Raw genomic sequence first — 115343 nt, 5'->3', positions numbered from 1 at the left:
TTGTACTGGGTGGTGTCGTCTTTGGCTTCATCACCGGAAAGGCGCAGGCGCGCTCCGCCGATGGTGAACCCCTGGTCGTACAGCAACGCGCGGATCTGGCGAATCATCAGCACATCCTGGCGCTGATAATACCGGCGGTTTCCGCGGCGTTTGACCGGGTTGAGTTGAGGAAACTCCTGCTCCCAGTAGCGCAGCACGTGCGGTTTTACCGCGCAGAGCTCGCTGACTTCACCGATGGTGAAGTAGCGTTTGCCTGGGATGACGGGTAGCTCGTCGTTATGACTTGGTTCCAGCATAAGCCTCAACTCGGGCCTTCAACTTCTGCCCTGGACGAAAGGTGACCACACGGCGAGCCGTGATCGGGATTTCTTCCCCCGTTTTCGGGTTGCGGCCAGGCCGCTGGCGTTTGTCCCGAAGGTCGAAGTTGCCGAAACCGGACAACTTCACCTGTTCGTTGTCTTCAAGAGCGTGCCTGATTTCCTCAAAAAACAGTTCGACCAATTCCTTGGCCTCCCGTTTGTTCAGGCCTAGCTCTTCATACAGACGTTCCGCCATTTCAGCTTTCGTCAGAGCCCCCATACGTCACTTCCTTAACGTGGCGTTCAACCTTTGTTCGAGCGAGGTGAGGATGTTTTGCGTCGTGGTATTCACCTCATCGTCATTAAGAGTGCGCGATGGATGCTGCCAGGTCAAGCCAACTGCAAGGCTTTTTCTATGCGGATCAATGCCTTTACCCTGATACACGTCAAATAGCCTGAGGTCTGTCAGCCACTCGCCTGCATTTTCACGGATTACGTCCAGTACGGCACTGGCTGCAACGTCTTTGTCGGCCACCAGCGCAAGATCACGACGCACTTCAGGAAAACGCGATAACTCCTGGAATTTCGGCATTTTGCCCAATGCCACTTCGGCCAGAACCAGCTCGAAAACGAAGACCGGACGGTCGAGACCGAGGGTTTTCGATAATTCAGGGTGGATAGCGCCGACGTAACCGACTTCGCGACCTTCACGCTCGATGCGCGCTGTTTGGCCCGGGTGCAGCGCAGGGTGTTTACCCGGCACGAAACTGAACGAGTCCAGTGCGCCGGCAAAGCCCAGCACCGCTTCCACGTCGGCTTTGATGTCGAAGAAGTCCACGACATCGCGACCTTGTGCCCAGCCTTCCGGCAGACGGCTACCGCAGACGACACCGGCCAGCATCGGCTCTTGCTTCAGGCCTTCGAGCTGACCAACGAAGCGTAGCCCGCTTTCGAACAGGCGCACGCGATCCTGTTGACGGTTCAGGTTGTGCTGAAGTGCCTTGACCAGACCTGGCCACAGCGACGAGCGCATGGCGGCCATGTCGTTGGAAATCGGGTTGGCCAGCAACAGCGGCTCGACGCCCGGGCTGAACAGCTCGAACTGTTTCGGATCGATGAAGCTGTAGGTGATCGCTTCCTGGTAACCACGGGCCACCAGCAGGCGACGCAACTCAGGCAGATCGCTTCGCGCTTCGGCCTTGGCTTGCGGCGCCAGACGGGCTTGCGGGTAGCGGACCGGCAGACGGTTGTAGCCGTACAGACGGGCCAGCTCTTCGATCAGGTCGACTTCGAGGCTGATATCGAAGCGGAAGCTCGGCACTTCCACGCGCCACTGCCCTGCCCCATCGGCGGAAATCTTCAAGCCCAAAGCGCTGAGCAGACGCTCGATTTCGGCCGGGTCCATTTCCAGGCCGAGCATCTGGGTGATGCGCTGGGCCCGCAGGGTAACCGGTGCAATCGACGGCAGATGCTGTTCGCTGACGGTTTCGATGATCGGGCCGGCTTCGCCGCCAGTGATTTCCAGCAGCAGGCCGGTGGCGCGCTCCATGGCTTCACGGGCCAGTTGCCAGTCCACGCCACGCTCGTAGCGGTGCGAAGCGTCGGTATGCAGGCCGTAGGAGCGGGCCTTGCCAGCGATGGCAATCTGGTCGAAGAACGCGCTTTCGAGGAATACATCACGAGTAGTCGCGGACACACCGCTGTGCTCGCCACCCATCACGCCGGCAATCGCCAGGGCGCGGGAGTGGTCGGCGATCACCAGGGTATCGCTACGCAGGCTGACTTCCTGACCGTCGAGCAATACCAGCTTCTCGCCTTCTTCGGCCATGCGCACGCGGATGCCGCCATTGATTTCAGCGAGATCGAAAGCGTGCAGCGGTTGACCCAGTTCCAGCATCACGTAGTTGGTGATGTCGACGGCAGCATCGATGCTGCGCACGTCGGAACGACGCAGACGCTCGATCATCCACAGCGGCGTAGGTTTTGTCAGATCGACGTTACGGATAACGCGCCCCAGGTAACGCGGGCAAGCGGCCGGCGCCAGGACTTCGATCGAGCGCACTTCATCGTGCACGGGGGGTACGCCAGCAACTTCCGGGCGCGTCACTTCCGCAGCGTACAGCGCGCTGACTTCACGGGCCAGACCGGCCACGGACAGGCAGTCGCCGCGGTTCGGGGTCAGGTCGACCTCGATGCTGGCGTCGTCCAGTTTCAGGTACTCACGAATGTCCAGACCCACCGGCGCATCGGCCGGCAATTCCATCAGGCCGTCGTTGCCTTCACCGACTTGCAGCTCGACCTGCGAGCACAGCATGCCGTTGGACTCGACGCCCCGCAGCTTGGCTTTCTTGATTTTGAAGTCGCCTGGCAGTTCGGCCCCGATCATGGCGAACGGGATCTTCAGGCCCGGGCGCACGTTGGGCGCACCGCACACTACCTGGAAGGTCTCCGCGCCATTGCTGACCTGGCAAACGCGCAACTTGTCAGCGTCCGGGTGCTGCTCGGTGCTCAGCACTTCGCCCACTACCACGCCACTGAATTCACCGGCGGCCGGCGTAACGCTATCGACCTCAAGACCGGCCATCGACAGACGAGCAACCAGCTCGTCGCGACTTACCTGCGGGTTTACCCAACCACGCAGCCATTGTTCACTGAATTTCATCCTGCTCTCCTAAGAATTCGTTACGACTAGCGAAATTGCGCGAGGAACCGCAAGTCGTTGTCGAAGAACAGACGCAAGTCGTTCACGCCGTAACGCAGCATGGCCAGACGCTCAACGCCCATGCCGAAGGCAAAGCCCGAGAACTCTTCCGGGTCGATCCCGGACATGCGCAGCACGTTCGGGTGAACCATGCCGCAGCCCATGACTTCCAGCCAGCCAGTCTGTTTGCAGACGCGGCAGCCTTTACCGCTGCACATCACGCACTCCATGTCGACTTCGGCGGATGGCTCGGTGAAGGGGAAGAACGATGGACGGAAACGCACTGCCAGTTCTTTTTCGAAGAACACGCGCAGGAATTCCTCGATGGTCCCTTTCAGGTCGGCGAAGTTGATATCGCGGTCGACCAGCAGGCCTTCGACCTGGTGGAACATCGGGGAGTGGGTGATATCCGAGTCGCAACGATAAACACGGCCTGGGCAGACGATGCGGATCGGCGGCTGTTGCGTTTCCATGGTGCGGACCTGTACCGGCGAGGTATGGGTGCGCAACAACATGTTCGCATTGAAATAGAAGGTGTCATGCATCGCACGGGCCGGGTGATGGCCTGGGATGTTGAGCGCTTCGAAGTTGTGGTGATCGTCTTCGACCTCAGGGCCTTCGGCGATGCCGTAGCCGATATGGGTGAAAAACTGTTCGATACGTTCCAGAGTCCGGGTAACCGGATGCAGACCACCCGAGGTCTGGCCGCGGCCAGGCAGGGTCACGTCAATGGACTCGGCGGACAGTTTGGCGGCTAGATCAGCCTCTTCAAACAACGCCTTGCGCGCATTGAGAACCTCTGTGACACGCTCCTTGGCAACGTTGATCAGCGCGCCGAACTGCGGACGCTCCTCTGCCGGCAAATTCCCCAGGGTCTTCATCACCTGAGTCAATTCGCCCTTCTTGCCAAGGTATTGAACCCGGATTTGCTCCAGGGCATTGATATCTTCAGCGCTTTGCACAGCCTCTAGAGCTTGAGAGACCAGCGCGTCCAGGTTTTCCATGTACAGACTCCAGATACAAAATAGGGGAAGAGCTTGAAGGCTCTTCCCCTATTTATGACGTTTAACACCTGGCCCCACAGAGGTGAAGCCGGGTGACTGTCGGGGGTACTTAAGCCAAGGTGGCTTTAGCTTTCTCGACAATCGCAGCAAACGCCGCTTTTTCGTTCACTGCCAGATCAGCCAGAACCTTACGGTCGATCTCGATGGACGCTTTTTTCAGGCCGGCAATGAAACGGCTGTAGGACAGACCGTTGATACGTGCACCAGCGTTGATACGAGCGATCCACAGAGCGCGGAACTGACGTTTTTTCTGACGACGGTCACGGTAGGCGTATTGGCCTGCCTTGATTACCGCTTGCTTGGCAACACGGAATACGCGCGAGCGAGCGCCGTAGTAGCCTTTAGCAAGTTTCAGAATTTTTTTGTGACGTTTACGGGCAATGACGCCACGCTTTACACGAGCCATGAGTTACTTCCTCTATTCTTAACCAAAAATTAGCAAAGGCGCAGCATACGCTTGACTTTTGCAACGTCGGACGGGTGCAGCAAGCTGCTACCGCGCAATTGACGCTTACGCTTAGTCGACATTTTGGTCAGGATGTGGCTCTTGAAAGCGTGTTTGTGCTTGATACCGTTAGCAGTTTTCAGAAACCGCTTAGCAGCACCACTTTTAGTCTTCATCTTTGGCATGTTCGGATACTCCGCATTCAGTTGATAAACATAACCGTAAGGCCTGCCGTGCCCTGGTGGTTATTTCTTCTTTTTCGGGGCGATGACCATGATCAGTTGGCGTCCTTCCATCTTAGGATGCTGTTCGACCGAACCGTACTCCAGCAGGTCAGCTTCAACCCGCTTGAGGAGTTCCATCCCCAGCTCCTGGTGGGCCATCTCACGACCGCGGAATCTCAACGATACCTTGGCCCTGTCCCCGTCACTCAGGAAACGTACCAGGTTGCGCAGTTTTACCTGGTAATCCCCTTCCTCCGTCCCTGGACGAAACTTGATTTCTTTAACCTGAATCTGCTTCTGGTTTTTCTTGGCCGCGGCAACCTGCTTCTTCTTCTCGAAGATCGATTTGCCGTAGTCCATCAGTTTGCAAACAGGGGGTACTGCATCGGCGGAAATCTCCACCAGATCCAGTTTGGCCTCTTCAGCCTTAAGAAGCGCGTCTTCAATTGACACAATCCCAAGCTGTTCACCTTCAGCCCCAATTAACCGAACCTCGCGTGCCGAGATATTCTCGTTGATCGGGGCTTTCGGTGCAGCTCGTTTATCTTGTCTCATTTCACGCTTAATAGTAATTACTCCGAATCTGGGCGACCACGCCGGGAAACCGCTTGCGCGAGGAACTCAGCGAACTGGGCGACGGGCATCGAGCCCAGGTCAGCACCTTCACGAGTACGCACAGCGACAGTCTGCATCTCGACTTCCCGATCCCCGATAACCAAGAGATAAGGAACCTTGAGCAAAGTATGCTCGCGGATTTTAAAGCCGATCTTTTCATTTCTCAAGTCAGACTTGGCACGAAATCCGCTTTGATTGAGAGTTTTTTCAACCTCAGCGGCAAAATCTGCCTGTTTATCAGTGATATTCATGATCACTGCCTGAGTCGGAGCCAGCCACGCAGGGAACGCGCCCTCGTAATGCTCGATCAGGATCCCGACGAAACGTTCGAAGGAACCGAGGATCGCCCGGTGCAACATAACCGGGTGCTTGCGACTGTTGTCTTCGGAGACGTATTCGGCTCCCAGACGGATCGGCAGGTTAAAATCGAGCTGCAGGGTACCACACTGCCAGACGCGGCCAAGGCAATCTTTCAGCGAAAACTCGATCTTCGGACCGTAGAAAGCACCCTCGCCCGGCTGCAGATCGTACGGCAGGCCCGCACTATCAAGGGCTGCGGCCAGTGCAGCTTCGGCGCGATCCCACAGCTCGTCGGAACCGACACGTTTTTCCGGACGAGTGGACAGTTTCAGCTCGATGTCTTTGAAGCCGAAATCGGCGTAGACATCCAGCGTCAGCTTGATGAACGCTGCGGACTCGGCCTGCATCTGCTCTTCAGTACAGAAGATGTGCGCATCGTCCTGGGTGAAGGCGCGCACGCGCATGATGCCGTGCAGTGCACCCGACGGCTCGTTGCGGTGGCAGGCACCGAACTCGGCCAGACGCATCGGCAGCTCGCGGTAGCTTTTCAGGCCTTGATTGAACACCTGCACGTGGCACGGGCAGTTCATCGGCTTGATGGCGTAGTCACGGTTTTCCGACTGGGTGGTGAACATGTTGTCGGCGTAGTTGGCCCAATGCCCGGACTTCTCCCACAGGCTGCGGTCAACGACCTGCGGAGTCTTGATCTCCAGGTAGCCGTTTTCGCGCTGAACCTGGCGCATGTACTGCTCCAGCACCTGATACAGGGTCCAGCCGTTCGGGTGCCAGAACACCATGCCCGGGGATTCTTCCTGGATATGGAACAGGCCCAGACGCTTGCCAAGCTTGCGGTGATCGCGCTTTTCAGCTTCTTCGATCCGCTGGATGTAGGCCGCCAGCTGCTTCTTGTCGGCCCATGCGGTGCCGTAGACACGCTGCAATTGCTCGTTTTTCGCATCGCCGCGCCAGTAGGCGCCGGACAGCTTGGTCAGTTTGAAGGACTTCAGGAAGCGCGTATTCGGCACGTGCGGACCACGGCACATGTCGACGTATTCTTCGTGATAGTACAGGCCCATGGCCTGCTCGTTCGGCATGTCTTCGACCAGGCGCAGCTTGTAGTCTTCGCCGCGAGCGCTGAACACGTCGATCACTTCGGCACGCGGAGTGACTTTCTTGATCACGTCGTAATCTTTTTCGATCAGCTGATGCATGCGCTGTTCGATGGCCGTCAGGTCGTCCGGAGTAAAAGGACGCTCGAAGGCGATGTCGTAATAGAAGCCTTCATCGATGACCGGACCGATGACCATCTTCGCTGTCGGGTACAGCTGCTTGACCGCGTGGCCAATCAGGTGGGCGCAAGAGTGGCGAATGATCTCCAGCCCCTCTTCATCCTTTGGCGTGATGATTTGCAGAGTGACGTCGCTGTCGATCACGTCACTGGCATCGACCAGCTTGCCATTGACCTTACCGGCCACGGTGGCCTTGGCCAGACCGGCACCAATGGATGCGGCGACCTCGGCTACGGAAACCGGATGATCGAAGGAACGTTGACTGCCGTCGGGAAGAGTAATAGTTGGCATGGCGCCTCCTCTCCTAGTGGTGACCCCTACCAAAGGTCACGTGGGTTGGGATGAGCCAGTACAAGATTCGGTCCAGGCCATTCAATAACGAACGCCTGCCGTACAGCGGCAGGAGCCTTGCGGCCAACCGGAAAACCGAACCAGAGTGACTGGAGTTCAAATCAGGATTATCAGGGTGCTGACCGCTACCGGGACGAAATGCCATCCGGAGCCTGAAAACACTCAAGCCGGGCATGCTAGCACAGATGAACGGTACTGGCGCCGCAGTGGCCTTGCGCTGGCGTAATTTGCCTGATTTTGTGCAAGAGTGCTGAACTTGAGCTGCACTTCAAGCCTCAGATACAGAGAACCGTACTCTGCCCCATCGACCACAAGGAGCATCCCAGCATGCGTCTGAATCGTTTTTTCGCCATTGCTGCGCCCATCATCCTGTTACTGCCGCTGACCGCCAATGCCGCATGGCCCAAGGGCGAGCGTGAAAAGTACATGGCTCAATGCACCCAGGCCGCAGGATCCCAAGAAGGGATCAGTCCCGCCACCGCCAAATCCCATTGCGCTTGCGGTGCCGACAAGATCGCTTCTTACGACGCCAAGGACCTTCAGGCGCTGATGGACAACAAGGCCAGCGTCGATTTGCAAAACAAGGCGCTGGCGGCGATTTCGACCTGCAAAGTGCAGAAAAAATAAGCGCCTGATGAGCTTTTCAAGCGGTTTTTTACCGGTGAACTGACCGTAAAAACAGCTTTGCCCTACAAAATATTCAGCTTTTACAGCTTTTTTTATCGTCTTTATTTTCAGCTGAAAGCCCCTGAACACGGGGCCTCCAGCCGATAAAGGCGATAAAGGAAACGCAACTGATCGGCAAACGGTACGCCTAGGGGGCTCCCAAGTCGAACATTTCGACTATGATACCCCGGTGTGCCCAGTTGGCCTGAGCAGCACAGCACTACTGAAAATATATGTTTCTTGGAGATACACCATGTCTAATCGCCAAACCGGCACCGTAAAATGGTTCAACGATGAAAAAGGCTTCGGCTTCATCACTCCTCAAGGTGGCGGTGACGACCTGTTCGTACACTTCAAAGCTATCGAAAGCGACGGTTTCAAAAGCCTGAAAGAAGGCCAGACTGTTTCCTTCGTGGCTGCGAAAGGCCAAAAAGGTATGCAAGCTGAGCAAGTTCGCGCTGAGTAATTTCTCCGCGAGCTAAAAAAACCCCGTCCATGTGACGGGGTTTTTTATGGGCGCAACAAAAGCCTGGAACGATCAGCCGCAGTTGACGCGATTGATCAGCAGGTTGGCATCGGTATTGAGATTCAGGCGATCGGAGCGGTACTCCAGCGTCACCATGTCATTCGGCTTGAGGATTCGCGCGTTCTGCGCACCCGAGCGCGTACGGGCCTGTTCCAGCAACTCAGGCGAAGCCTTCTTGCCGAGGGCGAACTGCGCCGCCTCGGAGTCACAGCTACTGTGTCCGGTCTCGGTCGCCACAGGGTCTTTTGCCGATTCGGCGGTACTGCAGCCGGTCAGGATGACTGCTGCCAACAAGGTACCGAATGACGCGAGCTTCCAAGGCATGAAGCCTCCTTTTTTCAAAAAAAATAAGCAGAGATCGTGCGACAGCTGATTTGGCTGTTGATTTCGACAACAGCCCTGGCAGTACCCGCAACTATCAGCGCGCCAGTCTGCCTCAGCCGGCACAGGGTTTTCACGACTCAATCGTGACTGAATATGAACAACGCCCTCAGTAGACGTCAATGTATTCGAATGGAGGGTTGGGCCAGTTCTGCTGCAATGCGTTGAAAATCTGCATCACCCAGACCGCGTCGCTGGCAGCGACCGCACCGACATAGCCCGAGCCCTTCGCCCAGGTCTCCAGACGAAACAACAGATCCTCAGTATCGGTACCACCGACGATGCCTGAAGAAATGTAGGCGACACCACCCTTGGTGACCCGCAGTTGGGTGTGCTTATCGTCACTGGCCGAAGCCAGCAGTTGACGCACAGCCTCCAGGGTCAAGCCGTCAGGGGTATTCAAATGGATCTGCACAGCGCGGTCCCCTTGGTAAATTCTCAAAGCCCAAGTGTCGCATAGCCCTCCTCTCATGCCTAAGTTGGAGTGCGAAAAACCTCGCAAGATGTTTAACTCAGCACAGCCCAAACCTCTCGGATCGACGACCAGGCCTTGGGCGGCCTATTCAGACTTCGCGAGTTCATCATGACAACCGTAAGCATCGACGCCGACATCAAAGCCAAATGGTCTCTGGGCCACTGTTCCTATAGCCCCGGCAGCCCGGAAGAGTTGGCGATCATCAGTATCGACCTGTTGGTCAAGGAACTGGGGGCGCAGGCAGCCCAGGTGTTCATCGCGCAGATATTCGAGAAATACCCAAGCAAACATATGGGAGCGTCCCACACGGAAAGGGTGTAACACCCCGCAGGCTGGCACCCACGGGGCTGAAGCTTACTTGAGGCGGGCCAGACGCGCCGTCAGCAAGTCGAAGAAGCCTTGGGCATCGCCGCTTTCGACCCAGAACACGTTCTTTTCCTGTTTCAGACCATCGTGCCAGTCGACGATGGTCTGGCCGAAGGTCGGTCCTTCGCGGCTGTCGACCACCATGTTCACCTGTCGGCCGCTGAACAACTGCGGCTTGAGCAGATAAGCGATGACAGTAGCGTCATGCACCGGGCCACCCGACATGCCGTAATGTTCCATATCGACTTTGACGTATTCGTTGAGAATATCCCCCACCACCTTGCTGGCATGGTTGCCCAACGCCGCGATCTGCTGCAGACGCGCTTCGCTGGTCAGTACCTTGTGGGTCACGTCCAGCGGCAGGTAGATCAGCTTGACGCCGCTCTTGAGGACCACTTCAGCCGCCTGCGGATCGGCGAACAGATTGAACTCGGCGACCGGGGTGATATTGCCACCGTTGAAGTGCGCGCCACCCATGACCACCACTTCCTTGATGCCCTGGGTAATATCCGGCGCCTGAATCAGCGCCAGCGCCAGGTTGGTCTGCGGCCCAAGCATGGCGATGGTGATGCTCCGGGGTTTGGCGGCGCGCAGGGTGTCGATCAGGTAGTTGACCGCGTTGCCTTCGGCCAGGCCGGCCTTGGGCTCGTGCACCGTGACACCCGAGATGCCTTCCTTGCCGTGAATGTTCTCGGCGTAGATCGGCGTGCGCAACAAGGGCTTCGGCGCCCCCGCATACACCGGCACTTCTTCGCGCCCCGCCCACTCGCGGGCCAGTCGCGCATTGCGTGAGGTCTTGTCGAGCCGCACATTCCCGGCGACGGTGGTGAGCGCGCGAATGTTCAGCTCCTCAGGCGAAGCCAGGGCAAACAACAAGGCCACGACGTCATCGGCACCTGGATCGGTGTCGATGATCAGATCCATTTTTTCCGCCGCCTGGGCGCTTGTAGCGGTGATCAATGACAAAAGCAGCAGACTCCGGAGCAAGTGTTGAAGTATCTGAGCATAGCGGTGCATGGCGCACTCCTTGTGCGTGAGAAATTCAAGCTGAAATACAGCGGTCTAAAAGGTCACTCCCGCGACCAGCACAATGTTGCAGTACGGCTGACATTCGCCGGTACGCACCACCGCACGGGCTTGTCGGCTGAGGGTTTTGAATGCTTCGTGACTGAGCAACGTGCGCTGGCCCAATGCAGCCTTGGCCGTCAGCTCGTCAATCACTTGCAGCGCGGGCGGCTGCTTGAGCAGGATTTCTTCGGCCAGCACATGGCTTTCCACCTGCATTTCGCTGAGCACGACCTGCAAGGTGCTGACGAAGTCCGGAATACCTTTGGTCAACGCCAGGTCGATCAACTCGACCCCGGGCGGCACTGGCAAACCGGCATCGCCGATCACCACCATATCGCCATGACCCAGAGAGGCGATCAAGCGCGACAAGGCGATGTTGAGCAATGGCGTCTTTTTCATGAGGGGCTAAAGGCCTGTACGTCGGACAAGGTTGGAATGGAGGGTTGTGCGCCCGCTCGAGTGACCGACAGTGCGGCCGCGATCTGGCCAAAGCGAATGGCCTCGGCCTCGCTTTTGCCGGCCGCCAGTGCCGCGGCAAAACCTCCGACGAAGGTGTCACCCGCTGCTGTGGTGTCGAGCGCCTTGACCTTCGGCGCCGGGAAATGCTCGAAACCCTGCCCATTGGCGAACAACGAACCCTGGGCTCCTAGGGTAACGATGACTTTGCCGGCGCCCGCGGTAATCAGTCGACTCGCGGCGGCTTCGGCGGTTTGCAGCGAATCTACCGGCAAACCGCTCAGGGCCGACGCCTCGCTTTCATTGGGAATCAGATAATCAATGGATGAATACCAGTCGGCCGGCAACGGTCCGCTTGCGGGGGCCGGATTGAGAATCACGGTCTTGTCCAGTTCCCGACCGCGCTTGAGGGTGTAACCGACGGTCTGCATCGGCACTTCGAGCTGGCAGATGATCACATCGGCCGCTTGCAACACTGCGTCAAAACCCTTGACCACGTCGGATGCGAGCAGTCCATTGGCGCCCGCGACGATCACGATCGCGTTCTGACTGCTGTCATCGACCACGATCAACGCGATGCCACTGGAACCCTCGACTATGGTCACGGCCTGGCAGTCGATCTGCTCGGCCAGCAGCGCCGCTCGCAGTTGCTCGCCATAACCATCGCTGCCGACACAGCCGATCATCGAGACTTCAGCGCCCAGGCGCGCCGCAGCAACGGCCTGGTTGGCGCCCTTGCCGCCAGAAACCGTGGCGAACGACTCGCCTATCAGCGTTTCACCGGCTCGCGGCAACCGCTCGGCCCGAGTCACCAGGTCCATGTTCAGGCTGCCTACTACCACTACTTTTGCTGGCATACATCAATACTCATCAATTCGGTTCAGCGGAATTGGTCGAAGACGCCGGCCAGCGGCGCGGTCGACTCTCGCAAGACAATGCTGGGGGTCACGATGCGCTGATCGGTGACCAATTCGGGGGTCGCGATCCGCCGCAACAGGACTTGCGCGGCCATCTCGCCCAACTCGAGGATCGACTGGCCGACGGTGGTCAGTGCCGGATAGACATAACGGCTCATCTGGATATCGTCGAAGCCAATGACCGAGAGCTCGCTGGGCACTCGAATATTGCGTTCGGCTGCGGCACGCAACACGCCGATACCGATCATGTCGTTACCGGCGAATATCGCGCTGGGCGGATTACTTTCCAGAAGCCGAGCGGCAGCGCTGTAACCGCCGGTACTGGTGAAGTCGCTCTCGAGCATCCGCTCCTGCGGTACTTGCACCCCGGCCTCTTTCAGCGCCCGGCAATAACCGGCCAGACGCATCTGCGCCACGCTGGTATGGGCCGGACCACCGATACAGGCGATGTCCCGGTGGCCGAGGTCGAGCAGGTGTCGAGTCGCCAGATAGGCGCCGTATTCATGATCGATGCGCACCATGTCCGCATCGATCCCCTCCAGCCCCCGGTCGACTATCACCATCGGCGTGCGCACCGCGGCCAGACCGGCAGCCAGCCCGGCATCACCACCGGCCGAGGCGACGATCAAGCCATCGATGCGTTTTTCCAGCAGTACCCGCAGATAGCTGCGCTGCTTGTCCGGGTTGTCATCGGAGTTGCACAGAATCACGCAGTAGCCGTTCCGCTCGCAGTAATCCTCGATGCCCCGGGCTAATTCGGCGAAGTACGGGTTGAGGCTGTTGGGCACCAGCAAACCAATGGTCGCCGTGGTTTTCGCTTTCAACGAGCGGGCTACGGCACTGGGCACGTAGTCCAGGCTCTTGATCGCCGCCTCGACTTTGACCCTGACCTCTTCACTGACTGGCCGGGTCTTGTTCACCACATGCGAGACCGTGGTGTAGGAAATTCCGGCGAGCGCTGCTACATCTTTGATGGTTGCCATGACTCATGCCCGCCGACGTGCGCGCTGACTGCGATAAGTATCGAGCACCACTGCGACCACGATAACGGCGCCAGTAATGATGCGTTTGGTGGGTTCGGTCGCGCCGATTTGCGCGAGACCGGCAGCCAGTACGGAAATGATCAGTACGCCAAAAAAGGTACTGATAACCGAACCGCGTCCACCCATGAGACTGGTGCCACCGATGACCACCGCGGCGATGACTTGCAGTTCCAGGCCGGAACCGGCATTCGGGTCCGCCGCCTCCAGGCGAGAGATCTGGAACAGTGCCGCCACTCCGGCCAACAACCCCATCAGACTGAACACCAGGATCTTGTAGGGCTTTGGATTGATACCCGCCAGACGTACCGCTTCTTCGTTGGTACCAATGCCGATCAGGTAGCGCCCGAACACTGTGCGAGTCAACACTGCCTGAGCGATGAAGATGATCAATAAGGCAATGATGAACGACGGCGAAATCCCGAAGGCGATCGGGTTCGACAGCCAGGCAAAAGCATCGCCGATATAAGCGGTGCGCGAGCCGGTCATCTGGTAAGCCACGCCGCGAGCCATTTCCAGCACGCCCAGGGACACGATGAACGACGGAATCCGCCAGGCCACGGTGATCGAACCAGTGACAGTACCGGCCAGCGCCGCGACGGCCATGCCGAGCAAGGCTGCCGGCATGACGCTCCAGCCCCAGCCGAGGATCGCCACGCTGACCGCCGAAGCGGCCAGTGCCAACACTGAACCGACCGACAGGTCGATACCGCCAATGATCAGGACAAAGGTCATGCCGACGGCCAGGACCATCAAATCCGGAATCTGGTTGGCCAGGGTGCTGAAGGTGTCATAGGAGAGAAAATGACTGCTCAAGGTCGAGAACAGAGCAATCATCGCCAGCAAGGCCCCGGCCAGACCCAGATAAGTGCCCAGGCCGTAATAGTTGCCACTACGTTTGCTGGCAGAAAGTGCAGTTGTCATGGGATATCCCTAGGCGCCGCTTCATTGAGCAACGCATCACGTTTTTGGTAGCCGGCAAACGCGGCAGCAAGCAGTTCGTCCTGGGTCCAGCTGTCGCGTTCAAAGGTTTCGATCAAACGCCCGGCGGAAAGTACACCAATCCGGTCGCAGATCAGCATCAACTCGCGCAGATCGCTGGAAACCACCACCAACGCCTTGCCCTGACGGGTCAATTCGCCCAGCAAGCCATAGATGTCGAATTTGGCGCCGACGTCGATCCCGCGGGTCGGCTCGTCGAACAGCAGCACCGAACAATCGCGCTCAAGCCAGCGGCCGATCACCACTTTTTGTTGATTGCCACCCGACAGCTCGGACACCAACTGCGCCGGGCTCGAACTGCGAATGCGCATGGCGTCGATTTGCCGCTGGGCCAGGGCCGACTCGTCAGCTCCGTTGACGATGCCAGCGCTGGAAATCACCGGCATGTTGCCCAGGGCAATATTGGCGCTGATCGATTGAGTCAGCAGCAGGCCTTCGCCCTTGCGATCTTCAGTGATCAAGGCAATCCCGTGCCCGACCGCATCGGCTGGCGAGCGGATGCTCACCACCTGCGCCGGCGACCCCAGCGCGACGCTGCCGCTGTCTGCCGTGTCAGCACCGAAGATCAGGCGCAACAGTTCGGTGCGCCCTGCCCCGATCAGCCCGGAGATCCCAAAGATCTCGCCGCTGCGCACCTCGAAGGAGACGTCGCGGACCTTATCGGAACGACTGAGCCCTTTGACCGTCAAGGCTGCGGCGCCGATCTGGCGTGGACCCAGGTCGATGTGTTCGCCCAGTTCGCGGCCCACCATCAGGTTGACCAGTTGCTCACTGTTGTAATTGGCCATCGGCTCGACGCAGACCAGGCAACCGTCCCGCAGCACTGCAATGCGCTGGGCGACACGGGCCAGTTCTTCCAGGCGATGGGAGATATAAATGATCGCCACTCCGCGAGCTTGCAAGCGGGTGATCTGCTCGAAGAGCATTTCGACTTCGCGCGCGGTGAGCATCGCGGTCGGCTCGTCGAGGATCAACACATGGCAATCGCCAATCAGGTTGCGGGCGATTTCCACCATCTGCTGGTGGCCAATGCCCAACTCGCCGACCAGCGTATCCGGATCAATCGCATCCAGGCCGACCTGAGCCATCGCTTCAATGGCCGCCTTGCGCAATTGCTTGCGGTTGATCCAGCCGCCATGACTGGGCAGATTGTCGAGAAACAGGTTTTCGGCGACGGACAAGGTCGGCAGCAGGTTGAGTTCCTGCATGACCATGCGGATCCCCAGGCCTTCGGCTTGCGTGCGGCTTGCGGGACGGTAATCCTGACCCTGGAACTGCATCTGACCTGTGGTCGGAGTGACCAGGCCACCGATGATTTTCGACAGGGTACTTTTGCCGGCGCCGTTTTCACCGGTCAACGCCAGCACTTCACCGCGCATCAACGTCAGGTCGATGTCGGTCAGCACCGGCTGAGCATAAGTCTTGCCGATACCGCTGACCGAGAGGACAGCGTTCGGGGCGAAAACTGACATAAGAAACTCTCCATGCGCCCGCCCGGATGAGCGAGCGCCAGTGTGCCGCCGGGATGACTACTGGGTGACCAGTTCGACCGGAGTTTCGATCACGCCGTTGGTGCCGCCCTCGACCTTCTCACCCTTGAGGATTTTCAGCGCGGTTTCGATACCGAATACCGCCTGCCGGGCAGCAAACTGGTCTGCGGTCGCCAGGACACGGCCGTCTTTGAGCATCGGCTTGATGGCGTTGATGTTGTCGTAACCGACCACCTGGACTTTGCCCGCCTTGCCGGCTGCCCGTACTGCGGAAACAGCGCCGACTGCCATGCTGTCATTGCCGGCCAGCAGGGCCTTGAGGTTCGGGTATTCGCTCAGCATCGAGGAGGCGACCTGGTTACCTTTGTTGATTTCCCAGTCACCGGATTGCAGGGACACGACCTTGATCTGCGCCGCCTCCATCGCATCCTTGAAGCCCGCAGTGCGCGCCTGGGCATTGGTCGTGGTGGAAACACCTTCGATGATGCCGACTTCGTCACCGGCCTTCAGCTGCTTGGCCAGATAGTCACCGACCAGACGGGCGCCCTTGCGGTTATCCGGGCCCACGAACGGGACGCTGATGTTTTTGCTTTTGACGACCGCCGGGTCCAGTTGGTTATCGATGTTGATCACCGTGATACCGGCGTCGACCGCCTTCTTGATCACCGGCACCATGGCTTTCGAGTCGGCTGGCGCGATGATCAGCGCGTTGACTTTGGATACGATCATTTGCTCGACAATGCGGATCTGGTTGGCGGTGTCCGTTTCATCCTTGATTCCGTTGGAAATCAAATCGAAGTCTGCGGAGTGCTCTTTCTGGTAGGCCTTGGCGCCATCTTCCATAGTCAGGAAGAATTCATTGGCCAGGGATTTCATGACCAGGGCGACCTTGGGTTTTTCGGGCGTTTCGGCGAAGGCCGAGGAAAGCGGCAGCGCGGCGGATGCGGCTGCGAGCATAGCGACAGCAAGAAGACGTCCAGCGAATGGCAGCTTCATGGGTTCACTCCGTTCTTATGATTATTTGTGAGCAACGCTTGCACTGAAGCAGGCTTCAATTCCCTGGCGCCGAGGCGATACAGGATGAAGCAGAGATTTCCGGAGCTGTCGAAACAAGCCCTCGCGAAACGTGCGCAAACGTTTGCGTAGATCGAACTATGGGAATCCTGCCGACATTTGTCAACGGCAAGAAAACGCCTTTGACCCGTGTTCGCAATACGCGCTGACACTCTAGGACTCAAAAGGCTTTTCCTTGTCAGCCCCCCTTCTCTTCCCTGAGCTCGCTCCATCGGCATTCAACCCGAGTATTTTCGGGTAGCCGAACGCAAAACCACTCCTATCGTCGGAAATCCGGACACGAACTGAAACCGAGAATTAAATTCATTACAAAATATTGATCGTAATCAATAAGTTACATTTATTTTCTCGACAAGACACGACTGGTACAAATCCTGCTCTTCTCCAAGCCTCCACGGCATTCAGATCTGCCTGGGGCGTTTCTAGATGAACCTGCATCAGCACCGTCATTACAACTAGAGAGAAAAATAATGAAATCTGCGTTCAATACCTTTGTTCCGGGCGCCTTGGCCCTCCTGCTTTTACTCCCCGCCACACTGCAAGCAAAAGAAGTCGAAACCCAACAGAAACTGGCTAACGTGGTGATCCTCGCCACTGGCGGGACTATCGCCGGCGCAGGTGCCAGTGCTGCCAATAGCGCCACCTATCAGGCGGCCAAAGTTGGTATCGAGCAGTTGATCGCCGGTGTGCCAGAACTGAGCCAATTGGCGAATGTGCGTGGCGAACAGGTCATGCAGATCGCATCCGAAAGCATCACCAACGACAACCTGCTGCAACTGGGTCGCCGCGTCGCCGAACTGGCCGACAGCAAAGACGTCGATGGCATCGTCATCACTCACGGCACCGATACCCTGGAAGAAACCGCTTACTTCCTCAACCTGGTGGAAAAAACCGACAAGCCGATCATCGTCGTCGGCTCGATGCGCCCGGGTACTGCGATGTCTGCTGACGGCATGCTCAACCTGTACAACGCTGTCGCAGTCGCCAGCAGCAAGGATGCTCGCGGCAAAGGCGTACTGGTGACCATGAACGACGAGATTCAGTCGGGTCGTGATGTCAGCAAAATGATCAACATCAAGACCGAGGCCTTCAAAAGCGCCTGGGGTCCGCTGGGCATGGTGGTCGAAGGTAAATCCTACTGGTTCCGCCTGCCTGCCAAGCGTCACACCATGGATTCGGAATTCGACATCAAAACCATCAAGAGCCTGCCTGACGTCGGAATCGCTTACTCCTACGGCAATGTCAGCGACACCGCGTACAAGTCCCTGGCTCAATCCGGCGCCAAAGCCATCATCCACGCCGGCACTGGCAACGGTTCCGTTTCCTCCCGTGTGGTTCCAGCCTTGCAGGCGCTGCGCAAGGATGGCGTACAAATCATCCGTTCGTCCCACGTCAATGCCGGTGGTTTTGTACTGCGCAACGCAGAACAACCTGACGACAAATACGATTGGGTCGTTGCCAATGACTTGAACCCGCAAAAAGCCCGCATTCTGGCGATGGTCGCGCTGACCAAGACCCAGGACAGCAAAGAACTGCAACGCATGTTCTGGGAGTATTGATTCACCGCTCGCCCGGTCTTGCCTGAGCGGGCAACAGTGACCACCACTCGCCAGCACTGGCGAGTGGCTCTGCAACAGCCTTCTCGTCCCGCCCCATCCCTGGCCACTGCTACTCTTCGGCCGTAAAAAAAGCCCCGACGATATACACCAAACCGAATAAATCGCTGTCAGAGGAAATTCTTTAATTTTAAGCAGTTGCGAAATTGCCTACAGTTAAATACTGTATGCACGTACAGCTTAATAAGGAATCCTCCGTGGCCACTACCCCAGCAGCAGCGACTACCCCTCCCAGTTCCTATGAACGACTCGGTTTGCGCATTCAGAAGATCATCAATTCTCCCAACGCACAGAAGGCCAAAGCCGCATTGATCTTTCGGCTCCCGGACGAACCCGTGGACGAGTGGGAACAACTGCTGGAGGAAATCGCCGAGAACGACAACGTCACCCTCGCCTACCGCGACGATGGTGGGGTGCAGATTTTCTGGGTCGTGCCGAAGGAAGATTGACCCAATGATTGTTCGTTTACTTGTCCTGGTCTGTCTCCTCGGCGCCTTGAGCGCCCAGGCCGCCGCCCCACGCACCTTCAACGAAGCCAAGAAAGTCGCCTGGAAGCTGTATGCACCGCAATCCACCGAGTTCTACTGCGGCTGCAAATACACCGGCAACCGAATCGACCTCGCTGCCTGTGGATATGTGCCGCGCAAGAATGCCAACCGCGCGAAACGCATCGAGTGGGAGCATATTGTCCCGGCCTGGCATATCGGCCACCAACGCCAATGCTGGCAAGACGGCGGCCGCAAGAACTGCACCCGCACCGATCCGACCTACCAGCGTGCCGAGGCGGACCTGCACAACCTGGTGCCCAGCATCGGTGAAGTGAATGGGGATCGAAGCAACTTCAGTTTTGGCTGGCTTGCGGTGCAAGCCGGGCAATACGGTTCATGCCTGACCCAGGTCGATTTCAAGGCCAGGAAGGTCATGCCCCGCCCGTCTATTCGCGGAATGATCGCCCGCACCTACTTCTACATGAGCAAACAGTACAGTTTGCGTCTGTCAAAACAGGACCGCCAACTCTACGAAGCCTGGAATAAAACCTATCCAGTGCAGAACTGGGAACGCCAGCGCAATCAGAGCGTGGCGTGCGTGATGGGGCGAGGCAACGAGTTCGTCGGACCGGTGGATTTGAAAGCCTGCGGTTGAGCCATTACAGAAACGCAAAAAGGCCTCGGACAACACTGTCTCGAGGCCTTTTTTCTATCCGCGCCCGGCAGTCAGTTCGCAACACTGGAAATCTAATAATGTGGGAGCGAGCTTGCCTGCGATAGCGACCGCACAGCCGGCCTATCTCCGACGGATGTACCCCGCCCCCCCTGTGGGAGCGAGCCTGCTCGCGATGGCGGCCTGGAGAGTGGGCAAGGGCAACGGCTCACTGAGCCACTGGATGCTCGACCACCTCTGACACGATATTGCGTTTTTTCGCCCGGGCCAGGCTTGCAGTCAGTTCTACCTGCCTGGCTTCAGCCTCGGCCTTGGAGCCGAACGGGCCGATGAAGATCCGCTGTGTAGCGCCGTCCGTGCGCACAGAAGACACGAAACCGTGCTCGAGCAACCAACCGGTCAGATCGCTCACTGCCAGCAAGGTATCGCCCTTGACCTCGACATCCCACTGCGGCGCTGCCGCGGTCGCAGGAGTTTGCGCAGCTGGCGCCGCCGACGACGCAGCCTTGTGCTCGATGTTGGTGCCTTCACCACACCCTGCCAGGACCAACAACGCCATTCCCATCGTCAGTTTACGCACAGCCTTCCCTCTCAAGAATTCAAGCCGGCGATTTTACCACCCAAGATAGATCCGCGGTCCCCGCAAACACGCTCTAAAATACGAGAATGATGTTTATTGGCTCTGTATAGTTGCACCTTGGGAATTAATAGCGCAGCTATGCGTCAGAAAGAGGCATCCACACTGTGTCACTTCGCAGTAATCTATACGTACCACCGACATCTGCATTGTCTGAATCAGGTACCCCTACCAAGCAATCAAGGAGAAGATCATGCTGATACTCACCCGCAAAGTCGGTGAAAGCATAAACATTGGTGACGATATTACGATCACCATTCTGGGCGTAAGCGGCCAACAAGTCAGGATTGGCATCAATGCCCCGAAAGACGTCGCAGTTCATCGCGAAGAAATCTATCAGCGCATCCAGGCAGGTTTGACTGCACCGGACAAACGCGAGACGCCCTGAGTCAGTAGCCAGCCCTTACTCCACAGCAATGGCTGGCGAAAAACCTGAAAGCTCGTTCGACTTGTCATGCCTTTATTTCAGCTCCTCCTTGGCCGCAGCGCAGGTCCAATTCGCCATAGCCCGCGCAACCCATACAGTCCAGTAGCCTGCTAATCAGAAATCCCGTGCGCGATATCGACATTACCCGCCCCTGAGACACAGCAAAAAAAGCTGAGTCGATACTAACAACCCCTGAGCACGCTGGAAGTCGGAGATTTCCGAGTTTGCTGACGGCTGTCGCTCAAAATGTGGCCATACACTTCGAGACAATGACTCCCGTCCTTTGCTCGTGGATGATCTGGTACTTGCACACCCCGTGTAGCCTTACACCCCCCTTCTAACCAAACACCACACCCCGCGCCATACCGCTCGCAGCCACCACCATCAGGACCACCAGCAGCGCCTCGATATGACTGATCCGGGCAAACAGTGTCGCCCGCTCGGTATCGATCGCCGTGCCTCGACTCAAGGCAATACGCCATTTGATCAAAGTGATCATCGGCGCAATCTCAAGCAACAGGATGAAGACAAACAAGGTCATCTTCAGATGGAACAGCGGTTGGTGCAGGTAGTAGTCCGTGCCCTTCTCGTAACCGGCAAACGCGCGAAGACCGCCCGTGAGCAACAGCACCACGGCCGAGATCCCCCATAGACTGTCGGCCAGCAAAACCCTGCGCAGCTGCCCGACGTCTTCGGTGATCCGGCGCAGCGCCGTACCCCGCGCAACGACCGATGCTATCGCCAGTGCGAAGGCCAATAGATGGATTGCCGCAAGAAACCATTGCATGAGCATCGACTTGAATCTCCGTTCAATGACGTAAGAAAGAGGCCAGTCAGTAGTAGTCCATAACCCGCGGTTTTGCGAAGCAGCAGCCGAGAACTGATAATCTGTTTCAGGACCCGAAAAGCTCTCCCGAATGGAATCTCCCCCTATGTCTGACCACCACCCCTTCGCCAAGCTCACCGCTGCGTTGCTGATCAGCCTGTTGGCATCTACCGCCTGTGGAGCAGAACCCTCGACATTCCCCGATTCCGCAGCCAGTGACCCGGCAAAACTGGGTTGGATGGTCGGCTCCCCGCCACCTGCCGATCGGACCGTTCGATTCGAAGATGGCAGCTACTTCCAATTCCCGGCCATGCGCTGGAGCGTCTCGAACTTTCGCCAGCTGATGCCCACGGTCAACGTTTCCCGCGGGTTGGGATCTCCCGTTGCACTGCCTCGGGCCCTGCGCAAAGACCTGGATAAGGTCAGTTTCGTGCCGCTCGGCGCAACACAGGCGATGACCTGGGAACAATCCCTTGCCGCCACCTATACCGACGGGATTGTGGTGCTGCACCACGGAAAAATCGTCTATGAGCGCTACTTCGGCGTGCTCAAGGAAGATGGCCAGCACGCCGCGATGTCGGTGACCAAGTCGGTGATCGGCACACTTGGGGCAACACTGGTGGCCGAGGGACGCATCGACGCCAACCAGCGTGTTGATCATTACGTGCCTGAATTGGCCAGTTCCGCATTCGGCGACGCCAGCGTGCGCCAGGTTCTCGATATGACTACCGGGCTGAAATACAGCGAGGACTACGCCGACCCGAACGCGGAAGTCTGGGCTCATGCCAGAGCCGGGAGCCCGCTGCCGAAACCCAAGGACTACACCGGCCCTCGCAGCTACTACGAGTTTCTCCAGACGGTGCAGCTGCAAGGCCGACACGGCAACGCATTCAGCTACAAGACCGTCAACACCGACGTGCTCGGTTGGGTGATCGCCAGGGCCACCGGCCGCAACGTCGCGCAATTGCTTTCAGAGCGCATGTGGAGTCGCCTCGGCGCTGAGCAGGATGCTTACTTCACCGTCGATTCGATCGGCACTCCGTTTGCCGGCGGAGGACTGAATACCGGTCTGCGTGACCTCGCGCGTTTTGCCGAGATGCTGCGCAACAACGGCCAATTCAATGGCCAGCAGATCGTTCCCAAGGCGGTGGTCGATGATATTCGTCACGGCGGTGACAAACAGGCATTTGCCCATGCCGGTTATGAGCTTTTGCAGGGCTGGAGCTATCGCTCGATGTGGTGGGTCACTGACAAGGAAGGGGGCGCCTTCATGGCCCGTGGCGTATACGGACAACGGATCTACATCGATCCAGAAACCGCGATGGTAATAGTTCGCTACGCCTCCCACCCGGTCGCCAGCAACTCGGCCAACGATCCGGTTACGTTACCGGCGTTTGAGGCACTGGCGAGGCACCTGCTGGCCAAGCCTTGAACGATGCCCTAGACCGCGGGTTGCATGAGCGATTGCGAAATCCTCGCAACCCGATTTTCTCCTATAAAAATCAACACGTTAACGCTGCATCTTCATAACATGATCCGCCCTTTCTCCGGCGTTCTGCCGACCGAACCCTGAAACCTCTATAGATCATCGCCTGCCATGACCGAATTGCCATCACTGTACTACTGTATATATTTACAGTATATCTAGTGGGCACCCTCAATCTCGATGAAGACATCGTCGACTGGCTCGGCATTTACACCCAGCTCGAAACCTGCAGACAACAAGGCAAAAACCAGGAACCGATTCAGCAAGCATCACCACTGCCCATTCACCGAATGGGCAGTGGGATGTAGGCCTGCATCAGACACCGATCGGGCTCAAAAAGAGCTGACTCATAAACTTCATGTCCAAGGAAATACCATGACAGTCGATATCAGCAACTACACCATCGCGACTCCCCTGCCCATCTCCGAAACCAATCCCATCGCTCTTGAAATCATCGGCTGGAGGGCGCTGCTCGAATGCCCGGACGTCATTTCGATGCTCGAAGACGGTTCGCTTCAACTCACAGCTCCGACAACCGGCGCTTCAAGCAAAAGCACCCACCGTACCCGCTGTGAATGGAAGGAGCCCGGCTACTGGTTGTTTGCCAGCGCAGCGGATCACTGGAATCGCCAGGAAATGCGGGTGACCAAAGTCAATTCGGCGCAGAAGGTGGTGATTGCCCAGATTCATGTACAGGGCTCCGAGAGACCGCCAGTCAAGGTGTTCTGGAACAAGGGCAAAATCACCATGGGTTTTCGCTCGAGCTACCTCCAGGAAGACCCGGTGAACACCACGGTCCTGGAAAACGTTCCACTCGGTGCGCTGTTCAAGATCAACATCCACGCCAATGCCAGCGGAGCCGTTTCGGTTTCCGCCAGCTGCAACGGCAGCAAATCCACCTCTCCCATCCTTCGCCTCGATAACACCTGGGATACCAAGACACTCGCCTTCCACGGCGGCGTGTACAACCAGATCGACTATTCCGACACCACCGATCCAGACGATGGTTCGATCTGCATCATCAGCGATCTCTCCATAACGCACGGTTAAGTTGGTACGGACAGCTCGCCTGTAAGGGGCGGGTTGTCGTCAGAGGTACTGATGGATAGTCGGTAGCGAGAAGGCGAAGGCTTGTCTCGCTGCCGCATAGGGTGATGGAGGGAAGCGGAACAAGAAGGCTGGCACAAGAGCTGTTACACACAGCTAATCGAATTTGTTAGCAGAAAGTTGCACCATATAGCTATCAAGGTACATGACATTCATAACTGATTTCGTACATGCACTCATCGGCTCCCGCATGATTCCGATCCACGGATTCATCAAGAAAAGCCAAAAAATACCTGCGCCTGACATGGCAACCGCCAACCAGTGCAAAGCAAGGCTATCTATGAGGTACAGCACATGAACAAGCACATCGGATCTGACTTTGACGACTTCCTCGCCGAGCAAGGGCTTGCCGATGAGGTCTGCGCTGCCACACTCATTCGATTAACGGCACTTGAACAAAAAACCTCACCTTCCTACGATACTTCTACGCAGTTGCTTAAGTACCCTGGCAATTGCGTGGGTGGCGAGTGTTCTGAACGACTACCAAGCCCGCCATTCGTTTCACACGTAACTTGAGCCTCTTCGGCTCTTCTTTCTCCCCATCAAAGAGCTCTGAGGCTCTTTTTTTTGTCCGGTGGAAAATCAACCGGGCCTCTTCACCGCCTACTAACGAGCAGATCTTTCTACTCTGGCCCTCAGCGTGAAATCGTCACCTGCAACGGCACGCAAGTAAGCTTGATCAGCCTCGACCCGAAGGTCACGCCACTCTTGCCAGGTCACTATTTTCAGCCGGTCCATCTCATCCGCTTGCCGAAGCAACTCATCATGATAGGCATCCGGGCAGTTCATCCGCAGAGTTCGATCATCCAGGGCGTCGTGCCAGGAACTGAGAGCTAGCAGCTTGCGTTCTTCATCTGGCGTCAGCAGACCGTCTTGAAAGGATTTCATGAGATCGGCACTCCTGAAGTTCTTTCTGGATGGATCAGACAGCTCGTTCTGATGTTCAACGCACCCGACCAGAGGTCTACCGACCTGGCAGTGACAGGGTCCTTCTCAAGCGGCTCTGGATGCAGTGGATGTTTCCCCCGAGCAAGAAAAAGCCCGACTCCATGGTCGGGCTTTCGTGCCTATCGCCTGTCGTCAGATAACGGTGACTGTTCATCGGCCGCCGGGAGGTCCCTGTCAGCGGGGTCTTTCCAATCTTCCGGACGCTCCTTCGTTACTTCGTCCGGGCGGCCCAGCGGATCGTACTTGCCGGGACGTTCAGGATCTATCGCCGGCCTGTCTGTGCCCGACTCTGGTTTCGGAGGAACAGAGCCTTGCATCTTCTTGTCTTGGAAACTCGAATCGGTAGCCATACGCACCTCACTATAGAGGTCCAGCAATTCTGGGCCGTACAGGTTTGAAGTTGGAACTGAGGGTGAGGTGCGATTGAGTTGACGAGTGGCAAATGCAAACGACGGCACACCACTGATACTCGTGCTGGGGCATGAGCAATATGGACTCAGAAGATGCATATCGCCTGTCAGTGAGATGCGCCGAACGTTCTGAGTAGTTATCTGAAACGCCAGATAACAAAATAGGGCGTACCTTTCGGTAAGCCCTTCCAACCCGCCCGGCAGAGCGGATTTTGTTTGGCAGGCGTGATTGCCAATTGGGATAGCTAAAAGCTACTTCGCGGCATACTTCGTGCCGTGCGGATCATTAAGCTTTGCCTGCAACAGCCCCCACTCGCGCTGAATGATCGAGTACGGGATAAAGATGCTGATCCTCTCAGCTTCCTTTACGCCGGAGTGAAAGCTCACATCGTTCAGCGTGGTGGAATAGAAACCGATATTGATGCCGACAATACTGCCGTCACTGGCAATGACTGGCCCACCCGACATCCCCTTGACCAGCGGGGCATCATGGATGGCATAGAGATCACCACTGTGTTCAGCGGTATTGAGAAAAGGCGTTGGATACACCTTGCCTTTCCCGGTGGTGGTCACCAGGTAAGGGCTCACCCCCACGGCGGTTATGTTCTCGCCCACACGCGGCGCGCGCCATGATGGGTAGCGGCCGTTGGCCTTGTGTTGGATGAAGACCAGGTCGCAGCCTGTGCTGCAGCTGTACTTCACGTTGGGGATAAGGGGGGTGTGGCGGGTGGTGACAGCGTAGTCATCGTTCCATTGCACGGCTGAAGCCATGTATAGATACGGCAAAGGAAAGCCTGAGAAGACTAAAAAGTATGAATCGTTAGTAGGTCCCGAAAAGTCGGGTTTTACCATGCCATTGCATCCTGCAGTTACAGCTCCTATTAAAAAGTAGGCCATGATCTTGATCATGATGTATCACCGACTTATAAGGAGGATATGACTGTTTTTTGTTGTCAATTTATTGTCTTTTTTCGAGTTGCAGTTTTCCTCGCCACTTGTTCTAGTTGGACGCTTGTTATTTATGGCTGAGGTTGTAATGGCGCGTATGAATGAATTGCGCTAAGGCCAATTGCTTTTCGATTAACTCCAGGAGCACAAATATTTGGCGTCTGAAAAATGTTAGAGGCGAGGGCAAAAAAAAGGAGCCTCTATGGTCTCTTTGATTAATGATGAGTGATTCCAGTTTTGTGTTTGAGCGAAAGAGCACAGCGACGGTCTTGGAAACCGTCGATTGTAAGTTAGCCTCGTCCTAATTAAGACTCTCAGGATATTCATGAAGATATTTGACTGCCACTTTATTCCCCACCTCACGCCACCATTCGTCGCATCGGGAAAGATGGTGCCGATTTCTTGACCATGACTGGCTTAAGGATTGCAGAAGACGCCGATAGCAGCCCCGAAACGACGTAAATCTGACGCGGCGGCCATTAAATTAACGTTCAAGGACTCCAGCGAAGCGCTTGGTCAGTCACCGGGGAGATGTAACGTGTCAACTCTCAATGAAATCGCAGCGAACCACGCGAGTATGGCTCAGGCATTAGTAGAAGCGCCAGTCGAGCCCAGCGAGCAACGTACTCCGATGGTGCAAGGTTTCGAAGTTCCACCCACTCATGCACGCCAGTACCTGCCGCTGCACCTCCTTGCCGGAATGAAGGACAACCACGCCGGACAGGTAGCTGGCTACTTGTTCTGAACGGGCAACAAAAATCCCCGCTCACTGGCGCGTTGATAGCGCGCCGCACAATGGATGTGCGGCGCGCCATGCAACATCAGCCCTTCTTGCCTGGCTGAGCGTCACCTCGGTCGCTGCCAGAGACTTTTCCCGTTGTGCTTGGCCAATTACCACCCGGTTCCGGATGACTTGATGGTCCCCGCGAAGAACCACCAGACCCTTTCCCGGAACCGCTCGCGCCTCTACCGCCGCCACCTTTTGGCATGACAACCTCTTGGGCAAGTAGAAAATCGCCCCCGAATCGTAGGTCATTCCAGACAGAGCCAGGCTCCACTTGTCGACCGCATCAGTAAACGCAAATCCCACCTCAACGAATCACGCCAGCCGGCGATGATCCTCATGACCGCTGCAATTGATTTGTTCGCCGGACACGACGGAATAATCAGCGCATTTGAACGATCCACTGATTCCATTGGTCAATATTCGCTTACCGGCCAAGCGAAGAGTTGCACTTCATCCACGACGGGCACCTGTTCCTGGCCACCCAGGCCGAAACCATCGCCCCATCATCATGTCGTTTCTGTCCGGCGTCGCGCACGTTGAAGAGCCGCTTTGTGAGCTCACTGACTCGAACGATCTTTGCGCTATCTAACCATCCGACTCCAACCTCGAGGATCCCATCATGAAATTCCAAGTCGTCGATCGCACTATCAATGGCACCGCGAAGTTCTCGGTGGATACCGAGTGCGGAAAGAACGTGGATTCATTCTCGACCATCGAGGAGGCCCGGAACCACGCGGCCTGGCTGGAATCCGAATATGAGCGGATCAGCGAGATTCTCTAGCCGCGGCTTATCCGAAGCAATAACTCCGCTTCAGCGAATCCGCAGCCCAAGCATGACCCGGCATAGGACAGCAAGTCGCGGAGGCAGCAGCGCAAAAAGGGGACCGGCTAATGGGTGTCCCGTCTTTCTTTATTTTCCTCAAAGCTGGACCAGAACGCTCGCCTGCTGCGAATCAATAATCGGGATCAATCCTGAGCCCTGTTGGTGTGCGAGCCAAGTCCGAGTCAGTTTCACGTCGAAGCGCCAGCCGTGGGTTTCCATCCACACAAGCGCTGTACGGGTGACTCGATAGTGTCCGCACTTAGGACACTCTCGCTCCTGGTATTCACCACCGACATCGACGTCCGAAGCAGGCTCGTCGCAAATTAAGCACGTCATGACCTTCTCCTTTTGGCTGATCGCTCAACTGTAGTCGATCTCAGCGAGAGCAGCCGTAACCGACCACTCCACCGCCCGGGCATGCGATGACGCGGTGGTTTACTTGAAGGTGAAGCCGACCTGAAGATGTAGCTCGGTGGTCGCTTGCCCAAAGTTTGCCCAAACGTCAGGCACAAAAAAGGGCCAACCTTTCGGTTGACCCTTCTAGACCGCCCAGCAGAGCGGATTTTGTTTGGTAGGCGCGATTGGACTCGAACCAACGACCCCCACCATGTCAAGGTCTGCTTGAGCAAGCTGCAAGCCCTGCTGCTCTTGGATTTCACAGAACGCCCATTCACAGCATGAGGCGTCAACAATGGCCAATTTCCGCTTACTTCCGTCCGGCAACTGGAATGCTCAGGTACGGGCAAAAGGTAAATCTCCTCAGTCGAAAACCTTCAGTACGAAAGCTGAAGCAGAGTCATGGGCAAACCAAATCGAAGCCGTGACGATGGATCGCAAGCATCACACCATTTATACGTTGGGCATGACCTACTGCGAAACAATGCTCAAGGGGAAAGGCAGCTACGACCATGCACTGAAAATCGTAGAGCATCTGGGCAGGCACTTCACCCAGCCCATTCACGAAATCACGCCGCAGATGATCAATGACTTCAAGATCATGCGATTGAAGAAGGTGAAGCCATCCACGTGCAGGACGCAGCTTGCATTCCTGTCCCGCTTCTACAGGTTTGCCAAACGCGGCCTCCTGATCGACATTCACAACCCTGTGAGCGATATCGCACTCCCAAAGCCTGATCGGGCTTCCGATAAGGTGATCCGTGCGAGCGAGCTAGAGCGGTTACTGGCGAAGCTATCTCCCACCATGCAGCTGATTGTTGAACTGGCATACGAGACTGCCATGCGGCGCTCTGAAATCCTGAAGCTAACAAAAGACTGCCTCCACCTCGACGACCGCATTGCAGATGTCATCGACGGGAAGAATGGCACACGGTCAGTTCCCCTCACCCACCGCGCTGTTGAAATACTCCAGCTTGCCCAACTGCGGGCCACTGTTGCAAGCCACCCGAACGGCCAAGTGTTCACGGTCACTCCGCACGCCGTATCTCAGGCCGTGCGTTTGGCACGCGTAAAGGCAGGCTTAGACAGTAGCGTCCGACTGCACCAACTCAGGCACACCCGAATCACGAACGTTGCGAAAAAGGGATTCAACAACGCTCAGATCATGATCGTATCTGGCCACCGGGATACACGATCCGTAGCTCGATACTCCCATCTCAACGTCAGGGACGTGTTGCACCTAATCGACTGATAAAATCGCACGGGCAGCCTTAACAAGTTTAGTGGTTGGCTGCCTTGAAAACTCCTTGGAAGCCCATGGCGTTACTGGTTGCCGCTCCTTGGACGAACCACAGGGGCTCGGTTGGAAGAGTTGTGCCAGTTGCGTGTAGATGACTTCATCGAGCAACAAGGCATTCAGTGCATCCGCATTGATGACAGCCGGGAAGGCCAGAACCTCAAGAATGCCAGCAGCCGCCGTGTGCTTCCTTTGCACCCTGCCCTGATCGACCTGGGTCTGCTGCAGTACATTGAGTTAGTCAGGAACGCTGGAGCTGATCGCCTGTTCCCAGAGCTGGAAGCCGTGCGGGGGAAGCTGGGGCACGCACCATCGAAATGGTTCGGTCGGTACAAGACGAAGCTGGGCATCACTGACCCGAGGAAGACGTTCCACAGCTTCCGTCACACGCTCATTGATGACCTGCGGGATGCCGGGGTGCAGGATTCGCTGATCAAACGAATCGCCGGGCACGAAGACGGTGCGGTGACGTTCAGCATTTATGGCAGCCGCAGTCCATTGAAGGCGATGGCAGAGGCGCTTGACCACATCGACATCCAGCCATAGACCTGACACTCGTGTAACGTAGGCCACGCTGTTAATAAGGAAGCCCGTTGACGATAACGGGCGACCTAGGCGAAGTTTGCCGTCTTAATGTAGGAAAACATAGGCAAACGTGGTATTTCAAATATTACTGGATCTATTGACTTCACTGTTTCAGCAGCGTAAAAAGCAACCCACCACCGCCGACAACGATCAACTTACGCGAGGTTCACCGCAATACATGATAAAAATGAAGAAGTTGAGGTATATATAAAAAAACTTACACACTGTTGACTTTCCACTCCCTCTGTTAAACAATGCACCCCGCCACCAACGCAAAGTGGCTCAACAGCTTAACTGAAACAATTATTTCATAAGCCTCTACTGCACCTCCAACAAAAATTGGGTGGGCCGCAAAGAGGTTTTGTCGTGCCCGGAATTTTCCAAGCCCGAACTTCTTCAGCCCTAGTTTGAATTGTCTGAGTAACCACTATGCCGTAATCGCAAGATAAGTCCGCACCCGAAAAACGCCATTAAACCACCAACAGAGAGCAACAATAGGTATTAAGAGAATCGCGCTCCATACATGACTGAGCATAGAGTCAATATTTAAACTCGACTCCCACACACCACAAGTACGACGAAACTCAAAGTTTACGTTACGGCACTCTATTGCCTAAAGAACAACAAAGGACAGGCAAATGAATTAGCTTTTCTGCAACCATTTACACCAACACCACCAAATCCAATGCAACAGGTTACCCACTCCCGTATAAGCTCATAACTTCGAGCGACGGGCATCTATTACCTGAAATCCGTAAGAGAAGACAACTAAATGAAATACCAAGCCAATAATGAACTCGCAGAACTCGAAAGCGCCTTCTGCCCCAAGAAGATCATTACCAAGCAGTATAGCAAGATGCATTACGTAGTACCGATCACTGGCCCCATTGGAGAAATCTGGGAGTACGGCGATTTCATCAATATCCTTACCAATGCAAGGGCAGAAGACGAAGTATATATTCAGCTCTCATCACCCGGCGGAAGCATGGAAACCTGCGACTACTTGTGTCGCCGCATGGATGAGTGTGAGGCAAAGATCACAGTCGAGATCGGCTTTACATGCGCCTCAGTCGCTTCAGCCATTGCCCTACAAGCCGATGACTGGGTGATCTATGACAGTAGCACAATGTTGATTCAATCATGCTCTTATTCCTTGGGTTACGGAAAAGAGTCAGATATCCGTGCGCATGCCGCATATATGGAACGAGTCAACCGTGAATGGGTTGAGCGAACCTACCAAGGACTTCTCATTGAGGAAGAGCTGATTGACGTCCTAGACAACGGCAAGGACCTGTATTTCTTTGCAGACGAATTGCGTGACCGTATTCCACTATACGAAGAGTACCGCAAAGAATGCAAAGCCAGGCAGATCGAAGAAATCATGCAGCGTTGGGAAAGCCGCGTAGCAGCTTAATAGAAACACAAATACTATCGTCAGCAGTAGCTGGCCCTTAAACCGCAAGGAAAGCATTATAAATGAGCAACATTATTAGCATCAAAGATGACCAAACTACAAAAATCATGATCAGTGATTTCTACGTACGGCAGGACTGTGAGGGACGCTATTGTCTCAATGACTTCCACAAAGCTGCTGGCGGAGCGCCTCGTCACAAGCCAACACTGTGGGCACGCCAAGCAGAAGAGCTGATTAGCGAACTAGCCAAAGGTACAGATTCGTACCCTTTGCAGACTAAGACAGGTCGCTATGGCGGCACCTATGTGGCGAAAGAACTAGTGTACGACTACGCCATGTGGATCAGCTCCGAGTATCATTTGAAGGTAATCCGGGCGTATGACCGCCTTGCGACAAGTGGTGTAGCGGTACACGAGAATGCCGCCCAGTACGTGTTGGATAATCCAGTACCCTACCTTCACACCATCATCCAGCAAGCTAAGGCTATGACTGAAGAATACACGCAGTTGATCCTGAAGGCGGAACGGGACGCACCGAAGATTGAATTTCATGATGCGGTACAAGGCGCTTCGAACTTGCAGACGGTAAGCGAGGTAGCGAAGAAGTATGGAATCGGCCCCAACAAGCTCTTCAAGCTACTACGCAACTGCAACGTGTTGATGACAGACGAGTACAACACTCCCTACCAGCGACACATTGACTCCGGGCGCTTCGTAGTTGTAGGAAAGGTATACAGCAAAGCGGGTAACACTTACCGAACCAACAAAACCATGGTAACCGGCAAAGGTGAAATCTATATTGGCAAGCTACTTCGTGAAGCTGGATGGTTCTCGGAAAAACTGGCCGCTTAATTTGCACTGACTTACCCCATAGGTGAGTAAGGCCAAGCATAACAGATACCATTTTTAGTCCCAGCAAACCCTTGGCAGAAACTTACACGATGACTGGCGTCGCGAAACCAGTCATCTATTAAGCTACGTGAAAGTTTAGGCAAGCCACGCTACATTCAGCACTACACTTATTTCATTTCGCATGCTCAAGCCAATCGACAGCTAAGCTGAAATGGGTTATGTACTGCTTGGACATAAGCAAAGGATGTAAGTGGTCTAATGCCACTTGGACTCAGCCCCGCTAACTTACTGGAACTCCCCAATTTTCGGAGAGGAAACTATTTGAACATTTTAAGTCAAGGAAGAAAATTTGCCTGGACCTGTAGTGGACTTAACTGACCAAAAAATCACCGCAATACGCTCTGTACAGAATCGATTCGTGATTGTTCCTTCGACGGACAGCCGCCCCAGATTCCGCGACCTGTTAAACATGGGAGTCGCCCCACAAGGCAACCCTATGATGCTACTCCAAGCTTACCGAGATGCTGGCGGAAGTGAAGACATTACCGGTGAAAGCCTGCTCAACAAGTTGCCTATTGTTTTCGCTGAAGACTTCCGTCCTGGTGACTACCGTCGAATCATGGAGTACGACGGTAACAGGCTATTGAACATGTGGACCGGCCCGGACATTCGACCGAGCGGCAAAATAGTGTCTACACGCGATGCAGGGCCCTTCATTGAGTTCCTGCAACGCCTCTTCCCCGTGCAGGAAGAGCGGTACTACTTCCGGGATTGGTTAGCTCATGCCGTCCGCTATCCCGGCCAGCGTATCAACGCAACAGTCTTGCTGCGTTCCGAGCATGGTGTCGGCAAGGGTTTCCTAGCTGAAACGCTTTTACCGGGCCTGCTGGGGAAATCGAGCGTAGGGACAGTGGCTCTAGGTGACGTGGTCGGTCAGTTTAATGATGCTCTAGTTGGCAAGACTCTCATTGTGATTGACGAGGTCTACAAGAACCCCGAGTCGACGGTTAACACCCTGAAATCAATCCAAGGGAACAAGACGATTACGCTGCGACGCAAGCATATCCCCGACACCACGGTGAATAACTTTCTTAACTTCATCATAACGAGCAATGACCATTTCCCATTGCCGCTGGAGCAGGAAGACCGCCGCTTCTGGGTGCCTGCTTTCATCACGCACAAGGAGTCGAAGAAAGAGACGATGTTCTTCATCAACACGATTCTCAAACCTTGGCTATTGGAGGAAGGCGGCATGCAGATTGTGCGGGACTTGATAGAGATAGTGGATCTGTCCGAGTTCCAACCATGGGGTGACCCTCCGATGACCACCAGCAAGAGGGAGATGATAGGTTTCTGCCCCCAGGAAAGGCTGTCCGAATTCATTACTGATTACATTGCAGACCATATGGTTGTGAAAGCCTTGGACATCGAAGCCCAGTACCACATAGAGACCGGGGAAGTCTTGAGCAATCGTGCAGTAGCTGAGAAGTTGTCCGAACTGGGATGCAAGGCAAAACGAACCACGAACGGGAGAGTGTGGATCACTCCCAGGGGGTTGGCAGCCGATCTATCGGAGTCATCCCCGCCCGCCGAGTTGCAACGAGTTTACTCAAACACGAGGGAGCCATGACGGGTATGACGGGTTCATGTCGGGTAAAAAAGCAACCCGTCATGGCTGTACGCCCCACGCCGTAAGGGCTCTAGCGATGTCATGACGGGTATGACGGGTTGGTGCTCCCTTTCTTATAGTAAGGAAGGGAATTCATACATCTGCACGATGCGACCCCATCTACTAAAGAATGAGTTACACGATCCCCAATGCATCTACCGTGAGAGCAGTGCATCTTTATCGTTACTGGTGGCGCCTACGCCACAATATAAGCACCTCTGCCGTGAGGCACCGATTACAACTCTATCCGATCAAGGGGAGACAGGGGGCAGGAGCCCCTCCCCGCTGTTGCTTTTGCTCTGAACCTTGCTGAGGTGACTTGTGGCCTGAGCCACGATTAATCAATGCAAGACGGTTAGCCGTGACTATGGTCACGCGGAATTAGTCTGTGCCTTCAGGCACCAGTTCCCCTTGCACAATTCAAAGCAAAAGCGGGAGGGGGCTCCCCCTTTCCTCCCTTGTGCAGGTGGCGAAGCATCGGAATGCAGCAAAGACGATTGAGATTCTTTTAAGTAGCCCACCTAGATGGGCCAAGGGTAGCCCATCCCACACACGTTAACGTCCAGATGTGATCATTAGCGCGCAGACATGGGCTTGGGTGGAGCCGGGAGTTGGTTTACATCTGCTCGTCAGGCTTTTCCACTCTGGCCAGGTCAGGGCTCACAAAGCACACCAGAGGACCTCCAGGTTCGGTGCTCGCATCCACCGAGTAGATCCAACCGGCATCCGCAAGGTCGGCGACAGCTTTCTCGACCTGTTGCAGTGTGGAGTTGCAGTGCTTGGCCACTGTCGCCTGGGTAGTCTGTACAACTCCGTTGTTACCCATGATCGACATCAGCGTAAGCATGACTGACACAGCGTGCGGGTTCGTCCGGTTCAACCGACTCAGCTCCATAAAGGCTAAAGGGTTGGCGTATAAGGCTTCACCTTCGCCATCGGCGGCATATGGGGTTGTACCTTTCTGTTCGTTCATCACGCAGCTCCTTGGGGTCTGTAGTCAATTTAACTAGCTCATGCGATGGCTCTAGCCTGGCCCTCAGGCTGACCAGTAATGCCAACAACGCAATGGAGAATGGTGCCATGTAGAACCAAATATTCACAGTATATTGTGAAGACGTAGTAAGCCATGGGAACGACAGTTCACCCCTCACTTAGGGGGTTACGGCTTGGACGCAGGGTTGGCATTCGGTAGAGTTCTTCGCGAGCGACGGAAGCTTGCAGGGCTGACCCAAGAGCAGCTGGCACTGGAGGCCGATGTTCAGCGGAATTACGTAAGTCTCATCGAACGAGGCGTCAATCAACCGACCATCAACATCATCTTCAAGCTTGCCGTTGCGTTGAAATGCCAACCATCTGCACTCATCGCCGATGTGGAGGCTCTTTGTCAGCAAGTGAGGGATGGCGACCTCCCTACAGCCACCCTGCGGATAGCTGATAAAAACTAATCAATATCTATCCCCTCGCAGGCGTCGGTCACACCCACTACATCACCGTAGGCGCGCCAAATCCCCTGTTTCCGGGGCCTACGCCACAACTGGGTCAAGCCAAGTACGCTCGACACGCGGTTTTCCCACCGTAACGCCAGATTTCCTCACACCAGCCTGATCACAGCACAAGAAATAGCGAGACCTGCGCTACAGGGGGAGCGGCATCGCCGGGCCGACCTGCACTATACCTGGCGGCCTGCATGCCGCTTGGACAGTCATTGCACAGTAAGCGCTCCATAAACCCCACCTGCACATGAAGCGCCGATTCAAGGATGCTGAGCTCCCATTTCTCGCTCGGATCGACCGATCCGCCGGACGGTCTGTTAGTCGTTACGTGTCTGTTCAAGCCGCTTATCAAGCTCGCTTGGCGGCAAGTTCGGCGTCGAGTGAAGCGTCAGCCAGACGGCCCGCAGAATGTTGATCGCGGCCATGTTCAGATGTTGTTCGGCGGAGTGCAGGGCCAGTTCGGCTGCCAGGCGCTTGTCGGCAGCACTGAGGTGCGCCGTTTTGTGGGTCATGTCCGCATCGACGTTGGCCAACAGCCCCTGGAGTTCCTGCACCGCCTGATCCGATGCCTGACGCATGTCCGCCAGCAGGCGGCTGGCTTCGGCAGGCGTCATGGCCAAGGCGCGGACGCTGCGAAAAGTCAGGCGGGCGGGCAAGGTGGCCAAACTGAAACCCGTCGAAATTAACTTGCCAATCATGCGAACAACTCCTGTAAACGAGTGTTTCAGCAGCGTATCAGAGTAAATCGCAAAAAAAATGTCTGCTCATCGCTTGCCAGAATCAACTCTCCGCCTCTTTTTGGCATCAAGCGTCTGATCGTCGTCAGAACCCTCGAACGATGCGCCCATACATTGCACACGACTCTGACATAAGGGGCCAGCTCGACCCCAATCTGCAACCAGGCAAAAGAGGGTGGGCCCCACCATTACAATGGTTGATCGGTCGTTCTAACAGTTGTAAAATAAACCCGTCACCCCACTTTACGGAGTCACCTGCATGGAAGTTGTCGCCTACTACCGCGTATCCACCAAAGGGCAAGGTGAGTCCGGCCTCGGCCTCGATGCCCAGCGGGAGTACGTCAAAATCGCTGCCAAGCAGCAGGGATGGACAGTGGTAGCCGAATATGAGGACGTGGGCGTATCGGGCTCGATTCACCCCCTGGAGCGTCCAGCGGGCGCTAAAGCCTTCGCGGATGGCCGTACCGTGGTGGTAGCCAAGCTGGACCGCTTGAGCCGGGACGTTGAACACATCGCCGGTTTGATGAAACGGGGCACTTTCAAGGTAGCAACGATGCCCAACGCCTCGACGGTAGAGCTGCACATCCATGCAATGCTGGCTGAGCAGGAACGTACCTTCATCAGCGAACGTACCAAGGCCGCATTGAAGTCCCTGGAAGCGCGTGCCGCTGGTGGTGATGCCGAGGCCGTGCAAAAGATCAGCAACCGCTCCCAGGCTCTCGCCAAGGGCCGCAGCATGCTTAACAGGGCCAAGGGGCACGATACCCAGCGCCAGCAGGCAGACGACCGTGCAGCCTTAGTGAAGGACGCGATCCGGTTATGCATTCATGACGGTGCCACCAGCCTCCAGGCAGTAGCTGATTGCCTTGTCTCTCGCAACATCCCCACCGCCCGTGGTGGTCAGTGGTCCCCTACTGCCGTGATGCGTGTGATGCAGCGTTTAGGGCTTGAGATTAACAAGGTATAAGCCCCTGCAAGCTCCCAGGAAGCGATTACAGTAACGCTCTATTGGTTGCCTGTGTACCCCACCGATATTTGGCGATTTACGGCGCCTATGGCCCTACAGGAAGGAATAGGGGTTAGGGTAAGCCCTCCATAATGCTTAGTTTCAGCAATTCTCCAGATACCGGCTCTGATATTGTGACCAGGCGATCTCAACCGATATTGCCCAAGGGCAAGTGTAAAAATTGAAAAGTGTGGTATCAACAGATTTCAAAGAGTGGCTTACTACCGACAGATAACGGCCCAGAGTGTGTAAAAACGCTTTCGCGAACCCTTGCTATGATTTCTGAGGATTTCATCGCAAGGATCGCCCATGAAGCGCTTTATTCAAGGTGAGCATCGAGGCCAAAGCACCTTACTTCCCGAGAGCCTCGACGATTACGTCACGGATACCAATCCGGTGCGCGTAGTCGACGTCTTTGTCGACGAACTTGACCTGGTCAAACTGGGTTTTGAAGGTGCCATACCAGCAGATACTGGCCGGCCGGCTTACCATCCCGCTGTCCTCCTGAAGATCTACATCTACGGCTATCTGAACCGCATTCAGTCGAGCCGGCGCCTGGAACGAGAAGCCCAACGCAACGTCGAGCTGATGTGGCTGACCGGGCGTTTGATGCCCGATTTCAAGACCATCGCCAACTTCCGAAAAGACAACAGCAAGGCCATCCGAGGCGTCTGCCGCCAGTTCGTGGTGCTGTGTCAGCAGCTGGGATTATTCGGAGAAAATCTGGTTGCCATCGACGGCAGTAAATTCAAGGCCGTCAACAACCGTGACCGCAATTTCACCAGTGCCAAGCTGAAGCGGCGAATGGAAGAAATTGAATCGAGTATCAATCGGTATCTGACTGCTCTCGACGAAGCCGATCAGCAAGAACCCTCAATCGCTCAGCCCAAGGCTACTCGTCTGCAAGAGAAAATCGACAAGCTCAAAGCCCAGATGAAAGAGTTACAGGTCATTGAAATTCAGCTCAACGAATCGCCGGATAAACAGGTCTCACTGACCGATCCAGACGCCCGCTCCATGATGACTCGCGGCACGGGAATCGTCGGTTACAACGTGCAGACAGCGGTCGATACCCAGCACCATTTGATCGTTGCGCATGAGGTCACCAACGTCGGCTCCGACCGCGATCAACTCAGCTCGATGGCCAAGCAGGCCCGCGAAGCGATGGCGTCAGAAACGCTGTCGGTAGTGGCTGACCGAGGTTACTTCAAAAGCGAAGAAATCCTGGCTTGTCACGATGCCAACATCACTGCCTATGTGCCCAAGCCAATGACCTCTGGAGCCAAAGCAGACGGGCGCTTCAATAACGATGCCTTCATCTATAACACAGCGAAAAACGAATACATTTGTCCGGCTGGAGAGGCGCTGATCTGGCGCTATACCAACGTTGAAAAAGGCCTGACGTTGCACCGTTACTGGAGTTCGAAATGCCGGGGCTGCGCAATGAAACCGCAGTGCACACCGAGCACGGAACGGCGGGTTCGACGCTGGGAGCATGAAGCCGTACTGGAGGAAATGCAGAACCGGCTGAGCAACGCGCCGGAAATGATGCGGATCCGAAAACGGACTGTTGAGCATCCCTTCGGGACGCTCAAGCAATGGATGGGCGCGACACACTTCCTGACCCGAAAACTGAACGGGGTGAGTGCAGAGATGAGCCTGAATGTGCTCGCCTACAACCTGAAACGGGTCATGAAAATTATCGGCACCACTGGCTTGATGAAAGCGTTAACGGCGTAAAAACCGGTCTTTTTTACCCCATCCAAAGGGCTTTAAGAGGCTACTGAGCCGTTTTAACTGTTCCTGAAAACGTCGTGACCTTGATCAGTTTGCGAAACGTGAGCACGGTCTCCTATCGTCGATATAGAAAACCCAATCTGACGTTTTTACACACTCTGGGCCAGAAGCAGCCGCTCGCCAAAGGGCTGCATCACGCATCCGAATCTCGGAACATATGATATGAACTGGAATTCGATATAGGTCTTGGGTTAAAAGTATTACGGAGTCTTAAGGCTGCGCTTTCAAGTTCAGCAAAGCTTTCGGTAAAGCATACACGCGCATACCTTCTCGAAGCCTCATTGCATTTGCCAGCCACTTAAAGCCCGCAGGATCGCCTACGGTAGCGCTCTTTACGGCAACATTATTTACTTGAATTGACTCAACTTCGATCTCCTCAAAATATATATCTCCCTCCACCGCTAGGTAATCACCTACCTGGATTCCATTTTCCAGAATGTGCATGCCGAAAACCTCGGTAAATACTTTAGATACGGTTCCGATATATTGGTAATGCGCAGGTATCGCCGTAATTCGTTGATGCCCATAAAATAGCGGTTTAACCCAGCTTGACGACCAGCCATGCCTTTGTTTATTAACCACCATTCGATACAAATCGAAGGTGGTCAGTAGCCCCAATCCCGTCTCTCCAGCAAAGTCCAGTATTTCCTGACGGAATGGTTCGTTGTTATCTCTTTGAAGAGGAGGTAGATGTCTTTGCTGGTTAATTATCGACAAACCTTGTATGGTGGTTTTATTGAGTTCCTTCATGTTGATCATTGCGTGCTTGTTTGCCTGCATAAGATCATCATCACTAGCTTTTCCGCCGACTCCTTTTATATCAATGATTAGAGTAGGGTCGCCGTCTTCTATTCTCAAGTCCTCGCGCCGGCTTTTGCCTTCGGCGTCTCGTATTTCATCGACATCGATAACCCGCTCAAACCCTAGTTCTGAAAGGGCAATTTTTATAGCGTTAACCAGATCGTCACCTGTTCCGGTAATTAGATCGTGTATCCAGCCATTCGTAGAACGATGCCTGGTAATTTCTTGTTGTATTTTATTTAGTTCCTTTTCTGCTTCAGCGATCACCACGGTTTTTTTAGCTTCTAATTCAATGATCTGTTCGAGTTCGTACTCTGGGAGATGAGTCCACTTGCCCTTTTCGATATCGGGGAAAAGGCTGGGCAGAATTTCAGGTAAAACGCCCCCTAACAACTCCTCCATGAAACTTGCTTTGTCTGCAAGCTGAGGAAATATCATGACAACGCCGTCGCCATGCTCTGCGATTAAGGCGACGTCCAATCCATATTTATTGGTTGCTAATGATGTCCAAGTGTCATCGTTAGTCCATTTTGTTTTAAAAACGCATGTAAACTCAGCGCCATCCAAGTGTCGCTTCAAAAGCTTTCCTATCGGCGAATTGTCTGTCACATTGATTACGGATCCGGACTCAGGGAAAACATTTATCCTATCCATGGGGCCAATTAAGTTCCACACGCCTCCTGAAACGCCACTTTTACTTACAAGTCCACGGCTATTAGCTGATGCCCATTGAAACTCCATTGGGCTATCAGGCCCTGCAAAAAGTATAAGAACGCCCCCGCTCGTTACTATGCGATTAAAATCTTCTTTTGCGAGCAGGACTGTCCGAGCCCTTGCGTCAATCCAACCTTTGTCGCACTTGGCCCATAAATCGACTTCTTCTTCGGGCGTGTGCTTCTCCCCATTCGAGTTCCCGGCCAAACCTTTTGATGCAAGATCAATAATAATTAAATCTGACTCTTCAAACTTGCTAAGAGTTCTTTTCTGAATCACTGGGCGCCAGCTGCTATCAGTAGGTACTTTGTACGGAATACCCAGTGTGCCAGTGCCAATGTTAGCCCAGTTTTTTAGTAGGGCCTTATGAACGGTTTCATGAGCGTCAATCAGAAAAATTTTAGGTTGCTGGTACATCCCTTCACTCCTATGTTTGGGTGGGCATTCCGACTTGATGATTTAGATACCATTTCTAAAATCGTAATGCTAGATCCAAAAGTTACTCGATTGGCGCAAAATTATATTTTATTCGACAAGCAGTTATCGGCCATTAGGTGCCTATCTTGAATGTCAGCTATGGGGCGTTCACTGCCGGTCATGATTGCTGAGTGTGGTGGTCAATTCCGATGAAAATGGCTGGTCGGGTCGATTGCAAATGGGTAGTCAAGTCAGTGCAATTACCCAGATGTCAGCGGATCTGGAAAAGTGGTCCCCCACCAGCGGCGAGATGATCTAGGCTTCCCGCATCACCACTCAAGGACGATAGCCATGCCGGATAGCTCAGAGGCCAACATTGCAACAGCGGACGCAATGACACCGAGCCACACGCAGCCGAAATTCAGAAAATTACCAAAGGGTATCGGTAGTGCCTATATCCCTGCGATTTTTCCGCCAGCGACAGTGCTGATATTGCTGCGTGCCACCCGATTTTAGAAAAAGGTCAGGTAGCTTGATTATGGAGAGTCGTGCCTACTCTAGGGGCGCGAGAATGTCCTTCAGGAACGGAAACTCTGGCACGCAGGTAGAGTCGATCTGCTGTCGCAGTGCCTCATCCCCGGACTTATGTGCCCCTAGGCAAAGGTAATAATTCCGCCCTTCGTGGATGGCGTAAACGATCCATTCGCCAGTCATCTCGCCCGCGTCATACCGCCGTTCATAGTTCTCTTCAACGGCCTCCCGAGCAATTTCAGCGATATCTTCAACTTGGAAGAAACGCTCTTCGCCCGATGCTTCAGCCTCTCGCACCTTCTCCGCCAACTTGGGGAGTCCTTGCTTATTGAGGCCGTTTAGTAAGTTCGTCGCCATCGACGATAGGTCGTGGACTAGATGGTGCTTATGCCAAAGCCCCTTTAGCGGCAGTCTATTGAACCGGACTGGCGGCTTCGTCGCACTCTGCCTCTCTGGGTTCTCCAGGGCCTGAACTTCCGCCATCACACGCTCAGGGGAGATACCGCCATGGACCGCCTGACAATACAGTTGCACGGCAAAGAACGAGCTGAACCTATCTGGAGTGAAGCGATCCAGTCCGATGGATTTCACGAACTCCCTGACCTCTGCCGTCTTGTCTTCGCCGCCTATGTTTAACTGCTTGAACATCTGCTGCTCCCTCCTTGAATGACCTGCTGGCGTTACGTAACTGCTAGGATTTGGAAAGTAGCCTCTCCCCTACGGGGCACGATTGTACTTCTGCTGGAAGTCGCCCTCCATTTTCTCGCACACAGTTCTGACAAACCTTCGGGTTGAACGCTCTTCCAGATCGTCCTTTACGTCTTTCCAGCAGAGTTCGATGGCCAAGGCCGCACTTTTGCGAGCTTTGTCTTCAGGGGTTTCCGTGGCCCTGATCGCGGCTCCTAGGACCATCATCCCCAGTAGGCCTAATACGGGAGTGAGGATAATCCACAGAATGACCTTCCCCGCCGTACTGCCCGACTTCACCGCTTCTTTACGCTGGTGCTTTCCACCACCCTGATTATCCAGCATCTCCCCACAGAACTTGCACTTCAGCGCCTCAGCCTTAATCGTCTCCGCACAGTACGGACATTTCTTCTCGTCGTTATCTGCCATCTCATCACCTCCGTGTATGGTGGGTGGCACAATGCCACATTCCCCAGCATCTCTCTAGTCCGAATTGTTATACGGATCGGAGAGAAGTCTTCCCTCAGAGGCTTGAGCGCCCCGGCCCCCAGATACTTCTGCCAGCCATTGGCGAGCGAGCGTTTGGTTTGTTTCTTAGCTGGTATACTAGTTCCGCTCGCTGCTAGACAGGTAGGGCTGGTCCGGAGGGGACATGGATATCAAAGCCTTTTGCGTTGAACATGGTATTGATTTGAGCAGGTGTGGCGTGTCTCTAATCGGCGGGAGCTTCAATTTGGTCGAGTTTGACTTCTCCCCAACTGAGCTTCTTATCTTGGCAGAAGAAGACTTTCAACGGGGCGGACTTTCGGCACTGATAAACTGCATAGCAAACATCAAGCGGGCAATAGTTTGTCAAATGGATCGACTGCTAAAATCTTTTGGTTGTGAATTCTTAAAGCTAGATGTTTGGCAGAAGGTTAAGAAGTTAAGAGGATTAGGATTGTTGGCGCCTGAGCTTTTACGTAAAGTCGTTAAGCTACGTAATACTCTGGAGCACGAATATATAGCGCCAACGCTGGAACAGGTTGAAGATGCCCTTGATATCGCTCGTCTCTTTGTCATGTCTTCATCGGCAATGTTTACGCCTTTTGAAGATACACTACAGTTTTCCTTGCGCAAGGCGTCTGTCCTGCACCCGATTAAATATTTAACGGTTGGATTGAATCGGGAGGCCAATAGCGTGTTTTACACGGTGTATCTCTATGGGGCGGATAATTCTGAGTGCCTTGGTCGATGCACTATTCAGTCCGGACATCTACTATTCGACCAGCTAGTTAAACTTTCTGCATCTCTGACGATGAAGTACAAAGTTGATCAGGCGTGTAAGGACTTCGATGCGGTGTACGCTACCTTATAGCAAGAACGCACAAGCTGTTCCTGCTATAAGATAAGTGATGAATGAAAGGCAGTCCTCTTGAAAGATGACTAACTAACCAACGTACTAAGTGCTTTAAGCGTTAACCAACACGCCATAGGTGCTGCTATAGATGAGATCACCAAGTGGCTCTCAGAAAATGGAGTGGGGAGTGTCACCGTTAACGCAAGGGCTGCCATGGAAACGTTGGACACCAACGCTCAGGGCATCACAGACGCCATCATGCGGCTACGCCAGTCCTAGGTATCGCCAAACACCCTGCCCCTCCTTCATCAGCGAGTCCCGATTTAATGCGGGGAAAATTGGGATTCTGTGGAGAGTGGGATAACTTGCATCCCACATGGCCACCCATTTGCATTGCCACTAACCAGTCAATTGCATCCGTGCTGACCAACCGATTGCATTCGACTTGACCAACAGGCGCCGTAGTGACGACCGACAGAGAACGGCCAGAAGCAGTCAGTCGGTGGAAAGAGGCTGCCCAGCCCCGTAACATGGCCGCTCGCTAGAACGCCTTTTCGCCGCCCCATTTTTCGTCCATAAATTACATGTTATCTAGAGCTCACAGTTGCCCTCCTGAGACCAAAGCTAAGAGATGCAGCTTACTGCGGTGAAGGATTATCAAAGGTAATTGTTACCTTAGTCACTCCATCGCTCAGGTATTTCGTTATACAAAATAGTGTTGGTCGCCCATCCTCGAACACAGTCCGCTGGATTACAAGATCACCTGGAATATTCACCCCTCTTTCGTTAAGCTCCTCAGGATCCAGCAGCACAGACATAACAAACTCTGCCCTATTTTCAGGCGCGACGTCATTTAAGTCCCGAAGTACACCTTGAAATTCGGCTGACGCAGCAAAGTCCCGAACCCTCTTATATGCATCAACAACTTCGTCTTTCGTTACTGGCATCGTCCTCTCCCTCAATTACCGACACTAATGCAAGCTGTAACTCCAAAGCCTCCTCCTAAAGACGCACAAATCGTTATTGCTCGTGGATCGCCTGAAGAAATTCCACCGGGAAACTTTGGAGGGATCGGAAAATGCTTGGGCTCGGCGCCCCCTCCTGGATTGACAATAGGGTTCAACGGATTACTGGGATTATTAACCGTAGAAATCATTGTAGAGAACTCGTTCAAATCCTTAAATGGAAGTGCATAATTGGGATCTTCAAATAGTCTCGGGTTGACTTTTGCGCCGTCGGGTAATGGCAGCCCTTCAGCCTTAAACCATTCTGGCGTTGCATACTCTAAAACCGCATCGGTCAACTCTACACCATCTTTTGAGCCAAGCTCATTTGCCAAATCCCTATAGCGCGGATGTGCTGCCAATTCAGCGAGAGACTCTATTTGCTCATCCGTAGGTAGATTGCCTATTAAATCAACCATATACACTCGCCTCCGGTATCGATATATGTACAAACCAAAGCCAATTCACCAGTACATCCGTGCATTTTTCTGAGTGTAATATCTAACTTACGGGACGCAAGCCCATTCCCTAAAGGCAAACCAAAAACATTAGAACTAAATCGAATAACCTGAAGACGAAATGGATATAAAAGACTGGTTGGGCTATTTCCAGAAGACGAATGTTTGCAACAGTTGCGCATGAATGAGCTTTAGTTCAGGAATTAGTTACCCCGTCAGTACCTTAGACAATCAACCTCGCGTTTACGTATGTAAGCGTCTGCCCTAGTCACCTTGCGTGACTCAGGCAGGTACCCCTGATTGCGGGAGCAGTTAACCGATTTGCGCCGGTGTCGACCGTCTGCATGGGTCGTCTTCTGCCGGTCATGACCAAGAAGCGTGCTGGTAAAATCAGGTCCAAAGGGCTGATCAGGTCGAATGCAAACAATAGGGCAGACCAGTGCAATTACCCACCCCCGCCCCAGCCAACAGCTAGATGATCTAGGCTTCCCGCACCATCACTCAAGGACGATATCCATGCCGGATAGATCAGAAGCCAACATCACCACAGCGGACGCACTAACACCGCTGCCGCATAACCAGCACGCCCTAGCAGCCGCGATAGAAGAGGTCACTAAGTGGTTCTCAGAGAATGGGGTGGGAAGTGTTGCTGCTAACGCCATGAGCACTCTGGAAACGCTGGACACGAACGCTCACGCCATCACAGATGCGATCATGCGACTACGTCAGTCGTAGGCATCATCACCGCCACCGAATACTGTATGCATGCACAGCGCAGTGGTGAGCGGTGAGCGGTGATGCTCAATCTGTGGGTGATGGGTGGGAAGGTTACGTACAATTGCTACGTACAATCCAGAAACTAAAAAGCCCCGCAGACTTTAATCTGCGGGGCTTTACGTATAATGGCGGAGAGATAGGGATTTGAACTCCATCCACACAGCCACCTGAAAACTTGACCACAGGACTACAGGTCAGCTACTCATTACCACCCTCAATCGCGAGGCTTGGTGCCGTATTTTCCGGTGTACGGATTCACATTCCCCTTCGTACTGTAGTTATTATTCCTAGTAGCATCTGGATTTGTAGCATGGGAAGGCCGGACATACGTTCCATTACTTCGCGTATATCCACTGATAGAATGATCAGAGCGACTCCCTGAAGAGTAACTTGATTTGTACGAAGAGTGTCCGCCAAAGCTGCTACCACGAGCATAGGCATTCCCTGAAAGCGCTGCGACTGTGATCACAGCTACCAAAAACAGTCCCTTTTTCATGCGGCCTTCCACTTTAGATCAATGATGGCTCAAGGATATTATCTTCAAAGGCTCATCTGACAGACTACGAACCGTAACGCGGGACCAAAACTGCGGGAATGGTTCTTGGTTATCCTTTGCACGGATACGTATTTTGAAAGGCTGCCATGGTTAGGAAAGCACCGTCGCGATGTAGTGACGCTGGATGTTCCTCTAGGTACTTAGCGACGATTCTTGCCCCCTGCTGGTTCATTAGCCCAGCGGGGAAGCACGTCCTTTCTTTGGGGAGTAGGTATTCGTTCATTGTATCCATGGTGTTCATGACTCCGTTCACCAGCCCTAGGCAATATCCGATGTCTATACTACTGGTGTCGCGGTCGCCATTCGAATCGCGAATAGCCTCTTTACAGGCCCTAAGTAGCTGATTTCCGTCTCCCGCCATCGCCAAGCCGCTCGCCAAAGTCCCGACCAGTGCAGCCGCTCCAATCCATGCCTTCATGTTGACTCTCTTGACGTTTGTGATAGCTCGATATTACGTATTGCAGTGGCTTGACTCCATCGAATGGCATACCACTAATTAACGAGTAAGCATCTCCACTTCAAATCCGGTGGCATTGATCAACCTCCTCAAGGAGGCGTATACGCATCATCTGAAAAGAACTCAAATGGCTAGCGCATCAGGCCCAATTTTTTACGCACTGAATCCAGACAATTCATATAGTTCACTGCAAGTTCAGGATGATACCCTTCTGCGCACTTATTATCTTGCTCTTCCGCGAGCTTCACACGTCGCATATATTCCGTCCTGGTTAGCCCGAGCCCCTTTGCTCGCGCTAAATCCTCCTTCTCTTGATACGCCATGTCTGGTTGATCTAAGCGATTTCGCTCTATTTCTTCATTAGTGAGATATCTGATATTCGTTGGAGGGATTGAGAACATTTCCTGCGCTAAAGACCTAGGTATATTCATTTCGTCGAGGTAGTCTTCCGAGGCCGCCAAGAGTTGCTTTAGACCGGTGCCGACATCCCCTGCAGGCATCTCGGTGAAGTAGGGTCTGTGAATTCCGACCAACCCTTGGCGCAACTTTGTAACCCCTGCCGCAAGCACAAATACACACGAACTCAAGCAGGAGGCGTTACCTGGCAGCCAGACAGTTAGCTCGTGCCTCCTAATCACTCGCCCAATTCTGAATGCTTCTGCTACGTCACCTCCAGGGGAGTTAAGGAAAATATACCAAGGACTGCGCGAATCTATGCCTTTTGCGTATTTGACAAGCTTCTCAATGCCTTCGGCGTCCCCTCCTTCAATTGGACCGGTTAGAAAAATGCTTCCCGCTTTGAAAGTCAGTTCGGCAGAGATTGCATTAGATGAGAAGAATGCTATAAAGCTGGCGAGCAAGGCGAGGGGCAAAAAGGTCGTACGCTTAATCGTCATACCGCAAGTCTCATTGAGTTGAGATGGGCTTTGTATGTTACATATGGCGAAGAGATAAGGTCGCTAAACCGCGAGTCATTCGCGAGTCATTCGCTTCTTCCGAGCTTTTGCATAGAGAGAGGTTGCCGCCGAAAAGAGCATCATCCCTCCCGCGATGGAAACAATGACAGGCGTGGCAGTAACTATGACAGGAGCACTGACAACGCCAATAGTTACTCCCAGAGCGGTCAAACCAGTAGGGGCGGCAACTGACGCACCGGCCACCGTCGCAGCAGCCACAAGCCTGCCAGCTTTTGCCACAGAATCAGCGTGATCAGCAATCCGGTCTCGATGGTCATCGAGCTTCTTTATTAGCATCACAGACGCCCCCGCCAGTGCCTTAACTTTGCCCATCCCCCTCTCCCGGTGCATGCCAATGAATTAGCTTGATAGTAGCCTATCGCCACAAAGCTGTTGAGGAATTGGCTTGCCCGGCCTTCAGAAAAGACGGCATGTGTCAGACACCAGCGGATAAGCGTCCCGTTCCTGAGGATATGATTGAGTGCAATATCGGCTGTGGTGTAGTGATACACGTACTTATTAGCGTCTGTGACATTCACGATCATAGCGCGTGATCCTCCTTCCGCTGGATTGGACGCGAAGCATACCCAGAGCCATTGCATCCTGCCATCAGGTCGCGGTGTCGCCCTGGTGCTAGGGCTTGTCCTTGCTGAGCCATGGATAGGTGCTGTAGTCGCCATACTGACCCTGACACCTGCTCTGCGTCCGAAGCAGCTCAAACTCCGCTTTCAACGTGTTCACCGATGCTCTCAGGCTGTCCCGATCGCTGACTGTCAGTGCGTGCATGCACACCAGCGTGGCAATCCGCTCACGGCAGCGCCGTAGCTCAGCGTTGGTTTCGTCGAGCTCTGATTCCAGCAGGTGGCACTGGTGACTGAGCATTTCCAGTTGCGTGGGCAGCCCCAGCTCAAAGCCGCTGTGGTCGATATCGTCTGTCATGGCCTAGGGTCCGAAGGGCAGAGTACAAATGTACTCTTCACGGTAATGGCTTACCGGGGCACGCTCAAGGCACGCAAGACAGGTGGCGAATAGGACTGGATACACGGTCACTGTGCTGCCCAGCACAGCGTGATGCCGTGCCCTACTCCACCCTGAAACGAAGAAGAATCCAGCTCAGAACGGGCCATTGCTGGCGTTCACATTGCTCAGTGTGAACGGACCCGTTATTTTGTGAACGTTCTGCATGAATTCAAGACAACAAAAAAGGGCCCACCTTTCGGTGAGCCCTTCTAGACCGCCCAGCAGAGCGGATTTTGTTTGGTAGGCGCGATTGGACTCGAACCAACGACCCCCACCATGTCAAGGTGGTGCTCTAACCAACTGAGCTACGTGCCTGCTGTGTGGCGGCATTCTACGGAATTCCGGAGGGGTGTCAACACCTTTTTTGCGGCTAAGCCTATGAATATGCGAATTTTTTAATTTCAGCGCGACAAAGAAGATTTTTCGCTGGCTGGCAGCCGTTTTTCAACTCAGGTAGGATCGATGCACTCGTAAAATATATTAAACAGAGGCTGCAGGATGGCGAACACCCCCTACCCGGATTCCTATTACGCCGCATCGGCTAACGCGGTAACGCCGCGTCCATTGCTGCAGGATGACGTAGAGACTGACGTCTGCGTGATCGGTGCCGGTTATACCGGTCTCTCCAGCGCGCTGTTCCTGCTTGAGAACGGATTTCGGGTGACTGTGCTGGAAGCAGCCAAAGTCGGTTTCGGTGCTTCGGGTCGCAATGGCGGTCAGATCGTTAACAGCTACAGCCGCGATATCGATGTGATCGAGCGCAGCGTCGGGCCCAAGCAGGCGCAGCTGATCGGGCAAATGGCGTTCGAGGGTGGCAGGATCATCCGCGAGCGTGTGGCCAAGTATCAGATTCAGTGCGATTTGAAAGACGGCGGGGTGTTCGCCGCGATCACCGCCAAGCAGATGGGCCATCTGGAGTCGCAGAAGCGTCTTTGGGAGCGTTATGGCCATACCCAGCTGGAAATGCTCGATCAACGCCGCATACGCGAGGTGGTGGCCTGTGATCAGTACATAGGGGGCATGCTCGACATGAGTGGCGGGCACATGCATCCGCTCAATCTCGCTCTTGGCGAAGCCGCTGCGGTGGAGTCGCTGGGCGGGACTATCTATGAGCAGTCGCCGGCCATTCGCATCGAGCGCGGGGCCAATCCGGTGGTGCATACGCCCCAAGGTAAAGTCCGGGCCAAGTTCATCATCGTTGCCGGGAATGCCTACCTGGGCAATCTGGTTCCAGAGCTGGCGGCCAAGTCGATGCCTTGCGGCACTCAGGTCATCACTACCGAGCCCCTGGGTGATGAATTGGCTAAAAGCCTGCTGCCCCAGGACTACTGCGTCGAAGACTGCAACTACCTGCTCGACTATTACCGGTTCTCGGGTGACAAGCGGCTGATTTTCGGCGGTGGCGTGGTGTATGGCGCGCGGGATCCGGCGAATATCGAAGCGATCATTCGACCGAAGATGCTCAAGGCCTTCCCGCAACTCAAGGATGTGAAGATCGATTACGCTTGGACCGGCAATTTCCTGCTGACCCTGTCGCGCCTGCCACAGGTCGGACGCCTGGGCGACAACATCTACTATTCCCAAGGCTGTAGCGGCCATGGCGTGACGTACACGCATCTGGCAGGCAAGGTCCTGGCCGAAGCCCTGCGTGGTCAGGCAGAGCGTTTTGACGCCTTTGCCGACCTGCCGCACTACCCTTTCCCTGGCGGACAATTGCTGCGCACGCCATTCGCCGCATTAGGCGCCTGGTATTACGGCCTGCGGGACAAGTACGGCTTCTGATTCTGTAGGAGCTGCCGCAGGCTGCGATCTTTTCTGCGGGCACCACCATCGCAAAGATCAAAAGATCAAAAGATCAAAAGATCAAAAGATCAAAAGATCAAAAGATCGCAGCCTGCGGCAGCTCCTACGCCATTGTGTATGGAACAGGAGGCAAGGAGAAGCCAAATTCCACATACAAAAAACCCCGGTCTTTCGACCAGGGTCTTTGCTATCAATCAGAAGAAGCCAGCGGCTTTCTTCGTAGCTTCAAGGCGTTCAGTGGGCCTTGAGGCAGATATGGCGCAGCGGACGGGACTCGAACCCGCGACCCCCGGCGTGACAGGCCGGTATTCTAACCGACTGAACTACCGCTGCGTATCGCTTTGGACTTGCGTCCATTTAAACTCGTCTGACTGGAAAGCTTCGAGGCTTTTCAATCTCGAGCCAGGCGAACCCGACTCGGAAAATATGGCGCAGCGGACGGGACTCGAACCCGCGACCCCCGGCGTGACAGGCCGGTATTCTAACCGACTGAACTACCGCTGCGCGTCGGTGGAGGCTTTTGACAGCTTCCGTCTTGCTTTCGCAAAACTCTCAAGAAGTGGTGGGTGATGACGGGATCGAACCGCCGACCCTCTGCTTGTAAGGCAGATGCTCTCCCAGCTGAGCTAATCACCCTTTGCTTCGTTGAGGCCGCGAAATTTACGCAGGTATCGAAGCTAAGTCAATAGCAGCGTTAGAGTTTTTTCAAAAACAGCTTTTAGCGGCAAGCTTCAAGCTGCAAGTCAAAAGCCGTAACGTGCAAGCAGGACCAACACCGACCCGCTTAACTTGCAGCTTGTAGCTTGCAGCTGCCCCTCACTGCCTATAGACCATCTTCTTGGTCATGCCGCCATCGACCACAAACTCCTGGCCGGTGACGAATCCTGCATTCTTCGACAGCAGCCAGGCCACCATCGCCGCCACGTCTTCCACGGTCCCTACCCTGCCCGCCGGGTGCTGGGCATGATCGGCGTCCGTCAGCGGCTCGGCACGACGTACAGACGGGTCTCGGGCATCGATCCAGCCGGGGCTGACCGCATTGACCCGGATCTCCGGGCCAAGACTGATCGCCAGGGCGTGGGTCAGCGCCAGCAATCCACCCTTGCTCGCCGCATAGGCCTCTGAATCAGGTTCCGACTGCCCGGCCCGGGTCGAGGCCAGATTGACAATGGCCCCCGCGTGAGCGCGCAGGTAGGGCGCGCAGTGCTTGGCCAGCAGCATCGGTCCGCTGAGGTTTACCGCCAGAACGCGATTCCAGTAAGCCAGATCAAGGCTTTCCAGGGTGATGTTGTGCGGGTCGGCCACCGCCGCATTGCATACCAGCGCATCCAGGCGCCCGAACTGTCCGAGCACCTCGGCAACGCCCAGGGCAACCTGCCGCTCGTCCGCCACATCCATGGTGATGAACCAGGCGCTGTCACCGAGAACCTTGGCCACCTTTGAACCGCGCACCCGATCCAGGTCCGTCAGCACCACCTGCCAGCCTTCGCTGATCAGCCAGGCCGCAATCCCCAGACCAATGCCACGCGCCGCGCCGGTGACCAGCGCGACACGACCATGGGCGCTACCCGCCGCCATGGACATCTCGATCACAACGCAGCCAACCCACGAGCCAGATCCGCCTGCAAGTCGCCGACATCTTCCAGACCGACTGCAACCCGGATCAAGCTGTCACGAATCCCCGCCGCCTCACGCTCTTGCGGCGCCAGACGGCCGTGAGAGGTGGTGCTCGGGTGGGTAATGGTGGTTTTGCTGTCACCCAGGTTGGCGGTGATCGAAATCAGTCGGGTCGCATCGATAAAGCGCCAGGCGCCGTCTTTGCCGCCCTTGACCTCGAAACTCACCACCGCGCCGAAACCGCGCTGCTGACGCAGGGCCAGTTCATGCTGCGGATGGCTCTTGAGACCGGCGTAATGCACTTTCTCGATACCGTCCTGTTGCTCCAGCCACTCGGCCAGGATCTGCGCATTGGCGCAATGAGCACGCATACGCAGGCTCAAGGTTTCCAAACCCTTGAGGAAGATCCAGGCATTGAACGGACTCAGGCTCGGCCCGGCGGTACGCAGGAAACCCACCACTTCCTTCATCTGTTCGCTGCGACCGGCGACCACGCCGCCCATGCAACGGCCCTGGCCATCGATGAACTTGGTGGCCGAATGCACCACCACGTCCGCACCCAGCTTCAATGGCTGTTGCAGCGCCGGCGTGCAGAAGCAGTTGTCGACCACCAGCAGCGCGCCCTTGGCATGGGCAATCTCGGACAATGCCTTGATGTCCACCAGTTCGGCCAGCGGATTGGAGGGTGATTCAACGAACAGCAATTTGGTATTGGCTTTGATGGCCGTATCCCAGCCGGACAACTCCGCCAGGGGCACGTAATCGACTTCGATACCAAAACGCTTGAAATACTTGTCGAACAGACTGATGGTCGAGCCAAACACACTGCGCGATACCAGCACATGATCGCCAGCGCTGCACAGGCTCATCACCACCGCGAGGATCGCCGCCATGCCGGTGGCAGTTGCAACGGCTTGCTCGGCACCTTCCAGCGCGGCGATGCGTTCTTCGAACGCCCGCACTGTCGGGTTGGTATAACGCGAATAGACGTTGCCTGGCACCTCACCGGCGAACCGCGCAGCCGCATCGGCGGCGGTGCGGAATACGTAACTGGAGGTGAAGAACATCGGATCACCGTGCTCGCCTTCCGGCGTTCGGTGCTGACCGGCGCGCACGGCCAGGGTATCGAAAGCTACGCCATCGAGGTCGCTGTCCAGCCGACCGGCATCCCAATCCTGACTCATGCTGCCTACTCCTTAGTCTTGATATCTAAATCAGTTGTTGTACAGGTCGATGATCGCGCTGACAGCCTGAGTCTTGACCTTGGAGGCATCGTTGCGCGCCTGCTCGATCTTGTTCAGGTAAGCCTCGTCGATATCACCGGTCACGTACTTGCCGTCGAACACCGCGCAGTCGAAGTTCTCGATCTTGACCTTGCCACCGCCCACCGCTTCGATCAGGTCCGGCAGGTCCTGGTAGACCAGCCAGTCGGCGCCGATCAGATCCGCGACGTCCTGAGTGCTGCGATTGTGCGCGATCAGCTCGTGGGCGCTTGGCATGTCGATGCCGTAGACGTTCGGGTAGCGAACCGCCGGGGCTGCCGAGCAGAAGTAGACATTCTTCGCTCCCGCTTCACGGGCCATCTGAATGATCTGCTTGCAGGTGGTGCCGCGAACGATGGAATCGTCCACCAGCATCACGTTCTTGCCGCGGAATTCGAGTTCAATGGCGTTGAGCTTCTGACGTACGGATTTTTTCCGTGCTGCCTGGCCCGGCATGATGAAGGTCCGGCCGATGTAGCGGTTCTTCACGAAGCCTTCGCGAAACTTGACGCCCAGATGGTTGGCCAGTTCCAGCGCCGAGGTGCGGCTGGTGTCCGGAATCGGGATGACCACGTCGATGTCGTGATCCGGACGCTCGCGCAGGATCTTGTCGGCGAGCTTCTCACCCATGCGCAGGCGAGCCTTGTACACCGACACGCCGTCGATGATCGAGTCCGGACGCGCCAGGTAGACGTGTTCGAAGATGCACGGAGTCAGGGACGGGTTGGTCGCGCACTGACGGGTGTGCAGCTTGCCGTCTTCAGTGATGTAGACCGCTTCGCCCGGTGCCAGGTCGCGGATCAGGGTGAAACCGAGCACGTCCAGGGAAACGCTTTCGGAGGCGATCATGTACTCGACGCCTTCGTCGGTGTGGCGCTGGCCGAAGACGATCGGGCGGATGCCGTGCGGGTCGCGGAAACCGACGATGCCATAACCGGTGATCATCGCGACTACCGCGTAACCACCGACGCAACGGTTGTGCACGTCGGTGACCGCGGCGAACACGTCTTCTTCGGTTGGCTGCAACTTGCCGCGCTGGGCCAGTTCGTGAGCGAACACGTTGAGCAGGACTTCCGAATCGGAGTTGGTGTTGACGTGGCGCAGGTCAGATTCGTAAATCTCCTTGGCCAGCTGTTCAACGTTGGTCAGGTTGCCGTTGTGCGCCAGGGTGATGCCATACGGCGAGTTGACGTAAAACGGTTGAGCTTCGGCCGAAGTCGAGCTGCCCGCGGTCGGGTAACGCACATGGCCAATGCCCATGTGACCGACCAGGCGCTGCATATGCCGCTGATGGAATACATCACGGACCAGGCCGTTGTCCTTGCGCAGGAATAACCGGCCGTCATGGCTGGTCACGATACCGGCAGCGTCCTGGCCGCGGTGCTGGAGGACGGTTAGCGCGTCATACAGCGCCTGATTGACGTTCGACTTACCGACGATACCGACGATGCCACACATGCGACGCAACCCCTACTTAATGATCTGAACTGAACACAACTCACTGAGGCGTTTTGGCCGTCGGCAAGAGGTGCTCCTTGAACGGTATTTCAACGGGTACGCTGATACCGCTGGCAAGCCACTGACTGCTCCACCCAAGAATCAGGTTTTTGGACCAGTCTGCAACCAATAGAAATTTTGGCACGAGCTGTGACTCTTGCCACCACCCGTCCTGCTGTACCGGCCCCAGGCTCAACAGCCCGACCGCCACGACCACCAGCAACGCGCCACGCGCTGCGCCGAAGGCCGTACCGAGAAACCGGTCGGTCCCGGACAGGCCGGTGACGCGAACCAGTTCGCCGATAAGATAATTGATCATTGCGCCTACCAGTAAGGTGGCGACAAACATGATGGCGCAGCCCGCGATCACGCGAGCCGAAGGTGTTTCGATGTATCCGGCGAGGTACTGAGACAATGAACCACCGAACAGCCAGGCTACGACTCCTGCGATGATCCAGGTGAGCAGCGACAGGGCTTCTTTGACGAAGCCGCGGCTCAAACTGATCAAAGCGGAGATGGCGATGATTGCAACGATCGCCCAGTCAACCCAGGTAAATGGCACAGTTCAGCCTACAGACAGATAAGGCGGCGCATTTTAGCAGAAGCGCATGCCTGTCGGTAAGCCGCGATTGTCAGTGCATTTCAAATCGGCTCGATAGCCTTAACCGCGTTCTGGCTGGAAACGCACCACAAAACCCTTGAGGTTCTGCTGACGACCGAGCAAGTCCCGCAGGCGATCGGCTTCAGCGCGCTCGATCAGCGGCCCGACGAATACCCGATTCTTGCCGTTGGCGGTACGAATGTAGGCGTTATAGCCCTGGCTGCGCAGGGACTTCTGCAAGCTCTCGGCACTTTCCCGGCTGGATAGACTGGCCAACTGCACCGACCAACTGACCGACAGGCCATTGGCATCGACGCGGCTCTGGCTCACATCCGGCTTGGCCGGTGCGGCAGGCTGCGCGACCGACGGCTTCGGGGCCGGAGGTGGCGCGACAGGCTTGCTGGCGGCAACCGGCGGTGCAGGAGCGACCGGCACAGTCGGCGCAATCGGCATCGACGGCGCTTGCTGCTGGGCAATTTCCTCATCGCTCGGCACCGGTTCCTGCGGCAGGCTTTGCGGCTCGGGCACGATCACCGGCTCGACCTGTACCTGTGGCATGGCGGGCGCTTGAGGCGCGGCCGGGGCTTCAACGGTTATCCGGCGCTGCTCATCCTCACGGGAGAACAGCATCGGCAGAAAAATCACTGCCAATGCCACCAGGACCAGGGCCCCGACCATCCGCTGCTTGTAAGCGTTATCCAGCAAAGCCATCTGCAGCCTCCTCCGTGGAGTGCCGGGCCAACCATTGGAGAGCCTCGGCGACACAATAAAATGATCCGAACAACAGAATTTCATCCTCTGCCGTCGCTTGCGCACACTGCCCTTCCAGCGCGGCAGTGACACTCTCATAGGACGTCACCGACGCGCCAAGGTTCTGCAAGGCCGCTTGCAGATCCGCGACCGGACGACTGCGCGCAGTATCCAGCGCAGCAACAGCCCACTGTTGGACACTAGCACTCAATTCGGCGAGAACCCCATCGAGGTCCTTGTCCGCCAGCAATCCAAACACCGCCAGACGCCTGCCGATCAATGGACGACGAGCCAGGCGATGGGCCAGATACTCGGCGGCATGTGGGTTGTGACCCACATCCAGCAGCAAGTGTAGGCGTTTGCCCTGCCAGTCGATCTGCCGTCGATCCAGACGCCCGACGACTCGAGTCTGTTTCAGCGCCTCGACAATCTGCTCCGCCTGCCAAGGCAAACCGAGCAGCAAATAAGCCTGCAACGCCAGCGCCGCGTTTTCCATGGGCAGATCGAGCAACGGCAAATCATGCAGCTCAACCGCCTGGCCCTGTGCATCAAGGCCGCGCCATTGCCAGTTGTGCTCGGTGATACCCAGGTCGAAATCGCGACCGCGCAGGAGAAACCGGCAGCCCAGCTCGCGGGCCTTGTCCAGCAGGGGTTGAGGAGGATTGAGATCGCCACACAGCGCAGGTGCGCCCTGACGGAAAATGCCGGCCTTTTCGAAGGCGACCGACTCACGGCTATCGCCGAGATAGTCCGTGTGATCGACGCCAATGCTGGTGACCAGCGCGAGGTCGGCGTCGACCAGGTTGACCGCATCAAGACGCCCCCCCAGGCCGACTTCCAGCACCACCGCATCCAGCCCGGCACGCTGGAACAGCCAGAACGCCGCCAGAGTGCCCATCTCGAAATACGTCAGGGAGATTTCGCCACGCCCGGCCTCGACCGCGACAAAGGCCTGGCACAGCTCGGCATCCGTGGCTTCGATGCCATTGATCTGAACCCGCTCGTTGTAGCGCAGCAGGTGCGGCGAGCTGTAGACGCCCACCTTTAATCCCTGGGCTCGCAGCAAGGACGCCACGAACGCACAGGTGGAACCTTTGCCGTTGGTACCCGTAACCGTGATTACCCGAGGCGCCGGCTTGCCCAGGCCCATCCGCGATGCGACCTCTTGCGAGCGCTCAAGGCCCATGTCAATGGCCGACGGATGCAACTGCTCAAGGTAGGCGAGCCAGTCGCCAAGGGTACGTTCGGTCATATGTTTGCAGGCACCGGCGGAACCACGATCGGCTCGATGGCCGCGGCCACGAACACTGGAGTCGGCACGCCCATCAATTGCGCCAACAGGTTACCCAGACGCGGACGCAGCTCCTGACGGGCGATGATCATGTCGATGGCGCCGTGTTCCAGCAGGAATTCACTGCGCTGGAAGCCTTCCGGCAGCTTTTCACGGACGGTCTGCTCGATGACGCGCGGGCCGGCGAAACCGATCAGGGCTTTAGGCTCGCCGACGATGACGTCGCCAAGCATGGCCAGACTGGCGGAAACACCACCGTAGACAGGGTCGGTCAGCACCGAGATAAACGGAATGCCTTCTTCACGCAGACGCGCCAGAACCGCCGAGGTCTTGGCCATTTGCATCAGGGAAATCAGCGCTTCCTGCATCCGCGCACCGCCGGAAGCAGCGAAGCAAATCATCGGGCAGCGGTTTTCCAGGGCGTAGTTGGCGGCACGAACGAAACGCTCGCCAACGATGGCACCCATCGAGCCACCCATGAAGGAGAACTCGAATGCCGAGACCACTACCGGCATGCCCAGCAGGGTACCGCTCATGGAGATCAACGCGTCCTTCTCACCGGTCTGCTTCTGGGCCGCGGTCAGGCGATCCTTGTACTTCTTGCCGTCGCGGAATTTCAAGCGATCGACCGGCTCCAGGTCGGCACCCAGTTCGGCACGGCCTTCAGCGTCGAGGAAGATGTCGATGCGGGCGCGGGCGCCGATGCGCATGTGGTGGTTGCACTTGGGGCAAACGTCCAGGGTTTTTTCCAACTCCGGACGATAGAGCACAGCCTCGCAGGACGGGCATTTGTGCCAAAGACCTTCAGGCACCGAGCTTTTCTTCACCTCGGAACGCATGATCGAAGGGATCAGTTTGTCTACCAACCAGTTGCTCATGCTTTCTTTCTCCAGTACCGGCGGCCCGAACGCTGTACGTTCGAAGCCCCGAGTATGCCCTTGAGCTAAATTCATGTGTGCGGCGATGATCCGTTCGCTACCGCGGTCAGCACGAGGCTTGACCTGCCTGTAGCGAATCGTTCCTCAGCCCTCTCGACAACTCGCTCCAGAGCGGTTGCCACTTCGATTTCGGCCTGTCCAGCGACGGTGCCGGACTGTTTTTGCACGACTGTGCCAGCCTTTTTTTGTACAGTGGTGTTGGACGGCGGCAGACTGCCAGCCGTCACATCGGCTACGTACTACTGCGTACGGCCTGCATAAACGCGCGAATCTTTCCGTGATCCTTGATCCCCTTGCTCTGCTCCACCCCGCCGCTGACGTCCACCGCATAGGGACGGACCCGGGCGATGGCCTCAGCCACATTGCCCGCCGTCAGGCCGCCAGCAAGGATAATCGGCTTGCTCAAACCCTGCGGCACCAGTGACCAGTCGAAGGCTTCGCCCGTACCGCCCGGAATGCCTTCGACATAGGTATCGAGCAAGATCCCGCTGGCGCCCGCATAAGCCCTGCAGCCGGCGGCAATGTCATCGCCAGCCTTGACTCGCAGCGCCTTGATGTAAGGCCGGTGATAGCCTTCGCAATCGGCCGGCGTTTCGTCGCCATGAAACTGCAGCAGATCCAGTGGCACCGCATCGAGGATCTCACCGAGCTCGCAACGGCTGGCATTGACGAACAGACCGACAGTGGTCACGAAGGGCGGCAACGCGGCGATGATCGCCCGCGCCTGCTGCACATTCACCGCCCGCGGGCTTTTGGCGTAGAACACCAAACCAATGGCATCCGCCCCGGCTTCGACCGCTGCCAACGCATCTTCTATGCGGGTAATCCCGCAAATCTTGCTGCGAACGGCTGACATGTCGTTGGAACCTCAGGATTTATCCGGGAAAGTCCCGGATGGTAACAAATGCTTTTCCGGGCGTCAGCCGTCAAGTTCCGAGAAACCAGTAAGGAAATGTGGACCGATAAAGCGCTCGGGCAGTTCGAATTCGTCGTGGTACTCGACTTGCACCAGATACAGCCCGTACGGATGCGCCGTGACCCCACCAGTTCGCCGAACACGGCTTTCGAGCACTTCCCTGGCCCACTCCACGGGGCGCTCGCCGGCACCGATGGTCATCAGCACTCCGGCGATGTTGCGCACCATATGGTGCAGGAAGGAGCCGGCGCGGATATCCAGCACGATCATCTTGCCGTGTTGGGTGACCCGCAGATGGTGGAGCTTCTTGACCGGCGACTTGGCCTGGCACTGGCCGGCGCGAAACGCGCTGAAATCGTGAGTCCCTACCAGATGCTCGGCAGCTGCAGCCATGCGCTGCACGTCCAGTGGGCGATGATTCCAGGTAATTTCCTGATTCAAATGTGCCGGACGAATCTGATCGTTGTAAATCACATAACGGTAGCGCCGGGCAATCGCCTTGAAGCGCGCATGGAAATCCGCCGGCATGACCTTGGCCCAGCTCACGCTGATGTCATGGGGCAGATTGATGTTGGCGCCCATGGTCCAGGCTTTCATCGAGCGTTCGGCCTGGGTATCGAAGTGCACCACTTGCCCGCAGGCATGCACGCCGGCGTCGGTGCGCCCGGCACACATCAGCGATACCGGTGAATCGGCGACTTTGGACAAGGCATTTTCAAGGGTTTCCTGCACCGTCAAGACGCCGGAAGCCTGACGCTGCCAGCCGCAGTAACGCGACCCCTTGTATTCAACACCCAAAGCGATTCTGAAAAAGCCTGCGGCCGCCCTTTCGGCGGCCGCGTTATCTATAGTTGCCAAGGACTTACAGCCTGCTGATCTACGCAAAGGCGGCCATTATACGGCCGCAGGCCCTGGACGCCATACATATCAGGCGCCTGCAAACCCCGTAGGAGCTGCCGCAGGCTGCGATCTTTTCAGGGGAACACACCACCCCAGCGGGAGCGGGCTTGCCCGCGAAGGCGGCATCCCTGGCAAAAATGCCCCTGGGTTGAAACAAAAACGGCAGCCTCAATGGCTGCCGTTGTCGTTAATGCAATTACGCTTTATCCGGCCAAACGCTTCAGCAGTTGCTTGGCTTCGCTCTTCTGAACGGCATCGCCCTCGCTGAGGACCTCACTGAGAATATCCCGCGCACCATCGCTGTCGCCCATGTCGATGTAAGCCTGGGCCAGATCCAGTTTGGTCGCCACTTCGTCAGTGTCCGAGAGGAAATCGAACTCCAGCTCGTCGGTGTCGGCCGCTGCATCCTCGGCGGTGTAGCTTGGTTCGGCAAACGGCTCTGCAATTGGCGGTTGCTCAAGGCTTTGCGACAGGCGATCCAGCTCGGCGTTGACATTACCCAGTTCGGCAGCGAACGCATCCGGCTCGGCTGGGGCATCGATTTCATCGGGCAGAGACAAATCGAAATCATCCAACAGATCGAAATTATCGATTGGCGTCTCGCTCACCGCCGGCGCCGTAGCTACCGCTGGCGCTTTCACGTCATCCTCAAGACCCAGCAGGAACTCGTCATCAGCCAGGGTCTCGGCCGGCATATCGCCACCCAGGTCAAGATCGAATTCCGACAAGTCTTGCGGAGTGTCTTTCGCTTCGGTCTGCTGCTGCAAAACCGTTTCGAAGCTCAAATCGTCGTCCAATGGAAAGGCATCAAGCTCAGACTCAGACTCCAGGGCTGGTGCCGGTGTCGGTTCCGGTTCCGGTTCCAGTTCCGCCGATGCTGGCGCAACTACCGCCGGTGAGGCCACTTCCAGGTCATCCAGGCTCAGATCAAAGTCGCTATCAAGCTCATCCGCCGCTGCAACAGCGGCCGGTGCCGGTACCTCGGGCTTATCCAGGCTCAGATCAAAGTCGCTTTCAAGTTCATCCGCCGCTGTAACAGCGGCCGGTGCCGGCGCCTCTGGCTCATCCAGGCTCAGATCAAAGTCGCTATCAAGTTCATCCGCCACTGCGACAGCGGCCGGTACTGGCGCCTCGGGCTCATCCAGCAACAGATCCTTGACGTATTGTGCGTCCAGCTCGGCAGCCATCGCCGCCGCAGCGAGGCCGGTGACGGCCGCCACTCCAACCATCGCCGGGAAGCGGCTTTTCAGCTGTTCGACTTCAGCGTAATTCTTGCCGTTGGCTACCAACTGACGTTCTTGAGCGACAAAGGCATCGCGCTCGCCCTGCTCGCCATAGACTTCCATCAGCTTCAAGCGCAGGTCACTGCGTTGCGGCTCCCGCTTGATAGCCCATTGCAGCAGGTCGGCAGCCTGATTCAGGGCACCGCGCTGGATGTGCGATTGCGCCTGGGCCATAACGTCGTCCGAGCGCTCGGCTGCCGGCGCCACCAAAGGTGCGGCAATCGGCGGTACAACCACAACCGGAGCGAGAGGAGCTGGAGCTGGCGCTGGAGTGAACTTGACGCTTGGTGGTGGAACTTCAATGCCTTCGAAGCTGTTTGATGGCAGATCCAGATTCAGATCAGCAGCAAACTCCGGCTCCTCGGCCAGGGCCCGCGCCATGCGCATATGCTTGTCGGCTTCCTGCTGGGCCTTGCGACGACGGGCCAGCAACAGCAACAACAGCAGCACCACCACGGCACCACCACCGACCAGGCCCATCAGATACGGATTGGTCAGCAGGTCATTGAATTTGGCTTTCTCGGCAGGCGGCGTCGTGTCCTGAACCGGCGCCTCGGCAGGTACGGCGGCTGGCGTGGCAGCATCGGCTGTCGATTCTGCCGGCGGCGTCGCGCCAGCCTGGGCCGCCTGGGGATCAGCGGCCAACTCAGCCGACATCGGCGTTGAAGGTTGAGCTCCACCCGGACCTTCGGTCTGCAACTTGGCCAACTGATTGTTCTTCAGCTCGATCAGGCGCTGGAGCTTGTCCAGCTGGCTTTGCAGATCGTTCATGCGGTTTTTCAAATCGGCGTTGTCACGCCGGGTCGTATCGAGGCTTTCCTGGGCGATCGCGAGTTTGTTGTTCAGCGCTTGGCTGTCGCCCGCGGCACCTTTGCCGGCTTTACCGGCCTCGGCGGAAACCAGGCTCAAATTATCTTTGGCCGGCTGCGAGGAGGTGACATCAGCACCTCCCCGCTTGGTGGCGTCCAGTTGCCGCGGTTTTGCAACCAAGCGACGGCCCTGACGCCAGGCCGTATTCTGTGCGGCCACTTCGGCAATAGCCTGGGATTGCGGCAGGCTGGCGCTCTGTGCCGAATCCGGCAGACGCAGCACTTGGCCGGCTTTCAGGCGGTTGATATTGCCGTCGATAAAGGCATCGGGGTTCATTGCCTGAATCGCCAGCATGGTCTGCTGGATCGTGGCGCCGTTACGGGCCTTTGCGGCGATATCCCACAGGGTGTCGCGGGCGGCCGTGGTGTATTGCGCCGACTTGCCAGCCGCGGCTTGAGCCGGCGCTGGCTGAGCGGCGGCTTCAGCGGTTTGCGGAGAGAACTTCGAGGGATCGAGCAGCATGCTGTAATCGCGCAGCAAGCGGCCATTGGGCCACATCACCTGCACCAGGAATTTGACCATCGGTTCGGTCAGCGGCTTGCTCGATGTCACGCGCAGCACGCTTTTACCACTGGCATTGAGCTCGGTGGTGAAGGTCAGGTCATTGAGAAACGCCTGACGATCGACGCCGGCCTTGGCGAAATCTTCTGGCGAGGCCAGGCTCGGCACCACTTCGGCAGCGGATAGATCCTTGACATCGAGCAGTTCGATTTCCGCCATCAGCGGCTGATTCGGAGTAGACTTCAGGGTCAATTCCCCGAGCCCAAGCGCCTGCGCCACACCAGAGGACAGCGCCGAGGCGGCCGCAATTGCCAGCACCAGTTTGCGAACTTGAACCATAGCCTCTTCCTTTGTTTGAACACTCCCCGGCCAGCGAGAAGGTCTAGTAGCCGCTGCCCTAAGGCGTTGCGCAGAGCATTGAAGGCAACCTGCGCGCGATTATTTCATTCTTGCCCGTGGAACCCGCAAACGCGGCTCCAAGCCAAGCATAGCGCCCAGATAGAATCAGTCTGTAAATTGTTGCCAAGTATCTTTTACAAGAGGTCTTTTATCAACAACTCAGCCAACTGCACAGCGTTCAGCGCTGCGCCTTTGCGTACGTTATCTGACGTCAGCCACAGATTAAGTTCCGCCGGGTCGTCGACGCTGGTCCGAACCCGGCCGACATAGACCGCGTCCTGCCCCACCGCATCGCCGACTGCCGTCGGGTAATCACCGGCTTCGACCAATTCGATGCCAGGCGCCGCGTCAAGTGCTGCATTGATCTTGGCCAGGTCGATAGCCGTCGCTGCCTGCAAGGTCACGCTAAAGCTATCGCCGAAAAACACCGGGGCTTGAATGCAGGTCACAGAAATCTTCAATGCAGGCTCTGCCAGGACCTCACGCAGCTCCTTGACCAAGCGTTTTTCCAGCAAAGTGTGGCCTTGGGCATCCGGCGTGCCGACCTGTGCCAGCAGGTTGAAAGCCATCTGCCGATCAAAAAATCGTGGCTCCAGGGGGCGGACGTTGAGCAGTTCCGCGGTTTGTCGGGCCAGCTCTTTAACGGCTTCGCGACCTTGAGAGGAGACTGCCAGGCTGGCCGTCAGGTTGACCCGCTGAATGTCGAGCAAACCACGCAACGGTGCCAGTACGACTGCCAGCACTGTGGCTGACGCGCTTGGGCTGCTCAGCTGGACTGGCTTTTTCAACCCGGCCAGCACTTGGCCATTGGCTTCCGGAACCACTTGCGGCGCTTGCGCGGCAGGCAGTGCGCCGGATAAATCGATCAGCGCACAACCGGCAGCCGTGGCGCGCGGCGCAAAGCTCAGGGTAACCGCGGGGCCGGCAGCAAAAAACACCAGTTGAACCTTGCTGAAGTCGAATTCGTCGACTTCACGCACCCGTACATTCTTGCCGCGGAACGGCACCGAATGCCCGGCCGACTCGCTGCTGGCCAGCAGGTACAGATTGGCGACAGGAAAATCGCGCTCTTCGAGAATCTGGACGAGTGTTTCGCCGACAGTACCGGTGGCGCCGATCACGGCGATATCAAAGGACTGGCTCATGTTGCTACCTCAGGCGAAACGGGGGAGCGGCACTTTACCGGGTGGTTTGCAGTTCGGCAATTTAGAGCAAAAGATCGCAGCCTTCGGCAGCTCCTACGGGATCGGGTTTACACGCGGCCTATGTAGCTGCCGAAGGCTGCGATCTTTTTTGCAGGCGATGAATATCCCAAAAGACAAAAACCCGCACCTCTTTCAAGGCACGGGTTCCTTCATTGCTTCAATAAATCAACGCTCGAGCAGAATCCGCAACATGCGCCGCAGCGGTTCGGCCGCGCCCCACAGCAGCTGGTCGCCGACGGTGAAGGCACCGAGGAATTGCGAACCCATGTTCAGTTTGCGCAGACGGCCCACCGGGATATTCAGGGTGCCGGTGACCTTGGTCGGGCTCAGCTCCTGCATGCTGATCTCGCGCTGGTTCGGCACCAGCTTGACCCAAGGGTTGTGCTGGCTGATCAGCCCTTCGATATCGGCGATTGGCACGTCTTTGTTCAGCTTGATGGTCAGCGCCTGGCTGTGGCAGCGCATGGCGCCGATCCGCACGCAGATGCCATCGACCGGAATCGGGCTCTTGAAGCGACCGAGGATCTTGTTGGTCTCGGCCTGGGCCTTCCACTCTTCACGGCTCTGACCGTTCGGCAGTTCCTTGTCGATCCACGGGATCAGGCTGCCGGCCAGTGGCACGCCGAAGTTCTCGGTGGGATAGGCTTCGCCGCGCATGGCTTCGGCCACTTTGCGGTCGATGTCGAGGATGGCGCTGGCCGGGTTGGCCAGTTCATCGGCGACAGCGGCGTGGGTCGCGCCCATCTGCTTGATCAGTTCGCGCATGTTCTGCGCGCCGGCACCGGAGGCTGCCTGATAAGTCATGGCGCTCATCCACTCCACCAGACCGGCTTCGAACAAGCCACCCAGGCCCATCAGCATCAGGCTGACGGTGCAGTTGCCGCCGATGTAGTTCTTGGTCCCGGCGTCGAGCTGCTGGTCGATGACCTTGCGGTTCACCGGATCAAGCACGATCACCGCGTCATCCTGCATGCGCAGGCTGGAAGCGGCGTCGATCCAGTAACCCTGCCAGCCGGCTTCGCGCAGTTTCGGGAACACTTCGCTGGTGTAGTCGCCACCCTGGCAGGTCAGAATCACGTCGAGGGTTTTCAGCTCTTCAATGCTGTAAGCATCCTTGAGCGGAGCAATATCCTTACCCACGGACGGGCCTTGGCCACCGACATTGGACGTGGTGAAAAACACCGGCTCGATAAGATCGAAATCCTGCTCTTCCAGCATCCGCTGCATGAGCACGGAACCGACCATACCGCGCCAACCGATCAGACCTACACGTTTCATCGCAACTACACCTTTTACAAAAAGTGGGCGCGCTTGCCACCATCAGCGGCAAGCGGGGCCCAAGAGATTACAGATTCCGCAGCGCGGCGACTACTGCATCGCCCATTTCCTGCGTACCGACTTTGGCACAACCCACCGACCAGATGTCGCCAGTGCGCAGGCCCTGGTCCAATACCAGACTGACGGCCTTCTCGATCGCATCGGCCGCATCCTGCAGATTGAAGCTGTAACGCAGCATCATCGACACCGACAAAATGGTCGCCAGCGGGTTGGCAATGCCCTGCCCGGCGATGTCCGGCGCCGAACCATGACACGGCTCGTACATGCCTTTGTTGTTGGTATCCAGCGACGCCGACGGCAGCATGCCGATGGAACCGGTGAGCATCGATGCCTGGTCGGACAGAATGTCGCCAAACAGGTTGTCGGTGACGATCACGTCGAATTGCTTTGGTGCACGCACCAGTTGCATGGCGGCGTTGTCGACGTACATGTGGCTCAGTTCGACTTCAGGGTAATCCTTGGCCACTTGCTCGACGATTTCACGCCACAGTTGGCTGGAGGCCAGTACGTTGGCCTTGTCCACCGAGCACAGTTTCTTGCCGCGCACCATGGCCATGTCGAAACCGACACGGGCGATACGGCGGATTTCGCTTTCGCTGTATGGCAGGGTGTCGTAGGCCTGACGCTCGCCGTTTTCCAGTTCGCGCACGCCACGCGGGGCGCCGAAATAGATGCCGCCGGTCAGTTCGCGGACGATCAGGATATCCAGGCCAGAGACGATTTCCGCCTTCAGGCTGGAAGCTTCTGCCAGTTGCGGATAGAGGATCGCCGGACGCAGGTTGCCGAACAGGCCCAGTTGCGCACGAATCTTCAGCAAGCCGCGTTCAGGACGGATGTCGCGTTCGATGGCGTCCCATTTCGGACCGCCCACTGCGCCAAGCAGTACAGCGTCGGCCGCGCGGGCACGAGCCAGGGTTTCGTCGGCCAGGGGCACGCCGTGCTTGTCGATGGCCGCGCCGCCGATCACATCAAAGCTCAGTTCAAAGCCCAGCGAGTATTTGTCGTTGGCCAGTTCCAGCACCTTGACCGCTTCGGCCATGATTTCCGGGCCGATACCGTCACCTGGGAGAATCAGAATCTGCTTGCTCATGCTTTCCTCATTTCATCTGTCGGCGTGCCCGCAGGCGCACCTGGAAAAATTCTAGCGTTCGGCGCTTATCGTTCAGCCATCAGCACCAGCACATCCGTACTGAACGAACCATCGGCCTCAATCTCAAAATACTCGCGCACTTCATTGCCCATGGATTGCTGCAACTCAAGGATCGCGGCGCGCAGCACTTGCGGCGTGCGCATCCGCTCGACCCAGGAGTTGTACTCCAGGCGCAACCGCTGGCGCGTGGTGCTGCGGGTATGCAACCCCGCTTCGCTGACCTGACGCAACCACTCACCGGCGGAATAATCGCGCACATGGCTGGTGTCGCGCAGCACTTCGACGCTTTGCAGGTAAGTGTCGAACAACGGACTGCCCGGCGACAATACATCAATGAATGCTGCCACCCCACCCGGTTTGAGCACTCGCCGTACTTCCCGCAGGGCCAGGCCGAGATCGCTCCAATGGTGCGCGGAATAACGGCTGAAGACGAAATCGAACTCGCCATCGGCGAACGGCAAGCGCTCGGCGGCGCCGAGCACGGTGGACACGTTGCTCAAACCCCGGTCAACCGCCGCGGTGGCGACCACATCCAGCATCTGCTGAGACAGGTCGTAGGCCACCACTTCTTTGACCAGCGACGCTACATGGAAACTCACGTGACCGGCGCCACAGCCCAGATCCAGCACTCGAGCTTCGCCCTGCCCGGCCAGCTCAGCCTGTAGCAGCGCGAATTCGGTACCCTGAGCGTGCACGGCACTGCTCAGATAGGCCGTGGCCTGTTCACCGAATTGCTTTTGGACTACCTGGCTGTGGGCGTTGCTGGTCATGCCGATTTCCTTATGTGTTACCGGTTTGAAGATCAAAAGATCGCAGCCTGCGGCAGCTCCTACAGGTGTACGCAATCCAAATGTAGGAGCTGGCGAAGCCTGCGATCTTTTCAGCGATCACCAAACATCACGCGTCGCGAAACAACCAAGGCTGGCTCGCACGGTGCTTGGCTTCAAACGTCGCAATCGCCTCATGGTCCTGCAAGGTCAGACCGATATCGTCCAGGCCGTTAAGCAGGCAATGCTTGCGGAACGCGTCGATTTCGAAGCTCAAGACCTTGCCATCCGGACGGGTGACCGTCTGGGCTTGCAGGTCGACCTGCAACTGATAACCCGGAGTCTCTTCGACCTGCTGGAACAACTCATCGACTTCGGCATCGCTCAAGATGATCGGCAGCAAGCCGTTCTTGAAGCTGTTGTTGAAGAAGATGTCGGCATAGCTCGGCGCGATGATGCTGCGAAAACCGTATTCTTCCAGGGCCCACGGCGCATGTTCGCGGCTCGAGCCGCAACCGAAGTTTTCCCGGGCGAGCAACACGCTGGCACCTTGATAACGCTCGGCGTTGAGCACGAAATCCTTGTTCAACGGACGCTGGGAGTTGTCCTGGTACGGCTGACCGACATCCAGGTAACGCCACTCATCGAACAGATTCGGGCCGAAGCCGGTGCGTTTGATCGACTTCAGGAACTGCTTGGGAATGATCTGATCGGTGTCGACGTTGGCACGGTCCAGCGGCGCGACAAGACCAGTGTGCTGGGTAAAAGCTCTCATATTTACTGCGCTCCCTGGATCAATTCACGGACGTCGATGAAACGACCGTTGACGGCGGCGGCGGCGGCCATGGCCGGGCTGACCAGGTGAGTACGACCACCGGCACCCTGACGACCTTCAAAATTGCGGTTGGAAGTCGACGCGCAATGCTCGCCCGACTCCAAACGGTCCGGGTTCATCGCCAGGCACATCGAGCAACCCGGTTCACGCCACTCGAAACCGGCTTCGAGGAAAATCTTGTCCAGCCCTTCCGATTCCGCCTGAGCCTTCACCAGGCCCGAGCCAGGCACCACAATCGCCTGCTTGATGGTCGAAGCCACTTTGCGGCCCTTGGCGATCACCGCAGCAGCGCGCAGGTCTTCGATCCGCGAGTTGGTGCAAGAACCGATGAATACCCGGTCCAGCTGAATGTCGGTGATCGCCTGATTGGCGGTCAAACCCATGTACTTCAAAGCGCGTTCGATGGAGCCGCGTTTGACCAGGTCCATTTCCTTCGCTGGATCCGGAACGTTCTGATCTACAGCAAGAACCATCTCCGGCGAAGTGCCCCAGCTCACTTGTGGCTTGATCTGGGTGGCGTCGAGCTCAACGATGGTGTCGAACTTCGCATCCGCGTCGGTCACCAGATCTTTCCAGGCTTCGACCGCCAGGTCCCATTCCGCGCCTTTCGGAGCAAACGGACGGCCCTTGACGTAAGCCACTGTCTTTTCGTCCGCTGCGACCAGACCCACCCGTGCACCGGCTTCGATGGCCATGTTGCAGATGGTCATGCGGCCTTCGACCGACAAATCGCGAATCGCGCTGCCGGCGAACTCGATGGCGTGGCCATTGCCGCCAGCGGTGCCGATCTTGCCGATGATGGCCAGGACGATGTCCTTGGCGGTCACGCCGAACGGCAATTGCCCTTCGACGGAAACCAGCATGTTCTTCATTTTTTTCGCGACCAGGCACTGAGTGGCGAGCACATGCTCGACCTCGGAGGTGCCGATCCCGTGAGCCAGAGCGCCGAATGCGCCATGGGTCGAGGTGTGGGAGTCACCGCACACCACGGTCATGCCCGGCAAGGTTGCGCCCTGCTCCGGACCGATCACGTGGACGATGCCCTGACGGATGTCGTTCATCTTGAATTCGACAATGCCGTATTCATCACAGTTATCGTCGAGGGTCTGGACCTGCAAGCGCGAGACCTGGTCAGCGATGGCTTCGATGCCGCCTTTGCGCTCCGGGGTGGTCGGTACGTTGTGGTCCGGGGTCGCGATGTTGGCATCGATGCGCCAAGGCTTGCGCCCGGCCAGACGCAGGCCTTCGAAGGCTTGCGGCGAGGTCACTTCATGAATGATGTGACGATCGATATAGATCAGCGCCGAGCCATCGTCGCGCTGTTTGACCAAATGCGAATCCCAGAGCTTGTCGTAGAGCGTTTTGCCGGCCATCAGACGGTCCTCATCAGCTTGTTTCTATGCCCTGGGTCTTGAAATCAACTCAATGACCCCTTGGCTTGTGAGGTCGATCCTATGGCGTTACATTAAATAACTCAAATTCATATTTTTCATGCTTTGGATAACTATTTGGAATGCGATCATGGATCTGGCCAACCTTAATGCTTTTATCGCCATCGCCGAGACTGGCAGTTTCTCCGGCGCTGGCGAACGCCTGCACCTGACGCAGCCGGCGATCAGCAAACGCATTGCCGGGCTGGAACAGCAGCTCAAGGTGCGCCTGTTCGACCGGCTTGGCCGTGAGGTCGGCCTGACTGAAGCCGGGCGCGCGCTGCTGCCGCGGGCTTACCAGATTCTCAATGTACTGGACGACACGCGCCGGGCGCTGACCAATCTGTCCGGTGAAGTGAGCGGACGCCTGACTCTGGCCACCAGCCATCACATCGGCCTGCACCGCTTGCCACCTCTATTACGGGACTTTACCCGGCGTTATCCCGAGGTGGCGCTGGATATCCAGTTTCTCGATTCGGAAGTGGCCTACGAAGAAATCCTCCATGGCCGCGCCGAGCTGGCGGTCATCACCCTCGCACCGGAGCCGCACACCCTGGTGCGGGCGACACCGGTCTGGGATGATCCGCTGGACTTCGTTGCCGCACCCGAGCATCCGCTGCTCAGCAATGGCGTGGTCAGCCTGGCCGATATCGCCCTGCATCCAGCAGTGTTCCCCGGCGGCAACACCTTTACTCACCATATTGTCCGGCGCCTGTTCGAAGGCCAGGGGCTGACACCGAATATCGCCATGAGCACCAATTATCTGGAAACCATCAAGATGATGGTCTCGATCGGCCTGGCCTGGAGCGTTTTGCCGCGCACCATGCTCGATGAACAGGTGGCACGCATCCCTTTACCGGGCATACAGCTCACTCGCCAGCTAGGCTACATCCTGCACACCGAACGGACGCTGTCGAATGCTGCACGGGCTTTCATGACCTTGCTGGATGCACAAATCGATTTGCCAGGGAACCAGGCATAAATTGTGCTAACCCGCTATGGTTTGTCGTGCTAAATGCCCTATTGAGCTCAAGGCCTGCTGCCAATGCACAAACCCGCTGACCGTATCCCGCGTATGCCGCGTATCAAGGCAATCGACCCAAAAACGTCGGAGCAAAGCTGGGAAAGCGCCTCACAGCTGCTCGCTGCGCTGAACGGTGCGCATTTGGGCGCCTGGTATTGGGACATAGAACGCGGGCAGATCAGTTGGTCACGCGGTACTCAGGCCTTGTTTGGCTTCGACCCGCGGCAACCGCTGCCGGCCGATCTGGAGTATCTGGACCTGCTGCCCGTCGAAGATCGGGCCAAAACCATTCGTGCCTTCAATGCCGTGCTCGCCGGCGCACCACTGGAACAGGCGATGCATCACCGCATCCGCTGGCCGGACGGCAGTCTGCACTGGCTGGAGATCAACGGCAGCCTGTTGCCGGACAAACACGGCAAACCACGAATGATCGGCGTGATCCGCGAGATCACCCATCAACGCCAGCGCGAACAAGCCTTGAGCAGTTCGGAAAAGCGTTTCGCCACGCTGTTTCATTTGTGCCCGAACATGGTCCTGCTGACTCGTCAGGAAGACGGCCTGATCAGCGAAGCCAACCAGTATTTTGAAAGCCTGTTTGGCTGGCCGGTGCAGGATGCGATCGGCCGCACGACCCTGGAACTGGGGCTCTGGGTCGATCCGGAGCAACGCGCCCAGCTGATCAAGGCCACCAAGGCCAAGGGCGAACTGGTCAACATGGAGGTGCAGTTTCGGGCCAGCAGCGGGCAAATCCATGACGGAATTCTCAGCGCGCAAAAGGTCGAACTGGAAGGCCAGCCCTATCTGCTCAGCACCTTCCTCGACACCAGCGAACGGAAAAACGCCGAACAGGCACTCAAAGACAGCCAGGAACGCCTCGACCTGGCACTGGACGCCGCCCAACTCGGCACCTGGGACTGGCACATTCCGAGCGGCATGCTCTATGGCTCGGCACGGGCGGCGCAGCTGCATGGCATGGACCCCAAGCCCTTCCACGAGCCGTTCGATGCCTTTTTCGACGGGGTTCCGGGTGAAGAGCGCGACACCATGCGCAACGCCTACCGCAGCCTGCGCGAGGGCCCGGCCGGCAACTATCAGCTGACCTATCGCGTACAAATGGAAGACGGCAGCTCGCGCTACCTGGAAAGCCGCGCCCGACTCTACCGCGACGAAGACGGCAACCCGTTGCGCATGGCCGGTACCTTGCTGGACATTACCGATCAGGTTGAGCGCGAGCAGCGCCTGATCACCTCGGAAGAGAAGTTCGCCAGCCTGTTCCAGGTCAGCCCGGACCCGATCTGTGTGACGCGCCAGGACACCGGCCAGTTTATCGAGATCAATTCCAGCTTTACCCAGACTTTTGGCTGGACCGCCACCGACGTCATGGACCGCAGCGCCGACCAGATCGGGCTCTGGGACGATTCGGCGAAACGCCAGCAACGAATCGAGCAAGTCATCCGCGAGCAGGCGCTGAACAATGTCGCGGTGATTGTTCATCACAAAGACGGGCAATCCTTGACCTGCGTGATTTCGAGTCGCCAGATCAGTGTCGGCAATCAGCCGTGCATCGTCACCACCCTGCGCGATATCACCCAGCAGCAACGCTCCGAAGCTGCGCTCAAGGCCAGCGAAGAGAAGTTCGCCAAGGCGTTCCACTCCAGCCCCGACGCCATCACCATCACCGAGCGCGACACCGGGCGTTACCTGGAGGTCAATGACGGGTTCTGTCGGCTGACCGGCTACCGCGCGAACGAAGTGATCGGACGCACGGTGTACCAGGTCGGCATCTGGGCCGAGGAGAAACAGCGTTCAGCCTTGCTCGCCGAACTGCAGATAAAAGGTCGGGTCCATCACCAGGAAATGCTCGGGCGCAACAAGCGTGGCGAGATCCTCACGGTCGAAGTCTCGGTCGAGCCCATCACGCTGAATGAAATCCACTGCCTGCTGCTGACGGCGCGAGACGTCAGCCTGCTGAAGAATGCCGAGGCGCAGATCCGCCACCTGGCCTACCACGACCCACTGACCAATCTGCCCAACCGTGCACTGCTGATGGATCGCCTGAGCCAGCAGATCGCCCTGCTCAAGCGGCATAATCTACGCGGCGCGCTGCTGTTCCTCGATCTCGATCACTTCAAGCACATCAACGATTCCCTCGGCCACCCGGTGGGCGATACGGTGCTGAAAATCATCACTGCCCGCCTCGAAGCCAGTGTGCGCATGGAAGACACCGTCGCACGCCTGGGTGGCGACGAGTTTGTGGTCCTGCTCAGCGGCCTCGAAGGCACGCGCAGCGAAGTCAGCGAACAAGTCCGGGAGCTGGCCGACACCTTGCGCGAACTGCTGTCCGAACCGATGTTTCTCGACGGTCAACGCCTGCAGGTCACGCCGAGCATCGGCATCGCCTTGATTCCCGATCACGGCTCGACCCCGGCCGACCTGCTCAAGCGCGCGGACATCGCGCTCTATCGAGCCAAGGATTCAGGGCGCAATACCACGCAAATGTTCCACAACACCATGCAGAAGGCCGCCAGCGAGCGCCTGCGCATGGAAACCGATCTGCGCCTGGCCCTCTCCCGAGGCGAGTTCAGCGTGCACTTCCAGCCGCAAGTCGATGCCCGCACCAACCGCATAGTCGGCGCCGAAGCCCTGGTTCGCTGGAATCACCCCGAACTGGGCGCACAAGCCCCCGCAGAGTTCATCAAGGTGCTGGAAGACAGTGGGCTGATTCTGGAGGTCGGCACCTGGATTCTCGATGAGGCCTGCAAGGCCTTTCGCGAGCTGATCGACGAAGGCCGGATCGATCCGCTCGACTTCAGTCTCTGCGTGAACATCAGCCCGCGGCAGTTTCGCCAGAACGACTTCGTCGAACGCATCGAACGCAGCCTGAGCAACCAGCAACTGCCCTGCTCGCTGCTGAAGCTGGAGATCACCGAAGGCATCGTGATCCAGAACCTGGATGACACCGTCAACAAAATGCGCCGCCTGCAGAAGCTCGGCGTGAGCTTCGCCATGGACGATTTCGGCACCGGTTACTCCTCGCTGACCTACCTCAAGCGCCTGCCCGTGGATGCACTGAAGATCGACAAGTCGTTCGTCCACGACGCCACCAGCGACCCGAACGACGCCGAGATCATCCGCGCCATCGTCGCCATGGCCCTCAGCCTTGAACTGGCGGTGATTGCCGAAGGCGTGGAAACCCCTGAGCAGCTTGCGTTCCTGCAGGGGTTGGGTTGCCATTTGTATCAAGGCTACCTGCACAGCCGGCCGCTGCCGCTGGACGAGTTCAAGAAGCTGCTCAAATAGGAGGAAGCGGGATCACTCGCGCCTCCTGATCGCCAGATACCTGAGTCCAGAACAAACCTACACCAAAAAAGGAAACGTCCGATTTATCTCCCGCATCGCCTTACCTAGCGTGTTCGTCCCTGCAGATAAAACAAGGACATAGACCGCATGAGGCGCTATCACATCACCGTCGGGGCGAAAACCACCGTCGACGGCACCGTGCGCACCGGCTGGGAGTGCAGCACGATCAATGGCCTGGCCATGGCCCGCGAAGGCGATGAGGTCTATTGCCCGGAATGCGACAGTACCGGGGAGATTGTCTGCGACGGCCCGCACTTGGTCGATCTGCTGGATGGACGCCACGCCGCCCTGGACGGCGACCTCTGCAGGTGCAAGTGCGACCCGCCGCCGCGCTTGATTGCCAACCAGACCCTCAGGTGTCAGGAAATCGACGGTGGTGGCGCCGCGCCGCGTGCCCGAGCCGCCGCTCAACCTGCCGCTGCGACCTCAACCCGTCAATCGGTAGCCGCGCCGCGCCCTTCCGGTTCCACGCCGGCGCCGAGCCAGCGCACACCGACCTTCAGCGAACTACCGGGGCTGATCTGCGAGAACATCTGGCGCGCGTACCAACAACGAGCCGAAGCCATTGTGGCGCCGGGCGGCACGCTGATCGCCGACCCCAAGGCGCGCAATCGCGCGATCAATGCCGCCTACGCCAGGTTATGGCTTGAGGATCAGCGTTTCCAGTGGGCGGGCCTCGCGGCTTTCGCCTCCAAACAGGTCGGTTGTGGCCTGCTGCACGCCGCTGATTCGATCGATAAAATTCAGGCTGAACATGAGGCGGGAGAGCGCTTGAGGAATAGCGCCAGGAAAGGGTTCTTTGGCTTGCTCAGCCGCAGTGAACGTCAAAGGCAGGCGAAACTGCGGGACTTCGAGCAGGCACAGCGCGACTACGAGCAAGCCCACCGCAACAACCCGCTGCCGAGCATCGACCTCGGGCGCAACGACGAATCGTTGTCGTATGTGCAGCAGCTGTACCAGCACGTGTACGAGATGCTGGCCATGGGCAATACCACGCTGTTTCTGGATATATTTCCGCTGCATGTTTTTTACAAAGAACGTGGGTTGCAGGCGCTGGAAACCTGCCTGCCTTCACGTAGCAACATTTATGGGCATGACCAGTACCCGGTGCTGTGGCCGGTCGCGCAGGAGACGCTGAAGTTCGGTACTGACCACAAGGAAATCCTGCAAGCCTTTGAGGCCATTGAGGCCGGCAACGTTGCCAAAAGTGTTGAACATCTGGCTTGGCACGAACAGCGAAATATCCTGCAACCGACGATGTACAGCGACACGAAACTGGTAACTCTGTTGCGTGGCAATCACATCTCCTACGTCACAGACATCCCATCCGGCGTCGCTCAAGCCATTGAGCTGACGCTGGCCAGCCAATGCCACCGCGCCGATGATGGACGCACCGTTGGCTTTGGCAAAAACCCCATGGCCAACCTGTCTGATATCCATCAGCGCATGCCCTTCGTGCTCAAGGCCGCGACGCAGTTTGATGAGCTGCTGCGTGACGGCAATCGCTATCAGATCGAACAGGCGATTCAGGATATCGCCGCGGGCCGGGGCGTGCGATGAGCCTGCTGCAACGTATAGGCTGGCGACGCACGGTATTTGCACTGGCGGTCGCTGCCCTCCTTACGGTGGCGGCAATTCAAGTGCAATCGAGTGAGCCGGAAATCGCGCTGATGATTGGCGAGCCTTGGGAAGCGATGCGTCAACGCTCCAGTGCAGCCATTGATCCAGCCATTCCGGGGCATTTTTGGGGGCGATTGCCGAAGTCGGATGCCCGCCTTCGTTTCATAGACCCCCAATACGGGTTCGTAACCCCACTGGCTCGCTTTTTCACAATTAGTTTCGATGATGAGCTGGTCAGCGATGTCCGTATGTCCCCACAAATCGAGCCGCTGTTGCTCGACGATACCCTCAAGATCGTGCTGGATCTGCAGGAGCAATGGCGCATAGGCGGCTGGACGCCAACCCGGACGGACTTTCCATCGTTCGCCGACACGCCGCAATGGCGTGCCCGATTGCGCGACGTGAACAAAGGCGGCAAAACTTATTGGCAAGCGGGCAACCAGTATCAAGTGATGTTGGTGGTTAATCGCTTCAGGGACGATAAGCGTCCCACAGAGGAGCGCTACCTCATCACGCTGCAACTTGCCACGCCGTGGGTAAAGCCATGACCCTGCGCTTTGACGACCCCATTGCCAAGCTGTCCAATATCCATCAACGCATGCCTTTCGTGCTCAAGGCCGCAGCGCGGTTGGATGAGCTGCTGCATGACAGCAATCGCCACCAGATCGAACAGGCGATTCGGGATACCGCCGCAGGTGGGGGCATACGATGAATTTGCTCGCACAGGAGGGCTGGCGACGTGGCGGGGTCGGACTAGTCGTTGTCGGGCTCCTTGCGTGGGGGGCTATTGAAGTGCAATCGGAAAAGGAAATCGCACTGGTGATTGGCGAGCCTTGGGAAGCCATGCGTCAGCGCTCCAGCGCCACCATTGATCCAGCCATTCCCGGGCGCGCTTGGTTCAACATTCCCAAGTCTGATGCCCGCCTTCGTTTCACAGACCGTCAATACGGGTTCGTGACCCCACTGGCCCGTTTCTTCACGGTTAGTTTCGATGATGAGCTGATAAGCAGTGTACGGATGTCCCCACAGATTGAGCCGCTGCTGCTCGATGATGCACTAAAAGTCGTGCTGGATTTGCAGGAGCAATGGCGCAAAGCTGGCTGGATGCCAATCCGGGTCGAGGACTTTCCATCGTTCGCCGACACGCCGCAATGGCGTGCCCGATTGCGCGACGTGAACAAAGGGGGCACGGCCTATTGGCGAGCGGGCGACCAGTACCAGGTAATGCTGGTGGTTAATCGCTTCCGGGACGATAAGCGTCCCACAGAGGAGCGATACCTCATCACCATCGGACTTGGCAAGTCTCGGGGTGGGCCTTGATCTGACGCAGAAAAAAAGGGCGCCGATGGCGCCCTTTCCAATGCAGTGGTTAATGTCGCAGCCATCAGTGCTGCAGAGCCGGTTTGTCTGTCCCGTTGATCGGGATGCGTTTGGCTTTTGCCTCTTCCGGTATGACACGCAACAGGTCGATGCTCAACAAACCGTTGCTCAGGTCGGCGGTCTTGATCTGGATGTGGTCCGCCAGACGGAAGGACAGTTTGAAGGCACGCTGAGCGATGCCTTGATACAGATAAGTGACGTCTTCGTCGGCGTCACGTTTGCCGCCACTGATGGTCAATACGCCTTTTTCGACTTGCAGCTCCAGGTCTTCTTCCTGAAAACCGGCGGCCGCAATCACGATGCGGTATTGGTCGTCACCGTGCTTCTCCACGTTGTAAGGTGGATAGGTGCTGCCTGGCTCATTACGCAGCGCCGACTCGAACAGATCGTTGAAACGATCGAAGCCCACCGAAGAACGGAACAGTGGAGCCAGAGAGAATGCAGTACTCATGATTGATCTCCTGATATTCAGCAAGTGGTTATCTCCGCGACCCGAATTCGGCATCGCGTATAAAAAAGATAAGGACCGACTTGTACATTTCAAGAGGTTTTTTTGAAAAATTTTCAGGCCGCTTCGGTGCGCTGAACGCCCAGCAAACGCCCGACCTGATCCAGGTCGGTTTCCCGGCGCATCGCTGTGAACAGCTCCACGGCCTCAGGGTAATTGCGGGTTAGCATCGCCAGCCATTGCTTCAATCTGCCTGGTGCCGAGCGTGGTGTCAGTTGCGCGACGGCTTGCGTCCAGAAGTCCTGGAGCAGCGGCTGCAGATCGGCCCAGGACATTTCGACCACCTCTTCGCCGGCCCGCGCCGCGGCGATTTGCCGGGCCAGATCCGGGCGCGAGACCAGGCCGCGACCAAGCATGATGTCCTCGACTCCGCTGATTTCGCGGCAACGGCGCCAGTCTTCGACGCTCCAGATATCGCCATTGGCAAACACCGGTACCTTGACCACTTCCTGCACCCGTGGAATCCACTCCCAATGGGCAGGCGGCTTGTAGCCATCAGTCTTGGTCCGGGCATGCACCACGATGTGCGCAGCGCCGCCTTCGGCCAGGGCCGTGGCACACACCAGCGCGCCGTCCGGACTGTCGAAACCCAGGCGCATCTTGGCCGTCACCGGGATATGCGCCGGCACCGCGCGGCGCACTTCGGCGACTATCGCATTGAGCAGTTCCGGCTCTTTAAGCAGCACCGCGCCACCGCGCGACTTGTTGACGGTCTTGGCCGGGCAGCCAAAGTTCAAGTCGATTACCTCGGAACCCAGCTCGCAGGCCAACGCGGCGTTATCCGCCAGGCATGCCGGGTCGGAACCGAGCAATTGCACGCGCAACGGCACGCCGGCAGCGGTCTTTGCGCCGTGGAGCAATTCAGGAGCCAGCTTGTGGAAATAAGCCGGAGTCAGCAGACGGTCATTGACGCGAATGAATTCGGTCACGCACCAATCGATACCACCGACCTGGGTCAAGACGTCCCGCAGGATGTTGTCGACCAGGCCCTCCATGGGCGCCAAAGCAATTTGCATGGGTAACACTCAACGAAAAACGTGCGGCAGTTTACTGGGTTTACAGGTGAAAGAGGTATGAGGCGCCCCAAAAGATCGCAGCCTGCGGCAGCTCCTACGCCGACCGCGTACCCCTGTAGGAGCTGCCGAAGCTGCGATCTTGGCCATATATGCCGCGCTGAAGGGCTACCTTGCCACAAGGTCGGTGTCAGATCGCGCCCTGCAACGCCGGCCCGTATCCCTCGATAAACTCCGCCGGCATGCGCTTGGGCTTGCCGCTGGACAGTTCGATGCAGACAAAAGTGGTCTGGGCTCGAAGCAAGGTGCTGTTGTCACTGGGGCGGACCAACTGGAAACGCCGACTCATTTTCAAGCGCTGATCCCAATCGACGATCCAGGTCGCCAACTGCAACTCATCGCCTTCATAGGCGGCGGCCAGGTAATCGATCTCGTGGCGGACCACGGCCATCGCCCGGTCCAGCCGCCGATATTCGCTCAGGTCCAGGCCCAGGCGCTGCGAATGGCGCCAGGCGCAGCGCTCGAGCCAGGTGACATACACCGCGTTATTGGCATGCCCAAGCCCGTCGATGTCTTCGGCACCCACCTGCAGATCAATGATAAATGGTGTTGCCAGATCCCAGCCCATGCTCCACTCCCCGGTCAGCTAATTTCGACCGGGGCAGTGTAACGGATGCTCAGGCGGATTGGCGCGCTCGCACGCTGCGACCGGAGAGCAAGGCCAGCACGCCCTCGATCAGCCGCGGATCGGACAGGACTCGCTGATGGCCACCCTCCGGCAGACGCAACAAGCGGCTGTCGAACCAGGCCTCATGGATCAGCTGCGATTCCTTGACCGGGACGAAGTTATCGTCCTCGGCGTGCACGATCAGCCCGGGCATATCCAGCTGGTAGTGCGCCACGTCGAGGCAAGCGGCGCGCATGCCGACATCCTGCTCGATCTGGCGAATAAACGCCGAACGGGCTTTTGGCGGAAGCCGTACGTAGCGGGCAAAACCGCGCAGCACCCCCAGTATCCGCGCTGGAGCGGCGATGCTGACCAGGGTTTCGGTGCGCAAGCCCAACTGGACCGCCAGCATGGCACTGGCGCCGCCCATGGAATGACCGATGACCGCTTGCAAGGGCGGCAATTCCGCGGCGGCCTCGAGCATGGCCCGGGCGAACAACACCACATTCGCTTCATGCCCGGGAGAACGACCATGGGCCGGACCGTCCAGCGCGACCACCATATAGCCGGCGTCCACCAGCGCGGTGATCAGACTGGCAAATTGCGTCGGCCGACCTTCCCAGCCGTGCATCAACAGCACTGCCGGCCCCTGCCCCCAGCGCAAGGCCGAAAGGCCGAAACGCAGGGTGATCCGCTCGGAGGTCGCCAGCAGCGGCAACTCCCAATCCCGCGGCGGCAGCTCGCGCGGCGTCATGAACGCCAGGCGCATCCGGCTCGCGACCAGTCGCGGTGCAAACCAACCCAAGGTGCCATTAACGCCACGAACCCAGCTTAAAGTGCTCATCGCTCATTCCTCAGGATCACGCTTCAGGTCACAGCACCGCCGACTTGGCGGCGCGCAGCAATCGATCGGATAACTCTCCGGCGCCCAAGGCTCGCGCCAGTGCCAGGCCGCCGACCATCAGGGCGATGTCGGCCAGGACTTTGTCGGCCTCTTCCGGGCTGGTCGCCAGTTGCGCGACCATCAGTTCCACGTGTTCATTCAAGGCCTGACGGAAATCGTCCGGCAGGCGACCCAATTCCCCGATCGAGGACGGGATCGGGCAGGCATGATCAGTTGAATCGCGGTGCTTGCGTGACAGGTAGAAGGCGGCGACCAGCGCGCGTCGCTCTTCACCCGTCAACTCGGCGTCCATTTCCTCGATCAAGCCACGGCGCTGAGCGAGCAGCTGCTTGAACGCTTCCAGCATCAGCGCATCCTTGCTTTCGAAGTGCGAATAGAAACCACCCACCGTCAGCCCGGCGGCGCCCATCACCTCTCCCACGCTCGGTTCGGCCGGGCCGCGCTGAATCAGCGCTGCGCTGGCGGCCTTGAGGATGCGTTCGCGGGTTTGAGCTTTTTTGTCGTTCATCGTTACCTCCGAATATTACGATTGAAATATTATTCTCATAATAAATTTTCGCAAGTCATAAATATGACCGCTGGTCAGAAGAACCTTTTTTTTGAACAGAGAGTTGGGGAAGAGAGAATTGGCGAACGCCAGACAAACAAAAGGGCCATTCAATAATTGAATGACCCCTATAAATCCCGCAGAGCGGGTAATCGTGGCGTCCCCTAGGGGACTCGAACCCCTGTTACCGCCGTGAAAGGGCGGTGTCCTAGGCCACTAGACGAAGGGGACGCAAAACCTTCTATACAACTGATCAGTGCTGAGAGCTGATCGATTCAAGGCCGGTGTGGCCAGACCTTGAACTGTAAAATTGGTGGAGCTAAGCGGGATCGAACCGCTGACCTCCTGCATGCCATGCAGGCGCTCTCCCAGCTGAGCTATAGCCCCGGATTTTTCGCCTCGCGGCGGAACAGTGTCTTGCAACACTGCTTCTGTAAAACTGGCGTCCCCTAGGGGACTCGAACCCCTGTTACCGCCGTGAAAGGGCGGTGTCCTAGGCCACTAGACGAAGGGGACGCAAAACCCTTCTATACAACATGATCAGGCTGAGTCTGATCGATTCAAGGCCGGTGTGGCCAGACCTTGAACTGTACAATTTGGTGGAGCTAAACGGGATCGAACCGTTGACCTCTTGCATGCCATGCAAGCGCTCTCCCAGCTGAGCTATAGCCCCTCGTCGGTGAGGACGGGGCGAATCTTAAGGGTGTATCGCAAGGCTGTCAAACTTATTTTCAACAAATTTCAATATTTTTTGTCGGCATTACAATCACTTACCGCCCTCTCCCCGGAAAATGGGAGGTTTGCCCTTTTGGGGCTGCCGAAGATCAGGATCAAAAGATCGCAGCCTTCGGCAGCTCCTGCGGGGGAATGCCGTGAATCAGGCGATAGCGCCCAGGAGTTTTTCCCACTCCTTGTTTTCCTTTTTCGACACGCCACCCAGCAGATCGATGGCCTGGCGCAGGCGGAAACGGGTCAGGTCCGGGCCAAGGATTTCCATGGCGTCGAGCACCGACACCGAGCTGGCCTGGCCAGTAATCGAGGCGAACATCAGCGGCATGGCGTCACGCAGCTTCAGCTCCAGGGACTCGACCACCGCCTGAATAGTCGCGGTGATGCTGTCCTTCTCCCACTGGCGCAGGCTTTCCAGCTTCCACAGGATCAGCTGCATCAATTGACGCACCTGGTCGCCCGAAAGCTTCTTGGACTCGAACAGCTTGACGTCCGGGTTCACGCCACCGGCAAAGAAGAAGCCGGCCAGCGGGGCGATCTGGCTGAAGGTTTCAACCCGGCCCTGGACATGCGGCGCGATCTTCATCAGGTATTCAGGGTTCAGCGCCCACTCCTGCACACGGCTGGCGAACTCTTCCAGCGGCAGGTCGCGCAACCACTGGCCGTTGAGCCAGGACAGTTTTTCGACATCGAAAATCGGCCCGCCCAGGGAAACCCGAGACAGATCGAAGTTATCGACCATCTCCTGCAGCGAGAACTTCTCGCGCTCGTCCGGCATCGACCAGCCCATGCGGCCCAGGTAGTTGAGCATGGCTTCCGGCATGAAACCCATGCGCTCGTAGAAGGTCACCGAGGTCGGGTTCTTGCGCTTGGACAGCTTGCTCTTGTCCGGGTTACGCAGCAGCGGCATGTAGCACAGCTGCGGTTGTTCCCAGCCGAAGTACTCGTAGAGCAGGATTAGTTTCGGCGCCGATGGCAGCCATTCTTCGCCGCGCAATACGTGGGTGATGCCCATCAGATGATCGTCGACCACGTTCGCGAGGAAGTAGGTCGGCAAGCCGTCGGTCTTCATCAGCACTTGCATGTCCATGCGATCCCACGGGATCTCGACGTCGCCACGCAGCATGTCCGGCACCACGCAGACGCCCTCGGTCGGCACTTTCATGCGGATCACGTGGGGCTCGCCAGCGGCCAGACGGCGCGCGACTTCTTCCTTGGAGAGCAACAGTGCGCGACCGTCGTAGCGTGGGGTTTCACCGCGGGCCATTTGCTCGGCGCGCATCTGGTCCAGCTCTTGCGCGGAACAGAAGCATGGGAAGGCATGGCCCAGATCGACCAGCTGCTGGCAGTACTTCTGATAGATGTCACCGCGCTCGCTCTGCCGGTACGGGCCGTGGGGGCCGCCGACGTCCGGGCCTTCGCTCCAGTCGATGCCCAGCCAGCGCAAGGCATCGAAAATCTGCTGCTCGGACTCGCGGGTCGAGCGCAATTGATCGGTGTCTTCGATCCGCAGGATGAACTCACCGCCATGCTGCTTGGCAAAGCAGTAGTTGAACAAAGCGATGTAAGCGGTGCCGACATGGGGATCGCCGGTAGGCGATGGCGCGATGCGAGTGCGGACGGTGGTCATGGCATGTCTCGGAAGGAATATGAAAAGCGAAGATGAAACAGGGGGCGAATGGTAACAGGCGACACCCGCCCGGCTCCAGTGAGCAGGGCATTTAAGCCAAGGCATTGCCAGCAGGGCTCAAGGCTGAGGGAGGCGCATTGATTCGCCGCACACCCTGTAGGAGCTGCCGCAGGGCGCGATCTGTTGATCTTGGCATCCGCCTGGACGCCGTGCTGTCCCCTGAAAAGATCGCAGCCTGCGGCAGCTCCTACAAGGGTTCCATCGGCCCCATCACACCACCATCAACCGCTCCCGCAGCTTGCCGATTTCATCGCGCATTTGTGCGGCGGCTTCGAATTCCAGATCGCGCGCCAGCTGGTACATTTTCTCTTCCAGTTGTTTGATGCGCTTGGAGATCTCGCCTGGCGAACGCAGTTCGTTTTCGTAGCGGGCGTTTTCCTCGGCGGCCTTGGCCATGCCTTTGCGCTTTTTGCTGCGCGAACCCGGCACAGTGGCGCCTTCCATGATGTCCGCGACGTCCTTGAACACGCCTTTGGGGGTAATGCCGTTGGCCAGGTTGAAGGCGATCTGCTTGTCGCGACGGCGTTCCGTCTCACCCATCGCCCGCTCCATGGAACCGGTGATGCGGTCGGCGTAGAGAATCGCCCGACCATTGAGGTTACGCGCCGCACGGCCAATGGTCTGGATCAGCGAACGCTCGGAGCGCAGGAAACCTTCCTTGTCCGCGTCGAGAATTGCCACCAGCGACACTTCCGGCATGTCCAGGCCTTCGCGCAGCAGGTTGATCCCCACCAGCACATCGAAAGTACCCAGGCGCAGATCGCGGATGATTTCGACCCGCTCCACCGTGTCGATGTCCGAGTGCAAGTAGCGCACCCGCACACCGTGGTCAGCCAGGTAATCGGTCAAGTCTTCGGACATGCGCTTGGTCAGCGTAGTCACCAGCACCCGCTCGCCCAGCGCCACCCGCTTGCCGATTTCCGAGAGCAAATCATCGACCTGAGTCAGCGCCGGACGGATCTCGATTTGCGGGTCCACCAGACCGGTCGGCCGTACCAGCTGCTCGACCACTCGACCGGCGTGCTCGGCCTCATAGTTACCGGGGGTTGCCGAAACGAAAATGGTCTGCGGACTGATACTTTCAAACTCGTCGAAACGCATCGGCCGGTTGTCCAGCGCCGACGGCAAGCGGAAGCCGTACTCCACCAGGGTTTCCTTGCGCGAACGGTCGCCTTTGTACATGGCGCCGACCTGCGGCACGCTGACATGGGACTCGTCGATCACCAGCAAGGCATCGGCCGGCAAGTAGTCAAACAAGGTCGGTGGTGCCTCACCGGATTCACGACCCGACAGGTAGCGCGAGTAGTTTTCGATGCCGTTGCAGTAACCCAGCTCGAGAATCATCTCCAGATCAAAACGGGTGCGCTGTTCAAGGCGCTGCGCTTCCACCAGTTTATTGTTGGAACGCAGGTATTCCAGGCGCTCCTGAAGCTCGACCTTGATCCCTTCGATGGCCCCCAGCAGGGTGTCCCGTGGCGTCACGTAGTGGCTTTTCGGATAGAAAGTGAAACGCGGCAGCTGGCGGGTCACTTCGCCGGTCAACGGATCGAAGGCGGAAATCTTCTCGACTTCATCATCGAAGAGCTCAATGCGGATCGCTTCAAAATCGGATTCCGCCGGGTGGATATCAATCACGTCGCCGCGCACCCGAAAGGTCGCACGAGCGAACTCCATGTCGTTACGGGTGTATTGCAGGTCGGCGAGCCGGCGCAGCAAGGCACGCTGGTCGAGCTTGTCGCCGCGATCCACGTGCAGCACCATCTTCAAATAGGTTTCCGGACTGCCCAGACCATAGATGCACGAGACCGTGGTGACGATGATCGCGTCCTTGCGCTCCAGCAACGCCTTGGTCGCGGACAGGCGCATCTGTTCGATGTGGTCGTTGATCGAGGCGTCTTTCTCGATAAAGGTGTCGGAAGACGGCACGTAGGCTTCAGGCTGGTAGTAGTCGTAGTAGGAAACGAAGTACTCCACCGCATTATTCGGGAAGAACGCCTTGAACTCCCCGTACAACTGCGCCGCCAGGGTCTTGTTCGGCGCCAGCACCAGGGTCGGGCGGTTGATCTGGGCGATCACGTTGGCGATGCTGAAGGTCTTGCCAGAACCGGTCACGCCGAGCAGCGTCTGGTGCGCCAGCCCGGCCTCGATGCCTTCGACCATCAGGCGAATGGCTTCCGGCTGATCGCCAGCGGGCTCGAAGCGGGTGACTAGCTGGAAGTCAGACATAACGTACCTCTGGTTCACTCCTGCAAGGCCACACCGAACAGGAACGAGAACGAGCGAAAACGACCAATGTCGTCGGAAAAAACTTGATTGTGCTGGATGTGGAGGCAAATGCCACGGGTTTCAAGCCGAACGTCCTGCATGCCCAACATCCATTGGACGCTACAATATGATTAACAGTCGAAAAATAAACCGAAAAAGCTGCCCGAAAAGCCCAATTGGCTGTCGCCGCGATCTGTGATGGTCTCTATACTAGCTCCCCGTTTGTGCACCGCTCTAGTGCATTCGGCTGGAGCGCTACACGTCCCTCCACACCCCATTCAGAGCCGCCGCAAAAATGAGCCTGTTCTCCGCTGTCGAAATGGCACCACGCGATCCAATCCTGGGCCTCAACGAAGCATTCAACGCCGATACCCGCACCAACAAGGTCAATCTGGGGGTCGGTGTCTACTGTAACGAGGATGGGAAAATTCCACTCCTGCGTGCCGTTGCCGAAGCCGAGACGATTCGCGTGGCTCAACACGCTTCCCGCGGCTACTTGCCGATCGATGGCATTGCCGCCTACGACCAGGCCGTGCAAAGGCTGCTGTTCGGCGCTGACTCAGCGCTGATCGCCTCTGGCCGGGTTATTACCACCCAGGCCGTCGGCGGTACCGGCGCGCTGAAAATCGGCGCCGACTTCCTCAAGCAGCTGTTGCCTGACGCCGTGGTCGCCATCAGCGACCCAAGCTGGGAAAACCACCGCGCGCTGTTCGAAACCGCCGGCTTCCCGGTGCAGAACTATCGTTATTACGACGCAGCCACCAACGATGTGAACCGTGCCGGCCTGCTCGAAGACCTGAATGCCCTGCCTGCGGGCTCGATCGTGGTGCTGCATGCCTGCTGCCACAACCCGACCGGCGTAGACATGAGTCCGGCTGACTGGCAAAACGTGCTGGAAGTGGTCAAGACGAAAAATCTGGTGCCGTTCCTCGACATGGCCTATCAGGGCTTTGGCGACGGCATCGACGATGACGCCGCCGCTGTACGTCTGTTCGCCGAATCGGGCTTGACCTTCTTCGTTTCCAGTTCGTTCTCCAAATCCTTCTCATTGTATGGCGAGCGCGTTGGCGCCCTGTCGATCGTCAGCGAATCGAGAGAAGAAAGCGCGCGAGTGCTGTCGCAAGTCAAACGCGTGATCCGCACCAACTACTCCAACCCGCCGACCCACGGTGCGAGCATCGTTGCCGCTGTGTTGAACAGCCCGGAACTGCGCGCCCAGTGGGAATCGGAACTGGCTGAAATGCGCCTGCGCATCCGTGGCATGCGCATGCAGATGGTCGATCTGCTGGCGCTGCACGGCGCCAAACGCGACTTCGGTTTCGTCGGTCGCCAGCGCGGGATGTTCTCCTACTCCGGCCTGACCGTTGAGCAAGTCACCCGCCTGCGCACCGAATTCGGTATCTACGCCCTGGACACCGGGCGCATCTGCGTTGCCGCGCTGAACCAGAACAACATCGAAGTAGTGACCAAGGCCATCGTTCAGGTGATCTAAGCCACAGACGAGAAAAAACCAAGGGGAAGCCAGCCGGCTTCCCCTTTTTGTTTTTGTCGGTGAGACAATCGCGCACTGTGCAAAGATCGCAGCCTGTGGGATTTTTACCCAGCGGTGAATTCAGAGCGCCAGGCGCCCTTCCCTTTCGAGAGATTCCATGAAAAACGATAATTTGCGCGCTGACCGCGATGAGCTGGAGAGCTACACCCCCCGCACTCATAACAAACGCAGCAGCAGCGGACTGGTCTGGCAAATTGCCCTGGGGGTGTTCCTCGGCGGTATGGCGCTATGGCTGGTGCAACTGGCCGCCACTTCGCTGGCCGCGAAGTTCATGCTCGGCACAGTGACGTTCGGCTGAAGCCGTTAGCCTGCCAGTTCGCTCGAGCGCTGGCTGGCAGCGTTGTCGAATGCCACATACAGCGACTCAGCCACCTGGCTTTTGATTGCTTTAGCGCTTTCCAGCCCCAGCACAAAACCTTCGGCCTTGCCGCCCGCCCGATTCAACTCATCGGCCGAGCCGGCCTGGGTGATCGCATCCCACAGCTTGGAAGCCTGCGGGCCTACGCCTTTGGGCAGGCTGATCTGTTCAATGCTCATCGGGCCACCTTGAATTGGGTGGCGAGGGCTTGTTCGATTGAATACACGAGCGTGGTCATGACACTACCTTTGCGGCTGAGGGCCGGCAGCGCGTGAAACCACTTCCGGGGGACCATGGTAGACCTGTACCGGAGTTCTGGTAACCGGCAGTCATCGATAAACCGCCCATTGCCCGGATTGCTGCGGCATTCGTCGGAAAAAACTCTTCCGAACCTCTTCGAGACTTGACTTCTCCTTTTCAATCAGTAACATACACTGCATTCCGCGATAGCTCAGTTGGTAGAGCAAGTGACTGTTAATCACTGGGTCCCTGGTTCGAGTCCAGGTCGTGGAGCCAGTCAAGGTTCCAGAGAAGGCTTTCAAAATCTCTGAAACCCCCGAAAAACCCGCCTTCTGGCGGGTTTTTTCGTTTTGGCGTTCCGTCGGATTCCGGTGTATACCAGGCGTTTTAAGGGTGGAGTTTGGGATAAAGTTCAGTTCGATAAAAGGGAGTACCCTTATGTCGCGCACCACTGCTCCACTCTCCGATTCCGCTTGCCGTTCGGCCAAGCCCACAGACTGCGCCTACAAGCTTTTCGACGGTGACGGACTTTACCTTCTAGTCCAACCCAATGGCCGCAAAGGCTGGCGTCTCAGATACGTCAAACCTGATGGCCGGGAAGGACTGACCTCATTCGGCAACTACCCCATCGTTGGCCTCGCCGATGCGCGCCGTAAGCGCTTGGAGGTCAAGCGAATGCTGGTGGATGGCATTGACCCCATAGGAGCCAAGAACCAAGCCAAGGCGGAAGCTCTGATCAAAGGCCGCACCTTTGAAAGCGTTGCCCTCGCCTGGCACACGGAAATGTCAGCCAAGTGGGCACCGGACTATTCCAAGACAGTGATGAGTCGCCTCAAGACTCACCTCTTCCCGCTGATCGGCGCCCGCGCAATTGTCGACCTAGATACCCACGATCTTTTGCGGCCCCTGGAAGCGATCAAGAAGCGCGGAACGATAGACATTGCTTTAAGGGTACAAAACTACCTGCAGAGCATAATGCGCGAGGCAAAGCGCCTCCGCCTTATCACCGTAAACCCTGCTTACGACCTCGTAGGCTCGATCAAAGCCTCGCGGGTCGTCCACCGCGCCCCGCTTTATCCTTATCGCGCTTGCCGGAACTGCAGGAGCGGATCAACACCTATAAAGGCCGCGCACTTACCCGGCTGACGGTCTTGCTGTCGCTGCACGTGTTTGTACGCTCCAGCGAGCTGCGCTTCGCCCGCTGGAGCGAGTTCGACCTCAAACGTGGCGTCTGGGAGATACCCGACACGCGACCAGCGTTGGAAGGCGTACCCTTATCGCCGCAAGCGGTCGCCCTGCTCGAGCAGATCCACGCAATCACCGGCAAATTCGACCTGGTGTTTGCGGGCGATACCAAGTCTTGGAAACCAATGTCCGAAAACACGGTGAACAGCGCGCTTCGAAAAATGGGGTACGACACCAAAACCGAGATCTGCGGCCATGGGTTTCGCTCGATGGCCTGCAGCGCACTGATCGAGTCGGGTTTGTGGACGGACACAGCCATTGAAAGGCAGATGAGCCACAAGGAACGCAACAACGTCCGCGCCGCTTACATCCACAAGGCCGAATTCATCGAGGAGCGCAGGCTGATCATGAACTGGTGGAGCCGGTACCTGGAGGCTAATCAGCAGAAGCATGCCAGCCCACGCGAATTTGCCAATCAGACGGGTACGAACGTCACTCGACTAAAAGCAAAACGTGGCGCAACTGAGTAAGCGCTCGACCCTCATATCACAGTGATCCGCTTGTCCACGCGGGTCCATCCAAACAGGGCTGCAAAGCCGCCCTGTTTGGATGGACCTCACTTAAAAAATCTAAAGCCCACGCAACTGTCTGTGGAAAACCACGGATTTACACCGGTGGATAATTTCATCCACCGCCGCAGAACTCCCGAAAATTCGAGCCTTGACCCGAATTCTCCACAGGCGTAGAAAAGATCGGGCAAGCGCTGTCGTTGACAGCAACCCAGGTAGCCAGAACCTTTAAGGCTACGCCACACCGTGGTGGTTCTCCCAAAGTGCGATTAGCGTCCGGCGGCTCGCACGGTCACAGCGATGTGATGGATGCCTACTTTTACCAGTGCGCCCACTGCGGCAACTCAGCCCCTTTCATAGCTACTCTGCAGCAACCTATCCGCTTGGCCATTTCCTTGCGCCAACCTGCGCCCGTCTCTTTCTCCCGGAAAGAGACGGGCGCTCCTACCGATGCTGCAGCCCAACTCGCACAAGGCTTTGCGGCATTCCCCCTCGTGACAATCGGCGTGACAAACACCGAAGTCACCAGCAACAGCGATGCAGATGATGGTGCCGCAGCCCACGGAATGGACTGCACCTGACTGACAGTCAGGCATGCCCCGGTCATCGCATCACTGTCTTCACCTGACTCAGGATCTCGCGGCGCCGGTCTCGTCAGCCAGTGTAGCCTCCACCCGCCCACTTCTTCGGAAGTGCTCAGGAGGCCAGATCATGAGATGCCCAAGCTCCCGGTCGTAAGGAGCCGTCAGTCCCGCGTTAGTGGACACCCCTCACAGGTCGCAGGGGCCTTGATCCCTGATAACACTCAACATTCTTGGCGGGATGACGTGGGGAAAGTTTCAAAGGTTTTGGCTTCGAGAGGAGTTTGATCATGGCATTGGTCGGTAGACGGGATGGGCGAAATTTTGGCTATGGACGACAACTGAGTTATGCCGGGCCACAGGCGTTGCGCGATCTGTTTGGCGGCGGGCATTACGGCACGGTCAAGGCGCACAGTGATCGCTGGCAGGCGTTTGTTCGGTGCCACCTTTTGACCACGGCCAATCTAGCTGACGGTAACGAACCTAACCGGTGACAAATAAATCTCCGGCTATTATAATTTGATTATCATCGACCGTTTTAGGGTACCGGCATCACCATGGAAAATAAGACTGCACGATTGACTGTGCTCATTGATCCCGTCAAGAAAAAAGCGCTTGAGGAGCTATGTGCATCTCAGGATATAACGCCCTCACAGGTCGTTCGTCAGCTTATTCGGGACTACCTGGAGTCGCATGGCGTGTCCTACTCCACCAAAAGTAGAATTGCTGCCAATGGTAAGTGATTCATCTGCGCATGAGCGGGCATGACAAATGCCTGATCATCGCTCCTTCTTAGCCTACTGCACCCCATCTCTAGCCTTGGGTCTTGTCGATCTCGACATAACTGCCCAGTGCACCACTGAAGTCGGCATGATAATGCTCTGAGCCGAGCGCCTGAAGAATCCCTGCCCTGTCGAGCTTGCCAAGGACTTTCTCGTTGGCTTCACACAACTTCACGACGATGCTGCGCTTGCGCAGCTGCTCAATAACCTCGAGCAGCGTCTGTAAGCCCGTGATGTCCATGAACGGCACCCGCTTCAAGCGAATAATCAACGTCCCGGGATCGGTGTGCGTTTGAGCCAAAACCCGCTCAAAGGTTTCTGCTGCGCCAAAGAAGAGGGGCCCCTCAATGGTGTAAACCAAAATACCGGGGGGAAGGTGCACATGCCCATTCATACGTAACTCTACCTCCAGCTCTTTTTCGACCATCAACTGAATCTCCACAGAAGACGCCATCCGACGCATAAATTGCAGCATGGCGAGAATGACTCCGATATTCACTGCAATCGCCAGATCACTGAAAACGGTTAGGCTGAAGGTAATTAACAGGATGGCAACGTCGGCTTGGGGGGCTCGTTTGACCATGCGTTTGAAGTGCTTCAGTTCGCTCATGTTGTAAGCGACCACGAATAAGATCGCAGCCAATGCACACAGCGGGATATCCGAAGCCAGAGGCGCCAAGAAGAAAATTAATAAAATCAACGTGAGGGTGTGCGTAAAACCCGCGATTGGACTGTTGCCACCATTGCGGATGTTGGTCGCTGTTCGAGCTATCGCGCCTGTCGCAGCAAAGCCACCAAACAGAGGTGTAACCAGGTTAGCAATGCCTTGTCCGATTAACTCCTGATTGGAGTCATGTTTGGTACCGGCCATCCCGTCGGCCACAACAGCAGACAGCAGCGACTCGATCGCCCCGAGCATCGCGATCGCAAACGCAGGGCCAATCAACTCAATGACCTGCGGCAGCGTTATTTCAGGAAGGCCAATTTTGGGCAGTCCTTGAGGAATTCCTCCAAATGCATTTCCGATCGTGGCCACGCCGTCGAATTGAAAATAGGAATGCAACGCCGTCACAACGACCATAGCAATCAAGGGGCCGGGGACACGCCTTACGCCTGGTATTTTAGGTGCGAGTATCACCAACGCCACGCTCAAAAGCGCTAACAGTGTTGTGGGTACATGAAGGCTGGGCAGCGCCTGGATGAGGTGCCACAGCCGCTCGTGGAAATGGTCACCACTGATTTTCGGCAAGCCCAAAAAGTCTTTCCATTGCCCGACCCAAATGATCACCCCGATGCCGGCGGTGAATCCCACAATCACGGGGTCAGGGATGAACTTGATGAGTGCGCCAAGCTTGGTGATACCGAGCAGTAATAAAATTACCCCGGCCATCATTGTCGCGATCTGCAAGCCATCAACGCCGTACTTGGCCGTCACGCTGGCCAGAATGACGATGAACGCCCCTGTGGGGCCGGCAATCTGAAGCCGGCTTCCACCGAACAGCGAAACCAGCAAACCACCCACAATGGCCGTGTAGATCCCCTGTTCCGGCTTGACGCCAGAAGCGATGGCAAATGCCATGGCCAAGGGCAGCGCCACGACGCCGACGATGACTCCTGAGACGATATTTCGAAGCCAGTGCTCGCGTCCTAACAAGCCCGCTTTCCAAGCTTCTCGTATCGCAATCATGACTAGCCTCGCTCTGGTGGCATGTGCATACTATTCACACGTAGTGATAATAGCAAAGCAATTGGCCTAGCCTCGGTTCGACACCTGCGACGCTGTAGATTCGGTGCAAAGAGAGCTAAACCACATGTCCGGAGACCCCGCATGAAACGCGAAGACGTCAAAACCAAACACGGTGAAGGCATGCACTTCGACACGCATGTGATCGCCAACCCGGCCAACACGCACGAGTGGATCATTCTTTTCAAAAAGGATGCAGGAAGAAGCTATTTTCTGGTCAATGACAACGAGGAGATTGAGTCATTTGGACGCCTCGATGACCTGATCCATGAGCTTCGCGAGCTGGGTATCAAGTCCGCCGAAGTTCATTTCTGATAGTTACACTCAGGGAGCTTGATCATGTCAGTAAAAATTGAGCATCTGTCCGGTCAAAGCGAAGAGCCTTGGTCTGTTTGTTTCGGTAGCCGCAGCATTCAATTTCGTACCGAGCAAGGGGCGAAGGACTATGCGGCCACACTTAAAGAAAGAATCGACGCACCGCATACCTTTCCGCGAATTCACCACGCTCCCAACCCAGACCACTGATCAACGCTGATCTGGACTTAATGACCCACGCAGTGGCCCCTACGCAACTGGGTCACGGACTCACGCAATTGTCGAAGTACGCGGATCAAATGTAAGCAGCTGGTGATACATAAGGAAGAACAGCATGAAATCGAGCAGATTGTTAACCAGAGGCGTGCGGCATGCCAACCAGTGACGAGTGGACAGAGTGGCACCTAACGCCCAGAGGCTGGAAGTGTGGCACTGAGCAGAAGGATTATCGTCGGGTGGACCGCACGCCTCCAGCAGACCGAGTACTAACCAGTAAGTATAGGCTGTACCTGAGTTCATCGAGCTCTATGGTGGACAAAGGCAACGAAGATATCTGGCGATCTCCTGATAGCGATGTGGTGGAAGAACTTCTCAAGCTATATGGCAATCCGCCTGAATGCCTCTAGAAGGGAAGCCCGCCGAATTCGGAAAACCTTAACGTACGATTTATTTCCGAATTCTACGGGCTCCCCAATTTAAACGGGAGTGTAGTGGTCAACTAATCCCGGACACGACGTTAAGTTTTTCTTCGGCCCGAGCTGGCGCCAGCCCACCGTTGAATTGATGGGGTCGAATCCAGTTGTACCGATGCATCAAGAAATGGCTGATATCGCGCTGGGCCTCTTGAGCAGTTCTGTAACCCAGAGTCGGTATCCATTCGGTTTTCAAGCTGCGGAACACCCGCTCCATCGGCGCGTTGTCCCAGCAATTTCCCCGGCGACTCATGCTCTGGCGCATTCGATAACGCCACAGCCGCTGGCGAAATAAACGACTCGCATACTGCGACCCTTGATCCGAGTGAAACAGCAGGCCCTGAGGCCTTCCACGTTGCTCGTAGGCCATATCCAGTGCCTTGATAACCAACTCGGCGTCCGGCTTTTCCGACAATGCCCAGCCCACCACCCGGCGCGCGCAAAGATCCAGCACGACCGCCAGATAGTGCCATTTCCCCTGGGCCCAAATGTAGGTGATGTCGCCGCACCACACCTGGTTGGGTGCCGGGACATCGAACTCCCGATTCAAGATGTTCGGGATATCCAACCGTTCAACCATTGCTCGTTTATAGGCATGAGAACCTGGCTGTTTGCTGACGAGGTCAAGCTCACGCATCAAGCTGCGCACTTTGAACCGACCGAGTTGCTCACCATCGTCACGCATCAACGAGAGAAGGCTACGGCTGCCGGCAGCACTGCGACTTTGTGAAAACAACTCGCTCACCCGGCTGCGCAACCGAAGCCGTTCGACATCAGGCGTTCGGCGCTTGAGGCGGTAGGCGTAGTAGCTTGAGCGGTTGATTTCAAACACTTTGCACAGCCAATCAACCGGCTCATGGACGCTCAGCTGATTGATCAGCGCGTACGCTCGTGATCTTCCGACATCAAGAGCGCGGTAGCCTTTTTTAATATCGATTTTTCCCGTTCAAGGCGGGCGATCCGGGCTTCCAGCTCCTGGATTTTCTGCTGTTCCGGTGTCAGCGCTTTGCTCTGCGGGGTAACGCCTTTGCGCTCCTGCTGAACCTGACTGACCCAGCGGCGTAGTGCCGACTCGCCGACGCCGAGTGAACGGCTGGCTTCGATGTAGCTGTAGTCTTGCTTGAGCACAAGGTCGGCAGCCTCGCGTTTGAATTCAGCAGAAAAGGAACGGCGTTGTTTGGTCATCTGACACCTCGATCTGGCGAGCATTCTCGCCTAAATGGGTGTCCGGTTTCATTAGACCACTACAGGAGACTCGACATCGACGCTGCACAAGAAACCAACCACCTCCGCAAAGGAGCCTGACCAATGCCGAACCCAGCGTGCGAAATTGCACTCCACTTGACCACCTGTTTGCATTCGAACTGACCAGTCATTCATTCGATATGACCGCCGATTGCATCGGATGTGACCAACACGTTTCGTAGCCATTATCGGTAGAGAACTGGGGGTAGCCACAGACAGCAATCGGCTAAACGCTGTCGGCCGGTCTTGGTCCTGCTTCTAGCATGAATCCTCAAAACTTGGGTATCCGACTGCCAGAAAATGAATGACACGTTTCATACCAAGTTATCTCTGCGGCACCGTCAGAGACGAAGTCAGATCAGTCATTTAACGCACTATCAAGACTGGTGAGAGATCAAATCCAAGAAGCGATGAGAAAACTCTGAATTCCGATGTGCCGCGCTTAGGGCGTGGCACTTTGGGGCATTCGAACGCGCAAAAAAATGGCCACACTAGGTGGCCTAAGACGGGTTCAAGCATAGGAGGATTTCTATTGACCAAGAAATACAGGCCCGCCCTGAAGTCTTAGGGTCAATAGAGTTGGTCCGCTGGCTGACAAACCCCTTCATCAGCAGCGTTCAAGCCGGCAATTTGACCCTGGTCTGTGGGTTAGGACCTCGTTGCCTTGCATTATAATAGTGTTAACATGGCATTGTAATCAACGTCTAATTAGGGGATCGCATGACTACCGACTTCAAGAAGGCTGCACTGGATTACCACGAATTCCCAACCCCAGGGAAAATCAGCATTGAGCTGACCAAGCCCGCCGACACAGCCGCCCAACTCGCACTGGCCTACAGCCCAGGCGTAGCCGAGCCCGTTCGCGAAATAGCGAAGGATCCGGAGAACGCCTATCGCTTTACTGGAAAAGGGAATCTGGTGGCCGTGATCACCAACGGCACTGCCATTCTGGGACTCGGCAATCTAGGCCCCTTGGCCAGTAAGCCGGTCATGGAAGGCAAAGCGTTGCTGTTCAAACGTTTTGCCGGCATAGACTCGATCGATATCGAAGTCAATGCTGAGAGTTCCCAGGCCTTTATCGATACTGTCGTGCGCATTGCCGACACCTTTGGTGGCATCAACCTGGAAGACATCAAAGCCCCTGAGTGCTTTGAAATCGAAGAAGCACTGATCGAACAGTGCAGCATCCCGGTCTTCCATGACGACCAACACGGTACTGCCATCGTCACCGCTGCCGGCATGCTCAATGCGCTGGAGATTCAGGGCAAAACCCTGGAGAGCGCGAGAATTGTTTGCCTCGGCGCTGGTGCCGCCGCCACTGCCTGCATGCGCCTGCTGCTTAGTCTCGGCGCCCAAAAAAGCAATCTGTACATGGTCGACCGCACCGGTGTCATCCACTCCGCTCGGGAAGACCTCAATCAATACAAAGCACAGTTCGTTAACGACGGTGGCCCTCGTACACTGATGGAAGCCATGAACGGTGCTGACGTGTTTGTCGGTCTGTCTGGAGCCAATCTCCTTCCGGCTGAAGCACTGGCAGCGATGGCACCCAATCCGATCGTATTTGCCTGCTCGAACCCGGATCCTGAAATTAGCTACGAGCTGGCCATGGCCACACGTGATGACCTGATCATGGCGACCGGTCGTTCTGACTACCCGAACCAGGTTAATAACGTTCTGGGCTTTCCGTTCATCTTCCGCGGGACCTTGGATGTTCGGGCAACCCGGATCAACGAAGCGATGAAAATTGCGGCGGTGGAAGCACTGCGACAATTGGCCAAAGAGCCAACCCCTGCGGAAGTGCTGCAAGCGTTCAACGTCGATAAGCTTGAGTTTGGGCGCGATTACATTCTTCCCAAAGCGCTTGATGCTCGCCTGCTCGGAGCAATAGCCGGCGCAGTGGCCAAGGCCGCTATCGACACCGGCGTTGCGAAGCTGCATTACCCGACGCACTACCCGCTCTAAGCTGACGTCAATCATGCTGATGTGCCGCAGTTGCACGACCTTTTGCACGGTTGGCAGCTGTCGCACTCAGGGATTATCCAGCCGCTGCACCTCCTGAATATCCACAGCCCGTCATTTGCAAGATCACCCTCTTTTGGCTGATCGCGGGGTCAAGCTTTCGGGATCGCCGTCTACCCCCAGCAGGTACTCACCACACAGGGTTGGCATCCCAGGCAATTCTGATCACCGATCAGAAGAAACGACAGTCAGCGGATTTAACACTCAACGAGCAGCCCCGTCTAAATCGCGAGGACCTGGTGATATCAGATGTGCATAATCGGTTGGCTTTCTTGCTCCTCATACGCTTGGGACAGGGGTGAATGAATGCCGATCAAATATGTTAGGAGCCTCACTGGGCGACGGCGTACCACAGACGCAAACCGACATCTTGGATTTGCCTTGGCCTTCGTAGCGGGGGCAATCAACGCCGGTGGTTTCCTGGCGGTGCATCAGTACACCTCACACATGACGGGCATCGTCTCCTCGATGGCAGACAACAGTGTACTGGGAGCCTACGACCTGGTACTCAGTGGCACCGGCGCTCTGTTGTCCTTTCTGATTGGGGCAGCGTGCTCGGCGGTCATGGTCAATTTTTCCCGCCGCAGACGCATGCACAGCGAGTTTGCAGTGCCACTCTTGTTCGAAGCCTTTTTGCTCATCTGCTTTGGCTTTCTAGGAGCTCGGCTATCCACCGTGGATGGTCTATTCGTGTCCGTCACCGTGATGCTGCTGTGTTTCATCATGGGGCTACAAAACGCGGTGATTACCAAAATTTCCAAAGCCGAAATCCGAACGACTCACATCACCGGCATCATCACGGATATCGGTATTGAGTTTGGGAAACTCTTTTATTGGAATGCCGTCAACACATCGAAGCATCCAAAAGTTCTCGCCAATCGGACCCGACTCAAAATACTGATACTGCTTGCGCTGAATTTCTTTTTTGGCGGCGTGGTGGGTGCCTTTGGGTTCAAGCACATTGGTTATATCTCAACGGTACCGCTCGCGATGGTTCTGGTGACGCTGGCGATCGTGCCTGCCGTTGATGACGCCAGGCTTTTTGTCCGCCGCGTCATGCGAAAGTGAGCAGCTTGCCTGCAAGCAGCTTTCCAGGCGTTGCTATACTGGAATTTCACTACGTTGATCGTCTCTATATATGACGTGCCAGGTGTCCAGCGACGGGTCCCACTCGTTGGAACGCTAAAAGCGGCGCCCTCGCCGAGCGGGTATTTTTCGTTTATAGCCTGCGTGGTGATCGGCTCTTCAAGATCATCGAGATGAGGGTTGTGATGACCCACATATTGGCCTGTATCGACAGTTCAAATACATCTCCGGCCGTCTGCGACTACGCCGCTTGGGCCAGTCTCAACTTTGTATTGCCGTTAACCCTCCTGAATGTTGTAGAACGCCCCGCTGGCGTAGAGATACGGCCCGGCAGCCTGGCGCACGTGCTAGAAGCTATGTCACTGGACGAAAAGCGCCATGAGCAGGCGTTGAAGCAAGGCTTGATAATGCTGCAAAACGCTCGAGAAAGAGCGATTGCTGATGGCGTGATGCAGCCAGAGCTTCGTCAAAGCGACGGAGAACTGTTGGGTCGGTTACTCGAGATGGAAACTGACATGCGCTGGCTTGTCATGGGAAAACAAAGCTCGTTCTGTCCCCGACTCAACCAGCTCGAAACCATCATCCATGCTTTGCACAAGCCGATCCTGATCACACCCTGCTCCTTCAACCCACCACGAAGCCTGATGTTTGCTTATGACGGGAGCGAGGACACGCACATGGGGGTGGAAATGCTGGCAGCGAGTCCAGTCCTCACAAAGCTGCCCGTGCACCTGGTCATGGTCGCAGCCAACACGTCGAAGAATCTGGAACGACTCGATGCGGCAGGAGCCATTCTTCAATCAGCCGGATGTGACGTGCGGACAGCCATTTGTGGCGGGAGAGTAGAGCTCGCCTTACAGTCCTATCAGACCGAACACGATATCGATCTGATGATCATGGGCGCTTTTGGTCATTCGCGAGTCCGTCGATTTTGGCTTGGTAGTACGACTTCAAGAATGATCCGAGCCACAACTCGTCCTCTTCTATTCCTGCCTAAAAGCTACCTCAACATGTAACGCACAGACATTCAAACACCTTACCGTCTCAGGATGAAAGCGCTCCTAGCCAGCACATACGATTAACATTATATGTTAATGTTGTGCGCATCTTCAATGGAGCAAATGACAGCATCCTTGATCCGGTAGCTCGCCCGTTACAGCCGCATCCTTGAGTAGTTTTGTGCGGCGCGAGAACTGACACCCACTCAGGTCGCCCGTCTATTGATCCGCGATGACCTGCGCAGTCACGGCGCGGAGGATGAAACACAGCACACTGGCGCGGTGAAAGCCGCCAGACAGTCAATGCCAATCAGCAGACTCGTGACACCAGTCTCAATTACCCAATCAATACAGCGGCTGACAAAGCGCTGTTAAGGAAGAGACCATGAGCAAAACTATCGCAATCATCAAGGGTGACGGCATCGGCCCTGAGATCATGCAAGCGACGCTACGCGTACTCGATGCCCTTGACTGCAATCTTCAGTACGACTTCGTTGAGGCCGGTTTGGAGGCCTTGCAGCAGCATGGGCAACTGATGCCGCCCGCGTCCATAGAGACGATCGCCAAACATGGTGTCGCACTCAAAGGCCCCCTGACAACGCCGATTGGCCGCGGCTTCTCATCGATCAACGTCCACCTTCGCCGCCACTTCGATCTCTATGCCAATGTCCGACCAGCGATCAGTTTCCCTGGCACCCGTTCGCGTTTCGAAGATATCGACATCATCACGGTGCGCGAAAATACCGAAGGAGCGTACCTACCAGAAGGACAAAGTATTTCGGAGGACGGCGAAGTCGCTCTGGCGAGCATTCGTGTAACACGCACTGCCTCCGAACGCATCGTGCGGTATGCGTTCGAGCTGGCTCGTAGCAAAGGCCGTAAGAAAGTGACCGCGGTGCACAAGGCCAACATCATCAAGTCTTGCTCCGGGTTGTTCCTTGAGGTGGCGCGTGAGGTCGCTGCGAATTATCCGGAAATCGAATTCCACGAGATGATCGTCGATAACGCCTGTATGCAGCTGGTGATGAATCCCCATCAATTTGATGTCATCGTCACCACCAACCTGTTTGGCGACATCCTTTCAGACTTGTGCGCAGGCCTGGTGGGTGGATTGGGCTTGGCGCCGGGGTCGAACATCGGCGCCGATGCGGCCATCTTCGAAGCGGTCCACGGCTCGGCACCGGACATCGCTGGCAAGAACATCGCGAACCCATGTGCATTGTTGTTGGCTGCCGCAGACATGCTTGATTACCTAGGCATGGTGGACAAAGGGACACGCATTCGTACAGCTATCCGCGTTGTTCTGAAAAGCTCCTGCGATCAAGTGACACCCGATATGGGAGGGACCGGTACAACTGAGTCCTTCGCTGACGCCTTGGTGGCCTACTTGCGTGACTAAATAGAGAATCAACAAACACGCGCTCCGTCCGAGTCGCCAGCTCAGTACGAGCTGGCGATTTTCTACGTGTGCTCCACTCTGACCTACCAGTAGGACAGTCTGCTGGATTAAATCTTCTTATACTCCACGGGCTGATCCGGCCACGCAGTCAAAACCTCAAAGCCATCGCGGGTGACCAAGACCATATGTTCTCACTGGGCCGAGAGCGAAAGATCCTTGGTGATCACGGTCCAGCCATCCCCCAGCGTTCTAACACCGTGCTTTCCAGCATTGAGCATTGGCTCGATTGTGAAAATCATGCCCGGTTTCAGTCTCATGCCTTCACCAGGGTTACCAAAATGACGGACCTGTGGCTCATCGTGGTAAACCATGCCAATGCCATGTCCACAGTAGTCACGCACTACGCTATAGCCTTCACGGTGCGCCACGGTTTGAATGGCGTGACCGACATCACCGAGCGTGGCACCGGGGCCTACTGCATGAATGCCGGCACACATCGCCTCATAGGTCGTGTCCACCAGCCGACGAGCCTCTGCGCTTGGCTCGCCGACAAAATACATGCGGCTTGTATCACCGAACCAACCATCCTTGAGCACCGTGACATCAATATTGAGGATATCGCCATCCGAGAGCTCTTTATCTGACGGGATTCCGTGGCATACGACATGATTGATGGAGGTGCACAAGGTTTTGGGGAACCCGTGATAACCGATATTGGCTGGAGTGGCCTTCTGCACGTTGACAATAAAGTCATGGCAGAGCTTATCAAGCTCATTGGTCGAAACCCCGGGTCTGGCGTGAGGCGCAATCATGCTCAGAACCTCCGCAGCCAACTTTCCCGCAGTTCGTGACATAGCAATTAGTGCAGGCTTCATAGTTGTACTTTATACCCTCATTATGAACACCAGAGACTGGTTGGGCGGGTGCTCATTCGCCGAATGCTGTGCAATTGCAGGAACGCGGCATGAAAATTAATTCGACTTACTAAGTTCCACAGCACTCTACGAAAGAAACAATATTTTGTTACCGTAACTTTAGCGTTAATAGAAAGTCATTAAGCATTATTACTTGCTGCAACCGCGCTTGTAGGCGGACGGCAATGCACGAGGGTATGAGTGCGGAGCTTCAATACGCTCTTTTAGCTTTGCTGCGTAATCTTTTGCACCCTGCTCATTGCGGAATTGAATGCGCCTGGTTCCAATACACACGGACCATAGATCTTCACTCTGACTAGACAGATGCTCGATTCTGACGGACATGACGACACTCCAAGGAAAAGAATTCAAAAATGAATTTCAGCAACCTTGATACCGATTTCTCGCAGCTCATGAATCAAATCATCAAGGTACCGAAAGGGTTCGATTTCTTCGTTGTCATTGACCAGGAAGAAGCTTCTTCCTGCATCCTTTTTAAAGAAGGCGATCCACTCCTGGGTGTTAGCCGGGTTGGCAATCAAATGGGTATCAAACTGAATGCCTTCAGCGTGTTTGGTTTTTACGTCCTCACGTTTCATACGGGTCTCCAAGCGCTCACGTATTGCTGTTCTCATGCATGTCTTTGCCTCCCGGCAATCGATCAAAAGACCTCGCCCTGCCTGAAGCAAGGGCGAGTAGATTGCCTTTTTATTATCACTGCATGATAATATTATGCACATATGAACCCTTGGAGGCTAGTCATGAGCAGGACTGTCGAAGCACCTGAGCCACGTGGGTCCGAGTGGGTCCGCCCAATGCCATGGCTTTGAAGGCGCGCGACCATGCGGCCGGTTTCCCGCGATAACAGGATTTGCCGGCCAGATCGAGAATAAGTGGACCAAAGGACTCTCACAATAAGTAGCGAGCTATCAATTCAGGGCCTTGAACGTGATTGTCTGCACAGGCTCCAAAATGGTTTACTTGACCGTGATGATTACCACCTTGAAGAGCACATATGGCGTCATGCGCAATGGCTCCAGATGAGTACCTAGCAGCGGATCTCACTTGCTTTTGATTCAACGCGTACGGTTTTCTGAATTTTAAGGACGACAGTCATCATGCGGAAAACAGAAATTGAGAAGCGCCTCCCGCTCAATGCTCCGACCCTGGAGTCAGGGCAACGACTGTTGGTTTGCCTTGAGCGATGCGTCGTCGTCCAGCAGCGAGAAACGAGAATCTATCAAGTTATATTCGACTGTAAATCACCCAAAACAATTCGAATTTTTTGGGCAGAAGATGAGTGGATTTTCATCGGCAGGCATAAGCAAAACGCTGAGAAAGATCCTTCATTGGCGACCTTTGTATCAACGCTAAGAACTGGGCTAAAGACTGTCTGGCGATAAATACGACTCTGATCTATAACACTCTGGGCCAAAAGCAGCCACTATGATGTGTGCTTCTGATCCAGCACAGGCTGGCCTGCGTACGCCGCCTTCGGCAGCTTGCTGCTGCCGTGCTCATGGGGTATCGAAGAATTCGTATAAAATACGAGCTTAATTAGGATAATCGTAGGGATATAAATTTTATAAATCAGCATGATTTCATTGTAAAATAGATACTTATTTTTCTATTCGAGTCCAGGTCGTGGAGCCATATTCCTGCACTGATTCGCCCGCAACACCCCAGAGAGCGCCCTGTTCTCACTGCGAATCAGCCCTGCGCTCAAAACATTCAAATCCTGCATCAGCCTCTGATCAACCGATTCAGAGGCCTGTCCCCGTGCGCCCGATTTCAACAGGCTGCCTGTTGAAGATCACTGGTCGAGCCGGCGTACCTTTGGTTAAATTAGCCGCCAGCTCCAGGGTGGGCGGGCTTCGGGACCATGGGGGACTTCAATTGCCGGTTTTACCGCCAAACCGCTCGCGACTCACATCACGCTGGCCGAGGCTGGGAAATTTTCTCGGCAAGGCCTTCGCCAGACCGGCGCAGGCCACTGCGGGCGGGCGGGTGATCCATGAGTACTTTCGCCAGAAAGCCCATGATCAAGGCTATACCCTCAGCCACAGCCAGCAGCGGGTGATCGACTGCATGGCGCAGCAAGCCAACACTGTGCTGCAAACCGGGATCAACACTCATCCCCCGCGCAGCCTGTACCTCCATGGTGCCGTCGGCCGTGGCAAAAGCTGGCTGCTGGACGGTTTTTTCCAGGCGCTACCGATTGCCGATAAGCAGCGCCTGCACTTCCATGACTTCTTCGCCCAATTGCATCAGGGCATGTTCCGCCATCGCCAGCAGCCGGACGCACTGGCGACCACCCTCGATGAGTTGCTGCAGCGCTGCCAGGTATTGTGCTTCGACGAGTTCCACGTCCACGACATCGGCGACGCAATGCTGATCTCCCGGCTGTTCAAGGCGCTGTTCCAGCGCGGCATCTTGCTGTTAGTTACGTCCAACTATCCGCCGGCCGGCGTGCTGCCCAATCCGCTTTATCACGCCTGCTTCAAGCCGGTGATCGATCTGATCAATGCCCGCATGCAGGTTATGGAGGTCGGCGGCCCCCATGACTACCGCAGCCAGGCGCGAACTCATTCGCAGCAGATCTTCACCCATGGCCACTACATCTGGCCCGCCAGCCCGGCGCAGCGTGAGGCTTTGCGGCTGCCTGAACGCAATGCCGCAACTTTCGCACTGCCGGTAGGTACTCGTCAGCTCCAGGCCCGGCGCTGCGAAGAACGGAGCATCGGCTTCGGCTTCAGCGACCTCTGCGAACAACCCACCGCCGTCATGGATTACCTGGAACTGTGCCGGCGCTTCGACACCTGGATCATCGATGGGCTGCCGGACCTTGCGCACTGCCCGACGGCCACCCAGCAGCGCTTTATCAATCTGATCGACGTGCTGTATGACCAGGACAAACGCCTGCTGTTGCTGGGAGAACGGCCTCTGCGCGAGCACTTGGGCGGTGATGCCATCGACTTTGCGCGAACCCGCAGTCGCCTGGGCCAGCTGATCGAAATCGGCCCTACGTCATAAACCTGCGAGATCCCATTGCCGCTATCATGACGCGCCCTTCTCTTTCCTGGCGTTGAATCTGTTCATGGATACCCTTGCACAACTGCGGGCCGGCCACCTTGCCGGCGCCAAACGTCTGGACCTGGCCTGCGGGCTGACGGAGTTTCCAACGGAAATCTTCGAACTGGCGGACTCTCTCGAGGTGCTGAACCTCAGTGGCAATGCCTTGAGCCGACTGCCGGACGACCTGCATCGATTGACGCGGTTACGGGTACTGTTCTGCTCCGACAATCAATTCACCGAACTGCCCGGCTGTCTCGGCCAATGCGCGCAACTGAGCATGGTCGGCTTCAAGGCCAACCGCATCGAGCACGTCCCCGCCAGCGCGTTGCCGCCGTTGCTGCGCTGGCTGATCCTGACCGACAACTGCATCACCGAGCTGCCTGCCGAGCTGGGTGAAAGAGCGCATTTGCAAAAACTCATGCTCGCGGGCAACCACTTGCAGCAACTGCCGGCGAGTCTGAGCCAGTGCCATCAGCTTGAGCTGCTCAGGGTCGCCGCCAATCGCCTGACCGAGCTGCCGCGGTGGCTGTTATCGCTGCCGCGGCTGACGTGGCTGGCTTATGCCGGCAACCCGCTGGAATCCGCGATTGATCTGGCTGCGCTGGCCGCCACGCCAAACATTCCCTGGTCGCAATTGCAGCTGCAACAGTCACTGGGTGAAGGCGCCTCCGGGGTGATTCATCAGGCGCTATGGGAACAACCGTCGCAGCCTGCGCGAAAGGTTGCAGTGAAGCTCTACAAGGGCAGCATGACCAGTGACGGCTCACCCCAACATGAAATGAATGCCTGCATCACGGTGGGCCAGCATGCCAATCTGATCAAGGTCGAGGGCCGGGTCGTCGACCACCCGCAGGCTCAAGCCGGGCTGGTGATGCAATTGATCGATCGCAGCTACGGCAATCTGGCCGGACTGCCGAGCCTCGATACCTGTACCCGGGATGTCTACGAAGACAGCACCGGGTTCAGCGCTGAAGTGGCGCTGCGCATTGCCAACGGCATTGCCTCGGTCGCCGCGCACTTGCACCAGCAGGGCATCACCCACGGCGACCTCTACGCCCACAACATTCTGTGGAACGCTGAAGGCGACTGTCTGCTAGGGGATTTCGGCGCGGCATCGTTTCACCACATATCAGACAGTTTCGAGAGCCGCGCGCTGCAACGCATAGAAGTCCGAGCGTTCGGGATTCTGTTGGGGGAATTGCTGGAGCGGATTGAATCGGGATTGAGCGCCGAGGGCCGTGAGCAGTTGGAGGACTTGCAGCGCCGCTGCTGTCAGCCAGAGGTGCTGGCGCGGCCGGGATTTGCCGAAATCGGCCGGGATCTCAAGCAAACGCTGCGCCCCCTGTAGGAGCGAGCTTGCTCGCGATGAACGTTAACGATAACGCGTGTTTTCTGAATAAACGCGCCGCCCTTGAGTCCATCGCGAGCAAGCTCGCTCCTACAGAGGGCTGCCCGCGATCGCCGTCAAAACTGATCCTTAACCCGCCAGACCGACAAACATGTCCTGCACGTCATCGTGGTTGTCGAGACCTTCGAGGAAGGCTTCGACTTCGGCCATTTGTTCGTCGCTCAAGCCGCTGACCGGGTTTTTCGGCTGGTAGCCCAATTTGGCTGACAGCACGGTAAAACCTTGCTCAGGCAATGCCTTTTGTACCGCATCCAGGTCGGCTGGCTCGGTAATGAACAGCGTCGTACCCTCTTCTTCGCCCGCTTCGAAGTCCTGAGCGCCGGCCTCGATAGCCGCCATCTCCGGATCTGCATCGGGGCTGTCAGGGGACGCTTCGATCATGCCGACATGGTTGAAATCCCAGGCAACCGAACCCGAAGCACCCAACTGGCCCTTGCGGAATGCCACGCGAATTTCCGCGACGGTGCGGTTGATATTGTCAGTGACGCACTCGACGATGAGCGGGATCTGGTGCGGGGCGAAGCCTTCATAGGTGACGCGATGGTACTGGACGGTTTCACCCAGCTGGCCCGAGCCTTTCTTGATGGCGCGTTCGAGGGTTTCGCGGGGCATCGAGGCTTTTTTCGCCTGTTCCACCACCAGCCGCAGGTGCGCGTTAGTCGCCGTATCCGCGCCGTTGCGCGCGGCAATGGTGATCTCTTTCACCAGCTTGCCGAAGATTTTGCCCTTGGCATTGGATGCCGCTTCTTTGTGTTTAACCTTCCACTGTGCGCCCATTACTCACTCTCTTGATCTGTGGCGCCGAAACATCTATTGGCCGACGCTTTGTGCAAGTTTATACGGCATAAAGTTCCCGATCGACCAAAAAGTAGAGTGACTGATCGACTTCTCCACAACATGTCGTAGGGGCTTTCCTAAAAGCCGTTTGGGCCACCCATTCGTCTCCGTCGTTTCGTAACCTCTGCCCCCTGATCGAAGGCAAGAGCGCATGAGATGCACAAGGACCTGCAACCCCCCGTTACCCTGACGAGCTGCGAAGGCTCCTGGAGCCTGCAGGTGACCCGTTTCACCGGTCGCGAAGCACTCAATGAACCTTTTCGTTTCGATATCGAGCTGGTCGACTGCGCCCCCGGAACCGACCTCGAGCCGCTGCTGCAACAACCGGCGTTCCTGCGCCTGGGAGACGACAGCGGTATCCACGGCATCATTCATCAGGTTGGCAAACACCCTCTGGGGTTACTCCGGACCGGTTACAGCCTCACCCTGGCGCCCCACCTTCAAGTGCTGGAGCAACGCAGCTGCCGGCGGGTGTTCCACGATCTGAGCGTGCCGCTGATTCTGCGTCAGTTGCTCGAAGAACATCGGCTGCCAGTCAGCAGCTACCGTTTCGAACTGCCCAATGGCCGATACCCGCTGCGGCCTTTTTGCATTCAATACGACGAAAGTGACCTGCATTTCCTGCAACGTTTGTGCGAGGAAGAAGGTATCCACTACCACTTCGAGCACCAGGCCGACCGGCATATCCTGGTGTTCGCCGATGACAGCGAAGGATTTGTGCAACTGCCGGTCGCCATCCCTTATCGTTCTTGCGCAGAACAGCAAGCGGGTCAGCCGGCAATCAGCCACCTGTCCGACTGGCACGTTGCCGAGGTGGCGCAACCAACGCGCTTCCACAGCCAGGTCCTGCCGCTCGACACGCCTTGCACCGACCAGAGCGCCAGCAATCAAGCCCATGGCCAGTTGCAGGGTCCCGCCAACCGACTCGCACCCGACCATGTGCATCTGAGCCTGCGAGGTCGGCGTGCACTTGAGCGCCTGCGCAGCCAACAGCGACATATCGTTGGTCACAGCGATCAGCCCCGACTGCACAGCGGCCAGATCCTCCAGGTGCTGAGCCATCCGCTGTCGCAGTTCAACGATCAATGGTTGCTCCGCGAGGTGCACCATCAGTGGCAACGCCAGGACTCACGCCTGCGACCTTACCGCCGTCCGGGTGGGAGGTGGCCGAGGGATTGAGCCATGAGCGCTTTGCAAACCCCACATCCGCGCCATTGCCCGAGGGTTATCGCAATCAGTTCCAGGCCATCCCCTGGTGCGTGGCTTTCCGACCGACGCTCAAGCACCCTAAACCGTGCATGCCCGGCTATCAGCGGGCATGGGTGGTCGGCCCCCATGGGCAACCCGCAGCGCGGGATGATCAAGGGCGGATCAAGGTGTGTCTGGCATGGGATCGACAAGACAGCCATAACGACCACAGCGGCCTCTGGCTGCCAGTCGCTTATCACGCACTCAGTGACCAGATCAATCACCCCAGGTTGCCCATGGCCGGCAGCGAAGTGCTGGTCAGTTTCATCGATGGTGACCCGGACCAGCCCATCGTCTGGCCGGCCGCGGGCAGTCTTGCAATGCCAGCTCCTGCAGCGGCCCCGGCGACAGCTTTGCCCGGTATTTACCTCAATGGGCAACAGCTGACCGAAAACACCCGCCGCTTGCATGTCGAGCCGGGGCAAACGCTGCAGGTGCAGCAAAGACAGGCGCTGACATTGACCGCCAATGGCAACCGGCTGCACCTCAGCCCGAGCAGTATCACGCTGTCCGGAACCCTGTTCGACTCAAACGTCTCAGGCCAGGATCCGTCACAGGCGCCCGGACAAATACCCGTCGAGCCCGAACTGTGGAACGCTGACATCTACTTGTTCGAGCGTCCGCCGGCCACGGACCAGCGCCTGCCCGAAACCCAGTGGTACATCGTCCGCATGCCCCGTCCAGGGCTGCAGGACCTGGCCAGCCTGAGTCGCGACGACATCCTCATGGAAGGCAAAAGCCAGCCCCAGGGCAGCCTCGACCTGAGTCCGGAACAAAGGTGCCAGTTGGCCCTGGAGTTCATTCGAACCCCGGACCAGCTCTGCCTGTTGTACCCGGGACAATGCGTGGCGCTGGCCGAGTACTTCCAGCAACACTGGAACACCGAACAACGACTGGCGTTCATGGGCACTGGCACGGTGTCCATGGCGCAAGCTGCCGCCAGCGAATCGAGTCTGTTTTTCGACTGGCTGATGAATGGCAAGGACTGTTGGCGCTGACGCCGCAATCAGCCTTTGTCGGCCTTGCCCGCCGCTGCGGCGAACCTGGCCAGATGCACATCCAGGTGCCGCGGACGGCGCCCGTGGTCTTCGGCGCGCTCCTTGCGGCGGATCGCGTTGCGCACCATCAACGAGCCCAGATAACGGATCGGCTCCGGCGGAAAATAGCCCAGCGGGCCATTGACCAAAGGTGAGCGGGTCCAGAGATTATCCAGGCCCTGGACCATCGAAGCGAGGATCTGCCCGCCCATATGGCAAGGCCCGACTCCACTGCCGGAATAGCCAAAACCATAAAACACGTTGCCGCTGGCGCTCATCTGGCCGAAAAACGGCAGCCCGGTGACCGAACGGTCCGAGGGTCCGTTCCAGGTCGCCTCCACCGCCACATCGGCAAACGCCGGGAAAAACTGCGCCAGGCTGCTGCGCAAAAGACCTTCATAAGGTGAGGGCTGATCGAACACCGGCAGCATCCGTCCGCCATAGGCAAAAGTGTTGCCGCCCTTGCCAAGCATGATTCGACCGTCCGGGGTGTTGTGGTAGTAGTGCACGAAAATTCGCGAATCGAGCACCGTCACGCCGCTGGTCAGGCCGATTTCCTTAAGCAGGTCTGGCCGTGGCTCGGTGATGATCATGTCGCTGGAGACGATCGCCACGCTGCGCTCGAACTGCGGAAACGCGCGGGCCATCCAGGCGTTCATGGCCAGCACCACCCGGTCGGCGCGGATATTCCCGGACGGTGTCTGGATCACTGCCGGCTTGCCCTCCTCCAGGCCGGTCATCGCGGTGTTTTCATGGATCCGCACACCCAGTTGCAAGGCAACACGGCGTAAACCACGCACCAGATTGCCCGGCTGCACACTGGCGGCGGCCGGGGAATACCAGCCTTCCAGGTGCTGGCTGGAACCGGCCATGCGCTGCACATCGGCCACCGGGCGTTTTTCGAAGGAGTTGATGCCATTGCGCTCGAGGGCGGCGATCACCCCGTCGGTGGAGCCGCATTGCGCCCGGTTGGTCGCGGTGTACAGCGTGCCATCGAGACGGTAATCGGCATCCACCGCGTATTTCTCGCAGAAGGTGCCGATGGCATAAATACTCTGCTCCGATTCCTTGACCAGTCGCACCGCTTCCTCGACGCCGAACAGCCGTTCCAGGGTGAAGTACTTGGCCGACCATGACAGCGCACAGCCGCCGTTGCGCCCGCTGGCCCCGGCGCCGCAGATATCGGCCTCGATCAGCAGCACATCCAGCCCGGGGTTCTGCTCCTTGAGCATGATCGCGGTCCACAGCCCGGTATAACCACCGCCGACGATACAGACGTCAGTGCTGGTATCACTCGGCAATGGCTCGCAAGGCGCTGACAGGTCAGACTTCAAGGCTTGTTCCAGCCAGAAAGGTCTCATGGGGCAAATCTCCAGATCAATTGGCCACAGCCCGACCTGCCGTCATGGCGCACGGCAGGCAGAACTTGTTTGGAAGGGGCTCAGTTGCGCAGCGGTTTGATCGCCATCGGCTGATTGGGGACAAAGGCGCAATACGGCTTGAGGCCAGCCGGACGGCTGTTCCAGTGAGGAATCAAGACCAGTGCCGAGAACATCGCGCAGCCGGCGAAGACGATAAACACCGTGACTGTGTCGAAGTAACCTGGCAGCAACCCGCCGAGAATCGCTCCGACCGAACCGCAACCGTTGACGAAACCGGCTGCCGTCGCACCGGCCTTGGCGGTACCGAAGTCGATGGCCGCCGCGCCGCTGATCATCGAGTCTGGTCCGTACAGGGTCAGCCCCATGAAAAACAGCAGGGCCACCACCAGCAACACACTGCCGGTGTGCAACGCGCCCATGAAAAATACCAGTGATACGGTCAGTGCCAACAAGCTCAGCACGCAGGCCGGCATCCGTCGCGCACCGAACAGTTTGTCCGAGGCCAGGCCAATCATGATCGGCCCGAGCAAACCGGCCAGTTCAAAGGCGGTCGGAATAATCGCCGCACCGACCTTGCCCACCGAGGGCATTTGCTCGAAAACAATCACCGGTCCCCACAGCAGTATTGCGTAGCGCGCCGGCTTCAACATGAAGTAAGCCAGGCCAAGGGTCAGCACCGTGCGGTTACGCAGAATCTCGCGCAATGGCTCCCAGACGCTGATTTTGCTTTGGGCCTCGGTCTCTTCAGCCGTCAGTTCCGGCTCGGGCTCCACGGCCGGCAAGCCGACGTCTTCAGGCTTGTTACGCTGAAAGATAAAGAACAACACCGCGACTACCGCGACCACCGCCGCGCTGGAGATGAAGGCTGCGTGCCAGGTGCCGATCAGCGTGTAGGCCCACCAACCTGCGAACGGCGATGCAACCAGGCCGCCAAAGGCGTAGCTGGAACTCCATAAGCCCAGGACCCGCCCGCGCTGCTCGGCGGGAAAGAAGCTGCCGACGTTTTTGCACAATCCCGACCAGCCGGTGGATTGCGCCAACCCCTGGATCAACATGCAGGTGAAGAAGATCGGTAGCGTCGCGAAACTGCCCATGACCAGCGCCGCCACCGCGGAAATCAACAAGCCGCCCAACACCACGACCCGCGGGCCGAAACGGTCGGCGAACATCCCCCAGGTGAACTGGCCGATCGCGTATGCCGCCAGATAGACGCCGTCGAGGTTGGCCATCATCATCTTGTCGAGATGAAAGCCGGGGTCTTCGCCGATCCCCAGTTTGGCCACGGAAAAAGCTTTGCGGGTGAAATAGAAGGCCGCGTAGGCCAGCCAGGTGATGGCGAAAATCTGCACGCGCCAACGCTTGATGGTGCCGATGTGCTTATTCATTGTGATTCTGACCTCAGGGTGAGTGTGCCGGCAGAATTAGATAAAAACGCCTGTGTTTTTATTGTTGAGCACCGCGATATCACTCCCTGGAAGGAGCTATACCGGTCAGATGAGTCCTGCCGTTCCCTGTCATCGGGATTGTCCATGCACGCACAGGCTCATGGCCACCGGGAACTGTCGAACGGCCATTCGCCGGGGGTTGAGGCGGATAAAAACAATTACTGACTAATAAGTGAAATCGATTTATCGTATTTCAAATATAAGCTCAGCTTGTAAGAGGCAGCCCGATGTCGGTATCTCACGCCCAGCTCAAAGCCTTCCACGCGGTTGCCGTCCATGGCAGCTTCACCCGTGCCGCCGAACGCTTGTTCCTGACTCAGCCAGCGATTTCCGACCAGGTGCGCAAGCTGGAAGAGCGATTCGGCGTGTTGCTGTTCCATCGCAATAAACGCTCGGTGCGCCTGACTGATCTGGGCGAGCGTTTGCTGAGCATCACCCAGCGTCTGTTCGTGGTCGAAGCCGAGGCCCAGGAGTTGTTGCAGTACTCTCAAGCCCTGCAGACCGGCAGCCTGATCCTCGCCGTGGATGCACCGGTTCACGTGCTGCCGCAGATCGCCCGCTTCTGCGAGCGCTACCCCGGTATCAGCGTGAAGATCGAGACCGGCAACACCGATGAGTCGCTGTTTCGGCTGTTCAACTACCAGGCCGACCTGGCCCTGCTCGGCCGTGAGGTCAACGACGAGCGACTGCTTTCGCTGCCGCTGCGCAATGACCCGATGGTCGCCTTCGTTTCGCGTAACCATCCATGGGCCAACCGCACGTCGATCTGCCTGGCGGATCTGGACGACACGCCATTGGTGCTGCGGGAAGTCGGCTCGGTGACCCGGCAGACGCTGGAAGAGGAGATGCACCGGGCCGGATTTCGCATCCGTCCGGCGATTCAGGTCGAGGGCCGTGAAGCGGCGCGCGAAGCGGTGGTGGTGGGGATTGGTGTGGGCGTGGTCTCGGCCGCCGAGTTCGGTGCCGACTCGCGGGTCTGTGCGCTGCCGATTACCGATTGCAAACGGCGGTTGACCGAGACGCTGGTGTGTTTGCGCGAGCAGAGTTCACGGCGGGTGGTGGCGACCTTTCTGGAGATGGTTCGCGAGAGCCTGGTGTAGGTCTCACTGGCCTCATCGCGAGCAAGCTCGCTCCCACAGGGGATTGTCGTCGAACACAAATACTGTGTGCACTGAAGATCAAATGTGGGAGCGAGCTTGCTCGCGATGGCCGCACCTCGGTCTATCTGGCGGACTCGCCCCCCGGCGCCAACCCGAAAAATGCCTGGATCAAACGCAGATCCCGACGCCGTTCCATGCAGCCAATCATGTGCCGATTGACCAGCCCTTCGCCAATGATCGACACCGCGGCCACCCGCGGATCGTGGCTGACTTCCACCGACGAGACCACGCCCACACCCAGCTCGGCGGCTACCGCTTCGGTCACCGCCTCGCGGCTGTCCAGCTCCAGCAGCACCCGCGGATTGACCTTGGCCAGGCCGCAAGCCTGGTCAAAGGTGCGGCGGGTAATCGAACTGGGCTCACGCAGCACCATGATCACCTGATCCAGCTGTTCGATGCCGATGCCCCCTGGCGTCGCCAGCCAGGGATGACTGGCCGGCACCAGGGCGCAGATCCGCGACTCGCTCATCCGTTGCAAATGCAGGCCTTTGCGCGGTTCCACTTCCGTCAGCACCGCCACATCGGCATGTTCCGAGAGCAACGCCGCGAGGGTTTCCTGGGCATTGCCCAAGCGCAGATTCACGGTGATCCCCGGGTACCGCGCCCGCAGGCTCGCGAGCATCGGCATGACCATGTGCGGACCATCCGCCGCCACTTCCAGACGCCCGGTGAGTAACTGCCGATTGGCCTCGAGCATCGCCTGGGCTTCTTCGGCCAGGCCGAACATGGCCCGGGTGATCGCCGCCAGCTTGGTCCCCTCCTCCGTCAGCTCCACCCGTCGCGCGGTGCGCCGCAGCAAGGTGATCTGGTAGTGCTCCTCCAGCGCCTTGATATGCCCGGTGACCGCCGGCTGGCTGATGAACAGGCGCGCGGCAGCCCGGGTGAAGCTGCCTTCACGGGCTACGGCATCAAACGCTCTGAGCTGGAACAGATTCATATCTATCGGCCTCACTGATGGCTGGCATAACAACAAACAATTTGATTGATGACAAGCCAAACTGCAATTTATGTCCCGTAGCTTCATCCCACTGCTTGCGAGGACACGAGAATGAGTACTGCCGAACCCATCCTGCTCACCCCCGGCCCATTGACCACGTCGGCCCGCACCCGTCAGGCAATGATGGTCGACTGGGGTTCATGGGATGACCGCTTCAATCAACTGACCGCCAGCCTGTGCGAGCAGCTGCTGGCGATCATCAACGGCGCCGACAGCCACCACTGCGTACCTTTGCAAGGCAGCGGCACCTTCTCGGTGGAAGCGGCAATCGGCACCCTGGTACCCCGCGACGGTAAAGTGCTGGTGCTGATCAACGGTGCCTACGGCAAACGCCTGGCGAAGATTTGTGAAGTGCTCGGCCGCTCGTTCAGCACCTTTGAAACCGCTGAAGACGAACCGACCACCGCCGCCGACGTCGATCGCCTGCTGCGGGCCGATACCAGCATTACCCATGTCGCGCTGATCCACTGCGAAACCAGCACCGGGATCCTCAATCCGCTGCCGGAAATCGCCCATGTGATTGCCCAACACGGTAAACGCCTGATCATCGACGCCATGAGCTCCTTCAGCGCACTGCCGATCGATGCCCGGCAAGTGCCGTTCGATGCGCTGATCGCCGCCTCCGGAAAATGCCTGGAGGGCGTACCGGGGATGGGCTTCGTCTTCGCTCGCAAAGAAGCGTTGGCCGAGTCGGCCGGCAACTCCCACTCGCTGGCGATGGACCTGTTTGATCAGCACACCTATATGGCCAAGACCGGCCAGTGGCGCTTCACCCCGCCGACCCACGTGGTCGCGGCGCTGCACGAAGCCCTGCTGCAATACAGCGAAGAAGGCGGTTTGCCGGCGCGGCATCAGCGTTACGCCGCCAACTGCAAAGTCCTGATCGATGGAATGGCCAGACTGGGCCTGCGCAGCTTCCTGCCGGCAGCGATCCAGGCGCCGATCATCATCACCTTTCACGCGCCGAAAGATCCGCGCTACCAGTTCAAGGAATTCTACGAACGGGTCAAGGCCAAGGGTTTCATTCTGTATCCCGGCAAACTGACCCAGGTCGAAACCTTCCGGGTCGGCTGCATAGGTCACGTCAATGAAGCCGAGATGCAGGCGGCTGTGGCGGCGGTGGCT

The 115343-nt window shown here is 57.0% G+C and carries 106 protein-coding genes, 9 tRNA genes and 5 pseudogenes (2 of these 120 cut by a window edge); 47 read left to right on the top strand and 73 right to left on the bottom strand.

Translation table 11 applies throughout. The features are described 5' to 3' along the window. The 8 genes from ACA064_RS08920 to thrS all read right to left on the bottom strand — a co-directional run. Positions 1-296: the 5' portion of a MerR family transcriptional regulator gene (locus ACA064_RS08920; RefSeq protein ID WP_003179985.1), read on the bottom strand. Its footprint begins 61 nt before the window's first position; the window shows 296 of its 357 coding nt (coding positions 1-296); the start codon lies at positions 294-296; the stop codon falls past the left edge of the window. Continuing rightward, a complete protein-coding gene (gene ihfA, locus ACA064_RS08915) occupies positions 277-579 on the bottom strand; it encodes an integration host factor subunit alpha (RefSeq protein ID WP_002553164.1) in 303 nt (100 codons plus the stop codon). The genes ACA064_RS08920 and ihfA overlap by 20 nt, the downstream gene beginning before the upstream one ends. A 3-nt stretch (positions 580-582) precedes the next feature. Further along, positions 583-2961, bottom strand: coding sequence for a phenylalanine--tRNA ligase subunit beta (gene pheT, locus ACA064_RS08910; RefSeq protein ID WP_497673027.1), 2379 nt, complete (start codon positions 2959-2961; stop codon positions 583-585). A gap of 26 nt (positions 2962-2987) precedes the next feature. Beyond that, complete coding sequence (gene pheS, locus ACA064_RS08905) at positions 2988-4004, bottom strand: phenylalanine--tRNA ligase subunit alpha (RefSeq protein ID WP_497673026.1); 1017 nt, start codon at positions 4002-4004, stop codon at positions 2988-2990. 109 nt (positions 4005-4113) lie between these two features. Further along, complete coding sequence (gene rplT / locus ACA064_RS08900; protein WP_007905879.1) at positions 4114-4470, bottom strand: 50S ribosomal protein L20; 357 nt, start codon at positions 4468-4470, stop codon at positions 4114-4116. A 29-nt stretch (positions 4471-4499) separates the two neighbouring features. Continuing rightward, entirely contained in the window at positions 4500-4694 is a 195-nt protein-coding gene (gene rpmI / locus ACA064_RS08895; protein ID WP_003442181.1) for a 50S ribosomal protein L35, read from the bottom strand. Positions 4695-4754: 60 nt separating this feature from the next. Next, positions 4755-5306: a translation initiation factor IF-3 gene (gene infC / locus ACA064_RS08890; RefSeq protein WP_170827566.1), complete on the bottom strand. Its 552-nt coding sequence runs from the start codon at positions 5304-5306 to the stop codon at positions 4755-4757. After that, complete coding sequence (gene thrS, locus ACA064_RS08885; RefSeq protein WP_497673025.1) at positions 5306-7228, bottom strand: threonine--tRNA ligase; 1923 nt, start codon at positions 7226-7228, stop codon at positions 5306-5308. The genes infC and thrS overlap by 1 nt, the downstream gene beginning before the upstream one ends. Positions 7229-7615: 387 nt before the next feature. Between thrS and ACA064_RS08880 the strand changes: the two genes are divergently transcribed. Both ACA064_RS08880 and ACA064_RS08875 read left to right on the top strand, forming a co-directional pair. Then, positions 7616-7915 carry a hypothetical protein gene (locus tag ACA064_RS08880; RefSeq protein WP_497673024.1) on the top strand — a complete coding sequence of 100 codons (300 nt, stop codon included), beginning with the start codon at positions 7616-7618 and terminating at the stop codon, positions 7913-7915. A 292-nt stretch (positions 7916-8207) separates the two neighbouring features. Beyond that, positions 8208-8420, top strand: a complete 213-nt coding sequence (locus ACA064_RS08875; RefSeq protein ID WP_047571823.1) for a cold-shock protein — start codon at positions 8208-8210, stop codon at positions 8418-8420. Between the two features lie 72 nt (positions 8421-8492). Here the strand turns inward: ACA064_RS08875 and ACA064_RS08870 are convergent, their stop codons facing one another. Further along, the gene (locus ACA064_RS08870) at positions 8493-8804 is read right to left on the bottom strand and encodes an I78 family peptidase inhibitor (RefSeq protein WP_497673023.1); all 312 of its coding nucleotides are present in this window, start codon (positions 8802-8804) and stop codon (positions 8493-8495) included. 166 nt (positions 8805-8970) lie between these two features. Continuing rightward, on the bottom strand, positions 8971-9276 hold the full coding sequence (locus ACA064_RS08865) for a hypothetical protein (protein WP_497673022.1): 306 nt from the start codon (positions 9274-9276) through the stop codon (positions 8971-8973). 168 nt (positions 9277-9444) lie between these two features. Here ACA064_RS08865 and ACA064_RS08860 point away from each other — a divergent pair, with 168 nt between their 5' ends. Continuing rightward, positions 9445-9657, top strand: coding sequence for a hypothetical protein (locus ACA064_RS08860; protein ID WP_497673021.1), 213 nt, complete (start codon positions 9445-9447; stop codon positions 9655-9657). 33 nt (positions 9658-9690) lie between these two features. Here ACA064_RS08860 and ACA064_RS08855 read toward each other — a convergent pair whose 3' ends face one another. From ACA064_RS08855 to ACA064_RS08825, 7 genes are read right to left on the bottom strand one after another with little or no spacing between them, the layout of a single operon-like run. Continuing rightward, positions 9691-10719: a nucleoside hydrolase gene (locus ACA064_RS08855; protein ID WP_497673020.1), complete on the bottom strand. Its 1029-nt coding sequence runs from the start codon at positions 10717-10719 to the stop codon at positions 9691-9693. A gap of 45 nt (positions 10720-10764) precedes the next feature. Continuing rightward, complete coding sequence (rbsD, locus tag ACA064_RS08850; RefSeq protein ID WP_497673019.1) at positions 10765-11169, bottom strand: D-ribose pyranase; 405 nt, start codon at positions 11167-11169, stop codon at positions 10765-10767. Further along, positions 11166-12083, bottom strand: coding sequence for a ribokinase (gene rbsK / locus ACA064_RS08845; RefSeq protein ID WP_497673018.1), 918 nt, complete (start codon positions 12081-12083; stop codon positions 11166-11168). The genes rbsD and rbsK overlap by 4 nt, the downstream gene beginning before the upstream one ends. A gap of 23 nt (positions 12084-12106) precedes the next feature. Next, a complete protein-coding gene (locus ACA064_RS08840; protein ID WP_497673017.1) occupies positions 12107-13126 on the bottom strand; it encodes a LacI family DNA-binding transcriptional regulator in 1020 nt (339 codons plus the stop codon). 3 nt (positions 13127-13129) lie between these two features. Then, positions 13130-14107 carry an ABC transporter permease gene (locus ACA064_RS08835; RefSeq protein ID WP_497673016.1) on the bottom strand — a complete coding sequence of 326 codons (978 nt, stop codon included), beginning with the start codon at positions 14105-14107 and terminating at the stop codon, positions 13130-13132. Further along, a complete protein-coding gene (locus tag ACA064_RS08830) occupies positions 14104-15657 on the bottom strand; it encodes a sugar ABC transporter ATP-binding protein (protein WP_497673015.1) in 1554 nt (517 codons plus the stop codon). The genes ACA064_RS08835 and ACA064_RS08830 overlap by 4 nt, the downstream gene beginning before the upstream one ends. A gap of 57 nt (positions 15658-15714) precedes the next feature. Continuing rightward, on the bottom strand, positions 15715-16671 hold the full coding sequence (locus ACA064_RS08825) for a sugar ABC transporter substrate-binding protein (protein WP_497673014.1): 957 nt from the start codon (positions 16669-16671) through the stop codon (positions 15715-15717). 548 nt (positions 16672-17219) lie between these two features. On the opposite strand from ACA064_RS08825, the gene ACA064_RS08820 reads away from it, so the two are divergent. From ACA064_RS08820 to ACA064_RS08810, 3 genes are all read left to right on the top strand, one after another. Next, complete coding sequence (locus ACA064_RS08820; protein ID WP_150804946.1) at positions 17220-18308, top strand: asparaginase; 1089 nt, start codon at positions 17220-17222, stop codon at positions 18306-18308. Positions 18309-18532: 224 nt separating this feature from the next. After that, positions 18533-18814 (top strand): DUF1654 domain-containing protein, encoded by a 282-nt coding sequence (locus ACA064_RS08815; protein ID WP_497673013.1) that lies wholly within the window; start codon positions 18533-18535, stop codon positions 18812-18814. A 4-nt stretch (positions 18815-18818) separates the two neighbouring features. Further along, complete coding sequence (locus tag ACA064_RS08810; RefSeq protein WP_497673012.1) at positions 18819-19508, top strand: endonuclease; 690 nt, start codon at positions 18819-18821, stop codon at positions 19506-19508. 226 nt (positions 19509-19734) lie between these two features. On the opposite strand, the gene ACA064_RS08805 is transcribed toward ACA064_RS08810, so the two are convergent. Continuing rightward, the gene (locus tag ACA064_RS08805) at positions 19735-20106 is read right to left on the bottom strand and encodes an SPOR domain-containing protein (protein ID WP_497673011.1); all 372 of its coding nucleotides are present in this window, start codon (positions 20104-20106) and stop codon (positions 19735-19737) included. 250 nt (positions 20107-20356) lie between these two features. Between ACA064_RS08805 and csrA the strand changes: the two genes are divergently transcribed. After that, positions 20357-20551 carry a carbon storage regulator CsrA gene (csrA, locus tag ACA064_RS08800; protein WP_007920550.1) on the top strand — a complete coding sequence of 65 codons (195 nt, stop codon included), beginning with the start codon at positions 20357-20359 and terminating at the stop codon, positions 20549-20551. Positions 20552-20927: 376 nt separating this feature from the next. Here the strand turns inward: csrA and ACA064_RS08795 are convergent, their stop codons facing one another. Beyond that, entirely contained in the window at positions 20928-21383 is a 456-nt protein-coding gene (locus ACA064_RS08795; RefSeq protein ID WP_497673010.1) for a DUF2214 family protein, read from the bottom strand. A 139-nt stretch (positions 21384-21522) separates the two neighbouring features. On the opposite strand from ACA064_RS08795, the gene ACA064_RS08790 reads away from it, so the two are divergent. From ACA064_RS08790 to ACA064_RS08780, 3 genes and pseudogenes are all read left to right on the top strand, one after another. Continuing rightward, positions 21523-22848, top strand: coding sequence for a serine hydrolase domain-containing protein (locus ACA064_RS08790; protein WP_497673009.1), 1326 nt, complete (start codon positions 21523-21525; stop codon positions 22846-22848). A 429-nt stretch (positions 22849-23277) separates the two neighbouring features. Then, complete coding sequence (locus tag ACA064_RS08785) at positions 23278-23952, top strand: polysaccharide lyase family 7 protein (RefSeq protein WP_497673008.1); 675 nt, start codon at positions 23278-23280, stop codon at positions 23950-23952. A gap of 351 nt (positions 23953-24303) precedes the next feature. Then, positions 24304-24393: pseudogene (locus tag ACA064_RS08780) on the top strand (Fis family transcriptional regulator); the annotation flags it as partial. Between the two features lie 222 nt (positions 24394-24615). On the opposite strand, the gene ACA064_RS08775 reads toward ACA064_RS08780, so the two are convergent. After that, a complete protein-coding gene (locus ACA064_RS08775; RefSeq protein WP_497673007.1) occupies positions 24616-24897 on the bottom strand; it encodes a hypothetical protein in 282 nt (93 codons plus the stop codon). A gap of 722 nt (positions 24898-25619) precedes the next feature. Beyond that, positions 25620-26219: a serine protease gene (locus ACA064_RS08770; protein WP_497674202.1), complete on the bottom strand. Its 600-nt coding sequence runs from the start codon at positions 26217-26219 to the stop codon at positions 25620-25622. Between the two features lie 634 nt (positions 26220-26853). Between ACA064_RS08770 and ACA064_RS08765 the strand changes: the two genes are divergently transcribed. The 7 genes and pseudogenes from ACA064_RS08765 to ACA064_RS08735 all read left to right on the top strand — a co-directional run bounded on the left by ACA064_RS08765 (position 26854) and on the right by ACA064_RS08735 (position 34098). Then, the gene (locus ACA064_RS08765) at positions 26854-27060 is read left to right on the top strand and encodes a hypothetical protein (protein WP_497673006.1); all 207 of its coding nucleotides are present in this window, start codon (positions 26854-26856) and stop codon (positions 27058-27060) included. 661 nt (positions 27061-27721) lie between these two features. After that, positions 27722-27883, top strand: a complete 162-nt coding sequence (locus ACA064_RS08760) for a hypothetical protein (protein ID WP_497673005.1) — start codon at positions 27722-27724, stop codon at positions 27881-27883. A gap of 733 nt (positions 27884-28616) precedes the next feature. Further along, positions 28617-29573: a tyrosine-type recombinase/integrase gene (locus ACA064_RS08755; protein WP_497673004.1), complete on the top strand. Its 957-nt coding sequence runs from the start codon at positions 28617-28619 to the stop codon at positions 29571-29573. 63 nt (positions 29574-29636) lie between these two features. After that, positions 29637-30164 (top strand): annotated as a pseudogene (locus ACA064_RS08750) (site-specific integrase); the annotation flags it as partial. Between the two features lie 811 nt (positions 30165-30975). Next, positions 30976-31617, top strand: coding sequence for an ATP-dependent Clp protease proteolytic subunit (locus ACA064_RS08745; protein WP_497673003.1), 642 nt, complete (start codon positions 30976-30978; stop codon positions 31615-31617). A gap of 62 nt (positions 31618-31679) precedes the next feature. Continuing rightward, complete coding sequence (locus ACA064_RS08740) at positions 31680-32468, top strand: phage antirepressor KilAC domain-containing protein (RefSeq protein ID WP_497673002.1); 789 nt, start codon at positions 31680-31682, stop codon at positions 32466-32468. 496 nt (positions 32469-32964) lie between these two features. Beyond that, positions 32965-34098, top strand: coding sequence for a primase-helicase family protein (locus tag ACA064_RS08735; protein WP_497673001.1), 1134 nt, complete (start codon positions 32965-32967; stop codon positions 34096-34098). Between the two features lie 655 nt (positions 34099-34753). On the opposite strand, the gene ACA064_RS08730 is transcribed toward ACA064_RS08735, so the two are convergent. Continuing rightward, positions 34754-35110 (bottom strand): hypothetical protein, encoded by a 357-nt coding sequence (locus ACA064_RS08730; protein ID WP_497673000.1) that lies wholly within the window; start codon positions 35108-35110, stop codon positions 34754-34756. Positions 35111-35303: 193 nt separating this feature from the next. Between ACA064_RS08730 and ACA064_RS08725 the strand changes: the two genes are divergently transcribed. Further along, positions 35304-35582 (top strand): helix-turn-helix domain-containing protein, encoded by a 279-nt coding sequence (locus ACA064_RS08725; protein WP_497672999.1) that lies wholly within the window; start codon positions 35304-35306, stop codon positions 35580-35582. 365 nt (positions 35583-35947) lie between these two features. Here the strand turns inward: ACA064_RS08725 and ACA064_RS08720 are convergent, their stop codons facing one another. After that, positions 35948-36328, bottom strand: coding sequence for a hypothetical protein (locus ACA064_RS08720; RefSeq protein WP_497672998.1), 381 nt, complete (start codon positions 36326-36328; stop codon positions 35948-35950). A 298-nt stretch (positions 36329-36626) separates the two neighbouring features. Between ACA064_RS08720 and ACA064_RS08715 the strand changes: the two genes are divergently transcribed. Next, the gene (locus ACA064_RS08715; RefSeq protein WP_497672997.1) at positions 36627-37334 is read left to right on the top strand and encodes a recombinase family protein; all 708 of its coding nucleotides are present in this window, start codon (positions 36627-36629) and stop codon (positions 37332-37334) included. Between the two features lie 348 nt (positions 37335-37682). Beyond that, complete coding sequence (locus ACA064_RS08710; protein WP_497672996.1) at positions 37683-39113, top strand: IS1182 family transposase; 1431 nt, start codon at positions 37683-37685, stop codon at positions 39111-39113. Between the two features lie 267 nt (positions 39114-39380). On the opposite strand, the gene ACA064_RS08705 is transcribed toward ACA064_RS08710, so the two are convergent. From ACA064_RS08705 to ACA064_RS08695, 3 genes are all read right to left on the bottom strand, one after another. Continuing rightward, positions 39381-41102: a hypothetical protein gene (locus ACA064_RS08705; RefSeq protein ID WP_497672995.1), complete on the bottom strand. Its 1722-nt coding sequence runs from the start codon at positions 41100-41102 to the stop codon at positions 39381-39383. A 552-nt stretch (positions 41103-41654) separates the two neighbouring features. After that, the gene (locus ACA064_RS08700) at positions 41655-42281 is read right to left on the bottom strand and encodes a hypothetical protein (RefSeq protein WP_497672994.1); all 627 of its coding nucleotides are present in this window, start codon (positions 42279-42281) and stop codon (positions 41655-41657) included. A 69-nt stretch (positions 42282-42350) separates the two neighbouring features. After that, a complete protein-coding gene (locus ACA064_RS08695) occupies positions 42351-42749 on the bottom strand; it encodes a hypothetical protein (RefSeq protein WP_497672993.1) in 399 nt (132 codons plus the stop codon). A gap of 223 nt (positions 42750-42972) precedes the next feature. Between ACA064_RS08695 and ACA064_RS08690 the strand changes: the two genes are divergently transcribed. After that, entirely contained in the window at positions 42973-43677 is a 705-nt protein-coding gene (locus tag ACA064_RS08690; RefSeq protein WP_497672992.1) for a hypothetical protein, read from the top strand. A 620-nt stretch (positions 43678-44297) separates the two neighbouring features. Here the strand turns inward: ACA064_RS08690 and ACA064_RS08685 are convergent. Both ACA064_RS08685 and ACA064_RS08680 read right to left on the bottom strand, forming a co-directional pair. Next, entirely contained in the window at positions 44298-44606 is a 309-nt protein-coding gene (locus tag ACA064_RS08685) for a hypothetical protein (RefSeq protein ID WP_497672991.1), read from the bottom strand. Between the two features lie 11 nt (positions 44607-44617). Then, on the bottom strand, positions 44618-45082 hold the full coding sequence (locus ACA064_RS08680) for a hypothetical protein (RefSeq protein WP_497672990.1): 465 nt from the start codon (positions 45080-45082) through the stop codon (positions 44618-44620). Positions 45083-45637: 555 nt separating this feature from the next. On the opposite strand from ACA064_RS08680, the gene ACA064_RS08675 reads away from it, so the two are divergent. Then, the gene (locus ACA064_RS08675; RefSeq protein ID WP_497672989.1) at positions 45638-45856 is read left to right on the top strand and encodes a hypothetical protein; all 219 of its coding nucleotides are present in this window, start codon (positions 45638-45640) and stop codon (positions 45854-45856) included. 647 nt (positions 45857-46503) lie between these two features. On the opposite strand, the gene ACA064_RS08670 is transcribed toward ACA064_RS08675, so the two are convergent. From ACA064_RS08670 to ACA064_RS08650, 5 genes are all read right to left on the bottom strand, one after another. After that, positions 46504-46815: a Rap1a/Tai family immunity protein gene (locus ACA064_RS08670; protein WP_497674201.1), complete on the bottom strand. Its 312-nt coding sequence runs from the start codon at positions 46813-46815 to the stop codon at positions 46504-46506. 227 nt (positions 46816-47042) lie between these two features. Continuing rightward, on the bottom strand, positions 47043-47807 hold the full coding sequence (locus ACA064_RS08665; protein ID WP_497672988.1) for a COG3904 family protein: 765 nt from the start codon (positions 47805-47807) through the stop codon (positions 47043-47045). A gap of 75 nt (positions 47808-47882) precedes the next feature. Then, positions 47883-48200, bottom strand: a complete 318-nt coding sequence (locus ACA064_RS08660) for a hypothetical protein (protein ID WP_497672987.1) — start codon at positions 48198-48200, stop codon at positions 47883-47885. Positions 48201-48500: 300 nt separating this feature from the next. Next, positions 48501-48806, bottom strand: a complete 306-nt coding sequence (locus tag ACA064_RS08655; protein WP_497672986.1) for a hypothetical protein — start codon at positions 48804-48806, stop codon at positions 48501-48503. 319 nt (positions 48807-49125) lie between these two features. After that, positions 49126-49202, bottom strand: a tRNA-Val gene (locus ACA064_RS08650). Between the two features lie 183 nt (positions 49203-49385). On the opposite strand from ACA064_RS08650, the gene ACA064_RS08645 reads away from it, so the two are divergent. Further along, complete coding sequence (locus ACA064_RS08645) at positions 49386-50669, top strand: NAD(P)/FAD-dependent oxidoreductase (protein ID WP_497672985.1); 1284 nt, start codon at positions 49386-49388, stop codon at positions 50667-50669. A gap of 277 nt (positions 50670-50946) precedes the next feature. Here the strand turns inward: ACA064_RS08645 and ACA064_RS08640 are convergent. The 19 genes from ACA064_RS08640 to leuC all read right to left on the bottom strand — a co-directional run bounded on the left by ACA064_RS08640 (position 50947) and on the right by leuC (position 70183). Continuing rightward, positions 50947-51023: transfer RNA gene (locus ACA064_RS08640), tRNA-Asp, on the bottom strand. Positions 51024-51117: 94 nt separating this feature from the next. Beyond that, a tRNA-Asp gene (locus ACA064_RS08635) sits at positions 51118-51194 on the bottom strand. Between the two features lie 56 nt (positions 51195-51250). After that, a tRNA-Val gene (locus tag ACA064_RS08630) sits at positions 51251-51326 on the bottom strand. Between the two features lie 180 nt (positions 51327-51506). Beyond that, positions 51507-52274, bottom strand: a complete 768-nt coding sequence (locus ACA064_RS08625; RefSeq protein ID WP_497674200.1) for an SDR family oxidoreductase — start codon at positions 52272-52274, stop codon at positions 51507-51509. Positions 52275-52279: 5 nt separating this feature from the next. Beyond that, positions 52280-53491: an O-succinylhomoserine sulfhydrylase gene (locus tag ACA064_RS08620; protein ID WP_497672984.1), complete on the bottom strand. Its 1212-nt coding sequence runs from the start codon at positions 53489-53491 to the stop codon at positions 52280-52282. 30 nt (positions 53492-53521) lie between these two features. Next, positions 53522-55027 carry an amidophosphoribosyltransferase gene (purF, locus tag ACA064_RS08615; RefSeq protein ID WP_497672983.1) on the bottom strand — a complete coding sequence of 502 codons (1506 nt, stop codon included), beginning with the start codon at positions 55025-55027 and terminating at the stop codon, positions 53522-53524. 40 nt (positions 55028-55067) lie between these two features. Then, entirely contained in the window at positions 55068-55628 is a 561-nt protein-coding gene (locus ACA064_RS08610) for a CvpA family protein (RefSeq protein ID WP_497672982.1), read from the bottom strand. 99 nt (positions 55629-55727) lie between these two features. Then, positions 55728-56378: an SPOR domain-containing protein gene (locus tag ACA064_RS08605; RefSeq protein WP_497672981.1), complete on the bottom strand. Its 651-nt coding sequence runs from the start codon at positions 56376-56378 to the stop codon at positions 55728-55730. Continuing rightward, positions 56362-57669 carry a bifunctional tetrahydrofolate synthase/dihydrofolate synthase gene (folC, locus tag ACA064_RS08600; RefSeq protein WP_497672980.1) on the bottom strand — a complete coding sequence of 436 codons (1308 nt, stop codon included), beginning with the start codon at positions 57667-57669 and terminating at the stop codon, positions 56362-56364. The genes ACA064_RS08605 and folC overlap by 17 nt, the downstream gene beginning before the upstream one ends. After that, entirely contained in the window at positions 57666-58586 is a 921-nt protein-coding gene (accD, locus tag ACA064_RS08595; protein WP_150804970.1) for an acetyl-CoA carboxylase, carboxyltransferase subunit beta, read from the bottom strand. Before accD ends, folC begins: the two co-directional genes overlap by 4 nt. A gap of 292 nt (positions 58587-58878) precedes the next feature. Further along, positions 58879-59502, bottom strand: a complete 624-nt coding sequence (locus ACA064_RS08590; protein ID WP_497672979.1) for a phosphoribosylanthranilate isomerase — start codon at positions 59500-59502, stop codon at positions 58879-58881. Positions 59503-59565: 63 nt separating this feature from the next. Further along, the gene (gene truA, locus ACA064_RS08585) at positions 59566-60420 is read right to left on the bottom strand and encodes a tRNA pseudouridine(38-40) synthase TruA (protein ID WP_497672978.1); all 855 of its coding nucleotides are present in this window, start codon (positions 60418-60420) and stop codon (positions 59566-59568) included. Between the two features lie 245 nt (positions 60421-60665). Next, positions 60666-63455, bottom strand: coding sequence for a motility hub landmark protein FimV (locus ACA064_RS08580; protein ID WP_497672977.1), 2790 nt, complete (start codon positions 63453-63455; stop codon positions 60666-60668). 194 nt (positions 63456-63649) lie between these two features. Beyond that, the gene (locus ACA064_RS08575; RefSeq protein ID WP_497672976.1) at positions 63650-64660 is read right to left on the bottom strand and encodes an aspartate-semialdehyde dehydrogenase; all 1011 of its coding nucleotides are present in this window, start codon (positions 64658-64660) and stop codon (positions 63650-63652) included. A gap of 225 nt (positions 64661-64885) precedes the next feature. Further along, positions 64886-65998: an aspartate-semialdehyde dehydrogenase gene (gene asd / locus ACA064_RS08570; protein ID WP_497672975.1), complete on the bottom strand. Its 1113-nt coding sequence runs from the start codon at positions 65996-65998 to the stop codon at positions 64886-64888. Positions 65999-66065: 67 nt separating this feature from the next. Next, positions 66066-67148, bottom strand: coding sequence for a 3-isopropylmalate dehydrogenase (gene leuB / locus ACA064_RS08565; protein WP_497672974.1), 1083 nt, complete (start codon positions 67146-67148; stop codon positions 66066-66068). Between the two features lie 65 nt (positions 67149-67213). Further along, the gene (locus ACA064_RS08560; RefSeq protein ID WP_497672973.1) at positions 67214-67978 is read right to left on the bottom strand and encodes a class I SAM-dependent methyltransferase; all 765 of its coding nucleotides are present in this window, start codon (positions 67976-67978) and stop codon (positions 67214-67216) included. A 127-nt stretch (positions 67979-68105) separates the two neighbouring features. Next, positions 68106-68750 carry a 3-isopropylmalate dehydratase small subunit gene (gene leuD / locus ACA064_RS08555; RefSeq protein ID WP_497672972.1) on the bottom strand — a complete coding sequence of 215 codons (645 nt, stop codon included), beginning with the start codon at positions 68748-68750 and terminating at the stop codon, positions 68106-68108. A 2-nt stretch (positions 68751-68752) separates the two neighbouring features. Next, on the bottom strand, positions 68753-70183 hold the full coding sequence (gene leuC, locus ACA064_RS08550) for a 3-isopropylmalate dehydratase large subunit (protein ID WP_497672971.1): 1431 nt from the start codon (positions 70181-70183) through the stop codon (positions 68753-68755). 148 nt (positions 70184-70331) lie between these two features. On the opposite strand from leuC, the gene ACA064_RS08545 reads away from it, so the two are divergent. From ACA064_RS08545 to ACA064_RS08520, 6 genes are all read left to right on the top strand, one after another. Then, a complete protein-coding gene (locus ACA064_RS08545; RefSeq protein ID WP_497672970.1) occupies positions 70332-71222 on the top strand; it encodes a LysR family transcriptional regulator in 891 nt (296 codons plus the stop codon). A gap of 63 nt (positions 71223-71285) precedes the next feature. Beyond that, positions 71286-74564, top strand: coding sequence for a PAS domain S-box protein (locus ACA064_RS08540; protein WP_497672969.1), 3279 nt, complete (start codon positions 71286-71288; stop codon positions 74562-74564). Between the two features lie 147 nt (positions 74565-74711). Further along, positions 74712-76184 (top strand): PAAR domain-containing protein, encoded by a 1473-nt coding sequence (locus ACA064_RS08535; RefSeq protein WP_497672968.1) that lies wholly within the window; start codon positions 74712-74714, stop codon positions 76182-76184. Further along, positions 76181-76792 (top strand): hypothetical protein, encoded by a 612-nt coding sequence (locus tag ACA064_RS08530; RefSeq protein WP_497672967.1) that lies wholly within the window; start codon positions 76181-76183, stop codon positions 76790-76792. The genes ACA064_RS08535 and ACA064_RS08530 overlap by 4 nt, the downstream gene beginning before the upstream one ends. Beyond that, positions 76789-76956, top strand: coding sequence for a hypothetical protein (locus ACA064_RS08525; RefSeq protein WP_497672966.1), 168 nt, complete (start codon positions 76789-76791; stop codon positions 76954-76956). The genes ACA064_RS08530 and ACA064_RS08525 overlap by 4 nt, the downstream gene beginning before the upstream one ends. Beyond that, positions 76953-77564: a hypothetical protein gene (locus ACA064_RS08520; RefSeq protein ID WP_497672965.1), complete on the top strand. Its 612-nt coding sequence runs from the start codon at positions 76953-76955 to the stop codon at positions 77562-77564. The genes ACA064_RS08525 and ACA064_RS08520 overlap by 4 nt, the downstream gene beginning before the upstream one ends. 64 nt (positions 77565-77628) lie before the next feature. Here the strand turns inward: ACA064_RS08520 and ACA064_RS08515 are convergent, their stop codons facing one another. The 12 genes from ACA064_RS08515 to ACA064_RS08460 all read right to left on the bottom strand — a co-directional run bounded on the left by ACA064_RS08515 (position 77629) and on the right by ACA064_RS08460 (position 86048). Continuing rightward, the gene (locus tag ACA064_RS08515; protein ID WP_497672964.1) at positions 77629-78075 is read right to left on the bottom strand and encodes an Hsp20 family protein; all 447 of its coding nucleotides are present in this window, start codon (positions 78073-78075) and stop codon (positions 77629-77631) included. A 113-nt stretch (positions 78076-78188) separates the two neighbouring features. Beyond that, positions 78189-79148, bottom strand: coding sequence for a tRNA dihydrouridine synthase (locus ACA064_RS08510; protein ID WP_497672963.1), 960 nt, complete (start codon positions 79146-79148; stop codon positions 78189-78191). Positions 79149-79335: 187 nt separating this feature from the next. Next, on the bottom strand, positions 79336-79773 hold the full coding sequence (locus tag ACA064_RS08505; RefSeq protein ID WP_497672962.1) for an acyl-CoA thioesterase: 438 nt from the start codon (positions 79771-79773) through the stop codon (positions 79336-79338). A gap of 49 nt (positions 79774-79822) precedes the next feature. Next, on the bottom strand, positions 79823-80656 hold the full coding sequence (locus tag ACA064_RS08500) for an alpha/beta fold hydrolase (RefSeq protein WP_497672961.1): 834 nt from the start codon (positions 80654-80656) through the stop codon (positions 79823-79825). A gap of 28 nt (positions 80657-80684) precedes the next feature. Then, the gene (locus ACA064_RS08495) at positions 80685-81224 is read right to left on the bottom strand and encodes a TetR/AcrR family transcriptional regulator (protein WP_497672960.1); all 540 of its coding nucleotides are present in this window, start codon (positions 81222-81224) and stop codon (positions 80685-80687) included. 194 nt (positions 81225-81418) lie between these two features. After that, a tRNA-Glu gene (locus ACA064_RS08490) sits at positions 81419-81494 on the bottom strand. A gap of 80 nt (positions 81495-81574) precedes the next feature. Next, a tRNA-Ala gene (locus ACA064_RS08485) sits at positions 81575-81650 on the bottom strand. 53 nt (positions 81651-81703) lie between these two features. Next, positions 81704-81779 (bottom strand) — tRNA-Glu (locus tag ACA064_RS08480). An 81-nt stretch (positions 81780-81860) separates the two neighbouring features. Continuing rightward, positions 81861-81936: transfer RNA gene (locus tag ACA064_RS08475), tRNA-Ala, on the bottom strand. A 204-nt stretch (positions 81937-82140) separates the two neighbouring features. Next, a complete protein-coding gene (gltX, locus tag ACA064_RS08470; RefSeq protein WP_497672959.1) occupies positions 82141-83622 on the bottom strand; it encodes a glutamate--tRNA ligase in 1482 nt (493 codons plus the stop codon). 270 nt (positions 83623-83892) lie between these two features. After that, the gene (uvrB, locus tag ACA064_RS08465) at positions 83893-85908 is read right to left on the bottom strand and encodes an excinuclease ABC subunit UvrB (protein WP_497672958.1); all 2016 of its coding nucleotides are present in this window, start codon (positions 85906-85908) and stop codon (positions 83893-83895) included. A gap of 14 nt (positions 85909-85922) precedes the next feature. Then, positions 85923-86048 (bottom strand): hypothetical protein, encoded by a 126-nt coding sequence (locus ACA064_RS08460; protein WP_497672957.1) that lies wholly within the window; start codon positions 86046-86048, stop codon positions 85923-85925. A gap of 194 nt (positions 86049-86242) precedes the next feature. On the opposite strand from ACA064_RS08460, the gene ACA064_RS08455 reads away from it, so the two are divergent. Further along, the gene (locus ACA064_RS08455) at positions 86243-87439 is read left to right on the top strand and encodes an amino acid aminotransferase (protein WP_497672956.1); all 1197 of its coding nucleotides are present in this window, start codon (positions 86243-86245) and stop codon (positions 87437-87439) included. A gap of 157 nt (positions 87440-87596) precedes the next feature. After that, positions 87597-87797 (top strand): hypothetical protein, encoded by a 201-nt coding sequence (locus tag ACA064_RS08450; protein WP_497672955.1) that lies wholly within the window; start codon positions 87597-87599, stop codon positions 87795-87797. 5 nt (positions 87798-87802) lie between these two features. Here the strand turns inward: ACA064_RS08450 and ACA064_RS08445 are convergent, their stop codons facing one another. Continuing rightward, positions 87803-88036 carry a hypothetical protein gene (locus ACA064_RS08445; RefSeq protein ID WP_150643587.1) on the bottom strand — a complete coding sequence of 78 codons (234 nt, stop codon included), beginning with the start codon at positions 88034-88036 and terminating at the stop codon, positions 87803-87805. A gap of 261 nt (positions 88037-88297) precedes the next feature. Between ACA064_RS08445 and ACA064_RS08440 the strand changes: the two genes are divergently transcribed. From ACA064_RS08440 to ACA064_RS08425, 4 genes and pseudogenes are all read left to right on the top strand, one after another. Further along, a tRNA-Asn gene (locus tag ACA064_RS08440) sits at positions 88298-88373 on the top strand. A gap of 162 nt (positions 88374-88535) precedes the next feature. Then, positions 88536-89812: pseudogene (locus ACA064_RS08435) on the top strand (tyrosine-type recombinase/integrase). A 910-nt stretch (positions 89813-90722) separates the two neighbouring features. Beyond that, positions 90723-90872, top strand: a pseudogene (locus ACA064_RS08430) (integrase domain-containing protein); the annotation flags it as partial. Positions 90873-90989: 117 nt separating this feature from the next. After that, entirely contained in the window at positions 90990-91175 is a 186-nt protein-coding gene (locus ACA064_RS08425; protein ID WP_497672954.1) for a ribbon-helix-helix protein, read from the top strand. 70 nt (positions 91176-91245) lie between these two features. Here ACA064_RS08425 and ACA064_RS08420 read toward each other — a convergent pair whose 3' ends face one another. Beyond that, positions 91246-92901 (bottom strand): SulP family inorganic anion transporter, encoded by a 1656-nt coding sequence (locus ACA064_RS08420; RefSeq protein WP_497672953.1) that lies wholly within the window; start codon positions 92899-92901, stop codon positions 91246-91248. A gap of 141 nt (positions 92902-93042) precedes the next feature. Here ACA064_RS08420 and ACA064_RS08415 point away from each other — a divergent pair, with 141 nt between their 5' ends. Together ACA064_RS08415 and ACA064_RS08410 are read left to right on the top strand one after the other, a co-directional pair. Next, on the top strand, positions 93043-93273 hold the full coding sequence (locus ACA064_RS08415; RefSeq protein WP_150802557.1) for a hypothetical protein: 231 nt from the start codon (positions 93043-93045) through the stop codon (positions 93271-93273). 24 nt (positions 93274-93297) lie between these two features. Beyond that, on the top strand, positions 93298-93483 hold the full coding sequence (locus ACA064_RS08410) for a hypothetical protein (protein ID WP_497672952.1): 186 nt from the start codon (positions 93298-93300) through the stop codon (positions 93481-93483). 504 nt (positions 93484-93987) lie between these two features. Here ACA064_RS08410 and ACA064_RS08405 read toward each other — a convergent pair. Continuing rightward, positions 93988-95150 (bottom strand): IS3 family transposase gene (locus ACA064_RS08405; RefSeq protein ID WP_497669507.1). Its coding sequence is split into 2 segments (ribosomal slippage): positions 93988-94895 and positions 94895-95150, totalling 1164 coding nucleotides; the frame shifts between segments, so codons are not numbered across the junction. A gap of 780 nt (positions 95151-95930) precedes the next feature. Between ACA064_RS08405 and ACA064_RS08400 the strand changes: the two genes are divergently transcribed. The 4 genes from ACA064_RS08400 to ACA064_RS08385 all read left to right on the top strand — a co-directional run bounded on the left by ACA064_RS08400 (position 95931) and on the right by ACA064_RS08385 (position 100715). Further along, the gene (locus ACA064_RS08400) at positions 95931-97175 is read left to right on the top strand and encodes a malic enzyme-like NAD(P)-binding protein (RefSeq protein ID WP_497672951.1); all 1245 of its coding nucleotides are present in this window, start codon (positions 95931-95933) and stop codon (positions 97173-97175) included. 438 nt (positions 97176-97613) lie between these two features. After that, positions 97614-98300 carry a YoaK family protein gene (locus tag ACA064_RS08395; RefSeq protein WP_497672950.1) on the top strand — a complete coding sequence of 229 codons (687 nt, stop codon included), beginning with the start codon at positions 97614-97616 and terminating at the stop codon, positions 98298-98300. Positions 98301-98503: 203 nt separating this feature from the next. Then, positions 98504-99334: a universal stress protein gene (locus tag ACA064_RS08390; RefSeq protein ID WP_497672949.1), complete on the top strand. Its 831-nt coding sequence runs from the start codon at positions 98504-98506 to the stop codon at positions 99332-99334. 367 nt (positions 99335-99701) lie between these two features. Continuing rightward, positions 99702-100715 carry an isocitrate dehydrogenase gene (locus ACA064_RS08385; protein ID WP_305389051.1) on the top strand — a complete coding sequence of 338 codons (1014 nt, stop codon included), beginning with the start codon at positions 99702-99704 and terminating at the stop codon, positions 100713-100715. 107 nt (positions 100716-100822) lie between these two features. Here ACA064_RS08385 and map read toward each other — a convergent pair. Both map and ACA064_RS08375 read right to left on the bottom strand, forming a co-directional pair. Beyond that, positions 100823-101590 (bottom strand): annotated as a pseudogene (gene map, locus ACA064_RS08380) (type I methionyl aminopeptidase). Between the two features lie 407 nt (positions 101591-101997). After that, positions 101998-102228, bottom strand: coding sequence for a hypothetical protein (locus ACA064_RS08375; protein ID WP_150641276.1), 231 nt, complete (start codon positions 102226-102228; stop codon positions 101998-102000). Positions 102229-103525: 1297 nt separating this feature from the next. Here ACA064_RS08375 and zapE point away from each other — a divergent pair. Both zapE and ACA064_RS08365 read left to right on the top strand, forming a co-directional pair. Further along, positions 103526-104662 (top strand): cell division protein ZapE, encoded by a 1137-nt coding sequence (gene zapE / locus ACA064_RS08370; RefSeq protein WP_497672948.1) that lies wholly within the window; start codon positions 103526-103528, stop codon positions 104660-104662. Positions 104663-104726: 64 nt separating this feature from the next. Further along, on the top strand, positions 104727-106052 hold the full coding sequence (locus ACA064_RS08365) for a protein kinase (RefSeq protein ID WP_497672947.1): 1326 nt from the start codon (positions 104727-104729) through the stop codon (positions 106050-106052). 129 nt (positions 106053-106181) lie between these two features. On the opposite strand, the gene ACA064_RS08360 is transcribed toward ACA064_RS08365, so the two are convergent. Further along, positions 106182-106889, bottom strand: coding sequence for a YebC/PmpR family DNA-binding transcriptional regulator (locus tag ACA064_RS08360; RefSeq protein ID WP_497672946.1), 708 nt, complete (start codon positions 106887-106889; stop codon positions 106182-106184). Positions 106890-107105: 216 nt separating this feature from the next. Here ACA064_RS08360 and tssI point away from each other — a divergent pair, with 216 nt between their 5' ends. Both tssI and ACA064_RS08350 read left to right on the top strand, forming a co-directional pair. Further along, positions 107106-108128, top strand: coding sequence for a type VI secretion system tip protein TssI/VgrG (gene tssI / locus ACA064_RS08355; RefSeq protein ID WP_497672945.1), 1023 nt, complete (start codon positions 107106-107108; stop codon positions 108126-108128). Further along, a complete protein-coding gene (locus ACA064_RS08350) occupies positions 108062-109195 on the top strand; it encodes a phage baseplate assembly protein V (protein ID WP_497672944.1) in 1134 nt (377 codons plus the stop codon). The genes tssI and ACA064_RS08350 overlap by 67 nt, the downstream gene beginning before the upstream one ends. An 8-nt stretch (positions 109196-109203) precedes the next feature. Here ACA064_RS08350 and ACA064_RS08345 read toward each other — a convergent pair whose 3' ends face one another. Together ACA064_RS08345 and ACA064_RS08340 are read right to left on the bottom strand one after the other, a co-directional pair. Beyond that, positions 109204-110595: an FAD-dependent oxidoreductase gene (locus ACA064_RS08345; protein ID WP_497672943.1), complete on the bottom strand. Its 1392-nt coding sequence runs from the start codon at positions 110593-110595 to the stop codon at positions 109204-109206. Between the two features lie 80 nt (positions 110596-110675). Further along, the gene (locus ACA064_RS08340) at positions 110676-112001 is read right to left on the bottom strand and encodes an MFS transporter (protein ID WP_497672942.1); all 1326 of its coding nucleotides are present in this window, start codon (positions 111999-112001) and stop codon (positions 110676-110678) included. A gap of 287 nt (positions 112002-112288) precedes the next feature. On the opposite strand from ACA064_RS08340, the gene ACA064_RS08335 reads away from it, so the two are divergent. Continuing rightward, on the top strand, positions 112289-113161 hold the full coding sequence (locus tag ACA064_RS08335; protein ID WP_497672941.1) for a LysR family transcriptional regulator: 873 nt from the start codon (positions 112289-112291) through the stop codon (positions 113159-113161). 121 nt (positions 113162-113282) lie between these two features. On the opposite strand, the gene ACA064_RS08330 is transcribed toward ACA064_RS08335, so the two are convergent. Further along, entirely contained in the window at positions 113283-114158 is an 876-nt protein-coding gene (locus tag ACA064_RS08330) for a LysR substrate-binding domain-containing protein (protein ID WP_497672940.1), read from the bottom strand. A 111-nt stretch (positions 114159-114269) separates the two neighbouring features. Here ACA064_RS08330 and ACA064_RS08325 point away from each other — a divergent pair, with 111 nt between their 5' ends. Next, on the top strand, positions 114270-115343 hold the 5' portion of the coding sequence (locus ACA064_RS08325; protein WP_497672939.1) for a 2-aminoethylphosphonate--pyruvate transaminase. Its footprint extends 36 nt past the window's final position; the window shows 1074 of its 1110 coding nt (coding positions 1-1074); it begins with the start codon at positions 114270-114272; its stop codon lies off the right edge, out of view.

The organism is Pseudomonas sp. LBUM1658, from assembly GCF_059716055.1.
This window is presented reverse-complemented; position numbering and strand designations above follow the sequence as displayed.

What these genes read in the sequence shown, in the direction of transcription:
- ihfA (WP_002553164.1), bottom strand. Translation starts at nt 579, where the DNA reads ATGGGGGCTCTGACGAAAGCTGAAATGGCGGAACGTCTGTATGAAGAG.
- pheT (WP_497673027.1), bottom strand. Translation starts at nt 2,961, where the DNA reads ATGAAATTCAGTGAACAATGGCTGCGTGGTTGGGTAAACCCGCAGGTA.
- pheS (WP_497673026.1), bottom strand. Translation starts at nt 4,004, where the DNA reads ATGGAAAACCTGGACGCGCTGGTCTCTCAAGCTCTAGAGGCTGTGCAA.
- rplT (WP_007905879.1), bottom strand. Translation starts at nt 4,470, where the DNA reads ATGGCTCGTGTAAAGCGTGGCGTCATTGCCCGTAAACGTCACAAAAAA.
- rpmI (WP_003442181.1), bottom strand. Translation starts at nt 4,694, where the DNA reads ATGCCAAAGATGAAGACTAAAAGTGGTGCTGCTAAGCGGTTTCTGAAA.
- thrS (WP_497673025.1), bottom strand. Translation starts at nt 7,228, where the DNA reads ATGCCAACTATTACTCTTCCCGACGGCAGTCAACGTTCCTTCGATCAT.
- ACA064_RS08880 (WP_497673024.1), top strand. Translation starts at nt 7,616, where the DNA reads ATGCGTCTGAATCGTTTTTTCGCCATTGCTGCGCCCATCATCCTGTTA.
- ACA064_RS08875 (WP_047571823.1), top strand. Translation starts at nt 8,208, where the DNA reads ATGTCTAATCGCCAAACCGGCACCGTAAAATGGTTCAACGATGAAAAA.
- ACA064_RS08870 (WP_497673023.1), bottom strand. Translation starts at nt 8,804, where the DNA reads ATGCCTTGGAAGCTCGCGTCATTCGGTACCTTGTTGGCAGCAGTCATC.
- ACA064_RS08860 (WP_497673021.1), top strand. Translation starts at nt 9,445, where the DNA reads ATGACAACCGTAAGCATCGACGCCGACATCAAAGCCAAATGGTCTCTG.
- ACA064_RS08855 (WP_497673020.1), bottom strand. Translation starts at nt 10,719, where the DNA reads ATGCACCGCTATGCTCAGATACTTCAACACTTGCTCCGGAGTCTGCTG.
- rbsD (WP_497673019.1), bottom strand. Translation starts at nt 11,169, where the DNA reads ATGAAAAAGACGCCATTGCTCAACATCGCCTTGTCGCGCTTGATCGCC.
- rbsK (WP_497673018.1), bottom strand. Translation starts at nt 12,083, where the DNA reads ATGCCAGCAAAAGTAGTGGTAGTAGGCAGCCTGAACATGGACCTGGTG.
- ACA064_RS08840 (WP_497673017.1), bottom strand. Translation starts at nt 13,126, where the DNA reads ATGGCAACCATCAAAGATGTAGCAGCGCTCGCCGGAATTTCCTACACC.
- ACA064_RS08835 (WP_497673016.1), bottom strand. Translation starts at nt 14,107, where the DNA reads ATGACAACTGCACTTTCTGCCAGCAAACGTAGTGGCAACTATTACGGC.
- ACA064_RS08830 (WP_497673015.1), bottom strand. Translation starts at nt 15,657, where the DNA reads ATGTCAGTTTTCGCCCCGAACGCTGTCCTCTCGGTCAGCGGTATCGGC.
- ACA064_RS08825 (WP_497673014.1), bottom strand. Translation starts at nt 16,671, where the DNA reads ATGAAGCTGCCATTCGCTGGACGTCTTCTTGCTGTCGCTATGCTCGCA.
- ACA064_RS08820 (WP_150804946.1), top strand. Translation starts at nt 17,220, where the DNA reads ATGAAATCTGCGTTCAATACCTTTGTTCCGGGCGCCTTGGCCCTCCTG.
- ACA064_RS08815 (WP_497673013.1), top strand. Translation starts at nt 18,533, where the DNA reads ATGCACGTACAGCTTAATAAGGAATCCTCCGTGGCCACTACCCCAGCA.
- ACA064_RS08810 (WP_497673012.1), top strand. Translation starts at nt 18,819, where the DNA reads ATGATTGTTCGTTTACTTGTCCTGGTCTGTCTCCTCGGCGCCTTGAGC.
- csrA (WP_007920550.1), top strand. Translation starts at nt 20,357, where the DNA reads ATGCTGATACTCACCCGCAAAGTCGGTGAAAGCATAAACATTGGTGAC.
- ACA064_RS08795 (WP_497673010.1), bottom strand. Translation starts at nt 21,383, where the DNA reads ATGCTCATGCAATGGTTTCTTGCGGCAATCCATCTATTGGCCTTCGCA.
- ACA064_RS08790 (WP_497673009.1), top strand. Translation starts at nt 21,523, where the DNA reads ATGTCTGACCACCACCCCTTCGCCAAGCTCACCGCTGCGTTGCTGATC.
- ACA064_RS08785 (WP_497673008.1), top strand. Translation starts at nt 23,278, where the DNA reads ATGACAGTCGATATCAGCAACTACACCATCGCGACTCCCCTGCCCATC.
- ACA064_RS08775 (WP_497673007.1), bottom strand. Translation starts at nt 24,897, where the DNA reads ATGAAATCCTTTCAAGACGGTCTGCTGACGCCAGATGAAGAACGCAAG.
- ACA064_RS08770 (WP_497674202.1), bottom strand. Translation starts at nt 26,219, where the DNA reads ATGGTAAAACCCGACTTTTCGGGACCTACTAACGATTCATACTTTTTA.
- ACA064_RS08760 (WP_497673005.1), top strand. Translation starts at nt 27,722, where the DNA reads ATGAAATTCCAAGTCGTCGATCGCACTATCAATGGCACCGCGAAGTTC.
- ACA064_RS08755 (WP_497673004.1), top strand. Translation starts at nt 28,617, where the DNA reads ATGGCCAATTTCCGCTTACTTCCGTCCGGCAACTGGAATGCTCAGGTA.
- ACA064_RS08745 (WP_497673003.1), top strand. Translation starts at nt 30,976, where the DNA reads ATGAAATACCAAGCCAATAATGAACTCGCAGAACTCGAAAGCGCCTTC.
- ACA064_RS08740 (WP_497673002.1), top strand. Translation starts at nt 31,680, where the DNA reads ATGAGCAACATTATTAGCATCAAAGATGACCAAACTACAAAAATCATG.
- ACA064_RS08735 (WP_497673001.1), top strand. Translation starts at nt 32,965, where the DNA reads ATGATGCTACTCCAAGCTTACCGAGATGCTGGCGGAAGTGAAGACATT.
- ACA064_RS08730 (WP_497673000.1), bottom strand. Translation starts at nt 35,110, where the DNA reads ATGAACGAACAGAAAGGTACAACCCCATATGCCGCCGATGGCGAAGGT.
- ACA064_RS08720 (WP_497672998.1), bottom strand. Translation starts at nt 36,328, where the DNA reads ATGATTGGCAAGTTAATTTCGACGGGTTTCAGTTTGGCCACCTTGCCC.
- ACA064_RS08715 (WP_497672997.1), top strand. Translation starts at nt 36,627, where the DNA reads ATGGAAGTTGTCGCCTACTACCGCGTATCCACCAAAGGGCAAGGTGAG.
- ACA064_RS08710 (WP_497672996.1), top strand. Translation starts at nt 37,683, where the DNA reads ATGAAGCGCTTTATTCAAGGTGAGCATCGAGGCCAAAGCACCTTACTT.
- ACA064_RS08705 (WP_497672995.1), bottom strand. Translation starts at nt 41,102, where the DNA reads ATGTACCAGCAACCTAAAATTTTTCTGATTGACGCTCATGAAACCGTT.
- ACA064_RS08700 (WP_497672994.1), bottom strand. Translation starts at nt 42,281, where the DNA reads ATGTTCAAGCAGTTAAACATAGGCGGCGAAGACAAGACGGCAGAGGTC.
- ACA064_RS08695 (WP_497672993.1), bottom strand. Translation starts at nt 42,749, where the DNA reads ATGGCAGATAACGACGAGAAGAAATGTCCGTACTGTGCGGAGACGATT.
- ACA064_RS08690 (WP_497672992.1), top strand. Translation starts at nt 42,973, where the DNA reads ATGGATATCAAAGCCTTTTGCGTTGAACATGGTATTGATTTGAGCAGG.
- ACA064_RS08685 (WP_497672991.1), bottom strand. Translation starts at nt 44,606, where the DNA reads ATGCCAGTAACGAAAGACGAAGTTGTTGATGCATATAAGAGGGTTCGG.
- ACA064_RS08680 (WP_497672990.1), bottom strand. Translation starts at nt 45,082, where the DNA reads ATGGTTGATTTAATAGGCAATCTACCTACGGATGAGCAAATAGAGTCT.
- ACA064_RS08675 (WP_497672989.1), top strand. Translation starts at nt 45,638, where the DNA reads ATGCCGGATAGATCAGAAGCCAACATCACCACAGCGGACGCACTAACA.
- ACA064_RS08670 (WP_497674201.1), bottom strand. Translation starts at nt 46,815, where the DNA reads ATGGCGGGAGACGGAAATCAGCTACTTAGGGCCTGTAAAGAGGCTATT.
- ACA064_RS08665 (WP_497672988.1), bottom strand. Translation starts at nt 47,807, where the DNA reads ATGACGATTAAGCGTACGACCTTTTTGCCCCTCGCCTTGCTCGCCAGC.
- ACA064_RS08660 (WP_497672987.1), bottom strand. Translation starts at nt 48,200, where the DNA reads ATGGGCAAAGTTAAGGCACTGGCGGGGGCGTCTGTGATGCTAATAAAG.
- ACA064_RS08655 (WP_497672986.1), bottom strand. Translation starts at nt 48,806, where the DNA reads ATGACAGACGATATCGACCACAGCGGCTTTGAGCTGGGGCTGCCCACG.
- ACA064_RS08645 (WP_497672985.1), top strand. Translation starts at nt 49,386, where the DNA reads ATGGCGAACACCCCCTACCCGGATTCCTATTACGCCGCATCGGCTAAC.
- ACA064_RS08625 (WP_497674200.1), bottom strand. Translation starts at nt 52,274, where the DNA reads ATGTCCATGGCGGCGGGTAGCGCCCATGGTCGTGTCGCGCTGGTCACC.
- ACA064_RS08620 (WP_497672984.1), bottom strand. Translation starts at nt 53,491, where the DNA reads ATGAGTCAGGATTGGGATGCCGGTCGGCTGGACAGCGACCTCGATGGC.
- purF (WP_497672983.1), bottom strand. Translation starts at nt 55,027, where the DNA reads ATGTGTGGCATCGTCGGTATCGTCGGTAAGTCGAACGTCAATCAGGCG.
- ACA064_RS08605 (WP_497672981.1), bottom strand. Translation starts at nt 56,378, where the DNA reads ATGGCTTTGCTGGATAACGCTTACAAGCAGCGGATGGTCGGGGCCCTG.
- folC (WP_497672980.1), bottom strand. Translation starts at nt 57,669, where the DNA reads ATGACCGAACGTACCCTTGGCGACTGGCTCGCCTACCTTGAGCAGTTG.
- accD (WP_150804970.1), bottom strand. Translation starts at nt 58,586, where the DNA reads ATGAGCAACTGGTTGGTAGACAAACTGATCCCTTCGATCATGCGTTCC.
- ACA064_RS08590 (WP_497672979.1), bottom strand. Translation starts at nt 59,502, where the DNA reads ATGTCAGCCGTTCGCAGCAAGATTTGCGGGATTACCCGCATAGAAGAT.
- ACA064_RS08580 (WP_497672977.1), bottom strand. Translation starts at nt 63,455, where the DNA reads ATGGTTCAAGTTCGCAAACTGGTGCTGGCAATTGCGGCCGCCTCGGCG.
- ACA064_RS08575 (WP_497672976.1), bottom strand. Translation starts at nt 64,660, where the DNA reads ATGAGCCAGTCCTTTGATATCGCCGTGATCGGCGCCACCGGTACTGTC.
- asd (WP_497672975.1), bottom strand. Translation starts at nt 65,998, where the DNA reads ATGAAACGTGTAGGTCTGATCGGTTGGCGCGGTATGGTCGGTTCCGTG.
- leuB (WP_497672974.1), bottom strand. Translation starts at nt 67,148, where the DNA reads ATGAGCAAGCAGATTCTGATTCTCCCAGGTGACGGTATCGGCCCGGAA.
- ACA064_RS08560 (WP_497672973.1), bottom strand. Translation starts at nt 67,978, where the DNA reads ATGACCAGCAACGCCCACAGCCAGGTAGTCCAAAAGCAATTCGGTGAA.
- leuD (WP_497672972.1), bottom strand. Translation starts at nt 68,750, where the DNA reads ATGAGAGCTTTTACCCAGCACACTGGTCTTGTCGCGCCGCTGGACCGT.
- leuC (WP_497672971.1), bottom strand. Translation starts at nt 70,183, where the DNA reads ATGGCCGGCAAAACGCTCTACGACAAGCTCTGGGATTCGCATTTGGTC.
- ACA064_RS08545 (WP_497672970.1), top strand. Translation starts at nt 70,332, where the DNA reads ATGGATCTGGCCAACCTTAATGCTTTTATCGCCATCGCCGAGACTGGC.
- ACA064_RS08540 (WP_497672969.1), top strand. Translation starts at nt 71,286, where the DNA reads ATGCACAAACCCGCTGACCGTATCCCGCGTATGCCGCGTATCAAGGCA.
- ACA064_RS08535 (WP_497672968.1), top strand. Translation starts at nt 74,712, where the DNA reads ATGAGGCGCTATCACATCACCGTCGGGGCGAAAACCACCGTCGACGGC.
- ACA064_RS08530 (WP_497672967.1), top strand. Translation starts at nt 76,181, where the DNA reads ATGAGCCTGCTGCAACGTATAGGCTGGCGACGCACGGTATTTGCACTG.
- ACA064_RS08525 (WP_497672966.1), top strand. Translation starts at nt 76,789, where the DNA reads ATGACCCTGCGCTTTGACGACCCCATTGCCAAGCTGTCCAATATCCAT.
- ACA064_RS08520 (WP_497672965.1), top strand. Translation starts at nt 76,953, where the DNA reads ATGAATTTGCTCGCACAGGAGGGCTGGCGACGTGGCGGGGTCGGACTA.
- ACA064_RS08515 (WP_497672964.1), bottom strand. Translation starts at nt 78,075, where the DNA reads ATGAGTACTGCATTCTCTCTGGCTCCACTGTTCCGTTCTTCGGTGGGC.
- ACA064_RS08510 (WP_497672963.1), bottom strand. Translation starts at nt 79,148, where the DNA reads ATGCAAATTGCTTTGGCGCCCATGGAGGGCCTGGTCGACAACATCCTG.
- ACA064_RS08505 (WP_497672962.1), bottom strand. Translation starts at nt 79,773, where the DNA reads ATGGGCTGGGATCTGGCAACACCATTTATCATTGATCTGCAGGTGGGT.
- ACA064_RS08500 (WP_497672961.1), bottom strand. Translation starts at nt 80,656, where the DNA reads ATGAGCACTTTAAGCTGGGTTCGTGGCGTTAATGGCACCTTGGGTTGG.
- ACA064_RS08495 (WP_497672960.1), bottom strand. Translation starts at nt 81,224, where the DNA reads ATGAACGACAAAAAAGCTCAAACCCGCGAACGCATCCTCAAGGCCGCC.
- gltX (WP_497672959.1), bottom strand. Translation starts at nt 83,622, where the DNA reads ATGACCACCGTCCGCACTCGCATCGCGCCATCGCCTACCGGCGATCCC.
- uvrB (WP_497672958.1), bottom strand. Translation starts at nt 85,908, where the DNA reads ATGTCTGACTTCCAGCTAGTCACCCGCTTCGAGCCCGCTGGCGATCAG.
- ACA064_RS08460 (WP_497672957.1), bottom strand. Translation starts at nt 86,048, where the DNA reads ATGCAGGACGTTCGGCTTGAAACCCGTGGCATTTGCCTCCACATCCAG.
- ACA064_RS08455 (WP_497672956.1), top strand. Translation starts at nt 86,243, where the DNA reads ATGAGCCTGTTCTCCGCTGTCGAAATGGCACCACGCGATCCAATCCTG.
- ACA064_RS08450 (WP_497672955.1), top strand. Translation starts at nt 87,597, where the DNA reads ATGAAAAACGATAATTTGCGCGCTGACCGCGATGAGCTGGAGAGCTAC.
- ACA064_RS08445 (WP_150643587.1), bottom strand. Translation starts at nt 88,036, where the DNA reads ATGAGCATTGAACAGATCAGCCTGCCCAAAGGCGTAGGCCCGCAGGCT.
- ACA064_RS08425 (WP_497672954.1), top strand. Translation starts at nt 90,990, where the DNA reads ATGGAAAATAAGACTGCACGATTGACTGTGCTCATTGATCCCGTCAAG.
- ACA064_RS08420 (WP_497672953.1), bottom strand. Translation starts at nt 92,901, where the DNA reads ATGATTGCGATACGAGAAGCTTGGAAAGCGGGCTTGTTAGGACGCGAG.
- ACA064_RS08415 (WP_150802557.1), top strand. Translation starts at nt 93,043, where the DNA reads ATGAAACGCGAAGACGTCAAAACCAAACACGGTGAAGGCATGCACTTC.
- ACA064_RS08410 (WP_497672952.1), top strand. Translation starts at nt 93,298, where the DNA reads ATGTCAGTAAAAATTGAGCATCTGTCCGGTCAAAGCGAAGAGCCTTGG.
- ACA064_RS08400 (WP_497672951.1), top strand. Translation starts at nt 95,931, where the DNA reads ATGACTACCGACTTCAAGAAGGCTGCACTGGATTACCACGAATTCCCA.
- ACA064_RS08390 (WP_497672949.1), top strand. Translation starts at nt 98,504, where the DNA reads ATGACCCACATATTGGCCTGTATCGACAGTTCAAATACATCTCCGGCC.
- ACA064_RS08385 (WP_305389051.1), top strand. Translation starts at nt 99,702, where the DNA reads ATGAGCAAAACTATCGCAATCATCAAGGGTGACGGCATCGGCCCTGAG.
- ACA064_RS08375 (WP_150641276.1), bottom strand. Translation starts at nt 102,228, where the DNA reads ATGAAACGTGAGGACGTAAAAACCAAACACGCTGAAGGCATTCAGTTT.
- ACA064_RS08365 (WP_497672947.1), top strand. Translation starts at nt 104,727, where the DNA reads ATGGATACCCTTGCACAACTGCGGGCCGGCCACCTTGCCGGCGCCAAA.
- ACA064_RS08360 (WP_497672946.1), bottom strand. Translation starts at nt 106,889, where the DNA reads ATGGGCGCACAGTGGAAGGTTAAACACAAAGAAGCGGCATCCAATGCC.
- tssI (WP_497672945.1), top strand. Translation starts at nt 107,106, where the DNA reads ATGCACAAGGACCTGCAACCCCCCGTTACCCTGACGAGCTGCGAAGGC.
- ACA064_RS08345 (WP_497672943.1), bottom strand. Translation starts at nt 110,595, where the DNA reads ATGAGACCTTTCTGGCTGGAACAAGCCTTGAAGTCTGACCTGTCAGCG.
- ACA064_RS08340 (WP_497672942.1), bottom strand. Translation starts at nt 112,001, where the DNA reads ATGAATAAGCACATCGGCACCATCAAGCGTTGGCGCGTGCAGATTTTC.
- ACA064_RS08335 (WP_497672941.1), top strand. Translation starts at nt 112,289, where the DNA reads ATGTCGGTATCTCACGCCCAGCTCAAAGCCTTCCACGCGGTTGCCGTC.
- ACA064_RS08330 (WP_497672940.1), bottom strand. Translation starts at nt 114,158, where the DNA reads ATGAATCTGTTCCAGCTCAGAGCGTTTGATGCCGTAGCCCGTGAAGGC.